Here is a 115,343-nt window from a genome sequence, read left to right on the forward strand (position 1 = left end):
TAAGCGGTGAGCAGCTCAAAATGGAGACGCTGCTGGAAAACTACCGTCATGGCAACGCCAGCGCCGTCGCCACCGTTGAGGCGTGGATTGATATGCTGGGCTGTACGCTGGCGCAACTGCAGCTCATTCTGGACGTCGACGCCTTTGTTCTGGGGGGAGGTGTCTCCAACATTGAGGAAATTTACACCCTACTGCCGGGTGCCATGTCGCGCTACCTCTTCCCCGGACTGGCTCCCGCTAACGTCTTCCCGGCCGTGCATGGCGCGTCCAGCGGCGTACGCGGTGCTGCTCTGTTGCTGGTCGAACAGGATGCGCTGATGCACTAAGACGTCGCCGGCAAAAACGCGTTTTGCCGGCGACGTCCCTTATTCATCCACGATAACGACATCCACCCCCATCTGGCTGAGCGCCTGATGGTAATGCGCCGGGATACCGCTGTCGGTAATCACCCGATCAATACCGTTGATTTCACTGATCATGCAAAAACTCTTGCGGCCGAACTTACTGGAATCCGCCACCACCGTGACCTCCTGCGCCACCTGACACATCACCTGGTTAAGGTGCGCTTCTCCCGGATGCGGCGTGGTGATCCCGGCTTCCAGACAAAATCCATCGACGCCCAAAAAAAGCTTATCAAACCGATACTGTCTGAGCTGATGTTCCGCCGAAGGGCCATACAGCGAGTAAACGCTTTGCCTGACATTTCCCCCCAGGATCATGACATCCACACGTTCAAAATTGGCCAGTTCCCAGGCAATGTTCAGCGCGTTGGTCATCACCACCAGATCGCGGCGACTTTTCAGCAGCGGAGGAATAAGCGTTGTGGTCGAACCGGAATCAAGAATCAACGTGTCACCATCTTTCACAAAGCTGGCCGCCTTTTCCGCAATGCGCGATTTCACATCGCGGTTCAGTCGATCTTTATCCTGCAAGGGACGATCGAGGGCAAAATGTTGATTTAACACGGCTCCGCCATAGGAGCGCATGACGCAGCCTTTCTGCTCGAGATAACGTAAGTCATTGCGGATCGTGACGCTTGAGACGCCGAAATGCACACTGAGGGGTTCGACACGAACGCTGCCTTGATCGCATAACAGGTCAATTATTTGCTCGCGACGTCTTAAGTTATCCAGCATTGCTTTTGCTCCATTGCATGTTGTTATGTTTTAGCGATTTATCGCTTTCGTTTTCTTTTAAATATATTAAATCAGAAGACTTAAGGCGAATTTGTGAACACGTCTACAGCGCGGATTTTGGCAAAAACACCGCTTTTTCTTTCGTTTTATCTAAACCGAAAGTGGGAAAGGCGAAAGATCGAAAAGCGTGCAGGACAGGTGAGCGGGAGACTGGGACGAAAAATCAGTGAAAAAACGAAAGCGGGTTCGTAAAAAACCCGCTGACATTTTTCTTTTTGTTTAATTGAAGGACATCACAATTTTGAATTTTAACGACGCCACCTAAACGATAATGACCTCAACGCCGCTGCGATGAAACTCCTTCAGGCTCTCTTCCGGGATGCCTTCATCGACGATGATGGTATGAATACGTTGAGTATCAATAATTTTATGCAGGCTCGAGCGGTTAAATTTGCTGGAATCGGTGACCACGATAATCCGTTCCGCCACTTCACACATCCGGCGATTCAGTCGGGCTTCGTCCTCGTTGTGGGTACTGACGCCCCGCTCTAAATCAATGGCGTCGACGCCCAGAAACAGCATATCGAAGTGATAATTCTGCAACGATTGTTCGGCCTGGTCGCCGTAAAACGACTGCGACTGCCGACGCAGATGACCACCGGTCATCAGCAGCTCCACTCCATCCGCTTCCAGTAAAGCATTAGCGACGTTCATCCCGTTGGTCATCGCTATCACATCGGTATGCTGACGCATCAGGCGCGCAATCTCATACGTCGTCGTGCCGGAGTCCAGGATCACGCGGTGACCCGGTTTGATAAGCCCCACGGCCGCTTTGGCGATACTGCGTTTCACCGCCGTGTTCAATGAACTTTTATCTTCGACGGAAGGCTCCGCGCCCGGCGTATTACTGTCGCAAATCAACGCGCCGCCATAGGCGCGAACGGCGATCCCCTGCTTTTCCAGGAACGCCAGATCGTTGCGGATCGTCACCGTGGAAACGCCGAACAATCCCGAAAGATCGTTCACCTGTACGCTTCCTTGCTGCCGCAACCGCTGGATAATCTGCTCACGTCTTTCGCTGGTGCCTGACACCCGCTTTTCTCCAGAAGCATCGGTATTGCTCATAAGAAATCCTTTGGCTAATTCTTTCGTTTCATTTCGTTTTGCCTATTAACGCCTTTCTTTTGTCGGAATGCAAGCCGAAAAAAGCCGCCCGGAAGGGTGAAAACGTCGGCTGAATGCTTTCATTATGTTTCTTTTGTGAAACAGATCGGAAAACTATTATCTTTCGTTTTATTTTTATAAGACCATGATGCAGTATCAATTGAAACAAAACGAAAGATTGCAAGTCGCAGTTACCCGATCTGGAGAGGAAAGTGAAACATCTGACTGATATGGTGGAGCAGCATAAACGAGGTAAGGCAATCGGAATTTACGCCGTTTGTTCCGCGCATCCGCTGGTACTGGAATCCGCAATACGTTACGCGCAGGCAAATCACTCGCCGCTGCTGATTGAAGCAACCTCGAATCAGGTTGACCAGTTTGGCGGTTATACAGGCATGACCCCAACCGATTTTCGCCATTTTGTCTGCCAACTGGCTGACTCGCTTGGCTTCCCTCAGGAACAATTGATTCTGGGGGGGGATCACCTCGGTCCCAACCGTTGGCAAAATCTGGCCGCAGAACCGGCAATGGCCCATGCCGATGAACTGATCAGAAGCTATGTCGCCGCTGGATTCAAAAAAATCCACCTCGACTGCAGCATGTCCTGCCAGGGCGATCCCGTACCCTTGACCGATGCCATCGTCGCGGAACGCGCCGCGCGCCTGGCGAAAATAGCCGAAGAGACCTGCATCGCCCACTTTGGTGAGTCGGATCTCGTCTATGTGATTGGTACTGAAGTGCCGGTACCGGGCGGTGCCCATGAGACGTTAACCGAACTGGCAGTGACCACGCCCGAGGCCGCGCGCGCGACGCTGGAAGCCCATCGTCACGCTTTTGAAAAACAGGGACTCGACGATGTCTGGCCGCGCATCATCGCGCTGGTAGTGCAACCCGGCGTTGAGTTCGACCATACCCACATCATTGATTATCAACCGCAGAAAGCCGTCGCGTTAAGCAAGATGGTAGAGGCGTATGACACGCTGGTCTTTGAAGCGCACTCCACAGACTATCAAACGCCGCAGTCACTGCGCCAGTTAGTGAAAGATCACTTTGCCATCCTGAAAGTCGGCCCGGCCCTGACCTTCGCCCTGCGCGAAGCGCTGTTCTCGCTGGCCGCCATTGAAGAAGAGTTGCTCCCGGCAAAAGCCTGTTCCGACCTGCGTCATGTCCTTGAGAGCGTCATGCTCGATCGTCCGGAATACTGGCAGAGTCACTACCACGGCGATGGCAACACCCGTCGTCTGGCGCGCGGCTACAGCTATTCCGATCGTGTTCGTTACTACTGGCCAGACAGCCAGATTGATGACGCATTTGAACGACTGGTGCGCAATCTGGCGGATGAGCCGATTCCACTGCCGCTCATTAGCCAGTATATGCCGTTACAGTACGTAAAAGTGCGCGAGGGAGATCTCAATGCCACACCGCGAGAACTCATCATCAACCACATTCAGGACATACTGCAGCAGTACCATGCCGCCTGCCAGGGCGTAACGTCCCAGAACAAATAACAAAAAGAGGAATACGCTATGCCAAATATTGTACTCAGCCGTATCGACGAAAGGCTCATTCATGGCCAGGTCGGGGTGCAATGGGTCGGATTTGCGGGGGCAAATCTGGTGCTGGTTGCCAACGATGAGGTGGCGGAAGACACCGTGCAGCAAAACCTGATGGAGATGGTGCTGGCGGAAGGGATCGCCGTACGTTTCTGGTCACTGCAAAAAGTGATCGACAACATTCACCGCGCCGCTGACCGACAGAAGATTTTGCTGGTCTGCAAATCACCCACCGACTTCCTCAGGCTGGTCGAAGGTGGGGTTCCTGTTACACGAGTCAACGTAGGAAATATGCACTACGCCAATGGCAAACAGCAGATTGCCAAAACGGTCTCTGTCGACACGACCGATATTACGGCGTTTAACGGCCTGAAAGCCGCCGGGGTGGAATGCTTCGTTCAGGGCGTTCCGACAGAACCCGCGCAGGATCTCTTTAAACTCATCTGAGGCCTTCACCATGGAAATTAGTCTGTTACAGGCTTTTGCATTAGGTATCCTCGCCTTTATTGCGGGCCTGGATATGTTCAACGGATTAACACACATGCACCGCCCGGTGGTGCTTGGGCCGCTGGTCGGCCTGATTCTGGGCGATCTGCATACCGGTATTTTAACCGGCGGTACGCTGGAGCTGGTGTGGATGGGGCTCGCCCCGCTGGCGGGCGCGCAACCGCCAAACGTCATTATCGGCACCATCGTGGGTACGACGTTCGCCATTACGACAGGGGTGAAACCGGATGTCGCCGTGGGCGTTGCCGTGCCGTTTGCTGTGGCAGTACAGATGGGGATTACGTTCCTGTTCTCCGTGATGTCTGGGGTGATGTCCCGCTGCGATCGCATGGCGGCGAATGCCGATACTGCCGGCATTGAACGGGTTAACTATCTGGCGTTACTGGCGTTGGGGATTTTCTATTTTCTCTGCGCGTTCCTGCCGATTTACTTCGGTGCAGAGCACGCGAAAACAGCCATTGATGTCCTTCCGGAACGTCTGATTGACGGCCTCGGCGTCGCGGGCGGCATCATGCCAGCCATCGGCTTTGCCGTGCTGCTGAAAATCATGATGAAAAACGTCTATATCCCTTACTTTATCATCGGTTTCGTGGGGGCCGCCTGGCTCAAGCTGCCGGTACTGGCTATCGCCGCCGCGGCGCTGGCCATGGCGCTGATCGACCTGCTGCGTAAATCACCTGAACCGACCCAACCTGCGGCCCAGAAAGAGGAATTCGAAGATGGCATCTAATCAACAAACTCTTCCGACTGTTTCCGACAGCGAAGAAACGCTGCTTTCCGGCGTAAACGAAAACATCTATGAAGATCAGAGTATTGGCGCAGAGCTGACCAAAAAAGATATCAACCGGGTCGCCTGGCGTTCCATGCTGTTGCAGGCGTCGTTTAACTACGAACGTATGCAGGCTTCCGGTTGGCTGTATGGTCTGCTGCCTGCACTGAAAAAGATCCACACCAATAAACGCGACCTGGCGCGCGCCATGAAAGGTCACATGGGCTTCTTCAATACCCATCCCTTCCTGGTGACGTTTGTGATTGGCATCATCCTGGCGATGGAACGCTCAAAGCAGGACGTTAACAGTATTCAGAGCACCAAAATTGCCGTTGGCGCACCGCTCGGCGGGATTGGCGACGCGATGTTCTGGCTAACGCTACTGCCTATTTGCGGCGGCATCGGGGCCAGTCTGGCCTTGCAGGGCTCTATCCTCGGCGCGGTGGTCTTCATTGTGCTGTTTAACGTGGTCCATCTGGCTCTGCGTTTTGGCCTGGCGCACTATGCTTACCGTATGGGGGTCGCCGCCATTCCACTCATCAAGGCCAATACGAAGAAAGTGGGCCACGCGGCGTCTATCGTCGGGATGACGGTGATCGGCGCGCTCGTCGCGACCTATGTGCGCCTGAACACTACGCTCGAAATCAAGGCGGGTGATGCCGTCGTCAAGCTCCAGGCTGACGTTATCGACAAGCTGATGCCCGCCTTTTTACCGCTGGTCTATACCCTGACGATGTTCTGGTTGGTCCGTCGCGGCTGGAGTCCGCTGCGCCTTATCGGTATCACCGTGGTGCTGGGTGTTGTCGGCAAGTTCTGTCACTTCCTGTAAAGCAAAGAGGTCTTCGATGTTAGGTATTATTTTGACGGGGCACGGTGGGTTTGCCAGCGGTATGGAAAAAGCGATGAAACAGATCCTTGGCGAGCAGTCGCAGTTCATCGCTATCGACTTTCCGGAAACCTCCACCACCGCGCTGCTCACCTCGCAGCTTGAGCAGGCGATTGAGCAACTGGACGGTGAGGAAGATATCGTTTTCCTGACCGACCTGCTCGGCGGCACACCGTTTCGCGTCGCCTCAACGCTTGCGATGCTGAAACCAGGCCGGGAAGTGATTACTGGTACTAACCTGCAACTACTGCTGGAAATGGTACTGGATCGTGAAGGGCTCAGCAGCGAGGCATTTCGTGTGCAGGCGCTGGAATGTGGGCATCGCGGTCTGACCAGCCTGGTAGATGAACTGGGCCGCTGTCGCGAGGAGCACCCCATCGAGGAAGGAATATGACGCAGGTTTTGCGTGCCAGACGCCTGCTCACCGAACAAGGGTGGCTGGACGATCACCAGTTGCGCGTTGAAGAAGGCGTCATCACGGCAATCGAGCCGATTCCGGCGGGCATCACCGTGCGCGATGCCGAGCTACTCTGTCCCGCCTATATCGACATCCACGTCCACGGTGGCGCGGGAGTCGATGTGATGGACGACGAACCGGATGCGCTCGATAAGCTGGCGATTCACAAAGCGCGTGAAGGGGTTGCCAGTTGGCTCCCCACCACCGTCACCGCGCCGCTAAAGACGATTCATCGCGCGCTGGAGCGTATTGCCCAGCGCTATCATTGCGGCGGGCCTGGCGCACAGGTGCTGGGAAGTTACCTGGAAGGGCCATACTTCACGCCGCAGAATAAGGGTGCCCATCCCCCGGAGCTGTTTCGGGAACTGGACCTTGCGGAGCTGGATGAGCTGATCGCCATTTCGCGACAGACCCTGCGCGTGGTGGCGCTGGCACCGGAAAAACCGGGGGCATTGCAGGCGATTCGCCATCTCAGGCAGCAGGGTGTGCGGGTGATGTTGGGGCATAGCGCGGCAAGCTGGGCGCAAACCCGCGCCGCCTTTGACGCGGGCGCGGACGGACTCGTGCACTGCTACAACGGCATGACCGGGCTTCATCACCGGGAGCCCGGGATGGTCGGCGCAGGACTCACTGACCCGCGCGCGTGGCTGGAACTTATCGCCGATGGGCACCACGTCCATCCGGCGGCCATGACGCTCTGTTGCTGCTGTGCAAAAGAGAGGCTGGTGCTGATAACCGATGCGATGCAGGCCGCCGGTATGCCCGACGGAAACTACACGCTGTGCGGTGAAAAAGTCGAAATGCACGGAGGTATCGTGCGAACCGCATCCGGTGGCCTGGCGGGCAGTACGTTGTCGGTTGATGCGGCAGTGCGCAATATGGTCGAACTGACAGGCATCGCCCCTGAGGATGCTATCCATATGGCCTCGCTCCATCCAGCGCGTCTGTTGGGGATCGACAGCCACTCAGGATCGTTAGCCCCAGGCAAACGCGCCAGCACGATCGCCCTCGATAGCGGACTGCATTTACAACAGATTTGGATTCAGGGTCAGCTCCTCCCCCTTTGACCCTTTTTTCCTCCCTGGCCTTCGATCATGAATCGTAAGGCCTTTCTTTTCCTTTCGATTAAGAAAACCCCCATTCCTGGATGGTGGCAGAGAATCATTACAGATCAATAAGATAAAAAACCTCACCGTACAATCGATCACACTTTTCGTTTTATTTCATTTTGCATTATTGAACTTTCGATTTCTTTCCTATAAATTTTAATCAATCGATCATGTGAACAAGTGAAACGAAACGAAAGATAGCGACATTTTGCCAGCGTCTGATGTGGAATTCACAAGACTAAGGACTTACGTTATGCCAGAAACCTATACCCCTGCTGCTGCAACAACCGGAACCTGGACTGAAGAAGAGATCCGCCAGCAGCCTGCCAGTTGGATCCGCTCGCTGACGAACATTGACGCGATTCGTACCGCGATCGACAATTTTCTCGCGCCACTGCTACGTAAAGGCGATCTGCGGATCGTCCTCACCGGGGCTGGCACCTCGGCATTCATTGGCGAGATAATCGCGCCCTGGCTTGCCAGCCACACCGGGCAAAACATCAGCGCAGTACCGACCACCGATCTGGTCACCAATCCGATGGATTATCTGAACCCGGCGCATCCGCTGCTGCTGGTCTCGTTTGCCCGTTCTGGCAACAGCCCGGAAAGCGTTGCGGCAGTGGAACTGGCAAACCAGTTCGTCCCTGAGTGCTACCACCTTTCGATCACCTGCAATGAAGCAGGCAGCCTGTACCAGAACGCCGTTGCAAGCGATAACGCCTTTGCCCTGCTGATGCCGACAGAAACGCACGATCGCGGGTTTGCGATGACCAGCAGTATTACCACTATGATGGCCAGTTGCCTGGCGGTGTTCGCACCGAAACTCATCAACAGCCGGACCTTCCGCGATGTCGCGGATCGCTGCCAGACTATCCTGTCGTCACTGGGTGATTTCAGCCACGGCGTGTTTGGCAATGGTGCCTGGAAACGGATCGTCTATCTCGGTAGCGGTGGATTACAGGGTGCTGCGCGTGAGTCGGCCCTGAAAGTACTTGAGCTGACCGCCGGTAAGCTGGCCGCGTTTTACGACTCGCCAACCGGCTTCCGTCACGGTCCGAAATCACTGGTGGATAACGAAACGCTGATCGTGGTGTACATCTCCAGCCACCCTTACACACGGCAGTACGATCTCGATCTGCTGGCGGAGCTGCGTCGCGATGGTCAGGCAATGCGCGTTATCGCTATCGCGGCCGAAAGCGATTCCATCATCGAATCTGGCCCGCACATTCTGTTACCCCCCGCGCGTCATTTTATCGATAGCGAGCTGGCTTTCTGCTACCTGATGTATGCCCAGGTCTTTGCGCTCACCCAGTCCATTAATGTCGGTAATACCCCGGATAACCCTTCCCGCAGCGGTACGGTCAACCGCGTCGTGCAGGGCGTCGTTATTCACCCGTGGCAGGCTTAAGAGGATCCGATCATGAGTATCATTTCTACGAAGTATCTCCTGCAGGATGCTCAGGCAAAAGGCTACGCCGTACCGGCCTTCAACATTCATAACGCCGAGACTATCCAGGCGATCCTCGAAGTGTGTAGCGAAATGCAATCACCGGTGATCCTCGCCGGTACGCCAGGCACCTTTAAACATATCGCGCTGGAGGAGCTTTACGCGCTGTGCACCGCCTACTCCACCACCTACGCTATGCCGCTGGCGCTGCATCTCGATCATCATGAATCACTGGACGACATTCGCCATAAGGTGAACGCCGGAGTACGCAGCGCCATGATCGACGGTAGCCATTTCCCGTTTGAGGAAAACGTGAAGCTGGTGAAATCGGTTGTCGATTTCTGCCACGCCCGCGATTGCAGCGTAGAAGCGGAGTTGGGACGCCTGGGTGGCGTCGAAGATGACATGAGCGTTGATGCAGAAAGCGCCTTTCTGACCGATCCGCAAGAGGCCAAACGCTTTGTTGAGCTGACCGGCGTCGACAGCCTTGCTGTCGCCATCGGCACCGCACACGGCCTCTACACCAAAAAACCGAAAATCGATTTCCAGCGCCTGGCTGAAATCCGTGAAGTGGTGGATATTCCGCTGGTGCTGCACGGTGCGAGCGATGTGCCTGACGAGTATGTACGCCGCACGATAGAGCTGGGTGTGTGTAAGGTTAACGTCGCTACCGAATTGAAAATTGCCTTCGCCGATGCCGTGAAAGCGTGGTTTGCTGACAACCCACAGGGCAACGATCCGCGCTATTACATGCGTGTCGGTATGGATGCGATGAAAGAGGTCGTGAGAAGTAAAATCACGGTTTGCGGTTCGGCTAACAAATTAGTGGCTGATTCCGATTTAATTTAAAGTCGTCCTGTTTCAACATCATATTCAGAAGCGTTATCTGATTAATATCAGGTAGCGCTTTCTGACCAGATAGCGGGGGAGAATAAAGAGATTACATCACGCTGAATAAATTCATGAATGCGTTACGGTAACAATAATATATTTCAACAAGTTCTGTCATTCTATTATTTTATGGTGAGGATTTAAGAATGGGTAGTCCAAATATCCTGTTAACGCGTATTGATAACCGACTGGTGCATGGTCAGGTGGGCGTCACCTGGACATCGACAATCGGTGCCAATCTGCTGGTTGTCGTGGATGATGATGTCGCTCAGGATGAGATTCAGCAGAAATTAATGGGCATCACCGCAGAAACCTACGGTTTCGGCATCCGTTTCTTTTCTATAGAAAAAACCATCAATGTCATCGGTAAGGCCGCGCCGCACCAGAAGATATTCCTGATTTGCCGCACCCCGCAAACGGTCAGAAAGCTGCTCGAAGGCGGTATCACGCTCAACGACGTGAACGTCGGCAATATGCACTTCTCGGAAGGTAAAAAGCAGATTAGCAGCAAGGTTTATGTCAATGAGCAGGATCTTCAGGATCTGCAGTTCATTAAGAAACACGGCGTAAACATTTTTATTCAGGATGTCCCTGGCGATCAAAAAGAAGCGATCCCGGAGTAAATAACAAGCCAATGTTTTCATATTAAAGGGACTTATTTACATGAGGTTTTCAAAATGCATGAAATAACACTTTTACAAGGGATATCCCTTGCTGCATTAGTCTTCTTTCTGGGAATCGATTTTTGGCTGGAAGCCCTGTTCTTATTCAGACCGATTATTGTGTGTACGCTCACTGGCGCCATCCTTGGCGATATTCATATTGGTTTGATCACCGGCGGTCTGACCGAACTGGCCTTTGCCGGTCTGACGCCCGCCGGCGGCGTACAACCGCCAAACCCCATCATGGCGGGGCTGATGACCACGGTGATCGCCTGGTCTACCGGCGTGGATGCCAAAACCGCCATCGGCCTCGGTTTGCCGTTCAGCCTGCTGATGCAATACGTGATTCTGTTCTTCTATTCCGCCTTCTCCCTGTTCATGTCCAGGGCCGACAACTGCGCTAAAGAAGCCAATACCCGCGCATTTGCACGTCTGAACTGGCTGACAACGCTGATTGTCGCCTGCTCATACGCCATTATCGCGTTTCTGTGTACCTATCTGGCGCAGGGTGCCATGCAGGCGCTGGTGAAAGCCATGCCGGCCTGGCTGACTCATGGTTTCGAAGTCGCGGGGGGGATTCTGCCTGCCGTCGGTTTTGGTCTGCTGCTGCGCGTGATGTTCAAAGCGCAGTACATTCCTTACCTGATCGCCGGCTTCCTCTTTGTGTGCTACATCCAGGTCAACAATCTACTCCCGGTCGCCGTCCTCGGCGCGGGCTTCGCCGTGTACGAATTTTTCAATGCCAAAGCTAAACAGCAGGCGCAACCCCAGCCTGTCGCCCGTAAAAATGATGATGAAGAGGATTACAGCAATGGGATCTGAAATCAGTAAAAAAGACATTACCCGTCTTGGCTTCCGCTCTTCCCTTCTTCAGGCGAGCTTTAACTATGAAAGGATGCAGGCGGGCGGCTTTACCTGGGCGATGCTGCCGATTCTGAAAAAAATCTACAAAGATGATAAGCCGGGTCTGAGTGCGGCCATGAAAGATCATCTGGAATTTATCAATACCCACCCGAACCTCGTCGGTTTCCTGATGGGCTTACTGATCTCAATGGAAGAGAAAGGAGAAAACCGCGACACCATCAAGGGTCTGAAAGTGGCGCTGTTTGGCCCCATCGCCGGGATTGGCGATGCCATTTTCTGGTTCACCTTGCTGCCGATTATGGCGGGGATCTGCTCCTCATTCGCCAGTCAGGGCAATTTGCTGGGGCCGATTCTGTTCTTCGCCGTCTATCTGATGATCTTTTTCCTGCGCGTCGGCTGGACTCACGTCGGCTATTCGGTCGGGGTAAAAGCCATTGATAAGGTGAGGGAAAACTCGCAGATGATCGCCCGTTCGGCAACGATCCTCGGGATCACGGTGATTGGCGGTCTGATCGCCTCCTACGTTCATATCGATGTCGTGACCTCTTTTGCCATCGACAGCACACACAACGTGGCACTGCAAAAGGACTTCTTTGATAAGGTCTTCCCGAACATTTTACCGATGGGCTACACGCTGCTGATGTACTACCTGCTGCGGGTGAAAAAAGCGCATCCGGTATTGTTAATCGGCGTCACCTTTGTGCTTTCTATCGTCTCTTCCGCACTTGGCATTTTGTAAACCGCACGGGCGCGACTGTGCGTGCGCCCCTCGTCAAAAGGATGACTGACAGATGCAATACATACAGTACTGCGACCATTATGACGCACTCAGCGATCGCGCCAGCGAACGGTTAATTCAGGTAATACATAACAAACCTGACGCGACGATCTGCCTGGCGACCGGCGCGACGCCTGAACTGACCTATCGTTTCCTGGTCGAGAAAATACAGCAGCGTCATGTTGATATCCGCAACGTGACCTTTGTGAAGCTTGATGAGTGGGTGGGAATGCCCTTACACACGCCGGGCACCTGTGAATCCTTCCTGCAACAGCACATCGTGCAACCGCTTGGCCTGCGCCCGGAACAGCTGATCGGTTTTCAGTCAGAAAATATCGACGAGACGGAATGCGAGCGCGTGACGGATTTGATTGCCAGCCGGGGCGGTCTCGATTTATGCGTACTGGGCATCGGCAAGAACGGTCATCTGGGGCTGAACGAACCGGGAAGCACGCTGGAACCGTTTTGCCATATCAGTAGGCTTGATGAACAAACGCGTCACCACGACATGCTTAAATCGGCCGGTCGTCCGGTGACGCACGGTATCACTCTGGGCCTGAAGGAGATCCTCAATGCAAAGGAAATATTGCTGCTGATTGCCGGAGAAGGAAAACAGGCCGCTGTTGAAAAATACCTGACCACCGCCGTGACGACCGCAATTCCGGCCTCGTTTTTGTGGCTGCATGACAATACGACATGTTTACTGGATGGCTCGCGTTATTCAGATCGATAACCCTCCCTCTCATTCTGACACGCTGTAGTTTTTCTTTTGCTGCAGCGTGTTTCCCGGATTATCCCTGCTGCTCCAGCGCATATTTGTACAGCGCGTTCTTTTTTACGCCGTGGATTTCTGCCGCCAGCGCTGCGGCTTTTTTCAGCGGCAACTCGGCCTGTAACAACGTGAGGGTGCGCAGGGCATCGGCAGGCAGTTCGTCTTCCTGCGCCTTGTGTCCTTCCACAATCAGCACCATCTCGCCTTTACGCCGGTTCTCGTCCTCTTTAACCCACGCCAGCAGTTCACCCACCGGTGCGCCGTGAATTGTCTCCCAGGTTTTGGTCAGCTCGCGCGCCAGCACCACGTAACGGGATTCGCCCCACACCGCGACCATATCTTCCAGGCTGTCCAGCAGGCGATGCGTGGACTCATAGAAAATCAGCGTGCGCGGTTCGGTTTCGATAGCTTTCAGCGCGTCACGACGTCCTTTTGATTTCGCGGGTAAAAAGCCTTCATAGCAGAAGCGGTCGGACGGCAATCCCGCCGCGCTTAATGCGGCAATCGCCGCACAGGGCCCTGGCAACGGCACGACGCGGATGCCCTGCTCACGACAACTGCGTACCAGGTGGTAACCCGGATCGTTAATCAGCGGCGTCCCGGCATCGGAAACCAGCGCGATGTTCAGTCCTTCTTTCAACTTCGCCACCAGCGTGTCTGCTTTTTGCTGCTCGTTATGATCGTGCAGGGCGAACAGTCGGGCATTAATCGCGAAATGCTGCAATAATAATCCGGTATGGCGAGTATCTTCAGCGGCAATTAAATCAACAGCTTGTAACACTTCGAGCGCACGCTGGGTAATATCAGACAAATTCCCGATAGGAGTAGGTACAATAAAGAGTTGGCCGCGAGAATTATCCGCCGATTCGTGTTGTGTCATTGTGTCGTCCGTATTGCCGATTTAATATTGAGCATTGCGTATAAAAAATATCACTGGATACAGTATGGTACCCTTAACATTCTCTCGTTTAAAAGCCGCGCGCTGTCTGCCCATCGTTCTGGCAGCCCTGATTTTCGCCGGCTGTGGCACCCAGGCGCCCGATCAGAGCACTGCCCATATGCAGGGCACAGCGCAAGCTGATTCCGGCTTTTATCTGCAACAGATGCAGCAAAGCGCAAATGATAGCAAGACCAACTGGCAATTACTCGCCATTCGTGCACTGCTGAAAGAAGGCAAAAGCCAGCAGGCTATCGAACTGTTTAACCAACTGCCGCAGGATCTGAATGATACCCAGCGCCGGGAACAGTCGCTGTTAGCCGTTGAAATCAAACTGGCGCAGAAAGATTTTGCCGGGGCGCAGGCGCTACTGGAAAAACTTACCCCGTCTGATTTTGAGCAAAATCAGCAGGCGCGCTACTGGCAGGCGCAGATTGACGCCAGCCAGGGCCGCCCATCACTCTCGCTGCTGCGCTCCCTGATTGCGCAGGAACCCCTGCTTGGCGAGAAGGATAAGCAGAAAAATATGGACGCCACCTGGCAAGCATTGTCTGCAATGACGCAGGAGCAGGCCCAGGCATTGGTTATCAATGCCGATGAAAACGTGTTGCAGGGCTGGCTGGACCTACAACGTGTCTGGTTTGATAACCGCAGCGATCCGGACATGATGAAAGCGGGCATTGCCGACTGGCAAAAACGCTATCCGCAAAATCCGGGAGCAAAACTGCTGCCAACCCAACTGGTCAATGTGCAGAGCTTTAAACCCGCCTCGACCAGTAAAATCGCCCTGCTACTACCGCTGAACGGTCAGGCAGCCGTATTTGGTCGCACCATTCAACAGGGCTTTGAAGCCGCCAAAAATCTTGGTACGCAGCCTGTCGACGCACAGCCCGCCGCGCAACCGGCCCCGGTCACAGCCCCAACGCCGGCGGACCCGCAGCCGCAGGCGACCGATGGCGTCGCCAGTCCTTCCCAGGCTTCAGTGAGCGATTTGACCCATGACGAGCAGGCCGAACAGCCCGTGCCGGTCAGCGCACCGCAGACAACGCCTGCACAGCCAACCACCGCAAGCGCGGCGGCAAATCCTTCCGCGGAACTGAAAGTTTATGACACCAGCGCCCAACCGCTCGATCAGATCCTGACGCAGGTTCAGCAGGACGGCGCGAGTATCGTGGTCGGCCCGCTGCTGAAAAACAACGTCGACGAACTGCTAAAAAGCAACACTCCGTTGAACGTGCTGGCACTTAACCAGCCGGAATCGGTGCAAAGCCGCGCAAACATCTGTTACTTCGCCCTCTCACCGGAAGATGAAGCGCGTGATGCGGCGCGCCATATCCGTGAACAGGGCAAACAGTCGCCGCTGCTGCTGATCCCGCGTAGCGCGCTTGGCGATCGTGTTGCTAACGCCTTTGCCCAGGAGTGGCAAAAACTGGGTGGCGCTACGGTGCTGCAACAGAAATTTGGCTCGACGGCGGAACTGCGTATGGGCGTCAACGGCGGTTCAGGGATAGCGTTAACCGGTAGCCCGGTCGCTGCCAGCGCACCGTCTCAACCCGGCGTCACTATTGGCAATTTAACCATTCCGGCTGCGCCAACGGATGCCCAGATTAGCGGTAACGGTGGTCGCGTGGACGCCGTGTATATTCTGGCAACACCTAATGAGATAGCCTTCATCAAGCCGATGATCGCCATGCGCAACGGTAGCCAGAGTGGTGCAACGCTGTACGCCAGTTCGCGTAGCGCGCAGGGGAATGCCGGTCCTGACTTCCGTCTGGAAATGGATGGCCTGCAGTACAGCGAGATCCCGATGCTGGCGGGCGCGAACCCGTCGCTGATGCAGCAGGCGCTCGGCGCAGTGCATAATGACTACTCGCTGGCGCGCATGTACGCAATGGGCGTGGATGCCTGGTCGCTGGCGAACCATTTCTCCCAGATGCGTCAGGTGCAGGGCTTCGAAATTAATGGGAATACCGGCGCGCTGACCGCCAGTCAGGACTGTGTGATTAACAGGAAGTTATCATGGCTCCAGTACCAACAAGGGCAGATTGTCCCCGCCAGTTAACGAGCAAACAGGCCGGTGACGCGTGGGAAACCACCGCGCGTCGCTGGCTGGAGCGCAAGGGACTGCATTTTATCGCCGCCAACGTGCATGAACGCGGCGGCGAGATCGATCTGATCATGCGTGATGGCAAGACGACCGTCTTTATTGAGGTCCGCTACCGACGCTCTACCACGTTCGGTGGCGCCGCTGCCAGTGTGACGCGCAGCAAGCAACGTAAATTATTACAGGCTGCCCGCTTGTGGCTCGCGCGCCACAATGGGAGTTTTGATACTGTGGATTGCCGGTTCGATGTGTTAGCCTTCACCGGAAATGATGTTGAGTGGTTCAGGAATGCCTTTACTGACTGCTCATAATTGAAGATTCAGAACAGACCCATTGGGCAAATAAAAATAGCCTAATAGGTCAGCTCTTAAGGATTAGCGTGTTAGACAGAATTAAAGTCTGCTTTACCGAAAGCATTCAAACTCAAATTGCAGCGGCAGAAGCCCTCCCGGATGCTATCTCTCGCGCCGCCGTGACGCTGGTTCATTCACTGCTCAATGGCAACAAAATTCTCTGTTGTGGTAATGGGACATCCGCTGCCAACGCACAGCATTTTGCGGCCAGCATGATCAACCGCTTTGAGACAGAACGCCCCAGTTTACCCGCGATTGCACTAAATACGGATAATGTGGTCTTAACAGCGATTGCTAACGACCGTCTGCATGACGAAGTGTATGCAAAACAGGTTCGGGCGTTGGGTCATGCTGGCGACGTCTTACTGGCCATCTCGACGCGCGGCAACAGCCGCGATATCGTTAAGGCTGTGGAAGCTGCCGTCACGCGAGACATGACGATTGTGGCACTGACCGGGTATGACGGGGGTGAACTGGCTGGACTATTAGGGCCACAGGATGTTGAGATCCGCATCCCTTCGCACCACAGCGCACGCATTCAGGAAATGCATATGCTGACGGTAAACTGCCTGTGCGATCTGATCGATAACACGCTTTTCCCCCACCAGGATGATTAAGGAGTACACATGAAGGCTTTATCGCCAATCGCAGTCCTTATTTCTGCTCTGCTATTGCAAGGTTGTGTAGCCGCCGCAGTGGTCGGTACCGCCGCCGTTGGCACCAAAGCAGCAACAGACCCACGTAGCGTAGGCACTCAGGTGGACGATGGAACCCTGGAAGTGCGCGTTAACAGTGCACTGTCGAAAGATGCACAAATCAAGAAAGAAACGCGCATTAACGTGACGGCTTATCAGGGTAAAGTGTTACTGGTCGGTCAGTCGCCGAATAGTGAACTCTCCGCACGGGCTAAACAGATTGCGATGGGCGTCGACGGCACCACCGAGGTCTATAACGAGATCCGTCAGGGCCAGCCGATTGGCATGGGCACCGCGTCAAGTGACACCTGGATCACCACCAAAGTACGCTCTCAGTTGCTGACCAGCGACCAGGTTAAATCATCCAACGTGAAAGTGACGACCGAAAACGGCGAAGTGTTCCTGTTAGGCCTGGTGACCGACCGTGAAGCGAAAGCGGCTGCGGATATCGCCAGCCGGGTCAGCGGCGTGAAGCGCGTCACCACGGCGTTTACCTTCATCAAGTAATCCCCCAAGGCCTGATTAGGCGCTTTAGCGTCGACATCAGGCCATATGTGCCGGATGGCGGCGTGACCGCCTTATCCGGCCTACAGAGTGTATTATCGTAGGCCGGGCAAGCGAAGCGCCCCAGGCATTCCTTAAGTAATCCCCCAGGCCTGATTAGGCGCTTTAGCGTCGACATCAGGCCATATGTGCCGGATGGCGGCGTGACCGCCTTATCCGGCCTACAGAGTGTATTATTGTAGGCCGGGCAAGCGAAGCGCCCCCGGCATTCCTTAAGTAATCCCCCAGGTCTGATTAGGCGCTTTGGCGTCGACATCAGGCCCCATATGTACCGGATGGCGGCGTGACCGCCTTATCCGGCCTACAGAGTGTATTATTGTAGGCCGGGCAAGCGAAGCGCCACCGGCATTCCTTTTTATATCAACGCAATACTTCCCACTATCACGCCAGAGACCACCACCAGCACCGCCGTTAACCACAGCGCTTTTGCCGGGAACGCTTTACGCAACATAATCAGCGACGGCAGGCTGACGGCGGGTAATGTCATCAGCAGTGCAAGCGCTGGCGCAGTCCCCATCCCTGCCAGCATCATCGTCTGTACAATCGGAATTTCTGCCGCGGTCGGGATCACAAACAGACAGCCGGCCACCGCCAGCGCAATCACCCACAGCAGGCTGTTATCGATAGCCCCATCCGCATGTGGAAACAGCCAGACGCGCGCAGCACCCAGTACCAGCACCGCCAGGATGTAGACAGGAATAGTGCTCCAGAACAGCGTCCACAGCGCGCGGCCCCAGCGGACAAAGAACCCGTCCTGTGCATCCAGTCGCGTGATTTCCACCGGCAACTCAGCCTGCGCAGGCTCTTTCACCCATTTCTGCACCAGCGTTGCCACCACCAGCACCATTGCCAGTCCGGCAACCAGGCGGATAGCCGCAAAATGCCAGCCGAGGACGAAGCCCATAAACACCAGCGTCGCCGGGTTTAACAGCGGATTCCCCATCCAGAATGCCAGCGCCCCGCCCATCGAAACCTGCTGGCGACGCATCCCCGCCGCCACCGGTGCAGCACAGCAGGTGCACATCATGCCGGGCAGAGAGAAAAGCGTCCCGAACAGCGTGCCGCGAAAACGCGTTTGCCCGAGCGTACGTAACAGCCAGTCACGCGGGATCAGAACCTGAATCAGCGAACCAAGGATCACCCCCAATACCGCTGCCTTCCAGACCGCAATGAAATAGACCATCGCATAGTCCCAGGCCGCCTGCCACGGGTTCGCATCAGCCTGCGCCAGAATGGATTTACCGATACTGTGAGTTTCTGCGGCTGTGAAGGCTTTCCCGTAATAAGGCTGCCATTTCACATACCAGAGACCGACGATGACGACGAGAAAGAAAAGAGCGGGCTTCCACCATTGAAACGGTGTTGCCGCCTGAGATGAAGACTGACCAGCCATAGCATTCCCCAGGGCGTGTGAGAGTAATTAGCCGGGAATATACGCCTTTGGGAAATGTTTGGAAATGTTAAATTGACCGGGTGAATTGTCCGGCCTGCACCTCACGCGTCAGGCAGCCCTCTCCCGCAACTGGGATGAGGTCAGGATCGTCACCCCTTCGTGTTCAGGCGCCAGCGCGTCTGCCAGCATTGCGCGCGCCACGTCCCGCGCGTCAATCGACTTCCAGTTGCCGGGCAGCAGTCGGAATAACGGCGCAAAAAGGGTTTCGCTGAATCGCTGTCTGGTGCGGTCGCCGAGCAGCATCGACGGGCGTGCAATCGTCAGCTTCGGCCACGCCTGCGCAATCAGCGCCTCTTCCATCTCCCCTTTTACGCGGTTGTAGAAAAACGGCGAACGGGCGTTGGCCCCCATCGAACTCACCACCAGCATATGCTGCGCACCCAGACGGCGACCGGTCAAGGCGGTGTCGACCACCAGCGTATAGTCGGCATGAATAAATGCCTCTTTGCTGCCGGCTTCGCGCCGGGTCGTGCCCAGACAGCAAAAAACGATATCGACAGGATCGGAAACCTGCGCCAGCGCATCGCTCAGTTGCGGATCGTGGGGATTATAGACGCCAGGCATGTCCGCCAGCGGGCGTCGCGTCGGTGCGGCTATCGAATGGATCTTCGGTTCATTAAGCAGCATCCGCAGTAAATGCCCGCCAACCAACCCGGTCGCCCCGGTAATCAGTACCTGACTCATCGCCTTCTCCTCGTCCTGAACTCTTCTAACTATACAACACCGATTGAGTCGCGCACCCACACCAACTTTTTGCCAAAGCCCAGAGTGTTGTCGGTGAATTTGAGTTCATCCAGGCGGATTTCCCATACCGGCGCGGACAGCATTCTGGCGACCGGGAAGCGGCGAAGATAGGCCTGTCGTGCCGCGTCGCTTTCTTCTCCTGCCAGTTGACGGATCTCGCCTTTAAACTGTACGCCGCGAATCAAGGCGACCGTTTTCGGTTGACCATTGACGGTCCCGGCAACGGGGGCTCGCGGGCCTGACATCTGCGCATGACGCGTTTTCTCTTCCGTCAGCAGATAAAAAACCACCTTTTTGGCATCGAAGAGATAAAACGCATTGGCACACCACAGTTCACCTTCGTGATGTACGCACCAGGTCACAACATGTTGTTTTGTCAGCCAACGACCAATCGCAGTGAGTGTTTCCATCTCGGTTCTCTTTTATACTGGATGCCAGAAACATAACACGCCGAAGGCTATGATGACACCCTGGTATCTTTATCTGATCCGCACCGCCGACAATGCCCTGTATACCGGGATCACGACCGACGTAGCGCGCCGCTACCAGCAACATCAACGTGGCAAAGGCGCGAAGGCGCTACGGGGAAAAGGGGAGTTGACGCTGGCGTTTTCCGCACCGGTTGGCGATCGTTCACTGGCGCTACGCGCAGAATACCGGGTCAAAAAACTCACCAAGCAACAGAAAGAACGGCTTGTCGCAGAAGGCGAAGGGTTTGCAGCGTTACTGAACGACCTGCAAACCCCGACGCTTAAAAACGATTAAAGTGATCGTGATACTCGACCAGTCCCGTGACGCCGCTTAGCGCGTCTTCCGCTAAACGATGTACCTGAAACGCGCTTTCGGTGCCCGGCCAGCGGCAATGCAGATCGTAATGGGCGGCCAGTTCGAAACCAAAGCGGCTATACAGTGCCGGTTCACCCAGGGTGACCACGGCGGCGTAGCCAAATTCGTTGAGTGAATCCAGCCCTTCATAGACCAGTTGGCGTGCCAGCCCCTGCCCACGGTAGTTTTCATCGACTGCCAGCGGTGCCATGCCGACCCACTGCAGATCTTCGCCCTGTACATCGACGGGGCTGAATGCCACGTAACCCACCACCTGGCCTTCATCGTCTGTGGCGACCAGACCGAGCGTCAGAAAACCATCTTCACGCAGGGAGTGTACCAGTTCCGCTTCCGCATCGCTTTCGAATGAACGACGCAGCAGGGCATCAATGCCGGGTGCGTCAATGGGAATTTCTACTCGAATCAGCATGGTTCACCTACCGATGTCTGTTTGGTTTCTGGCGAGTATTTCATGCCCGCCTCAACAAAATCCGCCAGTTGCAGCAGCATAACGCGCAACGCTTTGGGCATCTGCTCCAGCTCAATGGCATCCATCAGGTTCTTAACATACAACCCTAACTCCGTATCCCCTTCAATCACCAGCCGGCGCTGGAAGAAGAGCGTATCCGGATCCTGCTTACGCGCGGCGATCATCAACAGATCGCTGGCATCAGCGCTAAAACTCACGTCGGCTTGCGCATCCTCGCTGACGATCAGTTTGTCATTCTCGACCGAGGTATACCATTTCAGGCCGATATCGCGAACCGTAATGCTTAACCAACGGCCTTCAAGGAACTCCAGCTCCCCGTCAGCCAGGGCCTGGCGAAACTGCCAGCTTAGGACCTGTTCCAGAACCTGGCGCTGCAGTGCAAAGGGCGTCAGTTTAACTGGCACACTCATCAGAGACGGACCGAAATGTACTAAGCGTGAACGCAGCTTATCTAACACGAGCTTTACTCCCTGTTTCAATTATCCTGCTATTCTGCCATATCAGATAAACGACATAGCGGCGTAAATCAACAATTGCGTGCGAAATCCCTAACTCTTTATTGCTGATATCAATACGACTTTAACTGCCTTAAATCAAAAATTGTCGCAGCAAGGTTAACTAAAATCCTTGTTCGTTAACAATTATGCGTCCCAGGCGGCGCAATCTTCAGGATAAATTATGGAGCTGCTCTGCCCTGCCGGAAATCTCCCGGCGCTTAAGGCGGCCATCGAAAACGGCGCTGATGCCGTTTATATCGGGCTTAAAGATGATACCAACGCCCGCCACTTCGCCGGCCTTAACTTTACCGAGAAGAAATTGCAGGAAGCGGTGAGCTTTGTCCACCAACACCGCCGCAAATTACACATCGCCATTAACACGTTTGCGCATCCGGACGGCTATGCCCGCTGGCAGCGTGCGGTGGATATGGCTGCGCAACTGGGGGCGGATGCGCTGATCCTCGCGGATCTCGCTATGCTCGAGTATGCCGCAGTTCGTTACCCGCATATTGAGCGCCATGTCTCTGTTCAGGCCTCGGCTACCAATGAAGAAGCGATCAACTTTTATCATCGCAATTTTGATGTTGATCGCGTCGTCCTGCCGCGCGTGCTCTCTATCCATCAGGTGAAACAGCTTGCCCGCGTGACGCCGGTGCCACTGGAGGTTTTTGCTTTCGGCAGTCTGTGCATTATGGCCGAAGGCCGCTGTTACCTCTCATCCTATTTGACCGGTGAATCCCCCAATACAGTAGGGGCCTGTTCCCCTGCCCGCTTTGTGCGCTGGCAGCAGACGCCCCAGGGGCTGGAATCACGGCTGAATGAAGTGCTGATCGACCGCTATCAGGACGGGGAGAACGCCGGTTATCCGACGCTGTGTAAAGGTCGCTATCTGGTCGACGGCGAGCGTTACCACGCGCTGGAAGAACCGACTAGCCTGAACACGCTGGAGCTACTGCCGGAACTGCTGGCGGCAAATATTGCCTCGGTGAAAATCGAAGGTCGTCAGCGCAGCCCGGCCTATGTCAGCCAGGTTGCGAAAGTGTGGCGTCAGGCGATCGACCGCTGCATAGCCGACCCGCAGAACTATGCGCCGCAGGCAGACTGGATGGAGACGCTCGGCGCGATGTCCGAAGGCACTCAGACGACGCTTGGCGCCTATCACCGTAAATGGCAGTGAGAAAAGCAATGAAATATTCCTTAGGGCCGGTGCTTTACTACTGGCCGAAAGAAACGCTGGAAGGCTTTTATCAGCAGGCAGCCACCAGCAGCGCTGATGTTATCTATCTCGGCGAAGCGGTGTGCAGCAAACGCCGCGCCACCAAAGTCGGCGACTGGCTGGATATGGCGAAATCGCTCGCCGGTAGCGGTAAGCAGGTGGTGCTTTCGACGCTGGCGCTGGTGCAAGCCTCTTCTGAGTTGAACGAACTGAAGCGCTATGTCGAAAATGGCGACTTTCTGCTGGAAGCCAGCGATCTTGGCGTGGTGAATATGTGCGCCGACCGCAAGCTACCGTTTGTCGCCGGACACGCGCTGAACTGCTACAACGCCGTCACGCTGCGCCTGCTGCTCAAACAAGGGATGGTGCGCTGGTGCATGCCGGTGGAGCTTTCCCGCGACTGGCTGATAAACCTGCTCAATCAGTGTGATGAACTGGGGATTCGCCAGCAGTTTGAAGTGGAAGTCCTGAGCTATGGGCATCTGCCGCTGGCTTACTCCGCCCGCTGCTTTACCGCCCGCTCGGAAGATCGTCCGAAAGATGAGTGCGAAACCTGCTGCATCAAGTACCCTAACGGCCGCGACGTACTCTCCCAGGAAAATCAACAGGTGTTCGTCCTCAATGGCATTCAGACCATGAGCGGCTATATCTACAACCTCGGCAACGAACTGACGTCAATGCAGGGGCTGGTGGACATCGTGCGCCTGTCTCCGCTGGGCACGGAGACATTCGCAATGCTCGACGCCTTCCGCGCTAACGAAACGGGGCGCGCTCCGCTACCACTCGCTGCACACAGCGACTGCAACGGCTACTGGAAACGTCTGGCCGGTCTGGAATTGCAGGCCTAATGCCTCTCTGCCGGATGGCGGCATAACTGCCTTATCCGGCCTACTCCAGGCCTGATCATCAGGTATTTTCTGTCCGCCACGCGTTTTATAAAGCTCACTTTGTTAACTACGGTTATCATTTTTTAATGCACTATTAAAAAATATGCCGATGACAAAGTGAGCCATTATGACTGACAAAACCATTCCTTTCTCGGTGCTGGATCTGGCACCGATCTCCGACGGATCCTCAGCAAAAGAGGCATTCTCACACTCGCTGGATCTCGCACGCCTCGCAGAAAAAAGAGGCTATCATCGCTACTGGCTGGCGGAACACCACAACATGACCGGTATCGCCAGCGCGGCAACCTCAGTGCTGATTGGCTATCTGGCCGCGAACACCCAGACTTTGCATCTCGGTTCCGGCGGCGTCATGCTCCCCAACCACTCACCGCTGGTGATCGCTGAGCAGTTCGGTACGCTGAACACGCTCTATCCGGGACGCATTGATCTCGGCTTAGGACGCGCGCCGGGTAGCGATCAGCCGACGATGCGGGCGCTGCGCCGTCATATGGGCGGTGATATCGATAACTTCCCTCGCGACGTCGCTGAACTGGTGGACTGGTTTGATGCACGCGATCCCAATCCGCAGGTACGCCCGGTTCCTGGCTACGGCGAGAAGATCCCGGTCTGGCTGTTAGGCTCCAGCCTCTATAGCGCGCAGTTAGCCGCACAGCTTGGTCTGCCGTTCGCTTTTGCCTCCCACTTCGCGCCGGATATGCTGTTCCAGGCGCTGCATATGTACCGCACTCAGTTCAAGCCGTCAGCGCGGCTGGAAAAACCGTATGCGATGGTGTGCATCAATATCATTGCCGCCGACAGTAACCGTGATGCGGAGTATTTGTTCACCTCGATGCAGCAAGCCTTCGTGAAGTTGCGGCGTGGTGAAACGGGCCAGCTCCCGGCACCGATTCAAAATATGGATCAGTTCTGGTCGCCATCAGAACAGTACGGTGTGCAGCAGGCGCTGAGTATGTCGCTGGTGGGGGATAAAGCGAAAGTAGGCCACGGGCTAGAGTCTATTCTGCGTGAAACCCAGGCGGACGAGATTATGGTTAACGGGCAGATTTTTGACCATCAGGCGCGTCTGCATTCGTTTGAACTGGCGATGGATCTGAAAAAAGAGTTGTTGGGATAGTTTTTTGCCCGGTGGCGCTACGCTTACCGGGCCTGGAAATCCACGTAGGCCGGATAAGGCGCAGCCGCCATCCGGCAACATGTTTTACTGATACACCGGCAGCAAATTAAAGCTCGACAGGATGTGTACCAGCGCGTTACCCACCCCGAAAACCAGAATCAGGACAATCATCGGCTTACCGCCCCAGACGCGGAATTTCGGGCTACCGAAGCGCTGACGTGATTTACGTGCCAACAATGCCGGCACAATCGCAGCCCAGATGGTCGCCGCCAGTCCTGCATAGCCAATGGCATACAGGAATCCGTTCGGCCACAGCAGTCCCCCGACGATCGGCGGAACAAAGGTGAGCAGCGCCGTTTTGAAGCGTCCTGGCGCCGAATCGTCAAAACCAAACAGATCGGCCAGATAGTCAAACAGTCCCAGCGTGACGCCGAGGAATGAACTCGCCACCGCAAAGTTAGAAAACACCACCAGCAGCAGATCCAGACTACGACTGTTCAGCACGCCGCTCAGCGCCTGCACCAGCACATCAATATTGCCGCCCTCTCGCGCAATGCCGATAAACTCTGGGCGCGGAATGTTCCCCATCGTCCCCAGCAACCAGACGGTGTACAGCATCAGCGCCAGCAGCGTCCCGTAGACCAGGCACTTCACAATGGTGCGAGGGTCTTTACCGTAGTATTTCATCAGGCTCGGGACGTTACCGTGATAGCCAAACGACGCCAGACAGAACGGCAGCGTCATCAACAGATACGGCGTATAAGAGGCGTTACTTTCCGCGACGTTAAACAGCGTAGTCGGCGTAACGTGCCCAAGCAGACTGCCGAAGGTCAGGAAGAAAGTAATGACCTTCGCACCCAGCACGATAGCCGTCATGCGACTCACCGCTTTGGTGCTCAGCCACACCACAAACGCCACCAACAGCGCAAAACCAAAACCTGCCGCACGGGCGGGCACGTTCAGCGACATCTCGCTGAAGGTATGGTGCAGAATCGAACCGCTCGCCGAAATATAGGCGTAGGTCAGGATATAGAGTACGAAGGCAATAGAGATACCGTTGACCACGTTCCAGCCTTTGCCCAGCAGATCTTTGGTGATGGTGTCGAAGCTCGAGCCAATTCGGTAGTTGAGGTTTGCTTCCAGGATCATCAGACCGGAATGCAGCATGCAGAACCAGGTAAAGACCAGCGCCGCCATTGACCAGAAAAACCAGCTACCTGCCATAACCACCGGTAAAGAAAACATCCCTGCGCCGATAATGGTGCCGCCGATAATCACCACGCCGCCAAGCAGCGAAGGTGATGTCTGGGTGGTGGTTAGTGTTGCCATTTAGCGATTTCTCCAGCGAATAATGTTGTGACCGCATTTTAGTGCGTTGCACTGTACCAGTACAATAGTACAAATGAAATAAAAAAAGCCCCGATGATTTTATCGGGGCTGTATCTATTACTTTACGTCAGCAAACGAAAGGTTTACGCGTCACGACGACGGCTGGTACCGTCTTCACGACGTGGCGCACGACTACCTTCACGACGTTCGCCGCTGAAACGACGACCATCACCACGACCGCCTTCACGACGCTCACCGCCGAAACCGCGACCGCCTTCACGACGTTCGCCGCCGAAGCTACGACCACCGCCACGACGTTCAGTGTGCGGCTGTGCATCGCCCACTAACTGCATGTTCATCGGTTTGTTAAGGATGCGGGTACGCGTAAAGTGCTGCAGTACTTCACCCGGCATACCTTTCGGCAGTTCGATGGTGGAGTGCGATGCGAACAGCTTGATGTTACCAATGTAACGGCTGCTGATGTCGCCTTCGTTGGCGATCGCACCAACGATATGACGCACTTCCACGCCGTCATCACGACCCACTTCAATACGGTACAGTTGCATATCGCCAACGTCACGACGTTCACGACGCGGACGGTCTTCACCGCTGCGTTCTGGACGGTCGCCACGCGGGCCACGATCGTTACGGTCACGCGGACCACGATCGTCACGATCGCGGAATTCACGCTTCGGACGCATCGGCGCATCTGGCGGAACGATCAGAGTACGTTCGCCCTGTGCCATTTTCAGCAGAGCGGCAGCCAGCGTTTCGATATCCAGCTCTTCGTCTTCCGCTGTCGGCTGCAGTTTAGCCAGCAGCGCACGGTACTGATCCAGATCGCTACTTTCCAGCTGTTGCTGTACTTTGGCCGCAAATTTTTCCAGACGGCGTTTGCCCAGCAGGTCTGCGTTCGGCAGTTCAACTTCCGGAATAGTCAGCTTCATGGTGCGTTCGATGTTACGCAGCAGACGACGCTCGCGGTTCTCAACGAACAGCAGCGCACGACCTGCACGACCCGCACGACCGGTACGGCCAATACGGTGAACGTAAGACTCGGAATCCATCGGGATATCGTAGTTTACCACCAGGCTGATACGCTCAACGTCCAGGCCACGGGCCGCAACGTCGGTAGCAATCAGGATATCCAGACGACCATCTTTCAGACGTTCCAGCGTCTGCTCACGCAGCGCCTGGTTCATGTCGCCATTCAGCGCGGCGCTGTTATAGCCGCTACGCTCCAGCGCTTCAGCCACTTCCAGCGTCGCGTTTTTGGTACGAACGAAGATAATCGCCGCATCAAAATCTTCCGCTTCCAGGAAACGCACTAGCGCTTCGTTCTTACGCATACCCCAGACAGTCCAGTAGCTCTGGCTGATGTCCGGACGGGTAGTGACGCTGGACTGAATGCGCACTTCCTGCGGCTCTTTCATAAAGCGACGGGTAATGCGACGAATCGCTTCCGGCATGGTGGCAGAGAACAGAGCGGTCTGATGACCTTCCGGGATCTGCGCCATGATGGTTTCAACGTCTTCGATGAAGCCCATGCGCAGCATTTCGTCAGCTTCATCCAGAACCAGACCGCTCAGTTTAGAGAGGTCCAGGGTGCCGCGTTTCAGGTGATCCAGCAGACGACCCGGCGTACCGACGACGATCTGCGGCCCTTGACGCAGGGCGCGTAACTGCACGTCATAACGCTGGCCGCCGTACAGGGCAACCACGTTCACGCCGCGCATGTGTTTAGAGAAATCCGTCATGGCTTCGGCAACCTGAACCGCCAGTTCGCGGGTCGGTGCCAGCACCAGGATTTGAGGTGCTTTCAGCTCAGGATCAAGATTGTTGAGCAGCGGTAAGGAGAACGCTGCAGTTTTACCGCTACCGGTCTGGGCCATGCCCAGTACGTCACGACCGTTCAGCAAGTGTGGAATACACTCAGACTGGATCGGTGATGGTTTTTCGTAACCCAGATCGTTAAGGGCTTCAAGGATAGGAGCCTTCAGGCCCAGATCTGCAAAAGTGGTTTCGAATTCAGCCATGTAGTACGTGTGCCTCAAAATTAATGGCGGCCAGTCTACATAACTCATCATGAAATTGATCTGCAATTTTCATTGAAAAGTGTGAACCGGCTCAAAGTAGGTGTATTAACGAACAACAACGCCCTCACCCGTGAAGGTGATGGCAATCAAAAAAGATTACGGGCTGATGTGTACGTCAGCTATTGCTGGTCCGATTCTGCCAGGTCATCTTGGTCCTGGCCCAGGAGCGATAATTCCAACAATGCATATCGGTGCTCAACAAAGTTATGAACGTTGTTAGCCACCGCCAGTTTGAACAATGCCGTAGCGTTGTCCAAATCCCCCAGACTTAGGTAGTACTTACCTAAATAGAAGTTGGTTTCACTGAGATGCTCAGCGAGCGAGGTGTTATCCGTTGCGTCCGCCTTGAGCTTTTCCATCAGCGATGCTTCGCTAAGGTTGCCCAGGTAGAACTCGACAATGTTCCATCCCCATTGTTCTTTATCCGATTTCTCGAAGCGCTGTTTCAGCGCGACTTTTGCCTGCTTCTCATCGAGCTTCTGCTCAGCGAGATAAAGCCACAGGCTGCGGAAAGGATCATTGGGATCGTCTTGATAAAACGCCAGCAGATCATCTTGCGCTAACTTGTCGCGACCGCCGTAATACAATGCGATACCGCGATTTAAGTGCGCGTAGTTGTAAGTTGGATCAAGCTCAAGTACAGAATCAAACGCTTCATAGGCAGCATCAAAATTGCCTGCCTGCGTTAAATAAATGCCTAAGTAATTGAATACTTCAGGCATATCGGGTCGGATTGCCAACGCTTGTGAAAAATCATTTCGCGCTAATGCCCTCAGACCGAGACTATCATACAACACTCCGCGCTCATATAAAAGCTGTGCGCGTTCGTCATCGGTTAAAGCCCGACTGGCAAGAATTTGTTCCATGCGTGCCAGAATCACTTCCTGCTGCAAAGTCGGTTGCAATGGTACTGCGAGGACTTCACTCTTACGCCAGGTGGAATTACTGCATCCAGCCAGCGTGAGTGCTGTTGCCACGAAACACCAGCGCAAAAAAGGCGTCATTTCCCACTCCCGAAGACAACGATTAATTGAACGTCCTGTTCCCCGGTTGCTAACAAGGCGTCCTGCCAGGTTAAAAGCCCTCCGCAACCGCGGAGGGCAAATGGCAACCTTACTCGCCCTGCTGGCTAGCCGGAGCTTCCGGTGCAGCCGCTGGCTGAGATTGTTCAGTTGCTTCTTTAATGCTCAAACGTACACGGCCCTGGCGATCGACTTCCAGAACTTTAACCGGTACTTCCTGACCCATCTGCAGGTAATCGGTCACTTTCTCTACGCGCTTATCCGCGATCTGAGAGATGTGAACCAGACCTTCTTTACCGCCGCCGATGGCAACAAATGCGCCAAAGTCAACGATACGGGTCACTTTACCATTGTAGATACGACCGACTTCGATTTCTGCCGTGATCTCTTCGATACGACGGATAGCGTGTTTCGCTTTCTCACCGTCGGTCGCCGCGATCTTCACAGTACCGTCATCTTCGATTTCGATGGTGGTGCCGGTTTCTTCGGTCAGCGCACGGATCACAGAACCGCCCTTACCGATCACGTCTTTGATCTTGTCCGGGTTGATCTTGATGGTGTGGATACGCGGAGCGAACTGAGAGATGTCGCCGCGCGGCGCGTTGATCGCCTGTTCCATCACGCCCAGGATGTGCAGACGCGCACCTTTAGCCTGGTTCAGTGCAACCTGCATGATCTCTTTGGTGATACCTTCAATTTTGATATCCATCTGCAGTGCAGAGATACCGTCGCGGGAACCCGCTACTTTGAAGTCCATATCGCCAAGGTGGTCTTCGTCGCCCAGGATGTCAGACAGTACGACAAAGTTGTCGCCTTCTTTCACCAGACCCATTGCGATACCCGCAACAGCAGCTTTGATTGGCACGCCTGCATCCATCAGGGCCAGGGAAGCGCCACACACGGAAGCCATGGAAGAAGAACCGTTAGATTCGGTGATTTCAGACACCACGCGAACGGTGTACGGGAATTTGTCAGCTTCCGGCATAACAGCCAGCACGCCGCGCTTCGCCAGACGACCGTGACCAATTTCACGACGCTTTGGAGAACCGACCATGCCGGTTTCACCTACGGAGTACGGAGGGAAGTTGTAGTGGAACAGGAAGTTGTCCGTGCGCTCGCCCATCAGTTCGTCAAGAACCTGTGCATCACGTGCGGTTCCCAGCGTTGCGGTAACCAGCGCCTGAGTTTCACCACGGGTGAACAGTGCAGAACCGTGAGTACGCGGCAGTACGCCAGTGCGCACGTCCAGACCACGGATCATGTCTTTTTCACGACCATCGATGCGCGGCTCACCGGCCAGTACACGGCTACGCACGACATTTTTCTCGATCGCGTGCAGGATTTCACCCAGTTCGTTAGCGTCCAGGGTTTCGTCTTCAGCAACCAGAGTCGCGATGGTTTCAGATTTGATCACGTCAACCTGAGCATAACGCTCTTGTTTGTCGGTGATACGGTAAGCATCGCTCAGGCGAGATTCAGCCAGTGCAGCAACGCGCGCGTTCAGCGCTTCGTCTACGACTTCCGGCTGCCAGTCCCAACGCGGTTTACCCGCTTCTTTCACCAGATCGTTGATCGCCTGGATAACCACCTGCTGCTGATCGTGGCCGAACACCACTGCGCCCAGCATTTGATCTTCGCTCAGCAGTTCCGCTTCGGATTCAACCATCAGTACGGCAGCTTCAGTACCGGCAACCACCAGATCCAGCTTGCTCTCTTTCAGCTCGTCCTGAGTCGGGTTCAGTACGTACTGGTCATTGATATAACCCACACGTGCCGCGCCGATTGGGCCGTTGAACGGAATACCGGACAGAGACAGCGCAGCAGAGGCACCGATCATCGCCACGATATCCGGGTTAACCTGCGGGTTAACGGAAACGACGGTCGCGATGACCTGAACTTCGTTCACGAAACCTTCCGGGAACAGCGGACGAACCGGGCGGTCAATCAGTCGTGCGATCAGGGTTTCGCCTTCGCTTGGACGGCCTTCACGACGGAAGAAGCTACCTGGGATACGACCAGCAGCGTAGGTACGCTCCTGATAGTTAACGGTCAGCGGGAAGAAGTCCTGACCCGGCTTCGCTTTTTTCTGGCCGACAACGGTAACGAATACCGCAGTGTCGTCCATGCTAACCATAACAGCGGCAGTAGCCTGACGGGCCATCATGCCGGTTTCCAGCGTAACGGTATGCTGACCGTACTGGAATTTACGAACGATCGGATTAAGCAAAATAATATCCTTTCAAATTTTAGGCGACACAAACTGAATCGCCGTTAATACCCGATCTTCTGCGCATCCTCGCGACTAATGACAACCCTAACCCATACGATATTGGGTAAAGCCTCTCATTAGCCGCGCGAACCTCTGCAACGGAAGATCATTCATAGCAACAATACAATAGTTTCCAGTGAATTGCTGCCATCTGCTTGAAAAAAGGGGCCATGAAGGCCCCCTTTTACGAAACTCGCAAGAATTAGCGACGCAGACCCAGACGCTCGATCAGCGCGGTGTAGCGTGCAACATCTTTACGTTTCAGGTAGTCGAGCAGTTTACGACGCTGAGAAACCATGCGCAGCAGACCACGACGGCTGTGGTGATCTTTTTTGTGCTCTGCAAAGTGGCCCTGCAGGTGGTTAATCTGTGCAGTCAACAGAGCAACCTGAACATCGGTAGAACCGGTGTCGTTTGCATCACGACCGAACTCAGAAACGATTTTAGCTGTAGCTTCAGTACTTAGAGACATTTTAAAACTCCAAAGTATTAAGTATGAAAGGACGCCGATCTCTAATTCAGCGTTCCCAGTGTACGCCGTGCGAACTGTTAAAAAATTCACGCAACGTTAAGCGGCAGTATTCTACTCGTAGCGCCTTCTTATCGCAAGACGAACCCGTGCTACGCCGGATACTCCACCACTAATCGGCGAGGAGCCACGCGACCTTCGTCGTCGATCTCACCCATGCCGATAAATTTACCGTCATCACCTTCCGTAACACGAACCAGCCCTTCCAGCGGCGCGCCGTTCGTGCGAACGGGGTTGCCGTTCTTAAAGTAAACTGAAGAGGTTAACGGCAAATTAACAACAGGATAGTCCGAAGCCGGACTGTCCATTGGCATCAGCAGCGAATCAAGCAACTGTGCTGCCGGAATCCCCTGTAGTTCCGCCTGTTCGACCATTTCACGCAGACGTTCCAGCGTGACCATACGATCCACCGGATATTTGCTGACCGTCAGACGACGCAGGAAGATAACGTGCGCACCGCATCCCAGTTTCTCACCCAGATCGTCAATAATGGTGCGAATATAGGTGCCTTTCGAGCAGTGCACTTCCAGCTCCAGTTCATCCCCTTCATGGCGGATAAACAGCAGCTCGTAAACGGTAATCGGTCGGGCTTCGCGCGGCACTTCAATGCCCTGACGCGCGTATTCGTACAGCTTTTTACCCTGATACTTCAGCGCCGAATACATCGACGGCACCTGTTCGATATCGCCGCGGAACGTGTCCAGCGCGGCAGCCAGCTGTTCAGGGGTGAAGGTGACCGGACGCTCCTGCACAATTTGCCCATCGGCATCGGAGGTGTCTGTACGCTGCCCCAGACGGGCAATCACCCGATAACGCTTGTCGGAATCCAGCAGATACTGCGAAAACTTGGTCGCTTCCCCGAGGCAAATCGGCAGCATACCGGTCGCTAGCGGATCCAGCGCCCCGGTATGCCCGGCGCGGTTGGCGTTATAGATGCGTTTTACTTTTTGCAGTACATCATTGCTGGACATGCCCTGCGGCTTATCCAGCAGCAGCACACCATGAATGTCGCGACCACGACGACGAGGACGACTCATTAGTCCTCCTTGCTGTCGTCCGGGTTTACACGACGTTCTTCGTCATGTTTAACCACGTTGGTCACCAGGTTGGACATCCGCATCCCTTCCACCAGCGAGTTATCGTAGAAGAAGGTCAGTTCCGGCACGATACGCAGACGCATCGCTTTACCCAACAGGCTACGGATGAAGCCAGACGCTTCCTGTAACGCTTTGATGCCCGCTTTAATCGCGTTTTCATCTTTGTCATTCAGGAAGGTGACATACACTTTGGCATACGCCAGATCGCGGGACATTTCGACCCCCGACACGGTGGTCATCATGCCCAGACGCGGGTCTTTAATTTCGCGCTGCAGGATGATTGCGATCTCTTTTTGCATCTCCTGTCCTACGCGCTGCGGGCGACCAAATTCTTTCGCCATAATAAATTCTCCAGACAAAAAAGGGGCCTTGAGCCCCTTTTAAAAATTATTGCCGGGTGGCGCTTTGAAGCCTGATGACGCTACGCTTATCAGGCCAACAACCCGGACGTAGGCCCGGTAAACGCAGTGCCACCGGGCATAACGAAGATTACGCGATGGTACGCTGAATCTCGATGATCTCGAACACTTCGATCATATCGCCAACGCGAACGTCGTTGTAGTTCTTCACGCCGATACCACATTCCATACCGTTACGGACTTCGTTAACGTCATCTTTGAAGCGGCGCAGGGATTCCAGCTCGCCTTCGTAGATAACCACGTTGTCACGCAGTACGCGGATTGGGTTGTGACGCTTAATCGTCCCTTCGGTAACCATACACCCTGCGATGGCACCAAATTTCGGAGATTTAAACACATCACGAACTTCAGCCAGACCGATGATCTGCTGTTTCAGTTCCGGAGACAGCATACCGCTCATCGCCGCTTTCACTTCATCGATCAGGTTATAGATGACGGAGTAGTAGCGCAGATCCAGGCTTTCAGATTCAATCACTTTACGTGCAGAGGCATCCGCACGAACGTTGAAGCCCACCAGAATCGCGTTGGACGCAGCGGCCAGGGTCGCGTCGGTTTCGGTGATACCACCGACACCAGAACCGATGATCTTCACTTTCACTTCGTCGGTAGACAGTTTCAGTAAGGAGTCGGAGATCGCTTCCACAGAACCCTGAACGTCGGCCTTCAGCACGATGTTCACTTCGTGAACTTCGCCTTCGGTCATGTTGGCGAACATGTTCTCGAGCTTAGATTTCTGCTGGCGAGCCAGTTTCACTTCACGGAATTTGCCCTGGCGATACAGCGCAACTTCACGTGCTTTCTTCTCGTCACGTACGACAGTCACTTCGTCACCGGCAGCCGGAACACCGGACAGCCCCAGGATTTCCACCGGAATGGACGGACCCGCTTCCAGCACTTCCTGACCCAGTTCGTTACGCATCGCGCGAACGCGACCGTATTCGAAGCCACACAGTACGATGTCGCCTTTATGCAGCGTACCTTCACGCACCAGTACAGTAGCAACCGGACCACGACCTTTATCCAGGAAGGATTCAATGACCGCACCGCTTGCCATCCCTTTACGTACTGCTTTCAGTTCCAGAACTTCGGCCTGCAGCAGGATTGCATCCAGCAGCTCGTCGATACCGGTACCTGCTTTTGCAGACACGTGCACAAACTGGCTCTCACCGCCCCACTCTTCCGGCAGGATGCCGTACTGGGACAGTTCGTTTTTAACGCGATCCGGATCGGCTTCCGGCTTATCGATTTTGTTCACTGCAACCACAACCGGCACACCCGCCGCTTTCGCGTGCTGGATAGCTTCGATGGTCTGCGGCATCACGCCATCGTCAGCGGCCACAACCAGAACCACGATATCCGTTGCCTGCGCACCACGTGCACGCATGGAGGTAAACGCGGCGTGACCCGGGGTATCCAGGAAGGTGATCATACCGTTGTCGGTTTCAACGTGGTAAGCACCGATGTGCTGAGTAATGCCGCCCGCTTCGCCAGAGGCCACTTTCGTTGAACGAATGTAGTCCAGCAGAGAGGTTTTACCGTGGTCAACGTGACCCATGATAGTCACAACCGGCGCACGCGGTTCAGCCGCAGCACCTGTGTCACGGTCGCTCATTACCGCTTCTTCCAGCTCGTTCTCACGACGCAGGATGACTTTGTGGCCCATCTCTTCGGCAACCAGCTGTGCGGTTTCCTGGTCGATCACCTGGTTGATGGTCGCCATTGCGCCCAGCTTCATCATCGCTTTGATGACCTGAGAGCCTTTAACTGCCATCTTGTTCGCCAGATCGCCAACGGTGATGGTTTCGCCAATCACAACGTCACGGTTAACCGCCTGCGCTGGCTTCTGGAAGCCCTGCTGCAGTGCGGAACCTTTACGCTGTTTGCCGCCTTTACCACCGCGAACCGCGGCACGCGCTTCTTCACGGTCAGCTTTAGATTCAGCGTGTTTGTTGCCTTTCTTCGCCGGACGCGCTGCTTTCGTGCTGCGACCACGGCCACGACCGCCTTCTACTTCACGATCGTTTTCGTCTTCGGCCTGGCGAGCGTGCTGAGAAGTGGTGACATGATAATCGCTCTTATCTTCTTCCACTTTTTCCTGCTCGGCCCATACGCCCGCGTTCTCTTCCGCCATACGGCGAGCTTCTTCCGCAACGCGGCGCGCTTCTTCTTCAAGCTTGCGACGTGCTTCTTCTTCCGCTTTACGCTTCAGCTCTGCAGCTTCATTCTCACGGCGGGCTTTCTCGGCCTGGGCGGTTTTGGTCATATCGTCAGTCTGTTGATTGCTCACTTTGTCTTTTTCCGCAGCTTCACGTTTCGCTTTATCAGCGGCGTCACGCTTAGCTTGTTCTGCGGCCTCACGGTCAGCTTTTTGTTGCGCCTCGCGTTTGGCCATTTCTTCTGCCTCACGACGGGCTTGCTCTTCCGCTTCACGCTGCGCTTGCTCTTCCGCAGCAAGGCGTTCGGCCTCTTGCGGATCACGTTTCACAAAGGTGCGCTTCTTGCGGACTTCGATTTGTACCGATTTGCTTTTTCCACCGGTACCAGGAATATTCAGGGTGCTACGCGTTTTACGCTGCAGCGTAAGCTTATCCGGGCCAGAACCATTTTCACGGTTCAGGTGCGCCAGTAAAGTCTGTTTTTCTTGTGCGGACACAGAGTCATCAGCAGACTTCGGGATACCGGCATCAGCAAATTGCTGTACCAGGCGATCCACGGAGGTCTGTATCTCTACGGCCAGCGCTTTTACGGTTACATCTGTCATGCTGTTCCTTCCTGCTACAGTTTATTACGCTTCGTCGCCGAACCAGCAAATATTACGGGCAGCCATAATCAGCTCACCGGCTTTTTCGTCGGTCAACCCTTCGATATCAGCCAGATCATCAATGCCCTGTTCGGCGAGATCTTCCAGCGTACAAACACCACGGGCAGCCAGTTTGAAGGCCATATCGCGATCTAATCCTTCCAGATTCAGCAGATCGTCAGCCGGCTTGTTATCACCGAGACTTTCTTCCTGGGCCAGTGCCAGAGTGGTCAGTGCGTTTTTAGCACGCTCGCGCAGTGCTTCAACGGTCGGCTCATCAAGGCCGTCAATTTCCAGCAGTTCTTTCATTGGCACGTAGGCCAATTCTTCCAGAGTTGCGAACCCTTCTTCAACCAGAACTGTGGCGAACTCTTCATCAATATCGAGATATTTGGTGAAGGTATCGATCGCGGCATGTGCTTCAGCCTGATGTTTAGCCTGGAGGTCATCAACGGTCATCACGTTGAGTTCCCAGCCGCTTAATTGCGAAGCCAGGCGGACGTTCTGACCATTACGTCCAATTGCTTGCGCCAGGTTACCGGCTTCAACGGCGATATCCATGGTGTGTTTATCTTCATCCACCACGATAGACGCAACGTCAGCAGGCGCCATAGCGTTAATGACGAACTGCGCCGGGTTATCATCCCACAGGACGATATCGATGCGCTCACCGCCCAGTTCGGTCGAGACCGCCTGAACGCGCGCGCCGCGCATACCGACACACGCACCGACCGGGTCGATTCGCTTGTCGTTGGTTTTCACTGCGATTTTCGCGCGAGAACCAGGATCACGAGCAGCAGCTTTAATTTCGATCACTTCTTCGCCAATTTCCGGCACTTCAATGCGGAACAGTTCGATCAGCATTTCCGGCTTGGAGCGGGTGACGAACAGTTGTGCACCGCGTGCTTCCGGGCGAACAGAGTAGAGAACACCACGAATACGGTCGCCTGGGCGGAAGTTTTCACGCGGCAGCATATCTTCACGCAGGATCACGGCTTCAGCATTGCTGCCCAGATCCAAAGAGATGTTGTCGCGGTTCACTTTCTTCACCACGCCGGTGATGATTTCACCTTCGTGTTCACGGAACTGATCGACAACCATCGCGCGTTCAGCTTCACGAACCTTCTGCACGATAACCTGTTTTGCCGTCTGGGTCGTGATACGGTCAAAAGTCACAGATTCAATCTGATCTTCAACGTAATCGCCCAGGTTCAGGCTTTCGTCTTCATAACGCGCGGCTTCCAGCGTGATTTCTTTCGTCGGCTGGGTCACTTCTTCCACGATCACCCAGCGACGGAAAGTGTCAAAATCACCGCTTTTACGATCGATTTCTACGCGAACGTCAATCTCTTGTTCATATTTTTTCTTTGTCGCTGTAGCCAGCGCACTTTCCAACGCTTCAAAAATTTTCTCGCGTGGCAGCGCCTTTTCATTGGATACGGCTTCAACAACAGCCAAAATTTCTTTGTTCATCGCGGGCTTTTCACCTCATCCAGACTGTTAAAAGTGGGGAACCAGGTTCGCCTTCTGGATATTACTCAGCGCGAACACTTCATCTTTTCCTTCGACTGTGACAGTGATCATTTCACCATCTACCGCTTTGATAACGCCCTGCCATTTACGGCGGTTCTGTACCGCCATGCGGAGTACCAGCGAAACTTCTTCACCCAGGAAACGCACATAGTGTTCAGCAGTGAACATTGGGCGGTCGAGACCCGGTGAGGAGACTTCCAGGTTGTAAGCCACAGTAATAGGATCTTCGACGTCCAGTACTGCGCTCACCTGATGGCTCACATCAGCACAATCATCAACATTGATGCCATCTTCACTATCAATATAGATGCGCAGTGTGGATGTGCGACCGCGAATAAATTCGATGCCGACCAGCTCATAACCTAAGGCTTCAACTGGTGCTGTAATCATCTCTGTTAATTTTTGCTCTAATGTGGACAAGCCCACCCCCAAGACATAAAAAAAGGGCCTAAAGCCCAGTTATTCTGTAGTCAGATAACAAAAAACCCCGATAAATCGGGGCTTTAGATAACTGAACCCTATAACCGCAACTGCGGTCTGGAGAACCTTCCGAAAGAATTTTTTTCAAATCCAGCTACGAAGGCCATAGTCTTCACAGTATATTTGAAAAAGAACTCTTAGGGAAAGTGGTTGCGGGGGCCGGATTTGAACCGACGACCTTCGGGTTATGAGCCCGACGAGCTACCAGGCTGCTCCACCCCGCGCCTGAAACGTGGCAAATTTTACTCGTTTTGGGTAAAAGATGCAAATACTGTTGGGATTTGGTACCGAGGACGGGACGTAAAATCTGCGCGTATTATATTGATTAACTCCCCATTGTGTCAACCTTGTTAACGACATAACCTGAGACGTCGTCGTCAGCGTTATTTGTGGAAAAAAGCACGAAACTCTTCCTGTCTCCGTAAAAAGATGATTAAATGAAAACTCATTTATTTTGCATAAACATGCACTGAGAGCAGAAAGCCGATCTCACCATCAGTCTATCAAGCAGGGTTTTATTTTATGACGACGATTCTCAAGCATCTCCCGGTAGGTCAACGTATTGGTATCGCTTTTTCCGGCGGCCTGGACACCAGCGCGGCACTGCTGTGGATGCGACAAAAAGGGGCTGTCCCATATGCATATACTGCGAACCTGGGTCAACCAGACGAGGAGGACTATGATGAGATCCCTCGTCGTGCAATGGAATACGGTGCAGAGAACGCTCGCCTGATCGACTGCCGTAAACAGCTGGTTGCTGAAGGTATCGCCGCGATTCAGTGTGGTGCATTCCATAACACCACCGGCGGGCTCACCTATTTCAATACTACGCCGCTGGGTCGTGCAGTCACCGGCACCATGCTGGTTGCAGCGATGAAAGAAGATGGCGTCAATATCTGGGGCGATGGCAGCACCTATAAAGGAAACGACATCGAGCGTTTCTATCGCTATGGCCTGCTGACCAACGCCGAATTGCAGATTTATAAACCATGGCTGGATACCGACTTTATCGATGAGCTGGGCGGTCGCCATGAGATGTCCGAGTTTATGATTGCCTGTGGATTCGACTACAAAATGTCCGTCGAAAAAGCCTACTCCACGGACTCCAACATGCTCGGCGCGACGCACGAAGCCAAAGACCTCGAATTCCTGAACTCCAGCGTCAAGATAGTCAACCCGATCATGGGCGTGAAGTTCTGGGATGAGAACGTGAAGATCGCGGCGGAAGAAGTCACCGTGCGTTTCGAACAGGGCCACCCGGTCGCGCTGAACGGTAAAACCTTCAGTGACGATGTAGAAATGATGCTGGAAGCGAACCGTATCGGCGGACGTCACGGTCTGGGGATGAGTGACCAGATTGAAAACCGTATAATCGAAGCCAAAAGTCGTGGTATTTACGAAGCCCCGGGAATGGCGCTGCTGCATATCGCCTACGAGCGTCTGCTGACGGGTATTCACAACGAAGATACCATCGAGCAGTATCACGCCCACGGTCGTCAACTGGGCCGCCTGCTGTATCAGGGCCGTTGGTTCGACTCTCAGGCACTGATGCTGCGTGATGGTCTGCAGCGTTGGGTCGCCAGCCAGATTACCGGTGAAGTGACTCTGGAACTGCGTCGCGGCAACGACTACTCGATCCTGAATACCGTGTCCGACAACCTGACCTACAAGCCAGAACGTCTGACCATGGAAAAAGGTGACTCCGTGTTCTCACCAGACGATCGTATTGGGCAACTGACCATGCGTAACCTGGACATCACCGATACCCGCGAGAAGCTGTTTGGCTATGCACAGTCCGGCCTGCTTTCAGCCTCTTCAGCAACAGGTTTGCCCCAGGTCGAAAACCTGGAAAACAAAGCGAAGTAACGGGTTTAAAATCTGAAAAAGGCCGCGAAAGCGGCCTTTTTTTGGGTCGTGTCACCTACATCAGAATGTATATTGCAGCCCTAAACGATATCGACTTTCGCGATCGTCTCGTATCGGGGATACCGCAACATTTCCCACCTCGACATAGGGCGTCCATTGCGCAGAGGCTTTCCATGCAATTCGGCCATTATATTCATAATCCTCTTTCTTATTATCATACTTGATTGCGTCGCTGTGCTTATAGACGTAATTGGTTTCAAAGGTGAGCGTGTTCCACCGATATCCCAGCCAGATATCGCCTCGGTTAATATGTTCGTCATCTTTGCCCGCGCTGGTATCCCGCGCATACTCATAACGATACCGTGCGGAAAGATAGAACCCCGAATCAAAGTTATACCAACCGCGTAAGTACGGTTTATAGATTGTTTTAGACGACGTGGTTTCGAACTCTACTCCGGGTTGTAAATCGATTACCGGAGTCAGTTTGTACGTGTAATTAAGCGAGTATTCGCTACCGTTGTCGACAATATCTGAAAACGGTTTATCCGTTGAATCTCCACCCGATTTAAATTTCCCTTCAACAAAGAATCCCACACCATTCGCAAACCGATGCGAAACCTGAATCCTGTCACGGTGAACTTTATTATCGTCGAGATACTCATGCCTGAAATCAAGCATGACCGCAGTCGAAGAAAATGCTGTCGTGAATAAAAAGAGGCTTAATACAATATTCCTTTTCATAATATTACCCTGTGATATTTATTTTTAAAAATACCAATTTCAGAATTGGTTGCAGGGGAAATACGCAGCCGTAATTAAACCGTTGCCAGATAACGTCAATAATTCTATTGACTCACGTTCTTAAACGACCAGACGTATTTATTCTTATCGTCACTCAATAAGGAGACGTTTCCTTTACAGCAACAACCGTTAACGCCAGATATCTTCAATAATTTCACATTGCTTACTGGCGAGCTCCCTGTCCACCCAACTGCGGTCAGCGTTACCCGCCCGGGTTGCCAGCAATTTTTTACTGTCAAAAAGCTGATATTTTTCAGCTTCTGCCAGAAGTGCTCGCGCATCTTGTCGGGCAATAACAATTACGCCATCACCATCGCCGACAATGATATCCCCCGGCATTACCGACATACCGCCGCAGGATATCGGCACATTAATCTCCCCCGGTCCGTCCTTAAAAGGACCCGCAGGCGTACTTCCCGTCGCGTAAACCGGAAATTCCATCGCCTGAATACTGTATAAATCACGCACAGGACCATCCAGAACGATCCCGCAGGCCTTACGCGTTTGGGCATACGTAATCATGATTTCACCCATCAGCGCCTGGCTATTACCGCCATCATTGGAGACCACCAGCACATCACCCGGTGTCAGGATATTTAATGCCTTATGGACCATTAAGTTATCACCGGCACGGGCTTTCACTGTCAGTGCCACCCCAACCATGTTGTCTTTACATGGCAAAGACAGTCGACGGATAGTGCTGTTCATCGCACTGAGTCTTCCCATGCAGTCGGCAATATTCGCGGCCGGGATAGCTTTAAATGCAGCAATCAGCTCCGGGTCCGGAAGATGACGCTGAGTAAATACTCTGAATCCATTGCTCATACTCTTTCCTCCTTTTATTTGAGTGTCTCAGAGCGATATTCCACCGCTGAGTTTTTTGACTGCGTGTTAAGCGTCTGGCGCATTTGTTCTTTATCAAGAACACCGTCCCATGCAGACACCGCAATGGCTGCAATACCGTTACCGATCAGGTTGACAATCGCCAGTCCGGTTCCGACAAAACGGTGGATACCCAGAATAAGAACCATCCCGGCGACAGGCACGACGGGCAGAACAATCAGGGTACTGGTTAACATGACAAATGCCGCACCCGTCACGCCTGCCGCGCCTTTAGAGGTCAACATCGCAACAAGGATCAAGATCATCTGGCTGGAGAAGGAAAGTTCCGTATTCGTCGCCTGGGCGATAAACAGGATGGCCATCGTCATATACAGGTTGGTGCCATTAAGATTGAACGAATACCCTGACGGTATGACAAGCGCCACTACCGGTTTTGGGCACCCCATCCGTTCCACTTTTTCCATCAGGTGAGGTAAGACGACCGATGAAGAACCCGTCCCCAGAATGATCAACAGTTCTTCTTTGATAAACCGGAGATAAGCGAACAGGCTGAAACGGCAGACGCTGGCGACAGCACCATAAACAACGACCACAAAAACAATCAGCAGCAGATAGAAGCCGAAGACCATTTTGACCAGCGGGATCAACGACGCAAGCCCATAGGCGCCGATGGTATACGCAATGGCGCCAAATGCCCCAATTGACGACAGTTTGGAGATCAGATGCACATTATGGAAAAAGACGCGGGACGCACTTTCAACAAACTGAAATACCGGACGCCCTTTCTCACCGATGGCTGACAAAGAATAACCAAACAGAATAGACACCATCAGAATGGCCAGCACATTCCCCGAAGAGAAGGCGCTTACAAAGGTTGATGGGATAATACCCATCACGAAAGTCACCACGTTCACTTCTTTGGCGCTCTCGGTATATTTGCTTATCGCTGAGGTATCCAGAGTGGAAAGCTCAACATTAAATCCGGCGCCAGGCTGGATAACATGGCCGCCAATCAGACCGATAATTAAGGCGACAATCGACATGACCGCAAAATAGATCAATGCCTTGCCGCCCACCCGGCCCAGTTCTTTCATATCGCGCATCCCGGCAATACCGGTGACGACGGTACAAAAAATGATCGGGCCAATGATCATGGCGATCAACTTAATGAAGCCATCGCCTAATGGCTTCATTTTTACTGCCAGATCCGGAAAGAAATAGCCAAGAGAAACACCAATCACAATCCCAACTATTACCTGAAAATAAAGTTCTTTATAAAATGGTTTGCTGGTCATCTTATTCACCTCCACATTTCAATGTGGCTTCAGTAACCTCTGAACACTCAAATCCGTATAAAAAGTCACACGCCTCTGGTCGAGCTTATGCCTCAACAGGCGTAAAACCATAGATACGGACGGGGTTTTCGACGAGCAGTTTGCGGCGCATGTGCTCATCCTCACAGAAATCCAGCATCAGATTGACCAGTTCACCGTCGTTAGGCATGTCGTTACTGATATTGGGATGTGGCCAGTCGGTTCCCCACAACACCCGATCCGGGGCGGTTTCAATCAATGCGCGGGCAAAAGGAATGGCATCATTGAACGGTCGAATACCAGCAGAAATACGCTCCGAGCCGCTGACTTTAACCCATGCAAACGGATTGTCTCGCATGAGGTGCAGTAACTGCTGGAAGGGTTTTTGCTCAAGACCTGACGCGGTTTTCGCGCGGCCCATGTGATCGATAATGAACGGAATATCAATTTTGCTAATCACGTCGGAATAGGTAACGATATCCTGCGCGTCCAGATGCAGCACGACATGCCAGCCCAGGTCTTTAACACGGTGCAGAACCGAGAAAAAACGAGGGAGATCGGGTGCGCCGCCAAGGTGTTGAACGAAGTTAAAACGAACCCCTCGCACCCCACCAGTATGGAGCCGCTCCAGTTCGGCATCGCTTTCATCGCCATTGACCATGGCAACGCCGAGATAACGTCCTTTGCTTCGGGCGATAGCATCCAACATCGCGCGGTTATCAGTACCATGGCAGCTGGCCTGGACAATCACGGCCCGGCTGATACCCAGCCAGTCATGCAGCGCCATCAGCTTTTCAAACGGCGCATCTTCCGGGGTGTATTTCCGGTTTGGCCCGTAGGGGAAGATGCTACCAGGACCAAAAACATGGCAATGCGCGTCACACGCACCGGGCGGTAATATCGCCCTCGGTTTAATCGGGTTGGGATCGGGTGATTTGCAGCTTTTCATGGGGCCTCCTTGGGCATTATTTTTCATCAAGAAAACTGGGCGGTAACCTGCGGGAAAATGCGCTGATAACCTTCGGCGTATTTGATTTTCAAATCTGAATTTCTCGACGCCTGCACGCCGCGCTGCAACGCGACTCGGGTGTAGTACTCCCAGAGATGTTCCTGCGCCGCCATGGACTCCATCGCTTCACGCTTGGTTTGCCAGACGTCGCTGATATCCAACAGCACTTCTGGCTTCCATTCACATTGCTCGGGTTGATGAGGTTCAAACAGAAAGACGGGCGGTGCGCCAATCACGGGCTTTTCAGGATGGTGGCCGTGCGCCTGGGCGACGATACGCGCTTCCTGAGCGATATGCGTCGCCATTGGGTGGTCGAAGTTGTAGGGATCTTTCAACGAATGCGTCAGCACAAACTCAGGTTTGAGTTCACGATACAAATCAGCGAGGGCAAACAGAACGTCATCATTGACTCGCATGGGATAGTCACCGACATCCATAAAATGGATCGTTCTGGCCCCCAGGATCCCAGCAGCCTTCCGCGCTTCCTTCTCCCTTTCCTGTTTTACGGTGGTCATCTCCATGCCTGGCTGACGCCAGAGTTTGGCGGATTCACCACGTTCACCAAACGACAGGCAAACAATATGCATGTCCCAGCCACGAGCGGCATATAGCGCAATGGCACCACCCGCACGCCAGACAAAATCAGCGGAGTGAGCGCTGACGACCAACGCGGTTTTAGGTTGCGTATTCATATTTCTTCCTTCTGTGAGAGCTAACAAATCAAGGAACGAGCACGTCGCCACGCATGATCAACCGTGCCGTTCGCATCAATGCGGCCTGCGCCACAGAGCCATCCTCATTCAGGTGCAGATACACCGTTAATTCGCCGGAAGGATGCTCAATGGACAGGCGTTGTTCAGTGCCACCGGAAAGTTGTGATACGGCGTGAGCGACGGAACCCGGCATAACGGCAGCGGTAGCAACGGTGACGGCACCGAGGACGCCAATGGCGGCATGGCAGGTATGAGGGATGAAGGTTCTGGTGCAGAGCGCGCCGCCAGATTGCGCTCTGGCAACCATGCTGATTTTCGGCACCGACTTATTGGCTAAATCAGTGATTCCCATCAGCTTGCCGGCTTTCAAACGCAGGTTTTCAATACGCGCCGCCAGCGCGCTATCCGCATTAAGCCGATCTTTCGTTTCATAACCGGTTATCCCCATATCGCTGGCAGCAACAATAATGACCGGCATGCCGTTATCGATGCAGGTCACCCGGATGCCATCAATGACATCGCACAGTTGACCCGTGGGGAGTAAGGCGCCGCAGACCGAACCTTCCGTATCAAGAAAATTCTGCAACACCGGGGCGGAGGTTCCGGGAACACCGTCAATACTGACGTCCCCTTCGTAACAAGGATGTCCACCGGGCGTTTGTAGGGTCACTTCAGCGATCATGTTGGTATTGAGTGTACGGATACGCAGCACCGTTTGATCGCCCTGCGCGGCAATCAGCCCCGCCTCCAGCGCCGCCGGCCCTGCCGCGGCCAACATGTTTCCGCAATTGGGCGTGGTATCCACACGCCGTTCGTTGATGGCGACCTGGGCAAACAAAAAGTTGATATCAGCCTCTGCATCGGGGGCCAGCGAGATAATGCCGACTTTACTCGTCAGCGTCGTGGCACCGCCAAGACCATCAATTTGTCTTTCATCAGGAGAGCCCATCACTGACAGAATTAAACGATCGCGTTCGGCAATCTCCTCCGGCAGATCTTTCGCCAGGAAAAACGGTCCTCTTGATGTGCCACCGCGCATAAACCAGCAGGGTAATGTCTTCATGATCTTCTCGCTTCGTCATAACCATCAGGTCTGTGAGGACTAAGCTAACAACGAAGATGACTATGAAAAAGATGCAAACGGTTATAGCTGAATTGCATTTTTTGCATAGAAGTCGGGAAGCATGACCTCGTGATGACCACCAATGTCGGCAAGAAAAGATTCAGGATAATCGCTGACTGATAATCCGTTGCTGGAGAAGCAGTTCCATCGTCCGCTGGGCGAGAGAAGAGAAATGATGCTGGTTCGATGTGGCCAGGATGACCCGGTTCAGGATAGGGGGCGTAATGGGAACAGCTGTTAATCCTTCAGGGCGGTAATCAACTTCCAGTGAATTCGCGGGTAATACCGCGTACCCAAATCCTCTGGACACCAGTCCCAGCATTGAGGGAACCGTGTCAATCTCCAGGACAACGTTCAGACTGACATCATGACGGGCGCATTCTATTTCGACCAGATTGCGCAGCATTTGCTGTCGGTTAGGGATAATAAGGGGATAGGTGCTGAGTTCATGCAGTGGAATACTCATGTTGCTGGCAACAGGCGAATGACTCGGCGCAATAAGACATAATTTTTCAGTCCAGAGATGCTGATATTTCAGGCTGCGTTCAGGAGAGGGGTTATAAAGTATTGCAATATCCAGTTCCCCCAAAATTAAACGTTTTTGCAGCCAGTACGTCAGGTTTTCGGTAATCGCCAGGGAACAGTCAGGAAATTCAGCAAGAAAATCGGTGACCAGACCCACGGTTAAGAGTTTCCCCAGTGTAGGAGGCATGCCAACCGTCACTTTGCCCTGGTATATACCATCACCGGTACTCAACGCCTGCTCGGCGATTTCAACCTGCCGTAGAATACCTTTGCCGTGCTCCAACAGTTGCCGGCCTTCGGCGGTCAGCGTCACGCCACGACCGTTACGTTTAAGCAAGGTTTTCCCCAGTTCCAGTTCTAACTGACGTACCTGTCGGCTGACCATCGACTGAGATTGATCCAGTGTCTGGGCCGCCTGGCTGAAACTGCTTTGCTCCGCTACCCGGATAAAACTGCGTAATTTCTTTAAATCCACACATCCCTCCTGCGCCGTGTCATGTCATTCTGAATAAGACAACAGCGGACTAACGTAACAAAGGTCATCCAGGCAATTGGCTAACATACCTCTGGGCGGAGGTTGCGCCGCTGAAAAAATCAGGATTCTCCGACGTACCAGGCCGTCCTCTTGCTCTCTGATGGCACCATGATCCCAAACGTGAAGCCGTCATCATGTGATCCATCACTGATACTGATGATCCTCCTTCTTTTGATAACCATTACACGATCTGCGATCAAAATCACAGACGATCCTTCATCTGCCTGTATATTTAGGTAATCGATTACCTAAAATTAAAAACAATGAAAAAGAAACTGCTAATTAAAGATGTTGCAAACATGGCGGGTGTATCAACGGCAACAATCTCCCGTTTTCTTAATGGGAAATATCAGTCTATGAGCGAAACAACCCGCCAGAAGATTGCCAGTACGATCGAAAGCATTGGTTACCAACCCAATAACATTGCCAGGTCGTTACGCCGTCAGGAAAGTAAAACTATCGCCGTTATTATGGCAGATATTTTTAACCCGTACTCTATGGATGTATTACGCGGCATTGAGGAATATTGCTCGCAGGAAGGATACAAAATATTTATTTGCGATGCGAAAAACTCAGGAGTCAGAGAACGTAACTACATTGAAGAGATGGTTAACCGGGGAGTGGATGGGTTTATCCTCAACACTACCGGCGAAAACGATCTTTTTATTAAGGGCATTTCTTTAGAACACCCTGTCGTATTAATCGGCAGAAAGATAAAAAACAGCAACATCAGCAGTGTCGCGGCAGATAACGCCCAGGGTGTTAAGCTTGCCCTTGAACATCTGCTGAATACTCATTGCAGTCGTGTCAGTTATTTAACACCAACACCAGGGAATGTCTCACCACGTATTGAAAGAGTTGACACTTTCGAACGTTTTGCCGCTTTAAGCGCTTATTCGCATATTGCCTTTGAATGCATCCAGTTCGATATAGTCGATCGCGAACACGTGACAAAAGCACTGGAAACGTTGACTCCTCGTTCCTCACCAAACCACACCATCATCACTGGGAACGGGTTGCTGTCATTGTATGTGGTGCAGGCGGCTAAAGCGCTAAGTAAGCGGATCCCGGAGGATTTCTCGCTGATCGGTTTTGACGAGACCGAATGGTCGGAGATCCTCAAAAACCCGCTGACTGTCGTGGCGCAACCAACCTATGACATTGGCTGTAGTGCAGCGAAAAAAATAATCACCACGCTCAGAAAAGAAAATGAAAGCAATGAAGAAAGGATCACTCTCTTGCCATTTTCACTGATTGTCAGAGAAACCGCCTGACGGATGAGAGGATATGATGAAAATTAGATCAATCAATACCCGGGTAATTACTGACGAGTTGCCAGAGAAATTTGGCATGTCGCAATGGTTCTGGAATAAACGAGCAATATGCATCGTTGAAATAGAAACCGATGAAGGTATCACCGGCTGGGGCGAATGCTTTGGCCCGGCACAGGCGAATGCCGCGTTGATTAACGAGCTATTCGCTCCGCTATTAAAAGGCAAAAACCCGCTACAGCGCCGGGTAATATGGGAAGAGATGTACAATCGCACGCGGGAATTTGGCAGAAAAGGCATTGCCATTACCGCATTATCAGGAATTGATATTGCACTGTGGGATATTTTTGGCAAAGCCACCGGTAAATCCATTGCTGAACTGCTGGGTGCCGATCTTGAAACACCCATTACCGCTTACGCTTCCAGCTTTTATTATTCGCCCACGGATGATTTCCGGCAAATTGCAATAGACGCCAGAAGCGGCCTGGATGAAGGCTATCAACATTTTAAAATGAAAGTCGGCGCCCTGACGCTGCCAGAAGATATTAAGCGCGTTGCACGCGTGCGCGAACTCATTGGCCCTGACGTCACGCTCGCCGTGGATGCTAACCGTGCTTATACCACTCATGAAGCGCTGAAATTCGCCCAGGCGATTGAGCAATATGACATTAGCTGGTTTGAAGAACCGATCTTGCCCGACGATACGGCGGCATATCACCAACTTAAACAACAGTTCCCGATAAAACTCGCGGCTGGGGAATCGGAATTCACCCGTTTCGGTTTCCGTCGTTTCCTTGAGGCCGATTGCGTAGATATCGCGCAACCTGACGTCGCCGCCTGCGGCGGTATCAGCGAAATCCTTAATATCGCCGCCCTTTCCACCGCCTATGGTGTTGAGTGCTATCCGCATCAGTGGGGATCAGGCATCTCGCTCGCAGCCACGCTGCACGTGATGGCGGCGCTACCCGCCGCAGTACCACGGATGGCAAAAGAGCCGGCACGGCTGGAGCTCGATCGCGCACCCAATATTTTCCGTGACAAGTTAACCGATCTGGATATTGGTCCAGTCATGACCGTGCCTAATAAACCAGGGCTGGGTATCGAGATCGATCCTGACATGCTTGACCATTACGCGCTGAAATAAAAGGTAGAGAAAATGTTTAAATCAAAATGGTTCAGAATTGGCGTCACGCTGATGGTAGGGCTATTTGTTGCCTACCTTGATCGTTCAAACCTCTCTATCGCACTGCCGGGCATGGAGAAAGAACTCGGCATTGATGGCGCAGCCACAAAGAGTCTCGCATTAACGGGGTTTCTGATTGGCTATGCGCTGGCTAACTTTTTTGGCGGCTTTCTGGCGAACCGTCTGAATCCCAAAATTACCATTGTCACCATGGTGTTCCTGTGGTCGGTAGTACAGATTATGACCGCCTGGATCAGCTCAGCAGCGCTACTGATTGCATTCCGTATTATTCTGGGCATTGCCGAAGGCATTTACTGGCCACAGCAGTTTCGCTTCGCCAGGGCCTGGTTTAATAAAGATGAAATCACGCGCGGCACAAACCTGATCCAGTTTTACGGTCAATTTCTGGCGCTGAGTCTGGGCTTTATCATTCTGACCCCGATCTTCGATCACCTCGGCTGGAAATGGGTGTTTTACATTACTGGCGGCATGGGTGTCTTTATTGTGGTGCCAATGTTCCTCGCATTCCTGAAAAACAGCCCGGACAAGGCTTCAGCTCCAGACGAACCAGCGGAAGAACCGGAACCCGCTGGGGGTAAAATAAGCTTCAGCGATCTCGGCGGTGCACCGTTCCTGCTGCTGGTGTTCAGCTATTTTGCTAATGGCATGCTGTTCTGGGGGATCACACTGTTTATTCCAATGGCAGTGTTGTCACTAGGTTTCAGCGGATTTTCACAAGGTGTAGCAAGCGCGCTACCTTATTTTCTGGCGATTCTGCTGGCGATCCCGGTGTCGTGGTACAGCGATAAAACGCAAAAACGCGGGCTTATTGCGGCCTGCGGGCTTGGCTCAGCAGGGCTGTTTTTAATCGCGCTGCCATTTATCGACAGCCCGTTCGGCAAACTGGCGCTGATCACCTTAGCCATCGCCTGGTTCACCAGTTGCTACACCACCAATATCTGGTCAATTATCACTTCCAGCGTGAAGAAATCAGCGGTGGGACCAGCGGCAGGGGTCATAAACGGTGTGGGAGCAGGTCTTGGGGGAACGACAGCCGGGTTTGTTGTACAGTATCTGCAATCCTGGAGCGGATCGTATGTGCCAGGGTTCACGGTACTTGGCGTTGTCGCAATCCTGGGCGGACTCAGCGTTTACACCTACAGCCGGATTATGGCGGCGCGTCCGGTTATAGCATAATGGTAGAAACATAAGCGGCAGTCGTGACACCACGACTGCCGCTTATTTCTTTGCAGAGAACGCCCGGATTCACGACGTTCTCTGCAAAAAACGCGGGATTATTTATCTGCAGCTACCAGCTTTCGGGCATCGTCCCGCCATTGACGTGCATTCCAGTGGCACCAGATGGCTTTACTGGATTATCACCTGTGATTTACCCGTTCTGACCTTAGCATCCGTGATGCGCCTTAGGTTTTCCTCTATCCACCGGTACAAGGTTTACCTTTGCGAAGGTGGTACCAACATTTAAACCAACAAGGATTGATTGATATCGATTGAATTAAGTTGACGTCGGGAGGGTATAAAACGGAGAGAAAACCAGTCACTACGCGGATTTTAGATACAAAAATGGACGTCCGTTGACGTCCATTTTTTGAATATTGGTACCGAGGACGGGACTTGAACCCGTAAGCCCTATTGGGCACTACCACCTCAAGGTAGCGTGTCTACCAATTCCACCACCTCGGCACTGAGATCTTACTGCGGGATATCGCTGGTCGGCTTAGCCGGAGCAGCTGGCTGAGGCTGTTCGGTCTTCGCCGGCGCACTCAGATTTTCCCACTCACTTCCTTTATTGGTTTTGTTGCTGTTGATATTGCCCAGCACCAGACTGATGATAAAGAACAACGTCGCCAGCACAGCCGTCATACGGGTCATGAAGTTACCAGAACCACTTGAACCAAACAACGTCCCGGAAGCGCCTGCTCCGAAGGAGGCTCCCATATCAGCGCCTTTACCTTGCTGCAGCATGATCAAGCCCACAAGGCCAATTGCCACAATAAGGAAAACTACCAAAAGAGCTTCGTACATAATCAACCTGTTCCTTGCGGAGTTGCCGCATACCAATGCTTCTAACCAATAAAGCGGGATTTTTACTGTTTCCCACTGAAGCGGGTGTGAATACTAACCAAAGCGAATGACCTTCGCAAGGGCAATTTTAGTGCATTGTATCAACTGCGGAAAAAAACAGCAAAAGCCGAGTTTCTCGTGAGTAAAAAGGCGGCAAATACCGCCTTTTTATGCAGTTAAGTCTCTCTCACACCGCTTTGACCGCATCCGCAATGCGATGGGCAAACTCGGTCACCTGCGCTTCGTCTTCACCTTCTACCATGACGCGAATTAACGGCTCGGTACCCGATTTGCGCAGCAGGACGCGCCCACGATTGCCCAGCGCAGATTCCACTTCCGCAGTCACCGCCTTCACCGTGTCATTTTCCAGCGGATCACCGCTGCCAGCGGTGTAACGCACGTTCACCAAAATCTGTGGGAACATTGTCATGCCGCTGCACAGATCGTGAAGACTCATGTGATTACGCACCATCGCGGCGACCACCTGCAGACCTGCAACAATGCCGTCACCGGTAGTCGTTTTATCCAGCAGAATGACGTGGCCAGAGTTTTCCGCTCCGATACGCCAGCCTTTTTCCTGCATTTTTTCCAGCACGTAGCGGTCACCCACTTTCGCGCGGGTAAACGGAATACCGAGCTGCTTCAGTGCCAGTTCCAGCCCCATATTGCTCATCAGCGTCCCGACAGCACCACCGCGCAATTGTCCCTGACGCAGCGCTTCACGAGCGATGATGTACATGATCTGATCGCCATCGACTTTATTACCTTCATGGTCAACCATGATCACACGATCACCGTCGCCATCCAGCGCGATACCCAGGTCGGCTTTTTCCGCGATCACTCGGGCCTGCAAGGCACGTACATCGGTGGCGCCGACTTCTTCGTTAATGTTCACGCCGTTTGGCTCACAGCCAATAGTAATGACCTTCGCACCCAGTTCACGCAATACGTTCGGCGCAATATGGTAGGTTGCCCCGTTGGCACAATCCACCACGATTTTTAATTCGTTCAGGCTCAGCTCGTTCGGGAATGTGCCTTTGCAAAATTCAATGTAGCGACCCGCGGCATCGACAATGCGACTGGCTTTGCCGAGCTCCGCGGAGTCCACACAGGTGATCTCTTTTTCCATCTCGGCTTCGATGGCCTCTTCGACCGCATCGGGCAGTTTGGTCCCGTCGATGGAGAAGAATTTGATACCGTTGTCATAGAACGGGTTATGCGATGCGGAGATCACAATCCCGGCCTCAGCGCGGAAAGTGCGCGTCAGATATGCGACTGCAGGGGTCGGCATCGGGCCCGTAAACGACGCGGACAACCCTGCCGCCGCCAGGCCAGCTTCAAGCGCTGACTCCAGCATGTAACCGGAAATACGGGTGTCTTTGCCGATGATGATTTTACGCGAACCGTGGCGCGCCAGGACCTTACCGGCCGCCCAACCCAGCTTCAGCACAAAATCAGGCGTAATCGGCGCATCGCCCACGCGTCCACGGATCCCATCAGTTCCAAAATATTTACGGTTACTCATAGCGTTTGTTTTCCTTTGCGGACAATGTGGCTTCCACCACACGCATCGCTTCTACGGTTTCTTTGACGTCATGGACACGAATGATCTGCGCCCCCTGCATAGCAGCAATGACCGCACAGGCAAGGCTACCGCTCAGACGCTCTGATGGCCCCACGTTGAGCAGTTGGCCCACCATCGATTTACGTGACATTCCCACCAGCAGCGGCAGGTTAAAATGGTGAAACTCAGCCAGTCGCGCCAGTAATGTATAGTTGTGGGAGAGATTTTTACCGAAACCGAATCCCGGGTCGAGCAACAATTTCTCTTTTGCGATGCCTGCCCTTTCACAACGTGCTATTTGCTCAATAAAGTAGCGATTCACATCCGCAAACACGTCCTCATATTTGGGCGCTTCCTGCATGGTCTTCGGCTGGCCTTGCATATGCATCAGGCAAACCGGTAAACCGGTTTCTGCCGCCGCCTCCAGCGCACCAGGTTCAGAGAGCGAGCGAATGTCGTTAATGATGTGAGCGCCCACTCTTGCCGATTCGCGGATCACCTCAGGTTTTGAGGTATCGACAGAAATCCAGACTTCAAAACGTTGGGCAATGGCTTCAACCACCGGGATAACACGCGTCAGTTCCTCTTCCACACTCACATCCGCCGCACCGGGGCGCGTAGACTCACCGCCGACATCGATAATGGTCGCTCCGGCATTAATCATCAGATTGGCATGTTTCACAGCTTCAATCAGCGTGTTATGCGCTCCACCATCTGAGAAGGAGTCCGGCGTGACGTTAAGGATCCCCATCACATGAGGATGACTGAGATCCAGTGAGGTGCCCTGGGCATAGAGTTTCATGGTGTTATCCCTGGTATGAATTGATAAGAAAAAACCCCGGAGCAAGCCCCAGGGTTTTCAATAAAACGCAGTCATCAACAACGGTAACTTATTTGTCGCCTAACTGCTCTGACATGGTATTACCTGGGTTCGGCGTGCGCGGTTCATCAACCGGGCGCGGCGCACGAGGTGTGCCATTATTGTCAGAATTGTTAGAGCCCGGTTCTTCCCAGCCAGCAGGCGGGCGAACATCGCGGCGAGCCATCAGGTCATCAATCTGCGGCGCATCGATGGTCTCATATTTCATGAGCGCATCTTTCATGGCATGCAGGATGTCCATGTTGTCATTCAGGAGCTGACGCGCACGATTGTAGTTACGTTCAATCAGTGCTTTCACTTCCTGGTCGATGATACGCGCGGTTTCATCGGACATATGTTTCGCTTTTGCAACGCTACGACCGAGGAAAACTTCACCCTCTTCTTCCGCGTACAGCAGCGGACCGAGTTTGTCGGAGAAGCCCCACTGAGTCACCATGTTACGCGCCAGGTTGGTTGCAACCTTAATGTCGTTCGACGCACCGGTAGAAACATGTTCAACACCGTAGATGAGCTCTTCTGCCAGGCGACCACCGTACAGCGTGGAGATCTGGCTTTCCAGTTTCTGACGGCTAGCGCTGATCGCGTCGCCTTCAGGCAGGAAGAAGGTCACACCCAGCGCACGTCCGCGCGGGATAATCGTCACTTTATGCACCGGATCGTGTTCCGGGACCAGGCGACCGATAATCGCGTGGCCTGCTTCGTGGTAAGCGGTCGATTCTTTCTGCGCTTCCGTCATCACCATGGAGCGACGTTCCGCACCCATCATGATTTTGTCTTTCGCTTTTTCGAACTCAACCATCGACACGACGCGCTTGTTGCCACGAGCAGCAAACAGCGCCGCTTCGTTCACCAGGTTCGCCAGATCTGCACCCGAGAAGCCCGGCGTACCACGGGCAATGATTGCCGCGTCGATATCCGGCGCCAGCGGTACACGGCGCATATGCACTTTCAGGATCTGTTCACGACCACGTACATCCGGTAAGCCGACCACAACCTGACGGTCGAAACGGCCTGGACGCAACAGCGCAGGGTCAAGAACGTCCGGACGGTTAGTTGCCGCGATAACGATAATACCTTCGTTACCTTCAAAACCATCCATCTCAACCAGCATCTGGTTCAGGGTCTGTTCACGTTCATCGTGACCACCACCCAGACCCGCGCCACGCTGGCGACCTACGGCATCGATTTCATCGATGAAGATAATGCACGGTGCCGCTTTCTTGGCCTGTTCGAACATGTCACGCACACGAGATGCACCGACGCCGACGAACATTTCCACGAAGTCAGAACCTGAAATCGTAAAGAATGGGACCTTCGCTTCACCTGCAATGGCTTTCGCCAGCAAGGTTTTACCGGTACCCGGAGGACCGACCATCAGGACGCCTTTCGGGATTTTACCGCCCAGTTTCTGGAAGCGGCTCGGCTCGCGCAGGTATTCAACCAGTTCCGCCACTTCTTCTTTCGCTTCGTCACAGCCTGCAACGTCGGCGAAAGTGGTTTTGATCTGATCTTCCGTCAGCATGCGCGCTTTGCTCTTACCGAACGACATGGCGCCTTTGCCACCGCCGCCCTGCATCTGACGCATAAAGAAGATCCAGACGCCGATCAACAGCAGCATCGGGAACCAGGAAATGAAGATGGAAGCCAGCAGGCTCGGTTCTTCTGGTGGTTCACCAACAACCTTGACGTTCTTAGTCAGCAGGTTATCAAGCAGCTTCGGATCGTTTACCGGAATGTAAGTCGTGTAACGGTTACTATCTTTCTTGGTAACGTTGATCTCACGTCCGTTGATACGTGCTTCACGAACCTGGTCGTTGTTGACCTCTTGCAGGAAGGTAGAGTAATCCACCTTACGGCCATTAGACTCGCTGGGCCCAAAGCTCTGGAATACTGACATCAGCACAACGGCAATGACCAGCCAGAGTATTAGGTTTTTCGCCATGTCACTCAAGGGATTAACCTCTTATTACAACTGTGTTAAAAACAGCGTCAGGATACTCTATATCCAGCGTCTTTCAAACTTTCGTCTGAAATCGACCAGTTATGGTTTACGCCCGGTCGCTACAATATACACTTCACGCGAACGTGCGCGAGAAGAGTCCGGCTTACGAACTTTCACCTTCGTAAACAGGGAGCGAATTTCCCTTAGATACTCATCGAAACCTTCGCCCTGGAACACCTTCACTACAAAACTGCCACCCGGCGCTAGTACATCACGACACATTTCTAACGCCAGTTCCACCAGATACATGGCACGGGGGATATCCACCGCCGGTGTTCCGCTCATGTTTGGTGCCATATCGGACATGACAACCTGGACTTTACTGTCACCCACGCGTTCCAGCAGCGCCTTCATGACAAGTTCATCACGAAAGTCGCCCTGAAGAAAGTCCACACCAACGATAGGATCCATAGGTAAAAGATCACAAGCGATGATACGGCCTTTGCCGCCAATCTGCGAGACCACATACTGTGACCAGCCTCCTGGCGCGGCACCGAGATCGACTACCGTCATCCCCGGCTTAAAAAGTTTGTCACTTTGCTGTATTTCATCAAGTTTAAACCAGGCACGGGAACGCAACCCCTTTTTCTGTGCCTCTTGAACATATTTATCGCTAAAGTGTTCCTGAAGCCAGCGACTCGAGCTGGCAGAACGCTTCTTACCTGTCATTTAACTTTCCCATCGGGGCAGAACATCGTTGCCATACGGCGTAAATTTCCACGCACTATTTGGCGATATATGGGAGATGGCGGTAGAATGACCCGTTTTCAATCCCAACGTAAGCAAAAATATACGATGAATCTGAGTACTAAACAAAAACAGCACCTGAAAGGTCTGGCACATCCGCTCAAGCCGGTCGTTATGCTTGGCAATAATGGTTTGACCGAAGGGGTACTGGCCGAGATTGAACAAGCGTTAGAGCACCATGAACTTATCAAGGTGAAAGTCGCGTCTGAAGATCGCGAAACAAAAACCTTGATCGTGGACGCTATCGTGCGCGAAACCGGCGCCTGTAATGTACAGGTCATCGGTAAAATGCTGGTGCTTTATCGCCCGAGTAAAGAACGCAAAATCTCGCTGCCACGCTAAGAATATCCTAAAGTCGAACACAAAACCTGTGTAAAACGAGGGATTTCCCGCAAGCAGGAGAGCAAAATGCCACGCTCTCTTCGTTGATAAAAGGCCGCTATGCGGCCTTTTTCCTTTCTTTACAATACATCAACATCTTGAGCACTTACAGGTATTCTACCTTAGTGACCTCATATTCCACTTCGCCGCCCGGGGTTTTGATCACCACGACGTCATCCTGTTCTTTGCCAATCAGGCCACGCGCAATCGGCGAGTTGACGGAAATCAGGTTCTGTTTGAAGTCCGCTTCATCATCACCCACGATGCGCCAGGTCTGCTCTTCGTCGTTATCGAGATTCAAAACGGTGACTGTGGCACCAAAGACAACGCGACCGTTATTCGGCATTTTAGTGACATCGATGACCTGTGCATTCGACAGCTTCGCTTCGATGTCTTTGATTCGACCTTCGCAGAAACCCTGCTGTTCACGCGCCGCGTGATATTCCGCATTCTCTTTCAGATCGCCGTGCTCGCGCGCTTCGGCAATAGAGGCAATAATTTCAGGACGGCGCACAGATTTCAGAAAATCCAGCTCTTCGCGTAATTTTTCTGCACCACGTAAGGTCATCGGAATCGCTTGCATTTGTTATACCTCTTGAACATTCCTGTAGGGGGCGATCGCTCCGCCCCGGCTGTTAAGCCTGCCCCGGTATGGCGTCATACCCGGGCCAGAAGCAAAAAAATACCGACCCGGAAGCAAGGTCCAGGTCAGCTACAATTCTTAATTTGATGTTCATTTTACCCTGGAGTTCCCTATGGGTCATCGTTTACTTTGCAGGGCATTGCGCCGTAGTATGACGGCTTGTTTCCAGGTTGTTAGCGCGAGATTATGCGATTTCCCAGATTTATCATCGGATTGACTACCAGCGTAGCGTTCAGCGTCCAGGCCGCGAACGTTGACGAGTACATCAACCAGCTCCCTGCCGGAGCCAACCTTGCACTCATGGTCCAGAAGGTCGGCGCCCCGACCCCCGCGATTGATTATCATAGTCAGCAAATGGCGCTTCCTGCCAGTACGCAGAAAGTGATCACCGCGCTGGCGGCCTTAATTCAGCTCGGCCCTGACTTCCGCTTTACTACCACGCTGGAGACCAAAGGCAGCGTCGATGAGGGCGTGCTGAAAGGCGACTTAGTTGCGCGATTTGGTGCCGATCCGACGCTAAAACGCCAGGATATTCGGAATATGGTGGCGAACCTGAAAAAATCAGGCGTCACGGAAATTACCGGAAACGTCCTTATTGATACCTCTGTTTTTGCCAGCCACGATAAAGCGCCAGGGTGGCCCTGGAACGACATGACCCAGTGTTTCAGCGCGCCGCCAGCGGCCGCGATTGTCGACAGGAACTGCTTCTCAATTTCGCTCTACAGCGCGCAAAAAGCGAACGATTTGGCCTATATTCGCGTGGCGTCTTACTACCCTGTCACCATGTTCAGCCAGGTTCGCACCCTCGCGCGCGGCTCGGCAGAGGCGCAATATTGTGAGCTGGACGTGGTTCCGGGCGATTTAAACCGCTTCACGCTGACCGGTTGTCTGCCGCAGCGTGCTGACCCTCTCCCACTGGCATTTGCCATTCAGGACGGTGCAAGTTATGCCGGGGCGATCCTGAAAGATGAGTTAAAACAAGCCGGTATCAGCTATGGCGGGACATTATTGCGCCAGACGCAGGTCAACGAACCGGGTACCGTTGTGGCAAGCAAGCAGTCTGCGCCACTGCACGATCTGCTTAAGATTATGCTGAAAAAGTCGGACAATATGATTGCCGATACCGTCTTCAGGATGATTGGTCACGCGCGATTTAACGTGCCGGGAACGTGGCGTGCAGGCTCCGATGCCGTGCGGCAGATCCTGCGCCAGCAAGCGGGAGTGGATATTGGCAACACAATTATCGCCGACGGCTCCGGTCTGTCGCGCCATAACCTGATTGCCCCTGCCACCATGATGCAGGTGCTGCAATACATCGCACAGCACGACAACGAACTGAACTTCATCTCAATGCTACCGCTGGCGGGCTATGATGGCTCTCTGCAGTACCGTGCGGGTCTGCATCAGGCGGGCGTCGACGGTAAGGTCTCGGCGAAGACGGGGTCGTTGCAGGGTGTGTACAACCTGGCGGGCTTTATTACCACCGCAAGCGGGCAGCGGATGGCGTTTGTGCAGTATCTGTCGGGTTATGCAGTAGAACCTGCCGATCAACGTAACCGTCGCATTCCGCTGGTTCGCTTTGAAAGCCGGTTGTACAAAGATATTTATCAGAATAACTAGGTGGGTATTTTGCCGGATGGCGCTAGCGCTTATCCGGCCTACAGATGATGTATGCCCGGTAAGCGCTAGCGCCACCGGGCATTGAAACGGGGATTAACGCTTATAGATGAACTCGACGCCTTCTTCGTCGTCTTCGTCCCAGTCGTCATCCCAGTCGTCTTCTGCTTCTTCTTCCACTTCCGCGATTTGCTGGCGATGATAATCATCCCACATGAACTCGACTTTCTCTGGCTGCTTCGCTTCTTCCGCCTGAGTAATCGGGTTCTCGATGATAAAGGTCATCACATCCCAGCAGAGATCCTTCACGCCCAACTGGCTGGCGGCAGAGATCAGATAATATTTATCTTCCCAGCCCAGCGCCTGCGCGATGGCTTTGGCTTTCTCTTCCGCTTCGGCTTTATCCAGCAAATCGATCTTGTTGAACACTAACCAGCGCGGTTTGGCAGCCAGATCCTGACTGTATTTTTCCAGTTCACCAATGATGATCCGCGCATTCTCAACCGGATCGGAACCGTCGATCGGATCGATATCAATGAGGTGCAGCAGTACGCGGCAACGTTCAAGGTGTTTCAGGAAGCGAATCCCCAGACCGGCACCTTCCGCAGCACCTTCAATCAGCCCCGGGATGTCCGCGACCACGAAGCTCTTTTCGTTATCCATACGGACAACGCCAAGACTTGGCACCAACGTAGTAAACGGATAATCCGCTACTTTAGGTTTCGCCGCAGAGACCGCGCGGATAAAGGTTGATTTACCGGCATTTGGCATCCCCAGCATGCCCACATCCGCCAGCAGCATCAACTCCAGCAACAGGTCACGCTTGTCACCCGGCGTCCCCATCGTTTTCTGACGCGGTGTGCGGTTGACTGAAGATTTAAAACGGGTGTTACCCAGACCGTGCCAGCCGCCTTTTGCGACCATCAGACGCTGACCGTGTTTGGTCATGTCCCCCATGGTTTCGCCCGTGCCCTGGTCTATCACACGCGTACCTACCGGTACTTTAATGGTGACATCTTTCCCTCGTTTACCGGTACAGTCACGGCTGGCGCCATTCTGACCACGCTCTGCGCGGAAAGATTTCTCAAAACGGTAGTCGATCAGAGTGTTCAGGTTTTCGTCGGCTTCCATCCAGACGTCGCCACCATCACCACCGTCCCCGCCGTCCGGGCCGCCTTTCGGGATATATTTCTCACGGCGGAAGCTAACGCAACCATTACCGCCATCGCCTGCAACGACCAGAATCGTTGCTTCATCAACAAACTTCATTTTACTCTCCGTAAATCATTCGCCTGAGCGGGGCTGCGATACCACCGATTCATGCTTACGTAATCCGCCCCAAATACGATGACCAATGGCGGAGTACATCGCGCCCGCAACCACGACAAACGCACCGAGATAACCTAGAAGGTTTAACATCGGTCTGGCGAAGAAATCGGGCCAGGCCATAGATAAAAGATCTGAAAATAACAGCGTAAACAGCGGGGTGAGCGTGATTAATGCGCTCACCTGAGCTGCCTGCCAACGCGCCATCGCTTCCGCCAGGGCGCCATATCCTACCAGCGTATTCAGCCCACAAAAAATCAAACAGGCAAGCTGCCAGTCACTGAGCTGGGCTATTACGCCGGGCTTTGCCAGTGGCAACAGCGCTATCGTACATAAAGTGTACAGTAAAAACAGGATCTGCGGTGATGCCAGACGCCGCAATAACACCTTTTGCGCGACGCCATAACTGACCCAGACCATGGCCGCACCGACGCCAAAAATAACACCCCAGGTGTAATCGGTCAGTTTGGTAAAAATTTCTATCAGACTGGTGTTGAAGAACATCACCAGCCCGCTTAACAGCATTATCGCGCCAACAATCTGCGTACCGCGCATCTTCTCTTTAAGGATAAATACGCTCGCGACCATCATACCCACTGGCGACAGTTGACCAATCACCTGCGAAGCCGTCGGGCTTAAATACTGCAGGGAAGAGCTGAACAGGATGAAGTTCCCAAAGAGTCCAGCGGTGGCAATCGCCAACAGGATCAGCCAGCGCGACTTGCGAAAAATTCGCAGCGGCGGAAGCCTGCGCTTCGCGGTCAGAATCGCCCCGAGGCCAACGCTCGCGATTAAAAAACGGTAAAACACGATGGTAGAAGGTTCCATCACCTCCAGCACCTGCTTCATAGCAATTGGCAAAGCCCCCCAACACACTGCGGTTGTGAGCGCCAAAAGAATACCAATGCCAGCCTGCTGCTTCATGCCCGTTTTCCCTGCAAGGGCTCGTTATCCGGTACAAAGCGGTTTCACGAGCATATTTACCGGTCGTCGAATGTAAAAAGCCCCGCAACAGGGTGCGGGGCTTTTATCCGTTACCGGACCACGAAAAACTTACTCAGCAACGATGCTGATGTATTTACGGTTGTTCGGGCCTTTAACTTCAAATTTCACTTTACCGTCTGCTTTAGCAAACAGAGTGTGGTCACGACCGCAACCTACGTTGGTGCCAGCGTGGAACTTGGTGCCACGTTGACGAACGATGATGCTACCCGCCAGAACGGATTCGCCACCGAAACGCTTAACGCCCAGGCGTTTAGCTTCTGAATCGCGACCGTTACGAGTTGAGCCGCCAGCCTTTTTATGTGCCATTTAAATCTCTCCTCAGGTCTTAGGCGCTGATGCCAGTAATTTTCACATCAGTGAACCACTGACGATGGCCCTGCTGCTTACGATAGTGTTTACGACGACGAAACTTAACGATTTTAACTTTCTCGCCACGACCGTGAGCAACAACTTCAGCTTTGATTACGCCGCCATCAACGAAAGGAACGCCGATTTTGACTTCTTCACCGTTTGCGATCATCAGAACTTCAGCGAATTCGATAGATTCGCCAGTTGCGATGTCCAGCTTTTCCAGGCGAACGGTCTGACCTTCGCTTACTCGGTGTTGTTTACCACCACTTTGGAAAACCGCGTACATAAAAAACTCCGCTTCCGCGCACACCTTTCAATGATTCAGAGTGCGCTATAAATATTCACAATAGGGCGCGAATATTACGCAAAACGTGAGCCTTTGACAAGTGCTACAGTCAATACATGAAGAAAAAAAACACAACGTGTATGGTAACGTTTATCTGCGGCGTTTTTTCAGTACAATCAGCATATATTTCTAACCCTAAACCCTAAGTTACCTTGCCACATGATGAGGTAAACGGGGCGAAAAGCCCGGCTTTTGCGATGAATTTAGAAAAAATCAATGAGTTAACCGCGCAAGATATGGCGGGTGTCAATGCGACAATCCTTGAACAGCTTAATTCCGACGTCCAACTGATCAATCAGTTAGGCTATTACATTGTGAGCGGTGGCGGTAAACGTATTCGCCCAATGATTGCCGTACTCGCGGCGCGCGCCGTTGGCTATCAGGGACACGCCCATGTCACGATCGCGGCATTGATCGAATTTATCCACACCGCCACCCTGCTTCATGACGATGTGGTGGATGAATCCGATATGCGTCGGGGCAAAGCCACAGCAAACGCTGCATTTGGCAATGCTGCCAGCGTGCTGGTTGGCGATTTTATCTATACCCGAGCTTTCCAGATGATGACCAGCCTCGGCTCACTAAAGGTGCTGGAAGTGATGTCTGAAGCCGTGAACGTCATTGCTGAAGGTGAAGTCCTGCAGTTAATGAACGTTAACGACCCGGACATTACAGAAGAAAGCTATATGCGCGTGATCTACAGTAAGACAGCGCGACTGTTTGAAGCGGCGGCGCAGTGTTCCGGTCTCCTCGCAGGCTGTAGCGAAGCCGAGGAAAAAGGGTTGCAGGACTATGGTCGCTATCTGGGAACGGCTTTCCAGTTGATTGACGATCTGCTGGACTACAACGCCGATGGCGAACAACTTGGCAAAAATGTCGGTGATGACCTGAACGAAGGCAAACCTACGCTACCGCTGCTGCATGCGATGCGTAACGGCACGCCAGAGCAGGCGCAAATGATTCGCCACGCCATTGAACAAGGAAATGGCCGACACCTTCTGGAGCCGGTACTGGACGCGATGAACGCCTGTGGTTCACTGGAATGGACACGCCAGCGCGCAGAAGAAGAGGCTGACAAAGCCATCGCCGCACTGCAGGTACTTCCTGACTCCCAATGGCGCGAGGCGTTGATCGGTCTGGCGCATATTGCCGTACAGCGTGATCGCTAATGACGACGCAATCATCCCGCCACGTCGCGCGGGATGATTCACATAAGTTCCAATAAAACCCGTACAAGCTCACTTCCCCATTGCAACTCACGCAATAAATCTTAATAAATTCTGAATATTCAAACTCTTTACATGAACATATTAGAACATCAATTCTCTGAGCGTATAGTGTCTTTTGCAAATTGATTGTGCAAATCAACGATGAATGACCATGAGCGAGGGGATAAATGGAGAGCAAACTCATTGACTGGCATCCGGCAGATATCATTGCTGGATTACGTAAAAAAGGGACATCAATGGCTGCCGAATCGCGCAGGCATGGATTAAGTTCCTCCACGCTGGCAAACGCCTTAACCCGACCGTGGCCGAAAGGCGAGCTAATCATAGCGAAAGCGCTCGGAACGGAACCCTGGGTTATCTGGCCGTCACGCTACCATGATGCCAGAACACACGAATTCATCGACAGGACGCGTCTGATGCGGGCGGCGCGCCGGGAAAAGCCGGACGTAAAGTAACTCGCGAAACAGTAGCCCCGGCACAGCGCATCGGGGCTACTCAATGACACACAATTATTCGGCTTTCACGCGCTCGATGTTAGCGCCCAGCGCACGCAGTTTATCTTCGATGCGCTCATAACCGCGATCGATATGATAAATACGATCAACGACCGTCGTCCCTTCCGCAATACATCCCGCCAGCACCAGACTGGCAGAAGCACGCAGATCCGTCGCCATCACCTGCGCGCCGGAGAGCTTATCGACACCGTGACAAATCACAGTATTGCTTTCGATTTCCGCATGGGCACCCATACGGCTCAGCTCAGGCACGTGCATAAAGCGGTTTTCAAACACGGTTTCCGTGATGAAGCCAGTCCCTTCCGCCACCAGATTCAACAGCGTGAACTGGGCCTGCATGTCCGTCGGGAATGCCGGATGTGGAGCGGTGCGCACGTTGACCGCTTTCGGACGTTTGCCGTGCATGTCGAGGCTAATCCAGTCTTCACCCACTTCGATATCCGCACCGGCATCGCGCAGTTTCGCCAGAACCGCATCCAGCGTATCCGGCTGCGCGTTACGGCAGATAATTTTGCCACGGGAAATCGCCGCAGCCACCAGGAACGTCCCGGTTTCGATACGGTCTGGCAATACGCGATAAACACCGCCACCCAGGCGTTCTACGCCTTCGATGGTGATACGATCGGTCCCCTGACCGGTAATTTTCGCCCCCAGCGCAATCAGGAAGTTGGCGGTGTCGACAATTTCCGGTTCACGGGCGGCGTTTTCAATGATGGTGGTGCCTTCCGCCAGCGTCGCGGCGCACATGATTGTCACCGTTGCGCCAACGCTGACTTTATCCATGACGATATGCGCGCCCTTCAGACGACCATCAACAGAAGCTTTCACATAGCCTTCTTCCAGCGTGATCGTCGCGCCCAGTTGCTCCAGACCGGTAATATGCAGATCAACCGGACGTGCGCCAATAGTGCAACCGCCAGGCAGTGAAACCTGACCCTGACCAAAACGGGCGACCAACGGCCCCAGCGCCCAAATCGATGCGCGCATGGTTTTCACCAGATCATACGGTGCGCAGAAGACATTAACGTCGCGGGCGTCGATGTGCACGGAACCATTGCGTTCCACTTTCGCACCGAGCTGGCTCAGCAGCTTCATCGAGGTATCAACGTCCTTCAGTTTCGGGACGTTCTGGATCTCTACCGGCTCTTCCGCCAGCAACGCCGCAAAAAGGATCGGCAGAGCGGCGTTTTTCGCGCCAGAAATTGTGACTTCGCCCTGGAGCCGGGTTGGCCCCTGTACACGAAATTTATCCATGATGTTGTTCTCAGTTAAAATTCATCGTCGTTACCGGTGCTTCACCCGTAACTCAAAAACCGTTTAGTTTACGATCGCGCGCCCACTCTGCTGGGGTATACGCTTTGATCGACAGGGCATGAATGCGGTTGTCCGCAATGTATTCCATCAGCGGCGCATAAACCGACTGCTGTTTCTTCACCCGGCTCATGCCGTCAAACATCTCACCCACGGCAATAACCTGAAAGTGACTGCCATCGCCAGAGACGTGGACTTCCTGGAGGGAGAGTGCGTTCATCAGCACGCTCTGAATTTCATTATTTTCCATGGGCTCTTCATTCGTCAGATTGTGAAAACAGCCCAACATCTTAGAGCAAAGTTGCGCTGTCATAAATAAGCAAAAAGCCTCGCGGGTAAATCCAGCGAGGCTATAGATAATAACGTACTGATATCACTGACGCGGGAGCACGTCAGCAGGTAAGTTATAGAGTTCCGCCAGGGTGAAGACTTTGTCGTTCACCCCCGTCAGAGACACGTTGTTGCCCTGCTTTTTCGCCAGACTGATGAGATGGACCAGCAGCGCCAGTCCCCCCGTATCCACTCGGGAAATCTGGCTGAGATCGATGCAGGTCACGCCGGTCATCGCCTCAACGCGCGCATCCCACAAGGGATTCAGCACGTCCTGGTCCAGCTCTCCCACGAGCGCCAGCCTGTCACCGTCACGCATCCAACTGAGTGACTGAGTCATTTACTTCTTCTCTTCCAGCGTGATTTTTTGCTGCGCAATAGATTTCAACTGCGCCGTCAGTCCATCGATCCCTTTAGTACGCAGCAGATCGCTCCACTCGTTCTGTTTGGTGGTGATCATGCTGACGCCTTCAGCGATCATGTCATAGGCCTGCCAGTGACCCGTCTGGGTATTTTTACGCCACTGGAAGTCCAGACGTACCGGAGGACGACCGTTTGGATCGAGAATCGTCACGCGAATAGGAACGATGGTCGCATCACCCAACGGTTGTTCCGGGGCAATCTGATACGTCTGACCGTGATACATTGCCAGCGCCTGGCCGTAGGCCTGTTTCAGGTATTCGCGAAACGCGGCGAAATAGGCATCACGCTGAGCCGGAGTCGCCTCTTTGTAATAACGACCCAGCACCAGCGCGCCGGCGTATTTCACCTGGACATACGGCAGCAGTTCCTGGTCAACCACATCGCGCAGATAGTCCGGATTCGAACGGATTTTCGGCTGTTCGTTTTTCAGGCGGTCGAAGGTTTTCTGCGCCGCTTCATCCATCAACTTGTAAGGGTTGGTCTGATCGGCTGCAATGGCGGTGCTCAGCGGTGCAATCACCAGTAGAGCCACCATCATTAAACGTTTAATCATAATTCGATTCTCCTGAGATTAATTCGTTGTGCCCGCAGGCCCAGTGGCTTCATTATGACCTTCGGTCGGCGCCGATGCATCGCCAGAATTCTTATTGTCATCGCCTTTACTGTTGCTGTTGTAAAGGAACTGACCAATCATATCTTCCAGCACCATCGCGGATTTAGTGTCCTGGATCGTGCCGCCATCCTTGAGGATAGACGTTCCGAGCTCAGGATCTTCAAAACCAACGTTCAGCGCCAGGTACTGTTCCCCCAGCAGACCGGACGTCCGGATGCTCAGTGAACTGGTATCAGGGATGTTGTTATAGCGCTCTTCGATGTCCAGCGTCACACGGGGTAAATAGGTCTTCGGGTCTAAGGAAATATCCGCCACGCGGCCAACCACCACGCCACCGATGCGCACCGGCGAACGCACTTTCAGACCGCCGATATTATCGAATGTCGCGTAAATCGTGTAGGTCGGTTCTGTGCGCATAGAGGTCACGTTGGCCGCCTTCAGGCAGACAAACAGCGCGGCCAGCAATGCGGCTAACAAAAAGATCCCCACCCAAATTTCATTTTTTTTCGTTTGCATGAACTCAATTCCCAAACATCAATGCGGTCAGTACAAAGTCCAGACCCAGAACGGCCAGCGACGAGTGCACAACGGTGCGTGTGGTTGCCCGGCTAATGCCTGCCGAGGTCGGAATCGCATCATACCCATTGAACAATGCAATCCAGGTTACCGTAATGGCGAACACCACGCTTTTAATCAAACAGTTGACCAGATCCAGACGCCAGTCGACGGCATTCTGCATCGCAGACCAGAAGAAACCGGCGTCAATCCCCTTCCAGCTTACGCCGACCAGAGAACCGCCCCAGATCCCTACGGCCACAAACAAAATCGTCAGCAGCGGCAGCGAAATCACGCCCGCCCAGAAACGCGGGGAGATCACCCGACGCAGTGGGTCGACGGCCATCATTTCCATACTGGAAAGCTGCTCCGTGGCGCGCATCAGGCCAATTTCAGCGGTCAGAGCGGAACCCGCACGACCGGCAAACAGCAGCGCGGCGACGACCGGACCGAGTTCACGTAGCAGCGACAGCGCCACTAACATCCCCAGACTGGTTTCCGCACTATAGGTGGTGAGTACCAGATAGCCCTGCAACCCCAGCACCATGCCGATAAACACGCCAGAAACAATAATGATCAGCATCGACAAGACGCCCACATTATAAAGCTGGCGCACCAGCAGCGGCGCGTGTTTACGAAATTCCGGTTTGCCGACCAGCGCATTGAACAACATTAACCCAGCGCGCCCGAACGTTCTGAGGGTTTTAATCCCCTTATGTCCCAGCGTCGCCAGTGCATTTAACAGCATGAGTGGCTTAACTCCCTGTTCCGAGTAAATCAGAGTGATAATCGCCCGCAGGATAGCGGAACGGGACCGGCCCGTCTGCAATGCCATCCAGGAACTGACGTACGCGCGGGTCGTCATTCTCTTGCAGCGCTTGCGCGCTGCCGTGGGCCACAATCTTTTTGTCCGCCATAATATAGGCGTGATCGGCAATGCTCAGAACCTCCGGCACATCGTGAGAGACCACGACGCAGGTCACGCCCAGCGCATTGTTTAATTCTGAAATCAGTTTGACCAGCACGCCCATGGTGATCGGATCCTGACCGACAAACGGTTCATCAAACATGATGAGATCCGGTTCCAGCGCAATGGCGCGCGCTAACGCCGCCCGACGGGCCATCCCTCCGGACAGTTCTGAAGGCATCAGTTTTGCCGCACCGCGCAGACCGACGGCTTCCAGTTTCATCATCACCGTGCTTTTCAATAACGACGGGGGAAGCGTGGTATGTTCGCGTAACGGATATGCCACGTTATCAAACACGTTCATGTCAGTGAACAGCGCCCCTGACTGAAACAGCATACTCATCCGTTTGCGTACCGTGTAGAGGCGCGAGCGAGACATTTCAGGGATGTTCTCACCATCAAACAGGATCTCTCCCTTATCTGGCAGAATTTGTCCGCCGATCAGGCGCAGCAGCGTCGTTTTACCGATCCCCGATGGCCCCATGATCGCGGTGATCTTGCCACGCGGTACGGTCAGAGAGATGTTATCGAAAATGCAGCGATCGCCGCGCGTAAAGCTGACATCGCGCATGTCGACTAAATTCGCCACAGACTGACCCATTGATTCATCCTTCGTGTTGCTTGTTGATCTCAGCATGGCGTGGAATTTAGCCATGAACCCAACATATTTACAGAATATTACCCGCGCTGGTTAGCGAAAGCTGGCATTTGTTTTACTTTTTAGCTGCATAAAGTCAAAATTAAGACTTCGTAACGGTTTCCAGACAATCCCGGTGGACCGGCGAGTATACCTGAAGAAAGGACTTTAGATGCTTTTAGCCACGGCGCTGTTAATTATTGGTTTATTATTGGTCGTCTACGGCGCCGACCGCCTGGTATTTTCCGCGTCAATCCTATGCCGAACCTTCGGGATCCCGCCGCTGATCATTGGTATGACGGTAGTCAGTATAGGCACATCTCTGCCTGAAATTATTGTTTCTGTCGCCGCCTCCCTGCACGGGCAGGTAGATTTAGCCGTTGGCACCGCGCTCGGATCCAACATAACCAACATTTTGTTGATCCTCGGACTTGCCGCGCTGATCCACCCTTTTACCGTGCATTCCGATATTCTACGTCGCGAATTACCGCTAATGTTACTGGTTAGCGTCGTGGCCGGATCCGTACTGTATGACGGACAACTCAGCCGCAGCGATGGTATCTTTCTTTTACTATTAGCCGTGTTATGGCTGTTGTTCATTGTTAAAATCGCCCGTCTCGCTGAGCGTCAGGGCAATGACAGTCTCACGCGGGAGCAGGTTGCTGAATTGCCGCGCGAAGGCGGACTGCCGGTGGCGTTTTTATGGCTGGGCATTGCGCTGATTATCATGCCAATGGCCACCCGAATGGTGGTGGATAACGCCACCGTGATTGCCAATTACTTCGCGATGAGCGAACTGACGATTGGCCTGACGGTAATCGCGATCGGCACCAGCCTGCCTGAACTGGCAACCGCCATCGCGGGCGTGCGCAAAGGTGAGAACGATATCGCGGTGGGCAATATTATCGGCGCGAACATTTTTAACCTCACCATTGTCCTCGGCCTCCCCGCCCTGATTACGCCGGGTGAGGTGAACCCGTTGGCGTTCAGCCGTGACTACAGCGTGATGCTGCTGGTGAGCATCATCTTTGCATTACTTTGCTGGCGGCGTCCCCGCCAGTCCGGTCGCGGCGCGGGCGTGCTGTTGACCGGCGGTTTTATCGTATGGCTGGCGATGTTGTATTGGCTGTCGCCGCTTCTCGTTGGATAACTGGAAACAGACATATGTCGCACTTAGCGTTACAACCGGGTTTTGACTTTCAGCAAGCCGGCAAAGAGGTTCTGGCGATTGAACGTGAAGGCCTGGCGGAACTCGATCAGTACATCAACCAGGATTTCACTCTCGCCTGTGAAAAAATGTTCAATTGCACCGGCAAAGTGGTGGTGATGGGCATGGGGAAATCGGGGCATATTGGCCGCAAAATGGCCGCGACCTTTGCCAGCACCGGTACCTCTTCATTCTTCGTCCATCCGGGTGAAGCCGCCCACGGCGATCTGGGGATGGTGACCTCGCAGGATGTGGTGATTGCCATCTCCAACTCTGGAGAATCCAGCGAGATCGCGGCCCTGATTCCGGTCCTTAAGCGACTGCAGGTTCAGCTTATCTGCATCACCGGTCGACCAGAAAGCAGCATGGCACGTGCTGCGGATGTCCATCTGTGTGTTAAAGTACCGCAAGAAGCCTGCCCGCTTGGACTGGCACCAACGAGCAGCACCACCGCCACGTTAGTGATGGGCGATGCGCTGGCGGTGGCGTTATTAAAGGCGCGCGGCTTTACCGCAGAGGATTTTGCCTTGTCGCATCCGGGCGGTGCGCTGGGGCGTAAACTGCTGCTGCGCGTTAACGATATTATGCATACGGGCGATGAGATCCCGCATGTCACCAAAGATGCCAGTCTGCGCGACGCGCTGCTGGAAATCACCCGCAAGAACCTCGGGATGACCGTGATTTGCGATGATGCGATGAAGATCGACGGTATCTTCACCGACGGTGATTTACGTCGCGTCTTTGATATGGGTGTTGACGTGCGCCAACTCGGTATTGCCGACGTGATGACGCCAGGGGGCATTCGCGTGCGTCCAGGAATTCTGGCGGTCGATGCCCTGAACTTAATGCAGTCCCGCCATATCACCTCCGTGATGGTTGCCGATGGCGACCAGTTACTCGGTGTGTTACATATGCATGATCTCCTGCGTGCAGGCGTTGTGTAGAAATTCAAGGATAAAGAGAAATGAGCAAAGCAGGTGCGTCGCTTGCGACCTGTTATGGACCCGTCAGCGCGGACGTCATCGCCAAAGCAGAGAATATCCGTCTGCTGATTCTTGATGTCGATGGCGTACTGTCGGATGGCCTGATTTATATGGGCAACAACGGTGAAGAACTGAAAGCTTTCAACGTCCGTGACGGTTACGGGATTCGTTGTGCGCTGACGTCTGATATCGACGTCGCCATCATTACCGGACGAAAAGCTAAACTAGTAGAAGATCGGTGTGCCACACTGGGGATCACGCATCTGTATCAGGGGCAGTCGGACAAACTGGTCGCCTTTCACAGTCTGCTGGCAAAACTGGCGATTGCGCCGGAAAACGTGGCCTACGTCGGGGATGATCTGATCGACTGGCCAGTGATGGAAAAAATTGGCCTAAGCATTGCCGTTGCGGATGCGCATCCGTTACTGCTTCCGCGCGCGGATTACGTCACCAAAATCGCGGGCGGACGCGGCGCGGTACGCGAAGTCTGTGATTTACTATTACTGGCGCAGGGTAAGCTTGATGAGGCCAAAGGGCAATCGATATGAGTAAAGCCAGACGTTGGGTTATCATTCTACTGTCGTTGGCCGTGCTGGTGCTGATTGGTATTAACCTGGCCGATAAAGACGACACGGCTCAGGTGGTGGTGAATACGAGCGATCCGACCTACAAGAGCGAGCACACGGACACCGTTGTCTACAGTCCGGAAGGCGCACTGAGCTATCGTTTGATCGCCCAACATGTTGAATATTATTCCGATCAGGCCGTTTCGTGGTTCACGCAACCCGTGTTAACGACGTTTGATAAGGACAAGATCCCGACGTGGTCAATCAAGGCTGATAAAGCCAAACTGACCGAGGATCGAATGCTGTATCTTTATGGTCACGTTGAAGTCAACGCGCTGGTGCCTGACGCTCAACTTCGCAGAATTACCACCGATAACGCGCAGATCAATCTGGTGACGCAGGATGTTACCTCTGAAGACCTTGTCACGTTATACGGAACTACATTTAACTCCAGCGGACTGAAAATGCGCGGCAACTTACGCAGCAAGAACGCCGAGCTGATTGAAAAGGTTAGAACCTCCTATGAAATTCAAAACAAACAAACTCAGCCTTAATCTTGTGCTTGCCAGCTCACTTCTGGCCGCCAGTATTCCGGCGTTCGCCGTCACCGGTGATACCGAACAGCCGATCCACATTGAATCGGACCAGCAGTCTCTGGATATGCAGGGCAACGTCGTGACCTTCACCGGCAATGTCATTGTGACCCAGGGCACCATCAAAATTAACGCCGATAAAGTGGTCGTTACCCGTCCTGGCGGTGAAGAGGGCAAAGAGGTCATTGACGGCTTCGGCAACCCGGCCACCTTCTATCAAATGCAGGACAACGGTAAGCCGGTAAAAGGCCATGCGTCGAAAATGCATTATGAGCTGGCGAAAGATTTTGTCGTGCTCACCGGCAATGCGTACCTGGAACAGCTCGACAGCAACATCACCGGGGACAAAATTACCTATCTGGTGAAAGAGCAGAAAATGCAGGCCTTCAGTGAGAAAGGCAAGCGTGTGACCACTGTTCTGGTTCCGTCGCAGTTGCAGGACAAAAACAAAAACCAGGCCCCGGCTCAGAAGAAGAGTAACTAATTCGCTATGGCAACATTAACTGCAAAGAATCTGGCGAAGGCCTATAAAGGCCGCCGCGTCGTGGAAGATGTCAGCCTGACCGTCAACTCGGGCGAGATTGTCGGTCTGCTTGGGCCAAACGGTGCGGGTAAAACCACCACCTTTTACATGGTCGTCGGTATTGTGCCGCGCGATGCCGGTAACATCATCATTGATGATGAAGACATCAGCCTGCTGCCGCTACATGCCCGCGCACGCCGCGGGATTGGCTATCTGCCACAGGAAGCCTCGATTTTCCGTCGTCTGAGCGTGTTCGACAACCTGATGGCAGTACTGCAAATTCGTGACGATCTCTCTAGCGAACAGCGTGAAGACCGTGCGAACGAGCTGATGGAAGAGTTTCACATTGAGCATCTGCGCGACAACATGGGTCAGTCGCTCTCCGGGGGGGAACGTCGCCGTGTGGAAATCGCCCGCGCGCTGGCCGCCAATCCAAAATTTATCCTGCTGGATGAACCGTTTGCTGGTGTTGACCCCATCTCCGTTATCGATATCAAACGCATTATTGAGCATCTGCGTGACAGCGGCCTCGGCGTGTTGATTACCGACCATAACGTCCGTGAAACGCTGGCCGTGTGTGAACGGGCCTATATCGTGAGCCAGGGACACCTGATTGCGCACGGTACGCCGACAGAAATCCTGCAGGACGAACACGTTAAGCGCGTATACCTTGGGGAAGACTTCAGACTCTGATAGGGTAGAAGTTTGTGACGTCATAGCGGGAGAAGACGACTCTGAACATGAAGCAAGGTTTGCAACTCAGGCTGAGCCAACAACTGGCGATGACGCCGCAACTACAACAGGCGATTCGTCTGTTGCAGTTGTCCACGCTGGAACTGCAGCAGGAACTCCAGCAGGCGCTGGAAAGTAATCCGCTGCTGGAGCAAACCGATCTTCACGACGAAGTTGATACCCACGAAACTCAGGACAGTGAATCGCTGGATACCGCCGACGCCCTCGAACAAAAAGAGATGCCGGAAGAGTTACCGCTCGACGCCAGCTGGGATGAAATCTACACCGCCGGGACGCCATCGGGCACCAGCGGTGACTACATCGACGATGAACTGCCCGTTTACCAGGGAGAAACCACACAGACCCTGCAGGATTATCTGATGTGGCAGGTAGAACTTACCCCGTTCTCCGATACCGACCGCGCGATCGCCACCTCGATTGTTGATGCCGTTGACGACACTGGCTATCTCACCGTTTCGCTGGACGATATCCTCGAAAGCATGGGCAATGAAGAGGTGGGTCTTGACGAGGTTGAAGCCGTTCTCAAACGTATTCAGCGGTTTGATCCTGTTGGCGTGGCGGCAAAAGATCTGCGCGATTGTCTGCTGATCCAGCTCTCGCAGTTCGACAAAGCGACGCCTTTCCTTGAAGAAGCCCGGCAGATCATCAGCGATCATCTCGATCTGCTGGCGAACCACGACTTCCGCACCCTGATGCGCGTCACGCGCCTCAAAGAAGAGGTGCTCAAAGAGGCGGTCAATCTGATTCAGTCGCTCGATCCCCGCCCCGGTCAGTCGATCCAGACCGGTGAGCCAGAATACGTGATCCCGGATGTACTGGTGCGTAAGCATAACGGTCACTGGACGGTCGAGCTCAACGGCGACAGCGTTCCCCGCCTACAGATTAATCAGCACTACGCCGCAATGTGCAGCGGTGGACGCAATGACGCCGACAGCCAGTACATCCGCAGCAATTTGCAGGACGCAAAGTGGTTGATTAAGAGTCTGGAGAGCCGCAACGATACCCTGTTGCGCGTCAGTCGCTGCATCGTTGAACAGCAGCAAGCCTTCTTTGAGCAAGGCGAAGAGTTTATGAAACCGATGGTGCTGGCGGATATCGCCCAGGCCGTTGAGATGCACGAGTCGACCATTTCTCGTGTGACCACGCAGAAGTATCTGCACAGTCCACGCGGCATTTTTGAACTGAAGTATTTTTTCTCCAGCCATGTGAATACCGAGGGGGGTGGCGAAGCTTCCTCCACGGCGATCCGCGCACTGGTGAAGAAGTTGATTGCGGCGGAAAACCCCGCGAAGCCCCTGAGCGACAGCAAGCTAACATCGATATTGTCGGAACAAGGTATCATGGTGGCGCGCCGCACCGTTGCGAAGTACCGAGAGTCTTTATCCATTCCGCCGTCAAACCAGCGCAAACAACTGGTTTGACCCAACCGATAAGGAAGACACTATGCAGCTCAACATCACTGGAAACAACGTCGAGATCACAGAAGCCCTGCGTGACTTTGTGAATACCAAGTTCGCCAAACTCGAACAGTATTTCGACAGGATCAATCAGGTCTATATTGTGTTGAAAGTGGAGAAAGTCACCCACATCTCGGATGCAACACTGCATGTAAACGGTGGCGAAATTCATGCCAGCGCGGAAGGTCAGGATATGTACGCGGCCATTGATGGCCTGATTGATAAGCTGGCAAGACAGCTCACTAAACACAAAGATAAATTGAAACAACACTAATTGTCCGGGCAGTTAGCGGGTGCAGGACGGCCTGTTGTGCAGAACAACAGGCCATTTGTACAGTTAGCGCTCCGAACTTGTCCCGCCGTTGTGGGGCAGGTTCTTAGGTGAAATTATGATAAATAACGATACGTCTCTACAACTGAGCAGTGTACTTAACCAGGAATGTACGCGCAGTGCCGTTCACTGCCAGAGCAAAAAACGCGCGCTGGAAATCATCAGTGAACTGGCGGCAAAACAGCTCAGTTTACCGCCGCAGGTCGTTTTTGAAGCGATCCTGACGCGCGAAAAAATGGGCAGTACCGGCATCGGCAATGGGATCGCCATCCCGCACGGTAAGCTGGAAGAAGATACTCTGCGCGCCGTCGGCGTGTTTGTGCAACTGGAAACGCCAATCGCCTTCGACGCGATTGATAACCAACCCGTTGATCTGCTTTTTGCTCTGCTGGTGCCTGCGGATCAAACCAAAACGCATCTGCATACGTTATCACTGGTGGCTAAGCGCCTGGCGGATAAAACCATCTGCCGTCGGCTGCGCGCCGCACAAAGCGATGAAGAGTTGTATCAAATCATCACTGACACCGAAGGTGGTCAGGATGAAGCGTAACTCCCCTTTTGCCGTGGTGAGGAGAAACAGTACATGGTACTGATGATCGTCAGCGGTCGTTCAGGGTCAGGTAAATCTGTTGCCCTGCGCGCGCTGGAAGATATGGGCTTTTACTGCGTGGATAACCTCCCCGTGGTGCTGTTACCCGATCTGGCTCGTACGCTTGCCGAACGCCAGATTTCGGCAGCGGTCAGCATTGACGTACGCAATATGCCAGAGTCGCCAGAAATTTTTGAGCAGGCAATGAACAACCTGCCCGAGGCGTTCTCGCCGCAGCTGCTGTTTCTTGATGCCGATCGCAACACGTTGATTCGTCGCTATAGCGATACGCGTCGTCTGCACCCCCTCTCCAGCAAAAACCTGTCGCTGGAAAGCGCCATCGATCAGGAAAGCGACCTGCTGGAACCGCTGCGTTCTCGCGCCGACCTGATTGTCGACACCTCAGAAATGTCGGTACATGAACTGGCAGAAATGCTGCGAACTCGCCTGTTGGGTAAACGTGAGCGTGAACTGACCATGGTGTTTGAGTCCTTCGGCTTTAAGCATGGGATCCCCATCGATGCCGATTACGTCTTCGACGTACGCTTCCTGCCGAACCCGCACTGGGACCCGAAACTACGTCCGATGACCGGTCTCGACAAACCCGTTGCCGCCTTCCTCGACAGGCACACAGAAGTACACAATTTTATCTACCAGACTCGCAGCTATCTTGAGCTATGGTTACCCATGCTGGAGACCAACAACCGTAGCTATCTGACCGTTGCTATCGGTTGTACCGGCGGGAAACACCGTTCGGTGTATATTGCAGAACAGCTGGCAGACTACTTCCGCTCACGCGGTAAAAACGTACAGTCACGCCATCGTACGCTGGAAAAACGCAAAACATGACCGTGAAGCAAATTGTTGAAATTACGAATAAGCTGGGCATGCATGCCCGGCCAGCAATGAAGCTCTTTGAATTAATGCAGGGATTTGATGCGGAAGTCCTGCTACGAAATGATGAAGGCACCGAAGCGGAAGCCAACAGCGTCATCGCTTTGCTGATGCTGGACTCCGCCAAAGGCCGACAAATTGAGATCGAAGCCTCGGGTCCGCAAGAAGTCGAAGCGCTGGCCGCCGTCATCGCCCTTTTCAATTCGGGATTCGACGAAGACTAAGCTTTCACGTCCGACGGATAGCTTCACAGAAAACGCCACCCGGCGTTTTTTTATTTTTTACCCCCTTAACTGTACAATTCGTGCGCTTTTTCACTTAAGGATTATCTTAAGAAAACCTTAAGACAAGTCGTTTAGGTTTCATTTAACTTGAGTGTTCATACTGGATTATTGTCAGTAAATATTTCCAGGATATCACTCATGATTCGTTTATCAGCAGAGACTCCCCTGGGCACCGGACGACATCGTAAGTGCTATGCGCATCCGGATGATGCTCAGCGTTGTATTAAGATTGTTTACAACAGTGGCCAGGGCGGCGACAAAGAGACACAGCGCGAGCTGAAGTACTACGCGCACCTCTCTCGCTACCTGAAAGACTGGAGCGGTATCCCGCGCTATTACGGCACGGTAGAGACCGACTGCGGAACGGGTTATGTTTACGATGTGATTGCCGATTACGACGGCAAGCCGTCCATCACTCTCACCGAATTTGCCCGCCAATGTCGTTACGAAGACGACTTTGTCGTGCTACGTCAGATGCTGAAGAAGCTAAAACGCTACCTGCGTGACAACCATATCGTTACCATGACGCTGAAACCACAGAACGTTCTCTGTCACCGTATCAGCGAATCGGAAGTGGTGCCGGTGGTTTGCGATAACATTGGCGAAGGAACGTTGATCCCGCTGGCGACCTGGTCAAAATGGTTCTGCCGTCGTAAGCAGGAAAGATTGTGGCAGCGTTTTATCGCCCAACCGGTCCTGGCCGTCGCGCTGGAAAAAGAAGCCCAACCGAAAGAACGCGGCGGATTGTCGCTCTCTTCGCGCGAGGCTTAATGCAGGTGATGGCGGGTCATAAATGACTCCCCGCCCAACTGCCGCATTTGACGCAGTATCCACGCCTGACGGCTACGCACATAGCCTGAGGGCGCGGCGGCCTTAAAGCGCAGAGGATTGGGCAACACAGCAGCAAGCAGCGCCGCTTCTGACTGGGTTAATCGGCTGGCCGGTTTGCCAAAATAGCGCTGCGCCGCGGCTTCCACGCCAAATACGCCATCACCAAATTCCGCGATATTCAGGTAAACGGTGAGGATCCGTTTCTTACTCCAGACGGTCTCAACGCCGACCGTAAGCCCGGCCTCAAGTCCTTTGCGTAGCCAACTGCGCCCATCCCAGAGAAAGAGATTCTTAACGGTCTGCTGTGACAACGTCGAGGCACCGCGAATGCGGTTTTCATTACGTTCGTTATGTGACAACGCCTTCTCGATGGCGGCGACGTCAAAGCCCCAGTGGTCCGGGAAGGTCTGGTCTTCTGCGGCAATCACCGCGAGTCCCATCCACGGTGAGATCTCATCCATGCTCACCCAGTCGGAATGGGCAACATAGCCAAAATCGCCCTGTAGCCAGGCGCCTACCTGTCGCTCGACCATCACCGCCGAAAAGGGAACAGGCACCACGCTGAACAACGCAATGCCACCTCCCCAGAACACAGCAAGGACGATCGCGACACGCCACATCACCCGCCGCAGAAAGACGAAAACTCCTTTTTTCATTCCGCCAGAACCAGCACGCGTGATACCAGTTTTTCGATACCCATTGCCGCCTGAGCGATATCCTGCGCCAGCATATAGGCAGGCGTAGTGACGATTTTATTGTCTTCATCAACGACGATATCGTCGACCGGGCACGGTACATGCTCCGCCCCCATCTCTTCCAGCACTTCTGCCGTATCAATATCGGTCCCGATAGTCAAACGCAGCGGGAAGTCGAAGATTTTCGGCAGCATTGCCGGGGCGATGCACATAAAACCCAGCGGCTTACCAGACTGGTGCATCGCCAACGCGAGCCCGGCTAAATCCGGATCAACCCGGCATTCGCTGCCCTGACTGGCGAAGTTGCTCAAATTTTTAGCCGCGCCGAAACCACCGGGAACAATCAGCGCATCCAGGTCCGTCGAGACGGCCTGAGAAAGTGGACGAATATTGCCACGCGTAATACGAGCCGCTTCAATCAGCACATTGCGGGTTTCCGCCATCGGTTCGCCCGTCAGATGATTAATGACATCAACCTGCGCTTTGTCGGGCGCGAAGCAGACGGCCTGCGCACCGCTGCGGGCAATAGCCAGCAACGTCAGTACGGCTTCATGAATTTCAGCACCGTCATACACACCGCATCCACTAAGAACTACGCCAATTTTTTTCATTCAAATGTCCTTTTCACCACTTTCTGCAGCACATTAATAATTGTGATTAAAATGCTACGCTTCACACATTTAACTGATTCATGTAACAAAGCATTTAAGATTTGCTATCTTAACTGCGTGCGGCCCGAATTTAAGCGCTGCGCCTTTTAAATCACAATTATAACTTACGGCGCAGCCACGATTTCCCTGGTGTTGGCGCAGTATTCGCGCACCCCGGTCAAGCCGGGGTCATTTTTTTCCAGCGTTTGCCACCCAGGCTTTTAACACCGCAACGTCGTGTTGCCACTCCTGCTTCATCTCTTCAATCCATTCGCCCACGTTATCTTCCCATGCAGGAAGATCGGGTGACTGGATCTGCTGCCCCAGTTGTTGCAGATGACGAAGGCCAACAGAACCAGCAGCCCCTTTAATTTTGTGCCCTTCTTCAACCACACCTTTCTTATCACGCGCGGTCAGATTGGATTCCAGAACGCTTAAATAGCCTGGCATCATCTTCTCGAAGACTGCCAGCCCATCGGTAATCAGTTTCGGCCCCACCAGCTCTATGTACTGTTCCAGCATCGGAATATCTAATAGCGCTTGCGATTTACTGCTCTCTTCAGATTTCACCGTGCACTCCTCTTCGTCTTGGGTATCCCAGTACTTCTTAATCATGGCGGTTAACGCCGGTACCGATAGCGGCTTGCTCAGCACGTCATCCATACCCGCATCCAGATACTCTTTTTTATCTTTCAGGACGTTCGCCGTAAGCGCCACCAGTGGCGGCAGATCTTCACGCGTATAGCGCTGGGTTAGTTCGCGCGAAATATCGAGGCCGGTCATATCCGGCAACTGAATATCCAGCAACACCAGGTCATACTCACCCGGCGTGAACATCTCCAGCGCCGCTTTCCCGGTCATGGCGACATCCACGCTGTTGCCGAGTTTTTCCAGCACCGAGCGTGCCACAATGACGTTCAGTTCGATATCTTCCACCAGCAGGACGTTCAATGCCGGCAGCGGCAAATCATCATCCTCAAATGCATCTTCAACTTCTTCCGCCACCGCAGGCGCATTGACGGTCAAGGTAAAGATCGAGCCTTTGCCGGGCTGACTTACCACGGTGATATCCCCACCCATGTTTTTTGCCAGACGTCGCGAGACCGCCAGACCGATGCCCGTACCGGTCGCCGGTTTTCCGCCGTGGCTGTCTTTCACCTGATAATACATGGCGAAGATTTTATCCTGCTCATCCTGCGGAATGCCGATGCCGGAGTCTTCCACTTCAAAGTGCAGAATGCCGCCTGCGTCGTAACGTACGCGCACGGTCACCTGACCCTGCTGGGTAAATTTCACTGCGTTGCTGATAAGGTTCCACAGGATCTGCCGCAGACGCGTTCCGTCGGTCACGACTTTATGCGGCAGCGGCAAGGTCGGGTCGAGCACAAAACGCAATCCTTTCTGCTGCACCTGCAGGCCAGAGAGGTTCTCCAGATCGGCCAGGAAGCTGGTGAAATCCACCGGCTGGTTATCCAGTTGAACTTTGCGCCGCTCCATCTTATCCATATCAATGATATCGTTGAAGATATTCCCCAACGTCACGGCGGAGACATGGATAGTTTTCAGGTATTTTTCCTGCTCGGTCGTCAGTTCAGTATCCAGCAGAATACGGCTCAGGCCGACAATTCCGTTCAGCGGCGTACGCAGTTCGTGACTGATGGTGGAGATAAAGGTCGTTTTATCGCGACTGGCGCGTTCAAGTGCATCCTGATAGCGCTTGCGCTCGGTAATATCACGACCAAATCCCATCAGGCCATGACGTTTACCCACGCGATCGTAATAAGGTACTTTGCGGATTTCAAAACAGGCTTTGCGCCCGTCCGGATAATCGAGCCATTGCTCATAGGTCAGCGACACATTATGGCGGAAGACTTTTTCGTCGGTCTCAATGACCTTTTCGGCCGCTTCCGGCGAGTACACATCGGCAGGCTTTAAATGCACCAGCTGCTTTTCGCTTTTGCCGGTGAGCAATTCCATCGCCCGGTTACAGCCGGAAAACTCTTTATCTTCATTGCGATAAAAAACCAGATCTGGCGAGGCATCCAGAAAGGAACGTAAGAAAGAGGATTGCTGTTCAAGCTGAATCTGCGCCTCTTCGCGCTCTTTGATCTCAACTTTGAGCTGTTCAAACGTTGACTGGCGTTCCGCCTCCGCCTTTTCGCGGTCGGCAATCTCCTGATTCAACTGCGAAATATTATCTTTCAGTTGGACGTTAAGCTTGAGGTCGCGTTCGCGCATCTCTTCCAGCTTTTGCACCAGTCGGGATAACCGCTGACGGGACTCCTCCAGTTGCTCCACCACCACCGACAAAAAATAGACCGCCCAGGGGGTGATTAACAAACCAAAGAAAATGGAGCGAATGACATCGATCTGTTCGACCCGACCATGCAGCACCATGGTGACCGCCATCTGCACCACAATTGCCAGCACAACGAGCGCTAACGCCAGCAACAGCGAAAAGCGCACCAGACCCAATTTCATCATCAGGTCCACATAGTACTGCGCCAGCATACGAATTTGCTTCATCAGGGATTTCCTTTACGACAACCTGGCACAATAATACTCAATTCTGCGCAAGACGTTAGAGAATGTGCAAGAAATCCGTAGGCCCGTCATAGTTCAGGCGTCAGGCGAAACCCATGGCCGCCCAAGCGCAGAACCCTGTACGCCATGAGTATTCAAATAACGATCCAGTTCGACCATCCCGGTCCAGCGGTTTTCGCACCACAGCGGTGCCAGCAGCGTGGGGCGGCGTGCGCTGGCAGAAATACGATGATAAATCACCTCCGGCGGCGTATGGCGGATCATCTCGCCTGCGGTTTGCGTGTAGTCCGCCAGTTCAATCCCGTTCAGACGCCCCGCCTCCCATGCTCTGGCCATAATGCTTCCCTTCACGATGTGCAGCGGGTGCAGTTTGATGCCATCCACTCCCGTCTCCACCACCCGCTCAAGCGTTTGCAGGCATTCGGCCTGCCCTTCTCCCGGCAGGCCGACAATAAGATGCGAACAGACTTTCAGTCCGCGCTCACGCGCAAGGCGGGTCGTGCGCTGATAGCAGGCAAAATCGTGCCCGCGATTGATACGATGCAGGGTTTTGTCATGCGCGGTTTGCAATCCCAGCTCCAGCCACACTTCATAACCCTGATCTTTATATTCACAGAGCAGATCGAGAACCGCCTCCGGTACGCAGTCGGGACGCGTCCCCACGCACAGGCCAACAATACTGGCCTGGCTGACTGCCTGCTGATACATCGAACGCAATACCTGCACTTCAGCAAAGGTACTGGTGTAGGCCTGGAAGTAGGCCAGATAACGTTTCGCCCGATTAACCCGATGCGCCTGGTGCGCGAGCTGTTCCGCGATCGAATGATGCTGCTGCGCTTCATCCGCAAAAGAAGCAACATTACAGAAGGTGCAGCCGCCGCGTCCGATGGTGCCATCGCGATTTGGGCAGCTAAATCCACCGTGGAGCGTCAGTTTATGAACCTTTTGTCCATAACGACGAGAAAGATCCCCACCAAACATATTGACTAATTTCTGTAACTGCATAATCTGATAGACCGCGCCTTGAAAAGAGGCCAAAGCCTGCCATTTTTAGCCCTTGTCGGCGATGACCTGGATCAATCGCCCCGGCAGGCTTTTATCAATTGCATATCCAGTCAAAATAAACGATATTTCATTCACAACCCAGCCAATTACTTTTCCTTATCTCCGGCCATTTTTTTTATCTTCTGACGTCGATTGCGCAAAAACAGTGACATAAAACGCCATATCGCAACAAACCAGCATGAAACACTGTATATGACGGTGAATAAAGCGGAGACATGAGCTAACAGGCGGTTATGACAGTGAGACAGATCACACTCCCCGCCTCGTTTCCAGTACGTTAATTCAATGTCAAAATGATATTATTCTTAATACTTTCATCAAGATATATGCTCGATAGCACATTATTAGAGAAATAAGATTGCCATTTGACCTGTGTGTGGATTCCCGATAACGTGGAAATCCGCTGGAAGCTTTCTGGATGAGCGGTGTGCTCATCATATTTATGCAGTAATTGAGATTCCCTCTGACAGCAAGTCCTCAAACTTGTTTGACCTAAGCGAAAAGGATAAAGAGGGCGAATGCGAGGTAAGCGTATGACACGCAAACCCCGTCGCCATGCTCTTGGTGTGCCCGTGCGCAAACGGTATCGGAAGGGGGTCCCGCAGAGCCTGGGGAGGTTCACTGATATGTTGTACGATAAATCCCTTGAGAAGGATAACTGTGGTTTCGGCCTGATCGCCCACATAGAAGGCGAACCTAGCCACAAGGTAGTGCGTACCGCCATACACGCACTGGCCCGAATGCAGCACCGTGGCGCAATCCTCGCCGATGGTAAAACGGGCGATGGTTGTGGTCTGCTGCTGCAAAAACCTGACCGCTTTTTCCGCATCGTTGCCGAAGAGCGCGGCTGGCGTTTAGCCAAAAACTACGCGGTCGGTATGATCTTCCTGAACAAAGATCCTGAACTGGCCGCTGCATCTCGCCGTATTGTCGAAGAAGAGCTTCAGCAGGAAACCCTGTCGATTGTTGGCTGGCGCGATGTGCCGACCAACGAAGGTGTACTGGGTGAAATCGCCCTCTCCTCCCTGCCGCGTATTGAACAAATTTTTGTGAATGCCCCTGCGGGCTGGCGTCCACGCGATATGGAACGTCGTCTGTTCATCGCCCGTCGCCGTATTGAAAAACGACTGCAGGAAGACAAAGACTTCTACGTCTGTAGCCTGTCAAACCTGGTCAACATCTATAAAGGTCTGTGTATGCCGGCGGATCTGCCGCGCTTCTACCTGGACCTCGCGGACCTGCGTCTGGAATCGGCCATCTGTCTGTTCCACCAGCGCTTTTCCACCAACACCGTGCCGCGCTGGCCGCTGGCGCAGCCGTTCCGCTACCTGGCGCACAACGGTGAGATCAACACCATTACCGGTAACCGCCAGTGGGCCCGCGCCCGTACCTATAAATTCCAGACCCCGCTGATCCCGGATCTGCACGACGCCGCGCCGTTCGTTAACGAAACCGGCTCCGATTCCAGTTCCATGGATAACATGCTGGAACTGCTGCTGGCCGGGGGGATGGATATCATCCGTGCCATGCGCCTTCTGGTGCCGCCGGCCTGGCAAAACAACCCGGATATGGATCCGGATCTGCGCGCCTTCTTTGACTTTAACTCCATGCACATGGAGCCGTGGGACGGCCCGGCGGGTATCGTCATGTCCGACGGGCGCTTCGCCGCCTGTAACCTCGATCGTAACGGTCTGCGTCCGGCGCGTTATGTCATCACCAAAGACAAGCTGATCACCTGCGCGTCTGAAGTCGGGATCTGGGACTACCAGCCTGACGAAGTGGTCGAAAAAGGTCGCGTCGGCCCGGGCGAACTGATGGTTATCGACACCCGTGGCGGCTGCATTCTGCATTCGGCCGAAACTGACGACGACCTGAAAAGCCGCCATCCGTATAAAGAATGGATGGAGAAGAACGTCCGTCGCCTGGTGCCGTTTGAAGATCTGGCTGACGATCGGGTGGGCCAGCGTGAACTGGACGACGACACGCTCGCCAGCTACCAGAAACAGTTTAACTACAGCGCCGAAGAGCTGGATTCCGTACTCCGCGTGCTCGGTGAAAACGGTCAGGAAGCGGTCGGCTCAATGGGTGACGATACCCCGTTTGCCGTACTTTCCAGCCAACCGCGCATTATTTACGACTACTTCCGCCAGCAGTTTGCTCAGGTGACTAACCCACCTATCGATCCGCTGCGTGAAGCACACGTCATGTCGCTGGCGACCAGCATCGGTCGCGAGATGAACGTCTTTTGCGAAGCGGAAGGACAGGCGCACCGTCTGAGCTTTAAATCGCCGATTCTGCTGTACTCCGATTTCCAACAGCTCACCACGATGAAAGAAGAGCACTATCGCGCTGACCGGCTGGATATCACCTTCGATGTAACGCAAACCACGCTGGAAGAAACGGTCAAAGCGCTGTGCGATACCGCCGAGCAGATGGTACGCAGCGGCACCGTTCTGCTGGTGCTGACGGATCGTAATATTGGCAAAAATCGTCTGCCGGTACCGGCTCCAATGGCGGTCGGCGCGGTACAGACGCGGCTGGTAGAACAGAGCCTGCGCTGCGATGCCAACATCATCGTCGAAACCGCCAGCGCCCGTGATCCACATCACTTCGCCGTGCTGCTGGGCTTTGGCGCAACGGCCATTTATCCGTACCTCGCGTACGAGACGCTGGGCCGTCTGATAGACACCCAGGCGATCGCCAAAAACTACCGTACCGTGATGCTGAACTACCGTAACGGCATCAATAAAGGGCTGTACAAGATCATGTCCAAAATGGGCATTTCGACCATCGCCTCCTACCGCTGCTCCAAACTGTTTGAAGCGGTAGGTCTGCATGATGATGTCGTTGCGCTGTGCTTCCAGGGCGTGGTCAGCCGTATCGGCGGCGCGGGTTTTGCTGACTTCCAGCAGGATCTGCTGAACCTGTCTAAGCGAGCCTGGCTGGCGCGTAAACCGATTACGCAGGGCGGCCTGCTGAAGTATGTGCACGGCGGCGAATACCACGCCTACAACCCGGATGTCGTACGTACTCTGCAACAGGCGGTTCAGAGTGGTGAATACAGCGACTATCAGGAATACGCAAAACTGGTCAACGAACGTCCCGCGACGACGCTACGCGATCTGCTGGCAATTAACCCCGGCGACGAGGCGGTCAGCATTGAGGCGGTCGAACCGGCAAGTGACCTGTTCAAACGTTTTGATACTGCGGCAATGTCGATTGGCGCACTGAGCCCGGAAGCACATGAAGCGCTGGCCGAAGCGATGAACAGCATCGGCGGTAATTCTAACTCTGGTGAAGGTGGCGAAGATCCGGCGCGCTACGGCACCAATAAAGTGTCGCGCATCAAACAGGTGGCTTCCGGTCGTTTCGGCGTCACGCCGGCGTACCTGGTTAACGCCGACGTCATTCAGATTAAAGTCGCTCAGGGCGCGAAGCCCGGCGAAGGCGGTCAGTTACCAGGTGACAAAGTGACCCCGTACATCGCTAAACTGCGCTACTCGGTGCCGGGCGTGACGCTGATCTCCCCGCCGCCGCACCACGATATCTACTCTATCGAGGATTTAGCACAGCTGATTTTCGACCTGAAGCAGGTTAACCCGAAAGCGATGATCTCCGTGAAGCTGGTTTCTGAACCGGGTGTCGGCACCATCGCCACCGGCGTAGCGAAAGCCTATGCGGATCTCATCACCATCGCCGGTTATGACGGCGGCACCGGCGCGAGCCCGCTCTCTTCGGTGAAATACGCGGGCTGTCCGTGGGAACTTGGACTGGTGGAAACCCAGCAGGCGCTGGTCGCTAACGGCTTGCGTCACAAGATCCGTTTGCAGGTCGACGGCGGTCTGAAAACCGGCGTGGATATCATTAAAGCGGCGATTCTCGGCGCAGAGAGCTTCGGCTTCGGGACCGGTCCGATGGTGGCGCTGGGCTGTAAATACCTGCGTATTTGCCATCTGAACAACTGTGCAACCGGCGTAGCAACCCAGGACGATAAACTGCGTAAGAACCACTATCACGGTCTGCCATTTAAAGTCACCAACTACTTTGAGTTCATCGCTCGCGAAACTCGCGAACTGATGGCGCAGCTTGGCGTGACGCGTCTGGTGGATCTGATTGGCCGTACCGACCTGTTGAAAGAACTGGACGGGTTTACCGCCAAACAGCAGAAGCTGGCGCTGTCCCGACTGCTGGAAACCGCAGAACCGCATCCCGGCAAAGCGCTGTACTGCACCGAAAACAACCCGCCGTTTGATAATGGCGTGCTGAACGCGCAGTTACTACAACAGGCGAAGCCGTATGTCGACGAACGCCAGAGCAAAACCTTCTGGTTCGATATTCGCAACACCGATCGGTCCGTTGGCGCATCGCTCTCGGGGTATATCGCTCAGACCCACGGCGATCAGGGACTGGCCTCTGACCCGATTAAAGCGTACTTCAGCGGCACGGCAGGCCAGAGCTTCGGCGTCTGGAACGCGGGCGGCGTGGAGCTGTATCTGACCGGCGATGCCAACGATTATGTCGGTAAAGGCATGGCGGGCGGCCTGCTGGCGGTACGTCCTCCGGTTGGTTCCGCTTTCCGCAGCCATGAGGCGAGCATCATCGGTAACACCTGCCTGTATGGTGCGACCGGTGGTCGTTTGTATGCCGCAGGGCGAGCAGGTGAACGTTTCGGGGTACGTAACTCCGGCGCGATCACCGTGGTGGAAGGGATTGGCGACAACGGTTGTGAATACATGACCGGCGGGATCGTCTGTATCCTCGGCAAAACCGGGGTGAACTTCGGCGCAGGCATGACGGGTGGGTTCGCCTACGTGCTGGACGAAGACGGCGAATTCCGTAAACGCGTGAACCCAGAACTGGTCGAAGTACTGGGCGTTGATGAACTGGCTATCCACGAAGAGCATCTGCGTGGCCTGATCACCGAACACGTGCAGCATACCGGTTCGCAGCGCGGAGAAGAGATTCTGGCCAACTGGTCAGCCTTCGCCAACAAATTCGCGCTGGTTAAACCGAAGTCCAGTGATGTGAAAGCACTGTTGGGTCACCGTAGTCGTAGCGCAGCAGAGCTGCGCGTGCAGGCGCAGTAAGGGGTAGCAACAATGAGTCAGAACGTATACCAGTTTATCGACCTGCAGCGTGTTGATCCGCCGAAGAAGCCGCTGAAGATCCGCAAAATCGAGTTTATTGAAATCTACGAACCGTTTTCAGAAGGTCAGGCAAAAGCGCAGGCAGACCGCTGTCTGTCCTGCGGCAACCCGTACTGTGAGTGGAAATGTCCGGTTCATAACTATATTCCAAACTGGCTGAAGCTCGCCAATGAAGGACGAATCTTTGAAGCAGCGGAACTGTCTCACCAGACCAATACGCTGCCCGAAGTGTGCGGACGCGTGTGCCCACAGGACAGACTCTGCGAAGGTTCCTGTACGCTGAACGATGAGTTTGGCGCCGTCACCATCGGCAACATCGAGCGTTATATCAATGATAAAGCGTTTGAAATGGGCTGGCGTCCGGATATGACCGGCGTTCGCCAGACCGACAAACGGGTGGCGATCATCGGCGCCGGCCCGGCTGGACTGGCCTGTGCCGACGTGTTAACCCGCAACGGTGTGAAGGCCGTGGTGTTTGACAGGCATCCGGAGATCGGCGGCCTGCTGACTTTTGGCATTCCGGCCTTCAAACTGGAAAAAGAGGTGATGACCCGCCGCCGTGAAATTTTCACCGGTATGGGGATCGAGTTCAAACTGAACGTGGAAGTGGGTCGTGATGTACAGCTCGACGACCTGCTGAAAGAGTACGATGCGGTATTCCTCGGCGTCGGCACCTATCAGTCCATGCGCGGCGGGCTGGAAAACGAAGATGCCGATGGCGTATTCGATGCCCTGCCGTTCCTGATCGCCAACACCAAGCAGATCATGGGCTTTGGTGAAACCACCGACGAGCCGTACGTCAATATGGAAGGGAAACGCGTGGTGGTGCTGGGCGGCGGCGATACCGCCATGGACTGCGTGCGGACCTCCGTTCGTCAGGGCGCAACGCACGTCACCTGCGCCTATCGTCGTGATGAAGAGAACATGCCGGGCTCCCGCCGCGAAGTGAAGAACGCGCGCGAGGAAGGCGTTGAGTTCCAGTTCAACGTGCAGCCGCTGGGCGTGGAAGTAAACGCCAATGGTAAGGTCTGCGGCGTGAAAATGGCGCGTACCGAAATGGGTGCGCCGGATGCGAAAGGCCGCCGCCGTGCGGAGATCGTAGCGGGTTCCGAGCACATCGTGCCGGCAGATGCCGTGGTCATGGCGTTTGGTTTCCGTCCTCACAGCATGGAGTGGCTGGCGAAACACAGCGTCGAACTGGATTCTCAGGGTCGAATCATCGCCCCGGAAGGCAGCGACAACGCTTTCCAGACCAGCAACCCGAAAATCTTCGCCGGTGGTGACATTGTGCGCGGTTCGGATCTGGTGGTTACCGCCATTGCCGAAGGGCGCAAAGCAGCTGACGGGATCATGAACTGGCTGGAAGTGTAGTAAACCTTTCTGACTCCCCTGCCCCGAGAACTCGCTCAGGGATGGGGAGTCACTCTTGTTCTTCACATTATCCCACCTCCATTCTTCGAAAGCGGCTCGCAAATATCGCCGTAAGTGGATGTAATGGGCTGAGAAGAATTGACCGCATATCCCTTAAGTATACTGATAGCGATATATTTTCAATTCGTAACTATCATGTCAGGGATAATATGATGGCAACAACATCAGCACAACACACAGACGATTATCAGCAAATCCACGACGGCATTATCCATCTGTTGGATACCGCCAGGACAGAGACCGTCCGCAACATCAACGCGATCATGACGGCGACGTACTGGGAAATTGGCCGACGCATTGTCGAGTTTGAGCAGGGCGGAGAAGCACGGGCAGCTTATGGTACTCAACTGATTGAGCAACTGTCCGTTGATTTAACCCGGCGCTATAAACGAGGTTTCTCAACCGGAAACCTGCGTCAAATTAGAGCTTTTTATCTTTATTTTCAGCATATTGAAATTCACCAGACGGTGTCTGGTGAATCTATAAATCTCATACAACTCGCCAGGATATTCCCGTTGCCCTGGTCAGCCTATGTCCGGCTCCTGTCGGTTAAAAACGCAGATGCCCGCACCTTTTACGAGAAAGAGACATTACGCAACGGTTGGTCGGTACGACAACTCGATCGGCAAATCGCTTCTCAGTTTTATGAACGGACAATGCTGTCTCATGATAAACCCGCATTGCTGCAACAGGCCGCACTCACCGTGCCCGACGTCTTACCAGAACACGCAATACGCGATCCCTTTATTCTCGAATTCCTCGAACTAAAGGATGTGTATTCGGAATCCGATCTGGAAGAAGCACTGATAAATCATCTGATGGAGTTTATGCTTGAGCTCGGTGACGATTTCGCTTTTGTCAGCCGCCAGCGCCGATTGCGCATTGACGATAGCTGGTTTCGCGTCGACCTGCTTTTCTTCCATCGCCGCTTGCGCTGTCTGTTAGTCGTTGACCTGAAAGTGGGAAAATTCAGCTATGCCGACGCAGGACAAATGAACATGTACCTGAACTACGCTAAAGAGCACTGGACAATGCCTGGGGAAAATCCGCCAGTCGGGTTAATCCTGTGTGCGGGAAAAGGAGCTGGAGAAGCACACTACGCGCTGAACGGTTTACCGAATACTGTGATGGCAAGCGAGTACAAAGTGCAATTACCTGACGAAAAATTACTGGCAGATGAACTCATCCGTTCGCAAATAGCACTGACAGCGCAGAAAATTGAATCCTCAGAAACGCGTTTGACGGAATGATGAACGGAAGGAATATAAAAACGTAAATCCGGATGGTAAAAACCATCCGGCCTTTTCATGCGGCTAACAGGCTGGCGCGCACCTTCACGACAACTTTCTTAATCTCTTTCGGTTCACCAACACAGCATCCTGGCTTGTGTGGTTCTCCTGGCATAAACACCGCGAACATACCAGGCTGTAGGGAAATGGTCTGGCAATCAGCAATCTCACGGCAAAGCTGATAGTCCTCTTCTACATGCACCTCTTCACACTGGCGCGCGGAATCGACCACGCCGAACTGAATACGCTCCTCCCCGGTCAGTAATAGCTGGATATCGATATACTGCTCGTGCCGCTCTGCCTTTTTCTCTGTGGACGATTGCGTGGCAAACTGCATCACATTCATAAAGATATCGTCCCCGCGTAGCTCAACGCGACCAGGGGCTTGCTCTTGTGGTCTGGCGGTCAACGCCAGCGTCAGCGCCTCTTCCAGTACAGGATGCAGACCCGCTGCGGACAACGAACTAACTTCACCCAATATCATCCTTTTTCTCCCTGTGCTAACAATGCCGCGCCCAGCAGTCCCGCGTCGTGACGGTAGTGTGCTGCGCTTAATTCAACGTGATAAACCGGGGGCATCTGTTCGAGACAGGCGCGGACCTGCGCCAGATACCCTTGCGCCAGTCCAACGCTGCCGCCGACAACCACCCGCTGGCAATCGGTGATCGCTTTCGTATCGGCTATCAGCCGCGCCAGCACCTGTGCGGAGTATGCGACCAGACGACTGGCCTGTTCATCACCCTCTGCCGCACGGGAAAAAATGGTTTTCGCATCACATCCGGCGAGCGCCCCTTGTGCCGCTGCGGCAATCCCGCGCCCCGACGCGATCGCCTCGACGCACCCCACCCGCCCGCAGCCGCACACCGGTCCATTAGGATCCGCGAGGGTATGTCCCAGGTGTCCGGCCAGGCCGCCAGTGCCGGTAACTAAACGACCGCCGCTGATCACCCCTCCGCCCACACCGGTTGAAACGGTGATAAACACCATATCGCGCGTATCATCGGCCATGGCGTGATACTCCGCCCATGCGGCGGCCTGTGCATCGTTGACCGCCAGCGTTGGTAAACGGGTGAGGGCTTCTAACGTCTGCACCAGCGGAAAGTGAAGCAATCCGCCCAGGTTCCCCGGGTTAATCGCCAGCAGATTCCCTTCACGAATAATCCCCGTCGAAGCAATTGCCACCCGATGCGCCTGTGCCTGCAACGGTTGCACCAGCGTTTTCAGCGCGTCGCACAGTGCCTGCGACGTTTTACTGGCAGGCGTGGGCAGCTCGCGACGTTCGCGAATCTGCAAATCATCCTCCACCAGCGCGGCGGCAAGTTTCGTGCCGCCAACATCAATTGCCAGTGTCGTCATAGCACCGCCTTTTTCAGCGCCGTGTTATACCACTCGCAGATGTGCTCCAGCCGGGTAATTGCAGATCCGACCGTCACCGCCCAGGCACCGTGTCGCATCGCTTCACCAGCCTGCGCTGGGGTGTTGTAACGGCCTTCGGCAATCACCCGACAACCGGCTTCGCTCAGCGCTTTCACCAGCGCCAGATCCGGCTCTGCAGGCGTTTCTGCCGTGGTGTAACCCGAAAGCGTGGTGCCAATAATTTCTGCACCGAGCGCCTGACAGGCCAGACCGTCCTTCAGCGAGGAGCAATCGGTCATTGCCAGCAACTGGTGATGATGAATACGGGTCAGCAGCGCTGCAACCGGCACCGGACGCACACGGTCAGTCCCGTCAATCGCAATAATGTCCGCACCGGCCTGCGCCAGCGCATCGACATCCTCCAGAAACGCGGTAATGCGCACCGGAGAATCCGCAAGATCGCGCTTGAGAATGCCAATTATCGGTACGGAAACGACGGCACGCGTCGCCTTCAGATTCTCAACACCTTCAATACGCAACGCGACGGCACCCGCCTGCTCTGCCGCCAGCGCCATCGCCGCCACAATCTCAGGTTTATCCAGTGGGCTGCCGGGAACCGGCTGGCAGGAGACAATCAGACCACCCTGCGCGGCAATGTTTTTATCCAGTTGTGCAAGTAACGACATACCTCTTCCCTTACGAATGCTGCCCGGTACAGGACCGGGCAAGTGGATTAACTTTTGCTTTTGACTAAAGGGCTTTTATCACCGCCGAACGGGATGGCACCGCTAAACGGTTTACCGTCGATAGCGTCATGGGTACGCAGCGCCTCAGGTCGCAGCCAGCGCTGGACGCGGGACGGCATATCCAGACCAATCAGCAGGATCACCACAAAGGTCAGGCTGAAAGAGAGCGATCCCAACGCGGTCCCCAGATCCAGACGCTGGGCAATCAGCGCCCCCAGAATCGGTGCCAATGCCCCGCCGAGCGCCCCGACGTTATAGGTGAAGCCCAGACCGGCCGCACGCTGATCGGTATCGAAATAGCCGCCAATCAATTTCGGCAAGATCCCGGAGATCCCTTGTCCCAGCATCTGCTGGAAAAACAGCAGAAAGCCGAGCACCCAGACGTTAGTACCACCTATCGCAAACACCGGAATGATCAGCACCTGTGAGGCCAGCAAGCTGCACACATAAGCTTTGCGGGTCCCCAGCCAGTCTCCGAGGAAGCCACCCACGCAGCAACCGACCGCGGCGCCAAAGCCGCTAAAGAAGAGCACGCGCGCCACGGTGGAAGGATCGTATGCCAGTTCAGTTTTCAGATAGGTAGGCAACAGCGCCTGAATCGGCCACGAGTAGAGGAAAGCAAACAAGACGACAACCATGAGCGTGACGCCCGTCGGCCAGCGCTTGCCGCTGCTTTGTACCATGAAGCTGATGAAGATCACCGCACACAGCAAACCCAGTACCGCGACAATCGCCGCATTTTGCAGGTCGCCGGCAAAGCAGAACCACAGTGCCGCCGCCGCTGCTATTGTCATCAGAATGTTGACGACGCGATGCTCACCCCGATAGAGAATATCAACCATCGTACGTACCGGCGCTTTGCCTGCATGCTTCTCTTTCCAGTCCTCAGCTTCCGGTATGTTTTTCCGCAGCCAGAGGGCAAAAATAATCGGCAGAATGCCAATGAAGAACAGCGCGCGCCAGCCCCAGACCGGCACAACCAGGCTGTAGACCTGAGCCGCAATCACGGCGCCAACGGAGAAGCCCGAGATAAGAAAACCACTGGCCTTATTACGCAGATGCTTCGGCCAGCTTTCAATAACATAGGTTGCACTGGAGCCGTATTCGCCCGCCATCCCCATGCCAATCACCAGTCGGGCGATAAACATGGTGGTGTAACCCGGCGCAAAACCACAGGCCAGCGTCCCCATTGAAAACAGAATAATACTGGTGACCATTGCCAGACGGCGTCCATAACGGTCGCCCATTGCGCCCAGCATTAACCCGCCAAACCAGCGGGAAATAAAAGCTGCCGAAATCAGACTCGCCGCCTGAACCGTCGTCAGCCCAAATTCTCCCTGTACTTCCGTCAGCACAAGGGCAATCAACACAAAATCAAAACCATCCAGCAAATATCCCAGCCATGCGGCGGAGAATGCCCGCCATTGTGCCCGGTTGAGATGGCGATACCACGGGATGCTTTGGGTAGAAGTACTCATTTTACTCTCCCGACGATTTTTTTATTGTATTGCCGGATGGCGGCTTCGCCTTATCCGGCCTACGTATCGTGTTGTGTTTTGTAGGCCGGATAAGCATCAGCGCCATCCGGCACCCCATCAGGAACGTTCCGCCATCAATTGTTCCGCCAGTGCTTTCAGCGCAGGCACGTATTTTTCCTCTACAGGGGCAAACGGCTTACGGCACAGTGGTACAGAAACCACGTCCATATAGTGCAGAACCGTTTTCAGCCCACGGAACACGCCGGCCTTAATAAGGAGATCGATAACCTTATTGCACTCTGTTTGCAGTTTTTGCGCCGTCCGGATGTCGCCTTCTTTGAGCGCTTTCACAATTCCCAGATATCGCCAGCCCATGATGTTGTAAGTGCTGCCGATACCACCGTCCGCTCCGGCCAGCAGGCCAGAAGCGAAAATTTCGTCATAACCGTTATAGAGCACCAGATCCGGATGCGCGCGGCGGATCTGTTCCATCTGAAACAGATCGCCCGACGTTTGTTTCAGTGCGCCAACGCCAGGCAATGTCACCAGCGTGTTGATCTGATCCAGCGTTAACTTCACGCCACTCAACGCCGGAATGTTATAGACCACCATCGGCAGGCCATCTGCTGAATCAATAATGGCCCGGTAATGATCGCAGTGTTCTTCAAAGCTGAACGGATAGTAGAACGGCGTTACCGCAGAGACGGCGTCAAAGCCGTAACGGTGCGCTGCGCGAGCGAGTTGCTGGCTCTCGTGAGTGCTGACCGTTCCAACATGAGCGATAAGCGTCACCTTGCCCTTCGCCTCTTCCGCGACCACTTCCAGCACCTGCTCCCTTTCCGCACAGTTCTGCACAAAGGCTTCGCCGGTAGAGCCACCGACGTACAGCCCATCAATACCCTGAGCGATGTTAAAACGCACCAGTCGGCGCAGGCTCTCAATATCCAGTTTTTGTTGGTTATCGAAGGGGGTTAACAACGCTGGCATCACGCCTCGTAAATCTTTTGCCATAACGACCTCTGTCATGATTAGTGTTATCTAACTGCATACCTTTATACCTGTTATACCAGATCAAATAAGCAGCAGCACAATACAGAACGCTTATAGTGCGATCTGCTTCACTAAACGATCGTCAGGATCGCGATCACTTACGTGTTTTTGAATTTTTACCGAGCGCGTGCCAGGTGGCGGAAACGCTGTTGAGATGAGATTGCAAGGCGCGGTCGGCTTCATCCGGATCGTGCTGGCGAATGGCCTCTACGATGGCAATATGCTGCTGATAACTCACGTTATTGTGCTCGTAAAGCTCACGATCCGACACGGTCGGGCGAGCGGCGATCAGCCAGTCAAGCAGCGCAACGTGGATCGCCATAAAGATCGGATTGCCGGGGATCTCCGCCAGCACGCGATGAAAATCGACATCTGAACGGATGAACAGCGCGTTATCATCCAGCGACTGACTGTTGATCTCCAGTGCTTTTGTCAGCAGATCGATTTGTTCCTCTGTCGCATTCTCCGCGGCATAACGCACGAGGCTGGACTCAAAGAACAGACGCAATTGCTCAAAGTGGGCAATACCGCCAGGATGCGCGAGGAAATCTTTCGCCATTCCGGACAGTTCACCAATGATGGTGTCCGCCGAAGGACGCGAAACGCGGGCGCGTTCGCCGTTGTTGATTTGCACCAGACCTTTACGCTTCAGCGCTGCCAACGCCTCACGTACAGAAGGACGACCGACGTTGAAAAAGGCCATCAGTTCCCGCTCGGACGGCAACTGTTCTCCCTCGCCGAATTCACGACGACGGATCATCTGCTCTAACTCTTCCTCGACCATTTCCGACAGCTTTTTACGCGCCAGCGGACGACGACGAAGGCTACGCCCAATGGTAGCGGGAGAATCTTCTGCTTGCGAATCGAATGCGTTCATAAGACCTATTTGCGAATCACGGTGACAAACAACAGCAGGCTCATCGTAACACAGGATCGGAAGGAGGGCGAAACCGTGGTCGGCGCGATCAAAAACAGGCCTCACTGGGCCTGTTTTCATCTATTTAACAACACGTAATGCCGGTCGGCCACCACGCGGCGGTGGCGGATCGTCATCCGGGCTGTTGTCATCATCATGATCCGGCTTATCACCGTCAATGACTGACATAACGGTTTCGCTCTCTGCGCCAGATGCCGCATCATCATCGTTGAGACTGGCAACATCCTCGTCATAGGCCGCTTCCGGTTCAAACATCGTTCCGGCACCGTTTTCACGCGCATAAATAGCCAGCACTGCTGCTAACGGCACAGAAACCTGACGTGGAACACCGCCAAAACGGGCGTTAAAACGCACCTCGTCATTTGCCAGCTCCAGATTTCCCACCGCACGCGGCGCAATGTTCAGGACAATCTGCCCGTCGCGTGCATATTCCATTGGGACATGCACACCAGGCAACGTCACATCCACCACCAGGTGCGGCGTGAGCTGGTTGTCCAGCAACCACTCATAGAAAGCGCGCAGCAGATACGGACGACGTGGTGTTAGCTGTGACAAATCCATCAGTATTAACCCCGGCCAAGACGCATTTCGCGTTCAGCTTCGGTTAAGGACGCCAGGAAAGAATCACGCTCGAAGACGCGGGTCATATAACCTTTCAACTCCTTCGCGCCCGCCCCACTGAACTCAATTCCCAACTGCGGCAGACGCCACAGCAGCGGCGCCAGGTAGCAATCCACCAGGCTGAATTCATCGCTCAGGAAATACGGTTTCTGACCGAATACCGGTGCAATCGCCTGCAGCTCTTCACGCAGTTGTTTGCGGGCAACGTCAGCTTCTGAAGCAGACCCGTTAACGATGACGTTCATCAACGTATACCAGTCTTTTTCGATACGGTGCATGTACAGGCGGCTTTCACCACGTGCCACCGGGTAAACCGGCATCAATGGCGGATGAGGGAAACGCTCATCCAGGTATTCCATAATGATGCGAGATTCCCACAGGGTCAGCTCACGATCCACCAGTGTCGGGACGCTCTGATTCGGGTTGAGGTCAATCAGATCCTGCGGGGGATTGTCCTTTTCCACGTGCTCGATCTCGAAACTTACACCTTTCTCCGCCAACACAATGCGGACCTGATGGCTATAGATGTCAGTAGGACCAGAAAACAGCGTCATTACCGAACGTTTGTTGGCAGCGACAGCCATGAAAACCTCCAGGTATATTCAGAATTTTTACTGCTACCGGCCATCGCATGGCCAGTCAGAAGTGATGACACCCACTTCGGAAAAGTCATCATCGTTCAAAAAGCAAACAAAAAATGAGCAATACCCGATATTTGGGCGGAAAATTGGATGATAGTTTACCAGATTTTGTGACCTTTGTGGTGAGTCGATTCTGGAAATGGGGAAAAAGAGGGTTTTGTCAGAGGATTACGCCAGGTTTATTCATAAAAAAACCCGCCGAAGCGGGTTTTTCGCCAACGGTAATCTGCCAAAGGCAGAAAACAATTAACGTTTGGAGAACTGCGGACGACGACGTGCTTTACGCAGGCCGACTTTCTTACGTTCAACCTGACGAGCATCACGAGTAACGAAGCCAGCTTTACGCAGTTCGCCACGCAGGGACTCATCGTACTCCATCAGAGCGCGGGTGATACCGTGACGGATCGCACCAGCCTGACCAGAGATACCACCACCTTTAACAGTGATGTACAGATCCAGTTTCTCAACCATGTCGACCAGTTCCAGCGGCTGACGAACTACCATGCGGGCAGTTTCACGACCGAAGTACTGTTCCAGAGAACGTTGGTTGATAACGATTTTGCCGTTGCCCGGTTTGATGAAAACGCGAGCTGCGGAACTTTTGCGGCGACCAGTGCCGTAGTATTGATTTTCAGCCATTGCCTATAATCCCGATTAGATGTCAAGAACTTGCGGTTGCTGTGCCGCGTGGTTGTGCTCGTTGCCAGCGTAAACTTTCAGTTTACGGAACATAGCACGACCCAGCGGGCCTTTTGGCAGCATGCCTTTAACCGCGATTTCAATCACACGCTCAGGACGGCGGGCAATCATCTCTTCAAAGGTCGCTTCTTTGATACCACCGATGTGGCCGGTGTGGTGATAGTACACTTTGTCAGTACGCTTGTTGCCGGTTACAGCAACTTTGTCAGCGTTCAGAACGATGATGTAATCACCGGTATCTACGTGCGGAGTGTATTCCGCTTTATGCTTACCGCGCAGGCGACGAGCCAGTTCAGAAGCCAGACGGCCCAGAGTTTTACCGGTCGCGTCAACAACGTACCAGTCGCGTTTTACGGTTTCTGGTTTAGCTGTAAAAGTTTTCATTAAAAGCTTACCCAATAAATAAGTTACACGTTGGTGAACACCCAAACGTTATGTCAGTTGAGGTTCACACGACAAAGTCCGGCAAACCTACCCCTTCGAATAGCCAATGCCAGCACACAAAAAGTTTTGGGAAAAAACTTTCTTGTAACGTGGGGTCGCAAGATTATAGAGAAGTCGGGGTCAAAGATCGACCCCTAAATGTGATTTGCTCAACAGTTTGTTGGTAGGCGTCAGGGCATATGTTCCCGCTTCAGATACTCTTCGCTCTGCATCTCCTGCAAACGCGACAGACAGCGCTGAAATTCGAACTTCAGTCGCTCGCCCTGATACACCTCATAGAGAGGCACGGCGGCGCTCACCACCAGCTTGACGTGGCGCTCATAAAATTCATCCACCAGCGCGATAAAACGGCGCGCTTCGCTTTCCATCAGCGGCGTCATCACCGGTACGTCAAACAGCATTACCGTATGGTACAACCGTGACAGCGCAATGTAGTCATGCTGGCTACGGGCATCGACGCACAGGGTGTGAAATGACACCGCCAGCGTCTGGTTTTCCATGCCCAGCGTCGGCAACGGGCGGTGATTGATCTCCAGAACCGGCCCCTGTTCACGTTTGACACCCGCCAATGCCAACCAGAGGTTGTCCATCTGCTGCTGCGTTTCATTGTTCAGCGGTGAGAGCCACAAATGCGCCTGGGTCAACGTCCGCAGACGATAATCCACACCCGCGTCTACGTTCATGATGTCGCAATGTTGTTTAATCGCATCGATCGCGGGAAGAAAACGCGTGCGCTGTAACCCGTTACGGTAGAGCTCATCAGGCGGAATGTTCGATGTCGCCACCAGCGTAATACCGCGCGCAAACAGCGCCTTCATCAGGCCGCCGAGCAGCATGGCGTCAGTAATATCAGAAACAAAAAACTCATCAAAGCACAGCACATCCGTCTCGGCCTTAAAGCGGTCGGCCAGGATTTCAAGCGGATCGGTTTGCCCCTGCAGAGCCGTTAACTCCTCATGCACGCGCAGCATGAAGCGATGGAAGTGCAGGCGCTGCTTCCGAACGCCTGGCAGGCTATGGTAGAACAGATCCATCAGCCAGGTTTTCCCTCGCCCTACGCCCCCCCACATATATAAGCCTCGCACCGAAGCGCTATGCGCCGCTTCCTTTTTTCCCAACAGCTTACCGACGCGGGCCATAAACCCTTTTGTTTCAGGGACTGAGGTTTTGTTCGAGGTCAACGCCTGATAAATAATCTCCAGACGATTGACCGCCTCTTTTTGCACGTCATCGGGCTGGTGAGTACCCTCGCTAATGGCTTTCAGATAACGGGATGTGGGGGTAAAGCTTTGCATGATGTTATTGTTATTCCTTGAAAATCGGTGTGCCGTCGTTCACGGTTGACGAAAAAAAGGCCGTTCTACACTACGCGATATAAAGACGGGATTCCACTTCTGCGGGATTAGCGGTTATAGTGGCAGTATCAGGCGCAGGCATGGAGCCTAAAGCCAACACCCTACGGAAACAAAAGACAGCGGGAGATGTTCATGACCTGGGAATATGCGCTAATTGGGTTAGTCGTCGGCATCATCGTCGGTGCTGTAGCCATGCGTTTTGGTAACCGGAAATTACGTCAGCAACAGGCGTTGCAGTACGAACTGGAAAAGAATAAAGCCGAGCTGGAAGAGTATCGTGAAGAGTTGGTCAGCCATTTTGCCCGCAGCGCTGAGTTGCTGGACACCATGGCCCACGATTACCGCCAGCTGTATCAGCACATGGCGAAAAGCTCCAGCAGCCTGCTGCCGGAACTGTCAGCGGAATCTAACCCGTTCCGTAACCGTCTGGCCGAGTCTGAAGCCGGCAACGATCAGGCACCGGTACAAATGCCGCGTGACTATTCCGAAGGCGCATCCGGCCTGCTGCGTAGTGGTGCAAAGCGCGACTAATCGCACATCGTTAATATTTTTCCTGGGCGCAGCGATTGCGCCCACCTCTTATCTCCCGTCCCGACTATCATTTAATCATTATCCGCATTGTTAGCAGATTGAAAATTCAATAACATCAAACTGTTTTGAATCGTCTTTCCCTTTACTCAAGGTACGAGAGCAGGATCAATGAAAATACAAACCCAGCTGTTGAGTGCATTAGCGTTAAGTGTCGGGTTAACTCTCTCGGCGCCATTTCAGGCCATTGCGTCGATTCCAGGCCAGGTTCCCGGCCAGCCCGCGCTTCCCAGTCTCGCCCCGATGCTCGAAAAGGTGCTGCCTGCCGTCGTTAGCGTGAAGGTTGAAGGCACCGCAACCCAAACGCAGAAAGTCCCGGAAGAGTTTAAAAAATTCTTTGGTGATGACCTGCCGGATCAGCAGGCGCAGCCGTTTGAAGGGCTGGGTTCTGGGGTCATTATCGACGCCGCGAAAGGCTATGTTCTGACCAATAACCACGTGATTAATCAGGCGCAGAAGATCAGCGTCCAGTTGAATGATGGACGTGAGTTCGAGGCTAAACTGATTGGCAGCGACGATCAAAGCGACATCGCCCTGCTACAAATTCAAAACGCCAGCAAGCTGACGCAAATCGCCATCGCCGACTCGGATAAACTGCGCGTCGGTGATTTCGCCGTGGCAGTCGGTAACCCGTTTGGCCTGGGGCAAACTGCAACTTCCGGTATCGTCTCGGCGCTGGGGCGCAGCGGGTTGAATCTGGAAGGTCTGGAAAACTTTATTCAAACCGACGCCTCTATTAACCGCGGGAACTCCGGCGGCGCGCTGCTTAACCTGAACGGTGAACTGATCGGTATTAACACCGCCATCCTTGCACCTGGCGGCGGCAGCGTTGGGATCGGTTTTGCCATCCCCAGTAATATGGCCCGCATCCTGGCGCAGCAACTGATTCAGTTTGGTGAAATCAAGCGCGGTCTTCTGGGCATTAAAGGCACCGAAATGACTGCCGACATCGCCAAAGCGTTCAAAATGGACGTACAGCGCGGTGCCTTTGTCAGCGAAGTGCTGCCGAACTCCGGTTCCGCCAAAGCGGGCATTAAGTCCGGCGATGTGATCACCAGCCTCAACGGTAAACCGCTCAACAGTTTTGCCGAACTGCGCTCCCGAATTGCCACCACAGAACCCGGCACCAAAGTGAAGCTGGGCCTGTTGCGTAACGGCAAGCCGCTGGAGGTGGAAGTGACGCTCGATACCAGCACCTCGTCGTCTGCCAGCGCGGAGATGATTGCCCCGGCATTGCAGGGGGCGACGCTGAGTGACGGTCAGCTTAAAGACGGCAGTAAAGGCATCAAAATTGACAGCGTTGAAAAGAGCAGCCCCGCCGCACAGGCCGGTCTGCAAAAGGATGATGTGATCATTGGGGTCAACCGTGACCGGGTGAACTCTATCGCCGAGATGCGCAAAGTGCTGGAAGCCAAACCGTCCATTATCGCGCTACAGATAGTCCGCGGTAACGAGAGCATTTATCTGCTCCTGCGCTAAATCCAGGCTGCCGGACATCAGCCTCGCGTGTGATGTCCGGTTAACTCGTGATATGCTGCTGCCGTTCCCTTTATTAATGACGCCTCCATCATGTTAGTGAAGCTCTTACGTTCGGTCGCAATTGGTTTGATTGTTGGCGCCATTCTTCTGGCCGCCATGCCTTCGCTTCGCAAAATCAACACGTTTTCTGCGCCGCAATATGACAGTGCCGACGAGACGCCCGCCAGCTATAACTCTGCGGTACGTCGCGCGGCCCCTGCTGTGGTCAACGTCTATAACCGCAGTATGAACAGCACCGCGCATAATCAACTGGAAATCCGCACTCTGGGTTCCGGTGTGATTATGGATCAGCGCGGCTACATCATTACCAACAAGCATGTGATCAACGATGCCGATCAGATTATCGTCGCTTTACAGGACGGACGAGTGTTTGAGGCGCTGCTGGTCGGCTCCGATACGTTGACCGATCTGGCGGTACTGAAAATCAATGCCACTGGCGGTCTGCCGACGATTCCGATCAATGCCGGACGTTCACCGCATATCGGCGACGTGGTGCTGGCGATCGGTAACCCCTATAACCTCGGACAGACCATCACTCAGGGCATTATCAGCGCTACGGGGCGCATCGGCCTGAACCCAACCGGACGACAGAACTTCCTGCAAACGGATGCTTCTATCAACCACGGTAACTCCGGCGGTGCACTGGTGAACTCGCTGGGCGAACTCATGGGCATCAACACTCTGTCATTTGATAAAAGCAATGACGGCGAAACGCCAGAAGGGATCGGCTTTGCCATTCCGTTCCAGTTGGCGACCAAGATTATGGATAAGCTGATCCGCGATGGTCGTGTTATTCGTGGCTACATTGGGATTGGCGGTCGTGAAATCGCCCCACTGCACACCCAGGGCGGTGGCATAGATCAGATTCAGGGGATCGTCGTCAATGAAGTGGCACCTGATGGCCCAGCGGCACAGGCCGGTATTCAGGTTAACGATCTGATTATCTCCGTGAACAGCAGGCCCGCAGTCTCCGCACTGGAAACAATGGACCAGGTGGCAGAGATTCGCCCCGGATCGGTGATTCCGGTGATTGTCATGCGTGATGATAAGCAACTGACGCTACAGGTCACCATCCAGGAATACCCGGCAACGAATTAACCTTAATTGAGATGTAAAAAAAACCGGAGCCCGCTCCGGTTTTTTATGCGTCTCGATGAGTTTGTAGGCCGGATAAGGTGTTTACACCACCATCCGGCAATCGTACTTACTTGTTAACGAACTCTTCGCCCAGCTGAATATCTTTCTTCAGGGTATCCAGCATGCCTTCCAGCGCGTTCTGCTCGAATGCGCTCAGTTTGCCGATAGACTGACGCTCTTCCACGCCGTTTTTACCCAGCAGCAGCGGCTGAGAGAAGAAACGTGCGTACTGGCCATCGCCTTCAACGTAGGCACATTCTACAACGCCTTTTTCGCCCTGCAGTGCGCGAACCAGTGAAAGACCGAAACGCGCGGCCGCCTGGCCCATAGACAGGGTTGCCGATCCGCCACCCGCCTTCGCTTCAACCACTTCAGTACCAGCGTTCTGGATACGTTTGGTCAGGTCAGCCACTTCCTGCTCAGTGAAACTTACGCCCGGGATCTGCGACAGCAGTGGCAGAATGGTCACGCCAGAGTGTCCGCCGATAACCGGAACTTCAACTTCAGTCGGCAGCTTACCTTTCAGTTCCGCTACAAAGGTGTTGGAGCGGATAATGTCCAGCGTGGTCACGCCAAACAGTTTATTTTTGTCGTAAACGCCCGCTTTTTTCAGTACTTCTGCGGCAATAGCGACAGTGGTGTTCACCGGGTTGGTAATGATACCGATGCAGGCTTTCGGACAGGTCGTCGCGATCTGCTGTACCAGGTTCTTCACGATGCCCGCATTGACGTTAAACAGGTCGGAACGGTCCATACCCGGTTTACGCGCCACACCTGCGGAGATCAGCACCACATCAGCACCGTGCAGTGCCGGGGTCGCGTCTTCACCGGAGAAGCCTTTGATTTTCACAGCAGTTGGGATATGGCTCAGATCTACAGCCACACCGGGAGTCACTGGAGCGATGTCGTACAGGGAGAGTTCTGAACCTGAAGGCAGTTGGGTTTTTAACAGTAGTGCAAGCGCCTGGCCGATACCGCCAGCTGCGCCGAGGACTGCGACTTTCATCCTAAACTCCTTATTATATTGATAAACTAAGTGTTTGTTGCTCCGCGGCGGCGACGTTAAACCACAATTTCGATGAACACAATCACCCGTATTCAATTCTGTGTAGTCACGCGAATTTAGCTTTTATGCATTTAATTGACGTAACCCGAAGATGTCTGTGCTGTAGAGCAACTTTCCAACAGGTGGTGACAATATACCCTACTGTCAGCCCAAAACAACATCAATTTGATAACAATTAATTTACTTTTAAGCTTATTTGCGAGGCGTGACATAGGCATGTTTCTTGATAACGAAATTTGATAAAATTCCGCTCTTTCATAACATTATTTCAGCCTTCATTTGGGCAGACCGTTTGCATAAAAATTCATCTGTATGCATAATAATGTTGTTTCCACTCTCATACTACGGGTGACTTATGCGAAGCTCAGCTAAGCAAGAAGAATTAGTTAAAGCGTTCAAAGCGCTACTTAAAGAAGAAAAATTCAGCTCTCAGGGCGAAATTGTCCTCGCATTGCAGGATCAGGGCTTTGATAACATCAACCAGTCCAAAGTTTCACGCATGCTGACAAAGTTTGGGGCTGTTCGTACCCGCAACGCAAAAATGGAGATGGTGTACTGCCTCCCGGCTGAACTGGGCGTACCCACTACCTCCAGCCCGCTGAAAAACCTGGTTCTTGATATCGACTTTAACGATGCGGTGGTGGTGATCCACACAAGCCCAGGTGCGGCGCAATTGATCGCCCGCCTGCTGGACTCCCTGGGCAAAGCAGAAGGTATTCTCGGAACCATCGCCGGGGATGACACCATTTTTACCACTCCGGCCAATGGCTTTACGGTGAAAGATCTCTACGAAGCCATTCTTGAACTGTTCGAACAAGAGCTTTGACCCTTCCCACCCCGCCGCCGACGTGGCGGGGTAAAACCCTGCATTAACGTCCGTTCCCCGTTAATTTAACTGCCTCTTATTTAGCAAATAGTGCGTTTATCTGCCCAAAATCATTCACACAGTGAATATGCAAACGAAAAACCGCACAAATCGCAAAATTTAATATCCATATGATTTTATTAGATATAAATAAAATCCCATGACTTTTTAATTCCAGATAAGCATAAAAAACAAAATATTCATTACTTACCCATCAGCGAAACAATTAGCGTGGTATTAATTTATCGCGTGATTAGTGTATACTTGATTTTGTGATGAGGGTCACGAAACGAAGACCCCCAATAATAAATTCGACGAGGTACTTATCATGAAAATCAAAACAACTGTTGCTGCGTTAAGCGTTCTCTCTGTTCTTTCTTTCGGCGCATTCGCCGCAGATTCTATTAGCGCAGAACAAGCACAAAATCGCGAAGCGATTGGCTCTGTCTCCGTAAGTGCAATCGGCTCTAGTCCAATGGACATGCATGAAATGCTGAACAAAAAAGCCCAGGAAAAAGGCGCATCAGCGTATCAGATCACCGAAGCGCGTAGCGGTGACACCTGGCATGCCACTGCCGAATTGTACAAATAAACCCTCGTCGTCTAGTCCGACGACCTTGCCCCCGACTGTCGGGGGCTTTTTTTATCTCTCAATGACGAACATTAAAACGCAGTTGACCTTCCAGCTCTTCTTCCGCTTCATCAAACAACAAAATCAATGCGCCATAACGTCGGCGTGATTTGTCGGGTAGATGCACAAACTCGATCTCCAGCGGTAACGGCAGCGCTTCACTCATGATGATGTCCCACAGAGAGTCGAGGTCACTCACTTTCTCTTTGGCAAGGCCGAACATCCGCGCAAACTCACGGTAGAAGTCGTCCTGATCTTCAATTTCATCAAAATCAAATGTATAGATATTCATCTATTGCCACCTTCCCGACCTCAGTCTAACTACAGGCCGCCAATATGCAGGGTTTTCACTTCCAGAAATTCGTCTAACCCCAGCACCGATCCTTCACGACCCAGTCCGGACTCTTTCACCCCGCCAAACGGTCCCAGTTCGGTGGACACTGCACATTCGTTTATCCCGATCATGCCACTTTCAATGGCCTGGGAGACACGGAACACCCGTTGCAGGTTTTGCGTATAAAAGTAAGCGGCCAGGCCAAACGGCGTGTTGTTCGCACGCTGAATCACCTCTTCTTCGCTGGTAAAGCGGAAGCAGGCGGCAACAGGACCGAACGTTTCTTCACTCGCCAGCGTCATGCCATCACTGCACTCACCCAACACGGTAGGTTGCCAGAAGTTGCCGCCGAGCGCGTGCGCTTTCCCGCCCGCCAGCACTTTTGCCCCTTTCGCAATGGCATCTTCAACGTGCTCACGCACTTTATCGACCGCAGAAGGTTCGATCAGCGGCCCCACTACTACACCCTCATCCAGACCATTCCCCACCTTCAATGCCTGAACCGCATCGGCCAGTTTTCGGGTGAATTCATCGTAGACGTCCTCCTGGATATAAAAGCGGTTCACGCTGACGCAGACCTGCCCGGCATTACGGAACTTATTGGCGATAGCGCCTTTCACCGCCGCATCGATGTCGGCATCGTCAAACACGATGTAGGGGGCATTACCACCCAGCTCCATCGATACTTTCTTCATGGTTTCTGCGGCGTTACGCACCAGCGTTTTACCGACTGCCGTTGAACCGGTGAATGAAATTTTGCGCACCTCATGGCTTGCCATGATGGCGTCGCTGATTTCCGGCGTATTGCCCGCTACGGCGTTGAGTACGCCATCGGGCACCCCCGCTTTCTTCGCCAGCGTAAGTAGCGCAAAGGCACTCAGCGGCGTGTTATTGGCCGGTTTTATCACCCCGGTACAGCCCGCCGCCAGCGCCGGGCCAAGCTTACGGGTCAGCATCGCCATCGGGAAATTCCACGGCGTGATTGCCGCCACCACGCCTATCGGTTCGCGGGTCGCCAGAATGCGGGAGCCGGGTTTGATCGGCGGGATGATTTCACCATTGGCGCGCTTCGCCTGCTCGGCAAACCATTGAATAAAGCTGGCCGCGTACTCTACCTCACCCTCGGCTTCTTTCAGCGGTTTACCCTGCTCGATGGTCATCAGCCGTCCCAGCCAACTCTTGTTTTCGATGATCAATTCATACCAGCGGTACAGAATCGCCGAGCGCTCTTTTGCCGTTTTTGCCCGCCAGGCAGGAAATGCCTTACTGGCCGCCGCAATGGCCTCTTCGGTCTGTTGTTTCCCCGCTTTCGCCACCTTCGCGATCGTTTCGCCCGTTGCCGGATTAAGCACATCAAAGGTGGTATCAAGCGTTTTCCACCGCCCATCAACCAGATATCCCGTCTGAAAAAGTTCGTTGTCCTGAAGCGTTTGCATGCTGTTTTCTCCTTCTGATGTCCTGAGTTGCGCACATCGAATAAGTATAGCCATAAAAAAACCGACGCTTTTGGCGTCGGTTTCTGTGGGTTAGCTGTCGGTTAGCGCATGCTGGTACTTGTGCAACATGCCGGTCAACCGTTTCACCGGTTCGGTGACCTGCGGCGGCGCTTCCCAGACCCGCAGTTTTTCCTGATACACGTCCAGTTCGTCTAATAGCTGACCAAAGTAGCGTCGGCGCTTGTCATCATTCACGGCAGAAATGACGTGATCCGCCGTACGACGCAACTGCTGGTGGAAGGCGGAGAGATCGCTATTGACCGGAATCGGCGCATCCCGCAGGCGCTGGTGCGCAATGATCATTGTCAGCGCCAGGCGGAACTTCGGCAAATCACCGGGGAATTTGTTCATCAACAGAAACAGCTGCTGATAGAGCGCGGGAAGATGGTTCTCTTTGCGTCGCACCGCGTTGGTGGTCATCGCCGACACCGCCGCAGAGACGAACTGGTTGAGCAGCACGCGGCCCGTACGGTCGCGCGAGTTATCGCGCACAATCACGATGACCAGAAAGGCCAGTACACAACCCACAATCTGCCCTAACGCACTGTCCAGGAACAGGCTGAAGTGGAAGGTCATCGGGTTATCCAACACGATAATGTTAATGGTACTGGCCAGCGCGCCCATAGAGCCCAGCCGCCGCTTCTGTACTTCGATCCCCAGAAAGAACCCCAGTACCGCGAGACTCAGACAGAGCAGCAGCATGCTTTGCTGGGTATTGGGGAGGATCACCAGAAAATAGAGCGCCCCCAGGGGTAGCGCGGCAAGCGTCCCGTAAATAAAGTCAATGGCGACCATGCGCGGATTCGGCAGACGCATCGCCAGCGAAGTGACCACCGCAATCATCACCATGGCGCCGTTACCGGAGGTCCAGCCGGTCCACAGCCAGAACAGCGTCCCCAGCACGCAAGAGATCGTGGTGCGCCAGAAGTTCACCATGGCATGGTGGCGCTCGGCAGATTCGACTTTCACCACGGGTTCATCCTGCAGCACCTCCTCTTCCGTGGCGCTGATTTTGGTATTGCTGATCACGCCACGCTTGAGCAGCAGATAGCGCGTGGCCGCTCCGGCCCAGGTATACAGCGTAACGGGCGTTTCGCGCTCACCAGTCCATGCAATCACCCGGCGCAGACGCTTAAGCTGTTTATGCACATCCTGCGCGGTTTCAACCGGCATGGCGAAGAACTCACGAAAGGTATCGGTGATCAGCTCAGGACGCGTGTTCTGGATCAGGTAGGTTTCGCAGGATTGCGTAATCATGGTCAGCGACAGCGTATTAATCGCCTTCAGGCGGCGATTCGCCCGCGCCCAGCGGGAGGATTCCATGTTCAGGTTGCTACGCATTCCTTCCAGCGCGGTTGCCCGACGCACCAGCGAGCCCCAGGCCTTATCCACGTCTTCGCTATCACCATGCTTAATGCACAGCTGCATCAACTGGTACTGCGCCACCAGCAGGCTATCCAGTTCGCGATCCACCTCCTGTTTGATCGATCGCGGAGAAAAAATCAGATCCGCCATAATGGCGCAGACAATACCAATGACAATCTCACTACAGCGCTCTACGGCAAACTGCGGCGTCAGCAGCGGCTCGGTTTGAATGGTAATGACGATAATCAGCGCAGTGTAGCCCGATAACCCCCACGCATAGGAGTTCTCGACGCGGACCAGCGAGGAGATCCAGGTACAAAAACCCGCCCAGATACAGCAGACAAGAATCATCAGCAGCGGTGCGCGGATCATCGCAATGATGATCGCCAGCGCTGCAATTGAACCGATAAACGTCCCGACGATGCGCAACATCCCACGATAGCGAATCGCGCCGGAGTACGGTTCGCCGCCAGCGGCAAAGGCCGGGCCCGCTGCGACAATCGCTGCCGTCAGTACCGCCCAGCGCGGCGTTTCAAGCTGAAAGTGGAAGCCAACAAACAGCGCGAGAACAATCGCACAGGCCAGTTTGACCGCAAAGCGAATGTGCTGGTTGGCGATGGAAAAAATGCCCATCGCGATTAACCAAATTCGCGCAGACGATGCGCCATTTTGCGGAAGAACGAGTCATTATTTTCATCACGATCCTGCTTGCCGGTGATCACGACAGTCGCGGTGGTACCGGCTGGCCACAGGTTTTCCTGCTGATCGTCAAGCTGGATCCGTACCGGAACGCGTTGCGCGAGGCGTACCCATTCCAGATTCGAATCGATGGTCGCCATGCCTTTATCGTCGCGGGTGCTGCTGGCATTGGTGACCCCTGCCGCGATGCTATCGACTCTCCCTTTTAAAACCTTGTTGCTGCCCAGCGGGGTAATTTCTGCGCGATAGCCAGGGCGTACGCCTTCCAGTTTGGTCTCTTCCATATAGGCCAGTACATAGAAAGAGTTCTGTTTCACCAGCGCCACGGCGGTTGAACCCCGGGTGATAAACTCACCGGTATAGACGTTCAGGTTGGTCACCCAACCATCCGCAGGGGCACGAATGACGGTACGTTCAAGATCTAACTTTGCGAGATCGCGGGTCGCCTGCGCTTTGGCAAGCTGATGTAATACGGTTTGCAGAACGTTGTTGGCCTGATCGATCTCTTCACGAGACATCGCCTGGACGCCAAGACGGTTACGACGTCCGGCTTCCTGGCGTTTCTCTTGCGCCAGCACCTGGTAATAGGCGACATCGGCTTCAGCTTCTTCCAGTGCTTTTTGGTAACGCGGTTGATCGATGGTGAACAGTACCTGATCTTTCTTCACCAGATCGTTATCGTGGACATTAACATGCGTGATAAGTCCGGCAACATCCGGCGCGATGGCAACCACGTCCGCACTGAAGCGGGCGTCACGCGTCCATGGTGATTCAGTGTAATAGACCCAGGTGCGGAAAATAGCGATGAACGCCAGGATGACCAGAACGAGGGTAATGGCCGTACGGGAGATTTTTCTTGTTAGTGTTTTCACTTCAACCTCAAACGAACAGGCGCGATATCAAGTAAAAGAGACAGCAATACAGCGCAGTATTAAACAGCGCCGGATGCCAGACAAAATCATAGATGCCCGTAGGCACCAGCACCCGGCGCACCAGCCAGAAAATCGCCAGTGACAGAAGCAATTCAAAGAATATCGGTGGGAAGGAAAGACCAAACACCACGATAACGGGAAACAGACTCATGTTGACCTTGATATTTTAGAGAGTGCAGGCGATGCAGTTTTCAGCTGATGTCGACGCGGAGAAGGGCAAGGAAAGCCAGGCGAGAGCGACACAGCCTTTATTTGAATAATAATATATTACCGTAACTGTTATGCTGTTATCTATAATATGTGATCTAAATCACTTTTAAGTCAGAGTGAATAATGGAACGATTAAAACGCATGTCGGTGTTCGCGAAAGTGGTGGAATTTGGTTCCTTCACCGCCGCTGCCAGACGGTTACAAATGAGTGTTTCGTCGATCAGCCAGACGGTGGCAAAACTGGAAGATGAGCTGCAGGTTAAGTTGCTGAACCGCAGCACGCGCAGCATTGGGCTTACTGAAGCTGGCAAAATTTATTATCAGGGCTGTCGGCGTATGCTGCATGAAGTGCAGGATGTTCATGAGCAGCTTTACGCCTTTAACAACACGCCGATTGGTACGCTGCGCATTGGCTGTTCTTCAACCATGGCACAAAATGTCCTCGCGGGGATCACCGCCAAAATGCTCAAAGAGCATCCAGGCCTGACGGTCAATCTGGTCACCGGTATTCCGGCACCCGATCTGATTGCCGACGGCCTGGATGTCGTCATCCGCGTGGGCGCCCTGCAGGATTCCAGTCTGTTTTCCCGTCGCCTGGGCGCAATGCCGATGGTGCTGTGCGCAGCGAAAAGCTATCTCGCCCAATACGGTATACCGGAAAAACCGGCCGACCTCACCAACCACTCCTGGCTGGAATACAGCGTGCGTCCGGATAATGAATTCGAACTGATCGCCCCGGAAGGGATCTCCACGCGACTGATCCCACAAGGGCGATTCGTCACTAACGATCCGATGACCCTCAACCGCTGGCTGACCGCCGGTGCGGGGGTCGCCTATGTCCCGCTGATGTGGGTGATCAACGAGATCAATCGGGGCGAGCTTGAGATCTTACTGCCGCGCTACCAGTCCGATCCGCGTCCGGTCTATGCGCTGTATACCGAAAAAGACAAACTGCCACTGAAAGTGCAGGTGGTGATTAACTACCTGACCGACTATTTCGTCGACGTGGCAACGATTTTTCAGGGAATGCACGGACGAGGAAAAGAGAAATAGACACCTTATTCAGGCGAGACAATAGCGGATAACGGCCAAAAAACCCCGTTATCCGCCAGAAACACGCCAGCCGTCTGACTACGCCTCATCCACCCAAATCCGCATCTCCCCTTCGCCGCGGTTGGCCCAGCTAAACCATGGGATAAACGTCAGCGTGTGATCCTGACGCGCACCGGGGGCGGTGTCGTAGTGCCACAGCGGCTGCTCGCCCTGCTGTTTTGGGCTTTGCCGGTATCCCTGCGCCTGAATCAGAACGTTATGCGCGAAAATACCTTTCCCTTCGATGGCGGTAAACGCGCTCTCTTTCGGCAGGCTCAGATTATGCAGTAACGCGCCGTTGTCGGCTTCTTCCAGACAGTACACCAACGGCCCGCGTTGTAGCGCGACTTTACCCGCCACGTGGCGCACCTGCGGATTGCCGTAAACACGGCGTACCGGCATCGGCAGCGTTAACGTGAGGGTGTCGCCCGCTCCCCAGTCACGGCGGATATGCAGATAGCCCTTGCGTACCTCACCCTCGGCAGGCGAACCGTTGAGCAACACCTGTGGCTTGTCGCACCAGTCCGGCAGCCGCAGCGCCAGCGTATGCGCCACCGGCTGTGGGGAGTCGATACTTATCTCCACCCGTTCCTGCCAGGGGAAATTACCGCTAATTTTCAGGCCCAGCTCACCGCCATTGACCGGAACCGTTACGCGGTTGCCGATATACAGATTGATATAGAGCGCTTCCGGGCGCGGCGTATAAATATAGTGACCAATAGAGGTCAGCGTACGCGCGATATTCGGCGGGCAGCAGGCGCAGCCGAACCAGCGCTGACGAACAGGTTTGATGTGATCGTAAATATGGTTGAATTTCAGTACGTTTGGCTGCACTTCCAGCGGATTCACATAGAAGAAATGCTTACCGTCCAACGCCATGCCGCCCAACACAGTATTGTAGAGCGCGCGCTCCATCACGTCGGCGTACTGGCTGTCGGCTTCCATTTCCAGCATCCGACGCGCAAACATCATCAGGCCGATGGAGGCGCAGCTTTCGGCGTATACCGTATCGTTTGGCAGATCGTAGTCGCAACTGAACGCTTCACCACGTCCCTGCGAACCGATACCGCCGGTGATGTACAGCTGGCGCTGCGCCATGTTTTTCCACAGACGCAGGCAGATCTGGCGTTTTTCTTCGTCCTGACTTAAGCGCGCCAGATGTGCCACGCCGGTCATCAGGTAGACAAAACGCACCGCGTGACCGATGGCCGTCTGTTGATCCGCTAACGGTAAATGCGCCTGGCTGTAGTCCTTATCGTGCGTCATCCAGCCCGCGCCGTAAATCAGCCAGTGCGAAGTGCCACCGCGTTTTTCAAACTCAATGTCGTAATAGTGCGGCTGCGTACCGCGCGCTTCGACAAAATAGCGCGACAGATTCAGATAGCGCGGCTCCTGTGTCACTTCATACAGCCGCATCAGCGCCAGCTCCACCTCCGGGTGGCCGGGATAACCGTGCAGCTTGTGCTCTTCTTTGCCGAACACGCTGTCGATATAGTCAGCAAAGCGGCACACCACGTTCAGCAGGCTACGCTTGCCGGTGGCCTGAAAGAAGGCGACGCCCGCTTCAATCATATGTCCGGCGCAGTAAAGCTCGTGGCATTCGGCCAGATTGCTCCAGCGCTTATCCGGCGCTTTGGCGGTGAAATACGTATTCAGATAACCGTCTTCACACTGGGCGGCGGCAATCAGCTCGATCACCTCGTCGGCGGTTTTCTCAAGTTCCGCATCTGGCTTCTGGCACAGCGACCACGCCACCGCCTCCAGCCATTTCGCCACATCGCTGTCCTGGAACACCATGCCGTAAAACTCCCCCTGCTGCCGCCCGGCGGCGATACGGAAGTTTTCAATCGCATGGCTGGGTTCCGCTTCCGCAATACGATCGTTAAGCGCATCCCACTGATAAGGGATTACCACATCGCGCACCAGTTGCTGGTACTGGCCGAAAAACGGATCGCTGACCTTAAGCCGGTGGAGATCCACTTCCATGATTTCAGGTTTCATTTTTTTGCTCCTACAGGGCCTGGGCGTGACGCTGGCGTAAATCACCGGAAATACGGGCCATCATCGGGTTATTGAGTTTACAGGCGCGGATAGACAGCGCCAGCAGCAGGTGGAACAGTGCGGGCAGCAGGCTTTCCATTGAGAAAATCCCCTGCAATGACGCGGGCGTCTGGTTTTCCGCCCCTGCCCTGTAAGCAACGGCAATAAACACCAGGCTGATAATTCCGGCGCTGGAGGCCCATGCCAGCTTGATAAAGAACAGGTTGAAGGCAAAGTTCATGCCGGAGGAACGCACGCCGGTTTTCCACTCGCCGTAGTCGTCGGCAAAGGCCATCAGCGAAAAGTGCAGCGGTAGGGTAAAGCCAAGGATAATGCCGTTCCCGAGGATCACGACCAACCATAACGTCTGCCAGTCAGGACTGGCGGGCAGAAACCACATAATGACCGCAAGTAAAGCTAACACCAGGTTAGTGTGATAGTAGAGTTTGACCGTATCAATGCGGCGCGACAGCAGGTTAACCATCACCGAACCGATAATGGAAGCGAACGTCACCATGGTAAAAAACAGCGAGGTGTAGGCGGTGCTGCCCTGCAACACGTAGGTGATGAAGTACATGTAGCCGCCGCCGCGAATATTAAACACGTTAATCAGTAGGAATGACATCAACAGCATCAGCAGTAACTGGTCGTTTTTGCGCAGGCCCGCCAGATGTTCGCGCAGGGAAAAGTGGCCCATCATGTTGAGCGACACCCGCTCACGTACCCAGAAGAAGCAGCACAGGAACATTACCACCGCGACGGCGCACAGTACGCCGACGCCAAGCTGGTAACCCTGCGCGGTGTTGCCATGGCCGAGCGTCTCCACCAGCCACGGCAGCCCGACGGAGACCAAAAAGCCCGCCACACCGCACAGCACAAAGCGCCAGGACTGGCAGGCAATGACTTCAGTGTGGCGCGTGGTCATGGTATTGATTAGCGCACAATAAGGAACGTTAATCGCGGTATAGCTCACCGAAAGCAACAAATACGTGCCAAAGGCCCAGGCGATTTT

General features: G+C 53.8%; 116 protein-coding genes, 2 tRNA genes and 1 pseudogene (2 of these 119 only partly in view). 50 read left to right on the forward strand and 69 right to left on the reverse strand.

The annotated features are described in order from the left end of the window. Window positions 1–326, forward strand: the final stretch of a protein-coding gene (locus GBC03_27835; GenBank protein QFS73751.1) for an ROK family protein. Its footprint begins 595 nt before the window's first position; only the last 326 of its 921 coding nucleotides appear in the window; its start codon lies off the left edge, out of view; it ends in the stop codon at window positions 324–326. A 39-nt stretch (window positions 327–365) separates the two neighbouring features. Here GBC03_27835 and GBC03_27840 read toward each other — a convergent pair whose 3' ends face one another. Together GBC03_27840 and GBC03_27845 are read right to left on the reverse strand one after the other, a co-directional pair. Next, on the reverse strand, window positions 366–1,136 hold the full coding sequence (locus GBC03_27840; GenBank protein ID QFS73752.1) for a DeoR family transcriptional regulator: 771 nt from the start codon (window positions 1,134–1,136) through the stop codon (window positions 366–368). 321 nt (window positions 1,137–1,457) lie between these two features. Beyond that, window positions 1,458–2,261 (reverse strand): DeoR family transcriptional regulator, encoded by an 804-nt coding sequence (locus GBC03_27845; protein ID QFS73753.1) that lies wholly within the window; start codon window positions 2,259–2,261, stop codon window positions 1,458–1,460. Between the two features lie 251 nt (window positions 2,262–2,512). On the opposite strand from GBC03_27845, the gene kbaZ reads away from it, so the two are divergent. From kbaZ to GBC03_27905, 12 genes are all read left to right on the forward strand, one after another. After that, window positions 2,513–3,808 carry a tagatose-bisphosphate aldolase subunit KbaZ gene (gene kbaZ, locus GBC03_27850; protein QFS73754.1) on the forward strand — a complete coding sequence of 432 codons (1,296 nt, stop codon included), beginning with the start codon at window positions 2,513–2,515 and terminating at the stop codon, window positions 3,806–3,808. 18 nt (window positions 3,809–3,826) lie between these two features. Next, on the forward strand, window positions 3,827–4,300 hold the full coding sequence (gene agaV, locus GBC03_27855; GenBank protein QFS73755.1) for a PTS N-acetylgalactosamine transporter subunit IIB: 474 nt from the start codon (window positions 3,827–3,829) through the stop codon (window positions 4,298–4,300). A 10-nt stretch (window positions 4,301–4,310) separates the two neighbouring features. Then, window positions 4,311–5,090: a PTS N-acetylgalactosamine transporter subunit IIC gene (locus GBC03_27860; protein ID QFS73756.1), complete on the forward strand. Its 780-nt coding sequence runs from the start codon at window positions 4,311–4,313 to the stop codon at window positions 5,088–5,090. Then, window positions 5,080–5,958, forward strand: coding sequence for a PTS N-acetylgalactosamine transporter subunit IID (locus GBC03_27865; protein ID QFS73757.1), 879 nt, complete (start codon window positions 5,080–5,082; stop codon window positions 5,956–5,958). Before GBC03_27860 ends, GBC03_27865 begins: the two co-directional genes overlap by 11 nt. 16 nt (window positions 5,959–5,974) lie before the next feature. Next, window positions 5,975–6,409 (forward strand): PTS N-acetylgalactosamine transporter subunit IIA, encoded by a 435-nt coding sequence (locus GBC03_27870; protein QFS73758.1) that lies wholly within the window; start codon window positions 5,975–5,977, stop codon window positions 6,407–6,409. Then, window positions 6,406–7,539 (forward strand): N-acetylglucosamine-6-phosphate deacetylase, encoded by a 1,134-nt coding sequence (gene nagA / locus GBC03_27875; protein ID QFS73759.1) that lies wholly within the window; start codon window positions 6,406–6,408, stop codon window positions 7,537–7,539. Before GBC03_27870 ends, nagA begins: the two co-directional genes overlap by 4 nt. A gap of 295 nt (window positions 7,540–7,834) precedes the next feature. Next, window positions 7,835–8,989 carry an SIS domain-containing protein gene (locus GBC03_27880; GenBank protein ID QFS73760.1) on the forward strand — a complete coding sequence of 385 codons (1,155 nt, stop codon included), beginning with the start codon at window positions 7,835–7,837 and terminating at the stop codon, window positions 8,987–8,989. Between the two features lie 12 nt (window positions 8,990–9,001). Then, complete coding sequence (gene kbaY, locus GBC03_27885; GenBank protein QFS73761.1) at window positions 9,002–9,877, forward strand: tagatose-bisphosphate aldolase subunit KbaY; 876 nt, start codon at window positions 9,002–9,004, stop codon at window positions 9,875–9,877. A 188-nt stretch (window positions 9,878–10,065) separates the two neighbouring features. Further along, the gene (agaB, locus tag GBC03_27890; GenBank protein ID QFS73762.1) at window positions 10,066–10,542 is read left to right on the forward strand and encodes a PTS N-acetylgalactosamine transporter subunit IIB; all 477 of its coding nucleotides are present in this window, start codon (window positions 10,066–10,068) and stop codon (window positions 10,540–10,542) included. A 54-nt stretch (window positions 10,543–10,596) separates the two neighbouring features. Further along, entirely contained in the window at window positions 10,597–11,403 is an 807-nt protein-coding gene (agaC, locus tag GBC03_27895) for a PTS N-acetylgalactosamine transporter subunit IIC (protein QFS73763.1), read from the forward strand. After that, window positions 11,393–12,184 (forward strand): PTS N-acetylgalactosamine transporter subunit IID, encoded by a 792-nt coding sequence (agaD, locus tag GBC03_27900; protein QFS73764.1) that lies wholly within the window; start codon window positions 11,393–11,395, stop codon window positions 12,182–12,184. The genes agaC and agaD overlap by 11 nt, the downstream gene beginning before the upstream one ends. Before the next feature lie 52 nt (window positions 12,185–12,236). Then, window positions 12,237–12,956, forward strand: coding sequence for a galactosamine-6-phosphate isomerase (locus tag GBC03_27905; protein QFS73765.1), 720 nt, complete (start codon window positions 12,237–12,239; stop codon window positions 12,954–12,956). A gap of 58 nt (window positions 12,957–13,014) precedes the next feature. On the opposite strand, the gene rsmI is transcribed toward GBC03_27905, so the two are convergent. Beyond that, window positions 13,015–13,875 (reverse strand): 16S rRNA (cytidine(1402)-2'-O)-methyltransferase, encoded by an 861-nt coding sequence (gene rsmI, locus GBC03_27910; GenBank protein QFS73766.1) that lies wholly within the window; start codon window positions 13,873–13,875, stop codon window positions 13,015–13,017. Between the two features lie 64 nt (window positions 13,876–13,939). Between rsmI and GBC03_27915 the strand changes: the two genes are divergently transcribed. The 4 genes from GBC03_27915 to yraP all read left to right on the forward strand — a co-directional run bounded on the left by GBC03_27915 (window position 13,940) and on the right by yraP (window position 17,591). Next, entirely contained in the window at window positions 13,940–15,994 is a 2,055-nt protein-coding gene (locus tag GBC03_27915; protein ID QFS73767.1) for a penicillin-binding protein activator, read from the forward strand. After that, window positions 15,952–16,347, forward strand: coding sequence for a YraN family protein (locus GBC03_27920; protein ID QFS73768.1), 396 nt, complete (start codon window positions 15,952–15,954; stop codon window positions 16,345–16,347). Before GBC03_27915 ends, GBC03_27920 begins: the two co-directional genes overlap by 43 nt. A 68-nt stretch (window positions 16,348–16,415) precedes the next feature. Beyond that, window positions 16,416–17,006, forward strand: coding sequence for a DnaA initiator-associating protein DiaA (gene diaA, locus GBC03_27925; GenBank protein QFS73769.1), 591 nt, complete (start codon window positions 16,416–16,418; stop codon window positions 17,004–17,006). Window positions 17,007–17,015: 9 nt separating this feature from the next. After that, complete coding sequence (yraP, locus tag GBC03_27930) at window positions 17,016–17,591, forward strand: divisome-associated lipoprotein YraP (protein QFS73770.1); 576 nt, start codon at window positions 17,016–17,018, stop codon at window positions 17,589–17,591. 412 nt (window positions 17,592–18,003) lie between these two features. On the opposite strand, the gene GBC03_27935 is transcribed toward yraP, so the two are convergent. The 3 genes from GBC03_27935 to GBC03_27945 all read right to left on the reverse strand — a co-directional run bounded on the left by GBC03_27935 (window position 18,004) and on the right by GBC03_27945 (window position 20,255). Further along, on the reverse strand, window positions 18,004–19,041 hold the full coding sequence (locus GBC03_27935) for a permease (protein ID QFS73771.1): 1,038 nt from the start codon (window positions 19,039–19,041) through the stop codon (window positions 18,004–18,006). 108 nt (window positions 19,042–19,149) lie between these two features. Continuing rightward, window positions 19,150–19,785, reverse strand: a complete 636-nt coding sequence (locus tag GBC03_27940; GenBank protein ID QFS73772.1) for an NAD(P)H-binding protein — start codon at window positions 19,783–19,785, stop codon at window positions 19,150–19,152. A gap of 29 nt (window positions 19,786–19,814) precedes the next feature. Next, window positions 19,815–20,255 (reverse strand): hypothetical protein, encoded by a 441-nt coding sequence (locus GBC03_27945; protein QFS73773.1) that lies wholly within the window; start codon window positions 20,253–20,255, stop codon window positions 19,815–19,817. A gap of 52 nt (window positions 20,256–20,307) precedes the next feature. Here GBC03_27945 and GBC03_27950 point away from each other — a divergent pair, with 52 nt between their 5' ends. Continuing rightward, entirely contained in the window at window positions 20,308–20,610 is a 303-nt protein-coding gene (locus tag GBC03_27950; GenBank protein QFS74150.1) for a GIY-YIG nuclease family protein, read from the forward strand. On the opposite strand, the gene GBC03_27955 is transcribed toward GBC03_27950, so the two are convergent. Together GBC03_27955 and GBC03_27960 are read right to left on the reverse strand one after the other, a co-directional pair. After that, window positions 20,597–21,100, reverse strand: a complete 504-nt coding sequence (locus tag GBC03_27955) for a GNAT family N-acetyltransferase (protein ID QFS73774.1) — start codon at window positions 21,098–21,100, stop codon at window positions 20,597–20,599. The genes GBC03_27950 and GBC03_27955 overlap by 14 nt on opposite strands. After that, window positions 21,094–21,618, reverse strand: coding sequence for an SCP2 domain-containing protein (locus tag GBC03_27960; protein QFS73775.1), 525 nt, complete (start codon window positions 21,616–21,618; stop codon window positions 21,094–21,096). Before GBC03_27960 ends, GBC03_27955 begins: the two co-directional genes overlap by 7 nt. 220 nt (window positions 21,619–21,838) lie before the next feature. Here GBC03_27960 and GBC03_27965 point away from each other — a divergent pair, with 220 nt between their 5' ends. The 3 genes from GBC03_27965 (at window position 21,839) to GBC03_27975 (ending at window position 24,895) form a co-directional block, all read left to right on the forward strand. Further along, entirely contained in the window at window positions 21,839–22,834 is a 996-nt protein-coding gene (locus GBC03_27965) for a U32 family peptidase (protein QFS73776.1), read from the forward strand. After that, on the forward strand, window positions 22,825–23,721 hold the full coding sequence (locus GBC03_27970; protein ID QFS73777.1) for a U32 family peptidase: 897 nt from the start codon (window positions 22,825–22,827) through the stop codon (window positions 23,719–23,721). Before GBC03_27965 ends, GBC03_27970 begins: the two co-directional genes overlap by 10 nt. Window positions 23,722–23,887: 166 nt before the next feature. Then, on the forward strand, window positions 23,888–24,895 hold the full coding sequence (locus GBC03_27975) for a luciferase-like monooxygenase (protein ID QFS73778.1): 1,008 nt from the start codon (window positions 23,888–23,890) through the stop codon (window positions 24,893–24,895). Window positions 24,896–24,979: 84 nt separating this feature from the next. Here the strand turns inward: GBC03_27975 and GBC03_27980 are convergent, their stop codons facing one another. From GBC03_27980 to GBC03_28035, 12 genes are all read right to left on the reverse strand, one after another. Next, a complete protein-coding gene (locus GBC03_27980) occupies window positions 24,980–26,224 on the reverse strand; it encodes a tryptophan permease (GenBank protein ID QFS73779.1) in 1,245 nt (414 codons plus the stop codon). A 143-nt stretch (window positions 26,225–26,367) separates the two neighbouring features. Further along, window positions 26,368–28,260, reverse strand: coding sequence for a DEAD/DEAH family ATP-dependent RNA helicase (locus tag GBC03_27985; GenBank protein ID QFS73780.1), 1,893 nt, complete (start codon window positions 28,258–28,260; stop codon window positions 26,368–26,370). Next, on the reverse strand, window positions 28,253–28,333 hold the full coding sequence (gene yrbN, locus GBC03_27990; GenBank protein QFS74151.1) for a protein YrbN: 81 nt from the start codon (window positions 28,331–28,333) through the stop codon (window positions 28,253–28,255). Before yrbN ends, GBC03_27985 begins: the two co-directional genes overlap by 8 nt. Window positions 28,334–28,439: 106 nt before the next feature. Then, a complete protein-coding gene (gene nlpI / locus GBC03_27995; protein QFS73781.1) occupies window positions 28,440–29,324 on the reverse strand; it encodes a lipoprotein NlpI in 885 nt (294 codons plus the stop codon). 109 nt (window positions 29,325–29,433) lie between these two features. Continuing rightward, window positions 29,434–31,569, reverse strand: a complete 2,136-nt coding sequence (gene pnp, locus GBC03_28000) for a polyribonucleotide nucleotidyltransferase (GenBank protein ID QFS73782.1) — start codon at window positions 31,567–31,569, stop codon at window positions 29,434–29,436. 244 nt (window positions 31,570–31,813) lie between these two features. After that, window positions 31,814–32,083, reverse strand: coding sequence for a 30S ribosomal protein S15 (rpsO, locus tag GBC03_28005; GenBank protein QFS73783.1), 270 nt, complete (start codon window positions 32,081–32,083; stop codon window positions 31,814–31,816). A 149-nt stretch (window positions 32,084–32,232) separates the two neighbouring features. Beyond that, complete coding sequence (truB, locus tag GBC03_28010; GenBank protein ID QFS73784.1) at window positions 32,233–33,177, reverse strand: tRNA pseudouridine(55) synthase TruB; 945 nt, start codon at window positions 33,175–33,177, stop codon at window positions 32,233–32,235. After that, on the reverse strand, window positions 33,177–33,578 hold the full coding sequence (rbfA, locus tag GBC03_28015) for a 30S ribosome-binding factor RbfA (protein ID QFS73785.1): 402 nt from the start codon (window positions 33,576–33,578) through the stop codon (window positions 33,177–33,179). The genes truB and rbfA overlap by 1 nt, the downstream gene beginning before the upstream one ends. Before the next feature lie 148 nt (window positions 33,579–33,726). Further along, window positions 33,727–36,417: a translation initiation factor IF-2 gene (gene infB, locus GBC03_28020; protein QFS73786.1), complete on the reverse strand. Its 2,691-nt coding sequence runs from the start codon at window positions 36,415–36,417 to the stop codon at window positions 33,727–33,729. A 24-nt stretch (window positions 36,418–36,441) separates the two neighbouring features. Beyond that, a complete protein-coding gene (nusA, locus tag GBC03_28025) occupies window positions 36,442–37,929 on the reverse strand; it encodes a transcription termination/antitermination protein NusA (GenBank protein QFS73787.1) in 1,488 nt (495 codons plus the stop codon). 27 nt (window positions 37,930–37,956) lie between these two features. Continuing rightward, entirely contained in the window at window positions 37,957–38,409 is a 453-nt protein-coding gene (gene rimP / locus GBC03_28030) for a ribosome maturation factor RimP (protein ID QFS73788.1), read from the reverse strand. Window positions 38,410–38,616: 207 nt separating this feature from the next. After that, window positions 38,617–38,693: transfer RNA gene (locus GBC03_28035), tRNA-Met, on the reverse strand. Window positions 38,694–38,991: 298 nt separating this feature from the next. Between GBC03_28035 and argG the strand changes: the two genes are divergently transcribed. After that, complete coding sequence (gene argG / locus GBC03_28040) at window positions 38,992–40,335, forward strand: argininosuccinate synthase (GenBank protein ID QFS73789.1); 1,344 nt, start codon at window positions 38,992–38,994, stop codon at window positions 40,333–40,335. 60 nt (window positions 40,336–40,395) lie between these two features. On the opposite strand, the gene GBC03_28045 is transcribed toward argG, so the two are convergent. The 7 genes from GBC03_28045 to GBC03_28075 form a co-directional block, all read right to left on the reverse strand. After that, complete coding sequence (locus GBC03_28045; protein ID QFS73790.1) at window positions 40,396–41,076, reverse strand: porin; 681 nt, start codon at window positions 41,074–41,076, stop codon at window positions 40,396–40,398. Between the two features lie 189 nt (window positions 41,077–41,265). Then, window positions 41,266–41,961: an RraA family protein gene (locus GBC03_28050; GenBank protein ID QFS73791.1), complete on the reverse strand. Its 696-nt coding sequence runs from the start codon at window positions 41,959–41,961 to the stop codon at window positions 41,266–41,268. A gap of 14 nt (window positions 41,962–41,975) precedes the next feature. Beyond that, a complete protein-coding gene (dctA, locus tag GBC03_28055) occupies window positions 41,976–43,274 on the reverse strand; it encodes a C4-dicarboxylate transporter DctA (protein ID QFS73792.1) in 1,299 nt (432 codons plus the stop codon). 85 nt (window positions 43,275–43,359) lie between these two features. After that, a complete protein-coding gene (locus GBC03_28060; GenBank protein ID QFS73793.1) occupies window positions 43,360–44,241 on the reverse strand; it encodes an amidohydrolase family protein in 882 nt (293 codons plus the stop codon). Window positions 44,242–44,267: 26 nt separating this feature from the next. Beyond that, window positions 44,268–44,993 (reverse strand): PIG-L domain-containing protein, encoded by a 726-nt coding sequence (locus GBC03_28065; protein ID QFS73794.1) that lies wholly within the window; start codon window positions 44,991–44,993, stop codon window positions 44,268–44,270. Between the two features lie 28 nt (window positions 44,994–45,021). Next, a complete protein-coding gene (locus GBC03_28070; protein ID QFS73795.1) occupies window positions 45,022–46,077 on the reverse strand; it encodes a 4-oxalomesaconate tautomerase in 1,056 nt (351 codons plus the stop codon). Window positions 46,078–46,237: 160 nt separating this feature from the next. After that, the gene (locus tag GBC03_28075; GenBank protein ID QFS73796.1) at window positions 46,238–47,137 is read right to left on the reverse strand and encodes a LysR family transcriptional regulator; all 900 of its coding nucleotides are present in this window, start codon (window positions 47,135–47,137) and stop codon (window positions 46,238–46,240) included. 323 nt (window positions 47,138–47,460) lie between these two features. Between GBC03_28075 and GBC03_28080 the strand changes: the two genes are divergently transcribed. The 3 genes from GBC03_28080 to GBC03_28090 are packed head-to-tail and all read left to right on the forward strand — an operon-like array spanning window position 47,461 to window position 50,848. Further along, window positions 47,461–48,471: a LacI family DNA-binding transcriptional regulator gene (locus tag GBC03_28080; protein ID QFS73797.1), complete on the forward strand. Its 1,011-nt coding sequence runs from the start codon at window positions 47,461–47,463 to the stop codon at window positions 48,469–48,471. A gap of 13 nt (window positions 48,472–48,484) precedes the next feature. Next, window positions 48,485–49,612, forward strand: coding sequence for a mandelate racemase/muconate lactonizing enzyme family protein (locus GBC03_28085; GenBank protein ID QFS73798.1), 1,128 nt, complete (start codon window positions 48,485–48,487; stop codon window positions 49,610–49,612). A 12-nt stretch (window positions 49,613–49,624) separates the two neighbouring features. Beyond that, on the forward strand, window positions 49,625–50,848 hold the full coding sequence (locus tag GBC03_28090) for an MFS transporter (protein QFS73799.1): 1,224 nt from the start codon (window positions 49,625–49,627) through the stop codon (window positions 50,846–50,848). Between the two features lie 420 nt (window positions 50,849–51,268). Here GBC03_28090 and GBC03_28095 read toward each other — a convergent pair. The 6 genes from GBC03_28095 to rlmE form a co-directional block, all read right to left on the reverse strand. Continuing rightward, a tRNA-Leu gene (locus GBC03_28095) sits at window positions 51,269–51,355 on the reverse strand. Between the two features lie 9 nt (window positions 51,356–51,364). Next, window positions 51,365–51,697: a preprotein translocase subunit SecG gene (gene secG / locus GBC03_28100; GenBank protein ID QFS73800.1), complete on the reverse strand. Its 333-nt coding sequence runs from the start codon at window positions 51,695–51,697 to the stop codon at window positions 51,365–51,367. Window positions 51,698–51,923: 226 nt separating this feature from the next. Further along, the gene (gene glmM, locus GBC03_28105; protein QFS73801.1) at window positions 51,924–53,261 is read right to left on the reverse strand and encodes a phosphoglucosamine mutase; all 1,338 of its coding nucleotides are present in this window, start codon (window positions 53,259–53,261) and stop codon (window positions 51,924–51,926) included. After that, window positions 53,254–54,102, reverse strand: a complete 849-nt coding sequence (gene folP / locus GBC03_28110; protein QFS73802.1) for a dihydropteroate synthase — start codon at window positions 54,100–54,102, stop codon at window positions 53,254–53,256. Before folP ends, glmM begins: the two co-directional genes overlap by 8 nt. 88 nt (window positions 54,103–54,190) lie before the next feature. Then, complete coding sequence (ftsH, locus tag GBC03_28115) at window positions 54,191–56,122, reverse strand: ATP-dependent zinc metalloprotease FtsH (GenBank protein QFS73803.1); 1,932 nt, start codon at window positions 56,120–56,122, stop codon at window positions 54,191–54,193. 99 nt (window positions 56,123–56,221) lie between these two features. Then, entirely contained in the window at window positions 56,222–56,851 is a 630-nt protein-coding gene (gene rlmE / locus GBC03_28120; GenBank protein QFS73804.1) for a 23S rRNA (uridine(2552)-2'-O)-methyltransferase RlmE, read from the reverse strand. A gap of 126 nt (window positions 56,852–56,977) precedes the next feature. On the opposite strand from rlmE, the gene yhbY reads away from it, so the two are divergent. After that, window positions 56,978–57,271: a ribosome assembly RNA-binding protein YhbY gene (gene yhbY / locus GBC03_28125; protein ID QFS74152.1), complete on the forward strand. Its 294-nt coding sequence runs from the start codon at window positions 56,978–56,980 to the stop codon at window positions 57,269–57,271. Window positions 57,272–57,416: 145 nt separating this feature from the next. Here yhbY and greA read toward each other — a convergent pair whose 3' ends face one another. Next, window positions 57,417–57,893, reverse strand: a complete 477-nt coding sequence (greA, locus tag GBC03_28130) for a transcription elongation factor GreA (protein ID QFS73805.1) — start codon at window positions 57,891–57,893, stop codon at window positions 57,417–57,419. A 246-nt stretch (window positions 57,894–58,139) separates the two neighbouring features. On the opposite strand from greA, the gene dacB reads away from it, so the two are divergent. Next, complete coding sequence (gene dacB, locus GBC03_28135) at window positions 58,140–59,573, forward strand: serine-type D-Ala-D-Ala carboxypeptidase (GenBank protein ID QFS73806.1); 1,434 nt, start codon at window positions 58,140–58,142, stop codon at window positions 59,571–59,573. A 93-nt stretch (window positions 59,574–59,666) separates the two neighbouring features. Here dacB and cgtA read toward each other — a convergent pair whose 3' ends face one another. The 4 genes from cgtA to rplU all read right to left on the reverse strand — a co-directional run bounded on the left by cgtA (window position 59,667) and on the right by rplU (window position 62,538). Next, window positions 59,667–60,839: an Obg family GTPase CgtA gene (gene cgtA / locus GBC03_28140; protein QFS73807.1), complete on the reverse strand. Its 1,173-nt coding sequence runs from the start codon at window positions 60,837–60,839 to the stop codon at window positions 59,667–59,669. A 15-nt stretch (window positions 60,840–60,854) separates the two neighbouring features. After that, on the reverse strand, window positions 60,855–61,820 hold the full coding sequence (locus tag GBC03_28145; GenBank protein QFS73808.1) for an EamA family transporter: 966 nt from the start codon (window positions 61,818–61,820) through the stop codon (window positions 60,855–60,857). A 129-nt stretch (window positions 61,821–61,949) separates the two neighbouring features. After that, on the reverse strand, window positions 61,950–62,207 hold the full coding sequence (locus GBC03_28150; protein QFS73809.1) for a 50S ribosomal protein L27: 258 nt from the start codon (window positions 62,205–62,207) through the stop codon (window positions 61,950–61,952). A 19-nt stretch (window positions 62,208–62,226) separates the two neighbouring features. Beyond that, window positions 62,227–62,538 carry a 50S ribosomal protein L21 gene (rplU, locus tag GBC03_28155; protein QFS73810.1) on the reverse strand — a complete coding sequence of 104 codons (312 nt, stop codon included), beginning with the start codon at window positions 62,536–62,538 and terminating at the stop codon, window positions 62,227–62,229. A gap of 257 nt (window positions 62,539–62,795) precedes the next feature. On the opposite strand from rplU, the gene ispB reads away from it, so the two are divergent. Further along, complete coding sequence (gene ispB, locus GBC03_28160; protein QFS73811.1) at window positions 62,796–63,767, forward strand: octaprenyl diphosphate synthase; 972 nt, start codon at window positions 62,796–62,798, stop codon at window positions 63,765–63,767. Window positions 63,768–63,994: 227 nt separating this feature from the next. Beyond that, window positions 63,995–64,282: a DNA-binding transcriptional regulator SfsB gene (sfsB, locus tag GBC03_28165; GenBank protein ID QFS73812.1), complete on the forward strand. Its 288-nt coding sequence runs from the start codon at window positions 63,995–63,997 to the stop codon at window positions 64,280–64,282. Between the two features lie 54 nt (window positions 64,283–64,336). On the opposite strand, the gene murA is transcribed toward sfsB, so the two are convergent. From murA to mlaF, 7 genes are all read right to left on the reverse strand, one after another. Beyond that, the gene (gene murA / locus GBC03_28170; GenBank protein ID QFS73813.1) at window positions 64,337–65,596 is read right to left on the reverse strand and encodes a UDP-N-acetylglucosamine 1-carboxyvinyltransferase; all 1,260 of its coding nucleotides are present in this window, start codon (window positions 65,594–65,596) and stop codon (window positions 64,337–64,339) included. A gap of 52 nt (window positions 65,597–65,648) precedes the next feature. Continuing rightward, entirely contained in the window at window positions 65,649–65,903 is a 255-nt protein-coding gene (gene ibaG, locus GBC03_28175) for a BolA family iron metabolism protein IbaG (protein ID QFS73814.1), read from the reverse strand. A 123-nt stretch (window positions 65,904–66,026) separates the two neighbouring features. Further along, window positions 66,027–66,323: a lipid asymmetry maintenance protein MlaB gene (gene mlaB / locus GBC03_28180; GenBank protein ID QFS73815.1), complete on the reverse strand. Its 297-nt coding sequence runs from the start codon at window positions 66,321–66,323 to the stop codon at window positions 66,027–66,029. Beyond that, on the reverse strand, window positions 66,324–66,959 hold the full coding sequence (mlaC, locus tag GBC03_28185) for a phospholipid-binding protein MlaC (protein ID QFS73816.1): 636 nt from the start codon (window positions 66,957–66,959) through the stop codon (window positions 66,324–66,326). Between the two features lie 18 nt (window positions 66,960–66,977). Then, on the reverse strand, window positions 66,978–67,535 hold the full coding sequence (gene mlaD / locus GBC03_28190) for an outer membrane lipid asymmetry maintenance protein MlaD (GenBank protein ID QFS73817.1): 558 nt from the start codon (window positions 67,533–67,535) through the stop codon (window positions 66,978–66,980). Between the two features lie 4 nt (window positions 67,536–67,539). Beyond that, complete coding sequence (gene mlaE, locus GBC03_28195; protein ID QFS73818.1) at window positions 67,540–68,322, reverse strand: lipid asymmetry maintenance ABC transporter permease subunit MlaE; 783 nt, start codon at window positions 68,320–68,322, stop codon at window positions 67,540–67,542. Between the two features lie 7 nt (window positions 68,323–68,329). Beyond that, entirely contained in the window at window positions 68,330–69,142 is an 813-nt protein-coding gene (mlaF, locus tag GBC03_28200) for a phospholipid ABC transporter ATP-binding protein MlaF (protein QFS73819.1), read from the reverse strand. Window positions 69,143–69,350: 208 nt separating this feature from the next. On the opposite strand from mlaF, the gene GBC03_28205 reads away from it, so the two are divergent. The 12 genes from GBC03_28205 to yrbL all read left to right on the forward strand — a co-directional run bounded on the left by GBC03_28205 (window position 69,351) and on the right by yrbL (window position 78,129). Then, complete coding sequence (locus tag GBC03_28205) at window positions 69,351–70,328, forward strand: calcium/sodium antiporter (protein QFS73820.1); 978 nt, start codon at window positions 69,351–69,353, stop codon at window positions 70,326–70,328. 14 nt (window positions 70,329–70,342) lie between these two features. Continuing rightward, on the forward strand, window positions 70,343–71,329 hold the full coding sequence (kdsD, locus tag GBC03_28210) for an arabinose-5-phosphate isomerase KdsD (GenBank protein QFS73821.1): 987 nt from the start codon (window positions 70,343–70,345) through the stop codon (window positions 71,327–71,329). A gap of 20 nt (window positions 71,330–71,349) precedes the next feature. Continuing rightward, window positions 71,350–71,916 (forward strand): 3-deoxy-manno-octulosonate-8-phosphatase KdsC, encoded by a 567-nt coding sequence (gene kdsC, locus GBC03_28215; GenBank protein QFS73822.1) that lies wholly within the window; start codon window positions 71,350–71,352, stop codon window positions 71,914–71,916. Next, window positions 71,913–72,488 carry an LPS export ABC transporter periplasmic protein LptC gene (gene lptC, locus GBC03_28220; GenBank protein ID QFS73823.1) on the forward strand — a complete coding sequence of 192 codons (576 nt, stop codon included), beginning with the start codon at window positions 71,913–71,915 and terminating at the stop codon, window positions 72,486–72,488. The genes kdsC and lptC overlap by 4 nt, the downstream gene beginning before the upstream one ends. Further along, window positions 72,457–73,011 (forward strand): lipopolysaccharide ABC transporter substrate-binding protein LptA, encoded by a 555-nt coding sequence (lptA, locus tag GBC03_28225; GenBank protein QFS73824.1) that lies wholly within the window; start codon window positions 72,457–72,459, stop codon window positions 73,009–73,011. Before lptC ends, lptA begins: the two co-directional genes overlap by 32 nt. A gap of 6 nt (window positions 73,012–73,017) precedes the next feature. Next, window positions 73,018–73,743, forward strand: coding sequence for an LPS export ABC transporter ATP-binding protein (lptB, locus tag GBC03_28230; GenBank protein QFS73825.1), 726 nt, complete (start codon window positions 73,018–73,020; stop codon window positions 73,741–73,743). 47 nt (window positions 73,744–73,790) lie between these two features. Further along, complete coding sequence (gene rpoN, locus GBC03_28235) at window positions 73,791–75,224, forward strand: RNA polymerase factor sigma-54 (GenBank protein QFS73826.1); 1,434 nt, start codon at window positions 73,791–73,793, stop codon at window positions 75,222–75,224. Between the two features lie 22 nt (window positions 75,225–75,246). Continuing rightward, on the forward strand, window positions 75,247–75,534 hold the full coding sequence (locus GBC03_28240) for a ribosome hibernation promoting factor (protein QFS73827.1): 288 nt from the start codon (window positions 75,247–75,249) through the stop codon (window positions 75,532–75,534). Window positions 75,535–75,649: 115 nt separating this feature from the next. After that, on the forward strand, window positions 75,650–76,141 hold the full coding sequence (ptsN, locus tag GBC03_28245) for a PTS IIA-like nitrogen regulatory protein PtsN (protein QFS73828.1): 492 nt from the start codon (window positions 75,650–75,652) through the stop codon (window positions 76,139–76,141). 33 nt (window positions 76,142–76,174) lie between these two features. Continuing rightward, window positions 76,175–77,029: an RNase adapter RapZ gene (rapZ, locus tag GBC03_28250; GenBank protein ID QFS73829.1), complete on the forward strand. Its 855-nt coding sequence runs from the start codon at window positions 76,175–76,177 to the stop codon at window positions 77,027–77,029. Further along, complete coding sequence (gene npr / locus GBC03_28255; protein QFS73830.1) at window positions 77,026–77,298, forward strand: PTS phosphocarrier protein NPr; 273 nt, start codon at window positions 77,026–77,028, stop codon at window positions 77,296–77,298. Before rapZ ends, npr begins: the two co-directional genes overlap by 4 nt. Window positions 77,299–77,496: 198 nt before the next feature. Beyond that, window positions 77,497–78,129: a PhoP regulatory network protein YrbL gene (gene yrbL, locus GBC03_28260; protein QFS73831.1), complete on the forward strand. Its 633-nt coding sequence runs from the start codon at window positions 77,497–77,499 to the stop codon at window positions 78,127–78,129. Here the strand turns inward: yrbL and mtgA are convergent. The 4 genes from mtgA to GBC03_28280 form a co-directional block, all read right to left on the reverse strand. Continuing rightward, a complete protein-coding gene (gene mtgA / locus GBC03_28265) occupies window positions 78,126–78,845 on the reverse strand; it encodes a monofunctional biosynthetic peptidoglycan transglycosylase (GenBank protein ID QFS73832.1) in 720 nt (239 codons plus the stop codon). The genes yrbL and mtgA overlap by 4 nt on opposite strands. Further along, window positions 78,842–79,495, reverse strand: coding sequence for an isoprenoid biosynthesis glyoxalase ElbB (gene elbB / locus GBC03_28270; GenBank protein ID QFS73833.1), 654 nt, complete (start codon window positions 79,493–79,495; stop codon window positions 78,842–78,844). The genes mtgA and elbB overlap by 4 nt, the downstream gene beginning before the upstream one ends. Before the next feature lie 228 nt (window positions 79,496–79,723). After that, the gene (gene arcB, locus GBC03_28275) at window positions 79,724–82,060 is read right to left on the reverse strand and encodes an aerobic respiration two-component sensor histidine kinase ArcB (protein ID QFS73834.1); all 2,337 of its coding nucleotides are present in this window, start codon (window positions 82,058–82,060) and stop codon (window positions 79,724–79,726) included. A 93-nt stretch (window positions 82,061–82,153) separates the two neighbouring features. After that, entirely contained in the window at window positions 82,154–83,083 is a 930-nt protein-coding gene (locus GBC03_28280; protein ID QFS73835.1) for a TIGR01212 family radical SAM protein, read from the reverse strand. Window positions 83,084–83,769: 686 nt separating this feature from the next. Here GBC03_28280 and gltB point away from each other — a divergent pair. The 3 genes from gltB to GBC03_28295 all read left to right on the forward strand — a co-directional run bounded on the left by gltB (window position 83,770) and on the right by GBC03_28295 (window position 90,971). After that, window positions 83,770–88,230: a glutamate synthase large subunit gene (gene gltB, locus GBC03_28285; GenBank protein QFS73836.1), complete on the forward strand. Its 4,461-nt coding sequence runs from the start codon at window positions 83,770–83,772 to the stop codon at window positions 88,228–88,230. Between the two features lie 12 nt (window positions 88,231–88,242). Beyond that, a complete protein-coding gene (locus tag GBC03_28290; protein ID QFS73837.1) occupies window positions 88,243–89,661 on the forward strand; it encodes an NAD(P)-binding protein in 1,419 nt (472 codons plus the stop codon). A gap of 212 nt (window positions 89,662–89,873) precedes the next feature. After that, a complete protein-coding gene (locus GBC03_28295) occupies window positions 89,874–90,971 on the forward strand; it encodes a DUF1016 family protein (GenBank protein ID QFS74153.1) in 1,098 nt (365 codons plus the stop codon). Window positions 90,972–91,026: 55 nt separating this feature from the next. Here the strand turns inward: GBC03_28295 and GBC03_28300 are convergent, their stop codons facing one another. The 12 genes and pseudogenes from GBC03_28300 to zapE all read right to left on the reverse strand — a co-directional run bounded on the left by GBC03_28300 (window position 91,027) and on the right by zapE (window position 100,277). Then, complete coding sequence (locus GBC03_28300) at window positions 91,027–91,494, reverse strand: YhcH/YjgK/YiaL family protein (GenBank protein QFS73838.1); 468 nt, start codon at window positions 91,492–91,494, stop codon at window positions 91,027–91,029. After that, window positions 91,491–92,366 (reverse strand): ROK family protein, encoded by an 876-nt coding sequence (locus GBC03_28305; protein ID QFS73839.1) that lies wholly within the window; start codon window positions 92,364–92,366, stop codon window positions 91,491–91,493. The genes GBC03_28300 and GBC03_28305 overlap by 4 nt, the downstream gene beginning before the upstream one ends. Continuing rightward, a complete protein-coding gene (locus GBC03_28310; protein QFS73840.1) occupies window positions 92,363–93,052 on the reverse strand; it encodes a putative N-acetylmannosamine-6-phosphate 2-epimerase in 690 nt (229 codons plus the stop codon). Before GBC03_28310 ends, GBC03_28305 begins: the two co-directional genes overlap by 4 nt. Window positions 93,053–93,099: 47 nt before the next feature. After that, window positions 93,100–94,590 carry an MFS transporter gene (locus tag GBC03_28315; GenBank protein QFS73841.1) on the reverse strand — a complete coding sequence of 497 codons (1,491 nt, stop codon included), beginning with the start codon at window positions 94,588–94,590 and terminating at the stop codon, window positions 93,100–93,102. A gap of 117 nt (window positions 94,591–94,707) precedes the next feature. After that, window positions 94,708–95,601, reverse strand: coding sequence for an N-acetylneuraminate lyase (gene nanA / locus GBC03_28320; GenBank protein ID QFS73842.1), 894 nt, complete (start codon window positions 95,599–95,601; stop codon window positions 94,708–94,710). 133 nt (window positions 95,602–95,734) lie between these two features. Further along, window positions 95,735–96,526, reverse strand: a complete 792-nt coding sequence (nanR, locus tag GBC03_28325; GenBank protein QFS74154.1) for a transcriptional regulator NanR — start codon at window positions 96,524–96,526, stop codon at window positions 95,735–95,737. Window positions 96,527–96,637: 111 nt separating this feature from the next. Continuing rightward, on the reverse strand, window positions 96,638–97,138 hold the full coding sequence (gene sspB, locus GBC03_28330) for a ClpXP protease specificity-enhancing factor (GenBank protein ID QFS73843.1): 501 nt from the start codon (window positions 97,136–97,138) through the stop codon (window positions 96,638–96,640). A 5-nt stretch (window positions 97,139–97,143) separates the two neighbouring features. Further along, a complete protein-coding gene (gene sspA / locus GBC03_28335; GenBank protein ID QFS73844.1) occupies window positions 97,144–97,782 on the reverse strand; it encodes a stringent starvation protein A in 639 nt (212 codons plus the stop codon). A 303-nt stretch (window positions 97,783–98,085) separates the two neighbouring features. Beyond that, window positions 98,086–98,478: a 30S ribosomal protein S9 gene (rpsI, locus tag GBC03_28340; GenBank protein ID QFS73845.1), complete on the reverse strand. Its 393-nt coding sequence runs from the start codon at window positions 98,476–98,478 to the stop codon at window positions 98,086–98,088. A 15-nt stretch (window positions 98,479–98,493) separates the two neighbouring features. Next, a complete protein-coding gene (gene rplM, locus GBC03_28345) occupies window positions 98,494–98,922 on the reverse strand; it encodes a 50S ribosomal protein L13 (protein QFS73846.1) in 429 nt (142 codons plus the stop codon). A gap of 53 nt (window positions 98,923–98,975) precedes the next feature. After that, window positions 98,976–99,156: pseudogene (locus GBC03_28350) on the reverse strand (hypothetical protein). Next, window positions 99,153–100,277, reverse strand: a complete 1,125-nt coding sequence (gene zapE / locus GBC03_28355) for a cell division protein ZapE (protein ID QFS73847.1) — start codon at window positions 100,275–100,277, stop codon at window positions 99,153–99,155. Before zapE ends, GBC03_28350 begins: the two are co-directional and overlap by 4 nt. Before the next feature lie 192 nt (window positions 100,278–100,469). Between zapE and GBC03_28360 the strand changes: the two genes are divergently transcribed. The 3 genes from GBC03_28360 (at window position 100,470) to degS (ending at window position 103,562) form a co-directional block, all read left to right on the forward strand. Beyond that, window positions 100,470–100,868, forward strand: coding sequence for a DUF1043 family protein (locus GBC03_28360; protein QFS73848.1), 399 nt, complete (start codon window positions 100,470–100,472; stop codon window positions 100,866–100,868). A 168-nt stretch (window positions 100,869–101,036) separates the two neighbouring features. Then, entirely contained in the window at window positions 101,037–102,404 is a 1,368-nt protein-coding gene (gene degQ / locus GBC03_28365; protein QFS73849.1) for a serine endoprotease DegQ, read from the forward strand. A 90-nt stretch (window positions 102,405–102,494) separates the two neighbouring features. Further along, entirely contained in the window at window positions 102,495–103,562 is a 1,068-nt protein-coding gene (gene degS, locus GBC03_28370) for an outer membrane-stress sensor serine endopeptidase DegS (GenBank protein QFS73850.1), read from the forward strand. A 106-nt stretch (window positions 103,563–103,668) separates the two neighbouring features. Here the strand turns inward: degS and mdh are convergent, their stop codons facing one another. Next, window positions 103,669–104,607, reverse strand: a complete 939-nt coding sequence (gene mdh, locus GBC03_28375; protein ID QFS73851.1) for a malate dehydrogenase — start codon at window positions 104,605–104,607, stop codon at window positions 103,669–103,671. A gap of 415 nt (window positions 104,608–105,022) precedes the next feature. On the opposite strand from mdh, the gene argR reads away from it, so the two are divergent. Then, window positions 105,023–105,493 carry a transcriptional regulator ArgR gene (argR, locus tag GBC03_28380; protein QFS73852.1) on the forward strand — a complete coding sequence of 157 codons (471 nt, stop codon included), beginning with the start codon at window positions 105,023–105,025 and terminating at the stop codon, window positions 105,491–105,493. A gap of 367 nt (window positions 105,494–105,860) precedes the next feature. Then, complete coding sequence (gene yhcN / locus GBC03_28385; protein QFS73853.1) at window positions 105,861–106,124, forward strand: peroxide/acid stress response protein YhcN; 264 nt, start codon at window positions 105,861–105,863, stop codon at window positions 106,122–106,124. Window positions 106,125–106,182: 58 nt separating this feature from the next. Here the strand turns inward: yhcN and GBC03_28390 are convergent, their stop codons facing one another. The 5 genes from GBC03_28390 to GBC03_28410 all read right to left on the reverse strand — a co-directional run bounded on the left by GBC03_28390 (window position 106,183) and on the right by GBC03_28410 (window position 111,140). Next, entirely contained in the window at window positions 106,183–106,455 is a 273-nt protein-coding gene (locus GBC03_28390) for a hypothetical protein (GenBank protein QFS73854.1), read from the reverse strand. 29 nt (window positions 106,456–106,484) lie between these two features. Then, complete coding sequence (locus GBC03_28395) at window positions 106,485–107,933, reverse strand: succinate-semialdehyde dehydrogenase (GenBank protein ID QFS73855.1); 1,449 nt, start codon at window positions 107,931–107,933, stop codon at window positions 106,485–106,487. A gap of 90 nt (window positions 107,934–108,023) precedes the next feature. Next, entirely contained in the window at window positions 108,024–109,991 is a 1,968-nt protein-coding gene (gene aaeB / locus GBC03_28400) for a p-hydroxybenzoic acid efflux pump subunit AaeB (protein ID QFS73856.1), read from the reverse strand. Between the two features lie 5 nt (window positions 109,992–109,996). Continuing rightward, on the reverse strand, window positions 109,997–110,929 hold the full coding sequence (gene aaeA / locus GBC03_28405) for a p-hydroxybenzoic acid efflux pump subunit AaeA (protein ID QFS73857.1): 933 nt from the start codon (window positions 110,927–110,929) through the stop codon (window positions 109,997–109,999). A 7-nt stretch (window positions 110,930–110,936) separates the two neighbouring features. After that, entirely contained in the window at window positions 110,937–111,140 is a 204-nt protein-coding gene (locus GBC03_28410) for a DUF1656 domain-containing protein (GenBank protein QFS73858.1), read from the reverse strand. Between the two features lie 182 nt (window positions 111,141–111,322). On the opposite strand from GBC03_28410, the gene aaeR reads away from it, so the two are divergent. Next, entirely contained in the window at window positions 111,323–112,252 is a 930-nt protein-coding gene (aaeR, locus tag GBC03_28415; GenBank protein QFS73859.1) for an HTH-type transcriptional activator AaeR, read from the forward strand. Window positions 112,253–112,330: 78 nt separating this feature from the next. Here the strand turns inward: aaeR and GBC03_28420 are convergent, their stop codons facing one another. Together GBC03_28420 and GBC03_28425 are read right to left on the reverse strand one after the other, a co-directional pair. Further along, complete coding sequence (locus tag GBC03_28420) at window positions 112,331–114,292, reverse strand: glycoside hydrolase family 127 protein (GenBank protein QFS73860.1); 1,962 nt, start codon at window positions 114,290–114,292, stop codon at window positions 112,331–112,333. A 10-nt stretch (window positions 114,293–114,302) separates the two neighbouring features. Next, on the reverse strand, window positions 114,303–115,343 hold the 3' portion of the coding sequence (locus GBC03_28425) for an MFS transporter (GenBank protein QFS73861.1). It continues 363 nt past the right edge of the window; the window shows 1,041 of its 1,404 coding nt (coding positions 364–1,404); its start codon lies beyond the right edge, outside the window; it ends in the stop codon at window positions 114,303–114,305.

This window comes from Citrobacter telavivensis (assembly GCA_009363175.1).
Lineage (GTDB): Bacteria > Pseudomonadota > Gammaproteobacteria > Enterobacterales > Enterobacteriaceae > Citrobacter_A > Citrobacter_A telavivensis.

Excerpts from the sequence above, each read along its gene's own strand:
- GBC03_28205 (QFS73820.1), top strand. The coding sequence starts at position 69,351 with ATGCTTTTAGCCACGGCGCTGTTAATTATTGGTTTATTATTGGTCGTC.
- GBC03_28090 (QFS73799.1), top strand. The coding sequence starts at position 49,625 with ATGTTTAAATCAAAATGGTTCAGAATTGGCGTCACGCTGATGGTAGGG.
- glmM (QFS73801.1), bottom strand. The coding sequence starts at position 53,261 with ATGAGTAACCGTAAATATTTTGGAACTGATGGGATCCGTGGACGCGTG.
- nlpI (QFS73781.1), bottom strand. The coding sequence starts at position 29,324 with ATGACGCCTTTTTTGCGCTGGTGTTTCGTGGCAACAGCACTCACGCTG.
- rplU (QFS73810.1), bottom strand. The coding sequence starts at position 62,538 with ATGTACGCGGTTTTCCAAAGTGGTGGTAAACAACACCGAGTAAGCGAA.
- GBC03_27975 (QFS73778.1), top strand. The coding sequence starts at position 23,888 with ATGACTGACAAAACCATTCCTTTCTCGGTGCTGGATCTGGCACCGATC.
- aaeR (QFS73859.1), top strand. The coding sequence starts at position 111,323 with ATGGAACGATTAAAACGCATGTCGGTGTTCGCGAAAGTGGTGGAATTT.
- yhbY (QFS74152.1), top strand. The coding sequence starts at position 56,978 with ATGAATCTGAGTACTAAACAAAAACAGCACCTGAAAGGTCTGGCACAT.
- GBC03_27845 (QFS73753.1), bottom strand. The coding sequence starts at position 2,261 with ATGAGCAATACCGATGCTTCTGGAGAAAAGCGGGTGTCAGGCACCAGC.
- agaD (QFS73764.1), top strand. The coding sequence starts at position 11,393 with ATGGGATCTGAAATCAGTAAAAAAGACATTACCCGTCTTGGCTTCCGC.
- GBC03_28360 (QFS73848.1), top strand. The coding sequence starts at position 100,470 with ATGACCTGGGAATATGCGCTAATTGGGTTAGTCGTCGGCATCATCGTC.
- GBC03_28290 (QFS73837.1), top strand. The coding sequence starts at position 88,243 with ATGAGTCAGAACGTATACCAGTTTATCGACCTGCAGCGTGTTGATCCG.
- GBC03_28050 (QFS73791.1), bottom strand. The coding sequence starts at position 41,961 with ATGAGCAATGGATTCAGAGTATTTACTCAGCGTCATCTTCCGGACCCG.
- GBC03_27945 (QFS73773.1), bottom strand. The coding sequence starts at position 20,255 with ATGGAAACACTCACTGCGATTGGTCGTTGGCTGACAAAACAACATGTT.
- arcB (QFS73834.1), bottom strand. The coding sequence starts at position 82,060 with ATGAAGCAAATTCGTATGCTGGCGCAGTACTATGTGGACCTGATGATG.
- degQ (QFS73849.1), top strand. The coding sequence starts at position 101,037 with ATGAAAATACAAACCCAGCTGTTGAGTGCATTAGCGTTAAGTGTCGGG.
- kbaY (QFS73761.1), top strand. The coding sequence starts at position 9,002 with ATGAGTATCATTTCTACGAAGTATCTCCTGCAGGATGCTCAGGCAAAA.
- argR (QFS73852.1), top strand. The coding sequence starts at position 105,023 with ATGCGAAGCTCAGCTAAGCAAGAAGAATTAGTTAAAGCGTTCAAAGCG.
- GBC03_27840 (QFS73752.1), bottom strand. The coding sequence starts at position 1,136 with ATGCTGGATAACTTAAGACGTCGCGAGCAAATAATTGACCTGTTATGC.
- mlaB (QFS73815.1), bottom strand. The coding sequence starts at position 66,323 with ATGACTCAGTCACTCAGTTGGATGCGTGACGGTGACAGGCTGGCGCTC.
- GBC03_28390 (QFS73854.1), bottom strand. The coding sequence starts at position 106,455 with ATGAATATCTATACATTTGATTTTGATGAAATTGAAGATCAGGACGAC.
- GBC03_27955 (QFS73774.1), bottom strand. The coding sequence starts at position 21,100 with ATGCTGATTCGAGTAGAAATTCCCATTGACGCACCCGGCATTGATGCC.
- ptsN (QFS73828.1), top strand. The coding sequence starts at position 75,650 with ATGATAAATAACGATACGTCTCTACAACTGAGCAGTGTACTTAACCAG.
- GBC03_27965 (QFS73776.1), top strand. The coding sequence starts at position 21,839 with ATGGAGCTGCTCTGCCCTGCCGGAAATCTCCCGGCGCTTAAGGCGGCC.
- argG (QFS73789.1), top strand. The coding sequence starts at position 38,992 with ATGACGACGATTCTCAAGCATCTCCCGGTAGGTCAACGTATTGGTATC.
- GBC03_27870 (QFS73758.1), top strand. The coding sequence starts at position 5,975 with ATGTTAGGTATTATTTTGACGGGGCACGGTGGGTTTGCCAGCGGTATG.
- GBC03_28080 (QFS73797.1), top strand. The coding sequence starts at position 47,461 with ATGAAAAAGAAACTGCTAATTAAAGATGTTGCAAACATGGCGGGTGTA.
- yhcN (QFS73853.1), top strand. The coding sequence starts at position 105,861 with ATGAAAATCAAAACAACTGTTGCTGCGTTAAGCGTTCTCTCTGTTCTT.
- lptC (QFS73823.1), top strand. The coding sequence starts at position 71,913 with ATGAGTAAAGCCAGACGTTGGGTTATCATTCTACTGTCGTTGGCCGTG.
- GBC03_28310 (QFS73840.1), bottom strand. The coding sequence starts at position 93,052 with ATGTCGTTACTTGCACAACTGGATAAAAACATTGCCGCGCAGGGTGGT.
- mlaD (QFS73817.1), bottom strand. The coding sequence starts at position 67,535 with ATGCAAACGAAAAAAAATGAAATTTGGGTGGGGATCTTTTTGTTAGCC.
- elbB (QFS73833.1), bottom strand. The coding sequence starts at position 79,495 with ATGAAAAAAATTGGCGTAGTTCTTAGTGGATGCGGTGTGTATGACGGT.
- lptB (QFS73825.1), top strand. The coding sequence starts at position 73,018 with ATGGCAACATTAACTGCAAAGAATCTGGCGAAGGCCTATAAAGGCCGC.
- GBC03_28240 (QFS73827.1), top strand. The coding sequence starts at position 75,247 with ATGCAGCTCAACATCACTGGAAACAACGTCGAGATCACAGAAGCCCTG.
- GBC03_27970 (QFS73777.1), top strand. The coding sequence starts at position 22,825 with ATGGCAGTGAGAAAAGCAATGAAATATTCCTTAGGGCCGGTGCTTTAC.
- folP (QFS73802.1), bottom strand. The coding sequence starts at position 54,102 with ATGAAACTCTATGCCCAGGGCACCTCACTGGATCTCAGTCATCCTCAT.
- murA (QFS73813.1), bottom strand. The coding sequence starts at position 65,596 with ATGGATAAATTTCGTGTACAGGGGCCAACCCGGCTCCAGGGCGAAGTC.
- GBC03_28300 (QFS73838.1), bottom strand. The coding sequence starts at position 91,494 with ATGATATTGGGTGAAGTTAGTTCGTTGTCCGCAGCGGGTCTGCATCCT.
- GBC03_28065 (QFS73794.1), bottom strand. The coding sequence starts at position 44,993 with ATGAATACGCAACCTAAAACCGCGTTGGTCGTCAGCGCTCACTCCGCT.
- mlaF (QFS73819.1), bottom strand. The coding sequence starts at position 69,142 with ATGGGTCAGTCTGTGGCGAATTTAGTCGACATGCGCGATGTCAGCTTT.
- GBC03_28315 (QFS73841.1), bottom strand. The coding sequence starts at position 94,590 with ATGAGTACTTCTACCCAAAGCATCCCGTGGTATCGCCATCTCAACCGG.
- rpoN (QFS73826.1), top strand. The coding sequence starts at position 73,791 with ATGAAGCAAGGTTTGCAACTCAGGCTGAGCCAACAACTGGCGATGACG.
- zapE (QFS73847.1), bottom strand. The coding sequence starts at position 100,277 with ATGCAAAGCTTTACCCCCACATCCCGTTATCTGAAAGCCATTAGCGAG.
- GBC03_27920 (QFS73768.1), top strand. The coding sequence starts at position 15,952 with ATGGCTCCAGTACCAACAAGGGCAGATTGTCCCCGCCAGTTAACGAGC.
- greA (QFS73805.1), bottom strand. The coding sequence starts at position 57,893 with ATGCAAGCGATTCCGATGACCTTACGTGGTGCAGAAAAATTACGCGAA.
- degS (QFS73850.1), top strand. The coding sequence starts at position 102,495 with ATGTTAGTGAAGCTCTTACGTTCGGTCGCAATTGGTTTGATTGTTGGC.
- mdh (QFS73851.1), bottom strand. The coding sequence starts at position 104,607 with ATGAAAGTCGCAGTCCTCGGCGCAGCTGGCGGTATCGGCCAGGCGCTT.
- agaB (QFS73762.1), top strand. The coding sequence starts at position 10,066 with ATGGGTAGTCCAAATATCCTGTTAACGCGTATTGATAACCGACTGGTG.
- GBC03_28145 (QFS73808.1), bottom strand. The coding sequence starts at position 61,820 with ATGAAGCAGCAGGCTGGCATTGGTATTCTTTTGGCGCTCACAACCGCA.
- infB (QFS73786.1), bottom strand. The coding sequence starts at position 36,417 with ATGACAGATGTAACCGTAAAAGCGCTGGCCGTAGAGATACAGACCTCC.
- npr (QFS73830.1), top strand. The coding sequence starts at position 77,026 with ATGACCGTGAAGCAAATTGTTGAAATTACGAATAAGCTGGGCATGCAT.
- GBC03_28420 (QFS73860.1), bottom strand. The coding sequence starts at position 114,292 with ATGAAACCTGAAATCATGGAAGTGGATCTCCACCGGCTTAAGGTCAGC.
- GBC03_28150 (QFS73809.1), bottom strand. The coding sequence starts at position 62,207 with ATGGCACATAAAAAGGCTGGCGGCTCAACTCGTAACGGTCGCGATTCA.
- rlmE (QFS73804.1), bottom strand. The coding sequence starts at position 56,851 with ATGACAGGTAAGAAGCGTTCTGCCAGCTCGAGTCGCTGGCTTCAGGAA.
- agaV (QFS73755.1), top strand. The coding sequence starts at position 3,827 with ATGCCAAATATTGTACTCAGCCGTATCGACGAAAGGCTCATTCATGGC.
- GBC03_28305 (QFS73839.1), bottom strand. The coding sequence starts at position 92,366 with ATGACGACACTGGCAATTGATGTTGGCGGCACGAAACTTGCCGCCGCG.
- GBC03_28060 (QFS73793.1), bottom strand. The coding sequence starts at position 44,241 with ATGAAAAGCTGCAAATCACCCGATCCCAACCCGATTAAACCGAGGGCG.
- GBC03_28295 (QFS74153.1), top strand. The coding sequence starts at position 89,874 with ATGGCAACAACATCAGCACAACACACAGACGATTATCAGCAAATCCAC.
- mlaE (QFS73818.1), bottom strand. The coding sequence starts at position 68,322 with ATGCTGTTAAATGCACTGGCGACGCTGGGACATAAGGGGATTAAAACC.
- ftsH (QFS73803.1), bottom strand. The coding sequence starts at position 56,122 with ATGGCGAAAAACCTAATACTCTGGCTGGTCATTGCCGTTGTGCTGATG.
- GBC03_27865 (QFS73757.1), top strand. The coding sequence starts at position 5,080 with ATGGCATCTAATCAACAAACTCTTCCGACTGTTTCCGACAGCGAAGAA.
- nanA (QFS73842.1), bottom strand. The coding sequence starts at position 95,601 with ATGGCAAAAGATTTACGAGGCGTGATGCCAGCGTTGTTAACCCCCTTC.
- GBC03_28395 (QFS73855.1), bottom strand. The coding sequence starts at position 107,933 with ATGCAAACGCTTCAGGACAACGAACTTTTTCAGACGGGATATCTGGTT.
- GBC03_28280 (QFS73835.1), bottom strand. The coding sequence starts at position 83,083 with ATGCAGTTACAGAAATTAGTCAATATGTTTGGTGGGGATCTTTCTCGT.
- GBC03_28410 (QFS73858.1), bottom strand. The coding sequence starts at position 111,140 with ATGAGTCTGTTTCCCGTTATCGTGGTGTTTGGTCTTTCCTTCCCACCG.
- GBC03_27860 (QFS73756.1), top strand. The coding sequence starts at position 4,311 with ATGGAAATTAGTCTGTTACAGGCTTTTGCATTAGGTATCCTCGCCTTT.
- truB (QFS73784.1), bottom strand. The coding sequence starts at position 33,177 with ATGAGTCGTCCTCGTCGTCGTGGTCGCGACATTCATGGTGTGCTGCTG.
- rplM (QFS73846.1), bottom strand. The coding sequence starts at position 98,922 with ATGAAAACTTTTACAGCTAAACCAGAAACCGTAAAACGCGACTGGTAC.
- GBC03_27950 (QFS74150.1), top strand. The coding sequence starts at position 20,308 with ATGACACCCTGGTATCTTTATCTGATCCGCACCGCCGACAATGCCCTG.
- ibaG (QFS73814.1), bottom strand. The coding sequence starts at position 65,903 with ATGGAAAATAATGAAATTCAGAGCGTGCTGATGAACGCACTCTCCCTC.
- kdsC (QFS73822.1), top strand. The coding sequence starts at position 71,350 with ATGAGCAAAGCAGGTGCGTCGCTTGCGACCTGTTATGGACCCGTCAGC.
- yrbL (QFS73831.1), top strand. The coding sequence starts at position 77,497 with ATGATTCGTTTATCAGCAGAGACTCCCCTGGGCACCGGACGACATCGT.
- aaeB (QFS73856.1), bottom strand. The coding sequence starts at position 109,991 with ATGGGCATTTTTTCCATCGCCAACCAGCACATTCGCTTTGCGGTCAAA.
- cgtA (QFS73807.1), bottom strand. The coding sequence starts at position 60,839 with ATGAAGTTTGTTGATGAAGCAACGATTCTGGTCGTTGCAGGCGATGGC.
- ispB (QFS73811.1), top strand. The coding sequence starts at position 62,796 with ATGAATTTAGAAAAAATCAATGAGTTAACCGCGCAAGATATGGCGGGT.
- yraP (QFS73770.1), top strand. The coding sequence starts at position 17,016 with ATGAAGGCTTTATCGCCAATCGCAGTCCTTATTTCTGCTCTGCTATTG.
- agaC (QFS73763.1), top strand. The coding sequence starts at position 10,597 with ATGCATGAAATAACACTTTTACAAGGGATATCCCTTGCTGCATTAGTC.
- GBC03_27935 (QFS73771.1), bottom strand. The coding sequence starts at position 19,041 with ATGGCTGGTCAGTCTTCATCTCAGGCGGCAACACCGTTTCAATGGTGG.
- mlaC (QFS73816.1), bottom strand. The coding sequence starts at position 66,959 with ATGATTAAACGTTTAATGATGGTGGCTCTACTGGTGATTGCACCGCTG.
- nusA (QFS73787.1), bottom strand. The coding sequence starts at position 37,929 with ATGAACAAAGAAATTTTGGCTGTTGTTGAAGCCGTATCCAATGAAAAG.
- GBC03_27940 (QFS73772.1), bottom strand. The coding sequence starts at position 19,785 with ATGAGTCAGGTACTGATTACCGGGGCGACCGGGTTGGTTGGCGGGCAT.
- gltB (QFS73836.1), top strand. The coding sequence starts at position 83,770 with ATGTTGTACGATAAATCCCTTGAGAAGGATAACTGTGGTTTCGGCCTG.
- mtgA (QFS73832.1), bottom strand. The coding sequence starts at position 78,845 with ATGAAAAAAGGAGTTTTCGTCTTTCTGCGGCGGGTGATGTGGCGTGTC.
- GBC03_27915 (QFS73767.1), top strand. The coding sequence starts at position 13,940 with ATGGTACCCTTAACATTCTCTCGTTTAAAAGCCGCGCGCTGTCTGCCC.
- GBC03_27980 (QFS73779.1), bottom strand. The coding sequence starts at position 26,224 with ATGGCAACACTAACCACCACCCAGACATCACCTTCGCTGCTTGGCGGC.
- GBC03_27880 (QFS73760.1), top strand. The coding sequence starts at position 7,835 with ATGCCAGAAACCTATACCCCTGCTGCTGCAACAACCGGAACCTGGACT.
- dacB (QFS73806.1), top strand. The coding sequence starts at position 58,140 with ATGCGATTTCCCAGATTTATCATCGGATTGACTACCAGCGTAGCGTTC.
- rpsI (QFS73845.1), bottom strand. The coding sequence starts at position 98,478 with ATGGCTGAAAATCAATACTACGGCACTGGTCGCCGCAAAAGTTCCGCA.
- sspA (QFS73844.1), bottom strand. The coding sequence starts at position 97,782 with ATGGCTGTCGCTGCCAACAAACGTTCGGTAATGACGCTGTTTTCTGGT.
- yrbN (QFS74151.1), bottom strand. The coding sequence starts at position 28,333 with ATGAAAATTGCAGATCAATTTCATGATGAGTTATGTAGACTGGCCGCC.
- sspB (QFS73843.1), bottom strand. The coding sequence starts at position 97,138 with ATGGATTTGTCACAGCTAACACCACGTCGTCCGTATCTGCTGCGCGCT.
- secG (QFS73800.1), bottom strand. The coding sequence starts at position 51,697 with ATGTACGAAGCTCTTTTGGTAGTTTTCCTTATTGTGGCAATTGGCCTT.
- rsmI (QFS73766.1), bottom strand. The coding sequence starts at position 13,875 with ATGACACAACACGAATCGGCGGATAATTCTCGCGGCCAACTCTTTATT.
- GBC03_27905 (QFS73765.1), top strand. The coding sequence starts at position 12,237 with ATGCAATACATACAGTACTGCGACCATTATGACGCACTCAGCGATCGC.
- GBC03_28070 (QFS73795.1), bottom strand. The coding sequence starts at position 46,077 with ATGAAGACATTACCCTGCTGGTTTATGCGCGGTGGCACATCAAGAGGA.
- dctA (QFS73792.1), bottom strand. The coding sequence starts at position 43,274 with ATGACCAGCAAACCATTTTATAAAGAACTTTATTTTCAGGTAATAGTT.
- GBC03_28045 (QFS73790.1), bottom strand. The coding sequence starts at position 41,076 with ATGAAAAGGAATATTGTATTAAGCCTCTTTTTATTCACGACAGCATTT.
- GBC03_28085 (QFS73798.1), top strand. The coding sequence starts at position 48,485 with ATGATGAAAATTAGATCAATCAATACCCGGGTAATTACTGACGAGTTG.
- rpsO (QFS73783.1), bottom strand. The coding sequence starts at position 32,083 with ATGTCTCTAAGTACTGAAGCTACAGCTAAAATCGTTTCTGAGTTCGGT.
- GBC03_27985 (QFS73780.1), bottom strand. The coding sequence starts at position 28,260 with ATGGCTGAATTCGAAACCACTTTTGCAGATCTGGGCCTGAAGGCTCCT.
- nagA (QFS73759.1), top strand. The coding sequence starts at position 6,406 with ATGACGCAGGTTTTGCGTGCCAGACGCCTGCTCACCGAACAAGGGTGG.
- rapZ (QFS73829.1), top strand. The coding sequence starts at position 76,175 with ATGGTACTGATGATCGTCAGCGGTCGTTCAGGGTCAGGTAAATCTGTT.
- rbfA (QFS73785.1), bottom strand. The coding sequence starts at position 33,578 with ATGGCGAAAGAATTTGGTCGCCCGCAGCGCGTAGGACAGGAGATGCAA.
- sfsB (QFS73812.1), top strand. The coding sequence starts at position 63,995 with ATGGAGAGCAAACTCATTGACTGGCATCCGGCAGATATCATTGCTGGA.
- lptA (QFS73824.1), top strand. The coding sequence starts at position 72,457 with ATGAAATTCAAAACAAACAAACTCAGCCTTAATCTTGTGCTTGCCAGC.
- kdsD (QFS73821.1), top strand. The coding sequence starts at position 70,343 with ATGTCGCACTTAGCGTTACAACCGGGTTTTGACTTTCAGCAAGCCGGC.